The organism is Marivirga atlantica, from assembly GCF_016734805.1.
Classification (GTDB): domain Bacteria; phylum Bacteroidota; class Bacteroidia; order Cytophagales; family Cyclobacteriaceae; genus Marivirga; species Marivirga atlantica.
In genome coordinates this window covers 634,386-749,728 of record NZ_JAERQG010000002.1, presented here as the reverse complement: position 1 = coordinate 749,728, position 115,343 = coordinate 634,386, and the positions used below count along the sequence as shown (strand labels likewise).

The 115,343-nt window shown below is 36.4% G+C and carries 90 protein-coding genes and 2 tRNA genes (1 of these 92 only partly in view); 31 read left to right on the top strand and 61 right to left on the bottom strand.

Going from position 1 to position 115,343, the window contains the following annotated elements; all coding sequences use genetic code 11:
- Both JKP34_RS10490 and JKP34_RS10485 read left to right on the top strand, forming a co-directional pair.
- A protein-coding gene (locus JKP34_RS10490; protein ID WP_201920780.1) for a PKD domain-containing protein crosses the window boundary here: on the top strand, window positions 1–1,460 show its end. Its footprint begins 5,440 nt before the window's first position; the window shows 1,460 of its 6,900 coding nt (coding positions 5,441–6,900); the start codon falls outside the window, past its left edge; it ends in the stop codon at window positions 1,458–1,460.
- A gap of 6 nt (window positions 1,461–1,466) precedes the next feature.
- Window positions 1,467–2,492, top strand: a complete 1,026-nt coding sequence (locus JKP34_RS10485; protein WP_201920778.1) for a PorP/SprF family type IX secretion system membrane protein — start codon at window positions 1,467–1,469, stop codon at window positions 2,490–2,492.
- Here the strand turns inward: JKP34_RS10485 and JKP34_RS10480 are convergent.
- From JKP34_RS10480 to holA, 12 genes are all read right to left on the bottom strand, one after another.
- On the bottom strand, window positions 2,489–3,097 hold the full coding sequence (locus JKP34_RS10480; RefSeq protein ID WP_236664960.1) for a sugar transferase: 609 nt from the start codon (window positions 3,095–3,097) through the stop codon (window positions 2,489–2,491). The genes JKP34_RS10485 and JKP34_RS10480 overlap by 4 nt on opposite strands.
- A complete protein-coding gene (locus tag JKP34_RS10475; protein ID WP_201920773.1) occupies window positions 3,094–4,029 on the bottom strand; it encodes a succinylglutamate desuccinylase/aspartoacylase family protein in 936 nt (311 codons plus the stop codon). The genes JKP34_RS10480 and JKP34_RS10475 overlap by 4 nt, the downstream gene beginning before the upstream one ends.
- Window position 4,030: 1 nt before the next feature.
- The gene (locus JKP34_RS10470) at window positions 4,031–4,690 is read right to left on the bottom strand and encodes a phosphatase PAP2 family protein (protein WP_201920770.1); all 660 of its coding nucleotides are present in this window, start codon (window positions 4,688–4,690) and stop codon (window positions 4,031–4,033) included.
- Complete coding sequence (gene trmB, locus JKP34_RS10465; protein WP_201920768.1) at window positions 4,678–5,343, bottom strand: tRNA (guanosine(46)-N7)-methyltransferase TrmB; 666 nt, start codon at window positions 5,341–5,343, stop codon at window positions 4,678–4,680. Before trmB ends, JKP34_RS10470 begins: the two co-directional genes overlap by 13 nt.
- Window positions 5,344–5,346: 3 nt before the next feature.
- Window positions 5,347–6,648: a bifunctional folylpolyglutamate synthase/dihydrofolate synthase gene (locus tag JKP34_RS10460; RefSeq protein ID WP_201920766.1), complete on the bottom strand. Its 1,302-nt coding sequence runs from the start codon at window positions 6,646–6,648 to the stop codon at window positions 5,347–5,349.
- Window positions 6,648–7,508, bottom strand: a complete 861-nt coding sequence (locus JKP34_RS10455; protein ID WP_201920764.1) for a cell envelope integrity protein TolA — start codon at window positions 7,506–7,508, stop codon at window positions 6,648–6,650. The genes JKP34_RS10460 and JKP34_RS10455 overlap by 1 nt, the downstream gene beginning before the upstream one ends.
- Window positions 7,501–7,896, bottom strand: a complete 396-nt coding sequence (locus JKP34_RS10450) for an ExbD/TolR family protein (RefSeq protein WP_201920762.1) — start codon at window positions 7,894–7,896, stop codon at window positions 7,501–7,503. Before JKP34_RS10450 ends, JKP34_RS10455 begins: the two co-directional genes overlap by 8 nt.
- 3 nt (window positions 7,897–7,899) lie before the next feature.
- Complete coding sequence (locus tag JKP34_RS10445; protein ID WP_201920760.1) at window positions 7,900–8,580, bottom strand: MotA/TolQ/ExbB proton channel family protein; 681 nt, start codon at window positions 8,578–8,580, stop codon at window positions 7,900–7,902.
- Between the two features lie 11 nt (window positions 8,581–8,591).
- A complete protein-coding gene (locus tag JKP34_RS10440; protein WP_201920759.1) occupies window positions 8,592–9,392 on the bottom strand; it encodes an SPOR domain-containing protein in 801 nt (266 codons plus the stop codon).
- Window positions 9,393–9,560: 168 nt separating this feature from the next.
- Complete coding sequence (locus tag JKP34_RS10435) at window positions 9,561–11,273, bottom strand: TonB-dependent receptor (RefSeq protein ID WP_201920756.1); 1,713 nt, start codon at window positions 11,271–11,273, stop codon at window positions 9,561–9,563.
- Between the two features lies 1 nt (window position 11,274).
- Window positions 11,275–14,337 (bottom strand): tetratricopeptide repeat protein, encoded by a 3,063-nt coding sequence (locus tag JKP34_RS10430; RefSeq protein WP_201920753.1) that lies wholly within the window; start codon window positions 14,335–14,337, stop codon window positions 11,275–11,277.
- A gap of 162 nt (window positions 14,338–14,499) precedes the next feature.
- Window positions 14,500–15,522, bottom strand: a complete 1,023-nt coding sequence (gene holA, locus JKP34_RS10425) for a DNA polymerase III subunit delta (RefSeq protein ID WP_201920750.1) — start codon at window positions 15,520–15,522, stop codon at window positions 14,500–14,502.
- A 163-nt stretch (window positions 15,523–15,685) separates the two neighbouring features.
- Between holA and tyrS the strand changes: the two genes are divergently transcribed.
- The 5 genes from tyrS (at window position 15,686) to JKP34_RS10400 (ending at window position 20,099) form a co-directional block, all read left to right on the top strand.
- Window positions 15,686–16,987, top strand: a complete 1,302-nt coding sequence (gene tyrS, locus JKP34_RS10420; protein WP_201920748.1) for a tyrosine--tRNA ligase — start codon at window positions 15,686–15,688, stop codon at window positions 16,985–16,987.
- A gap of 90 nt (window positions 16,988–17,077) precedes the next feature.
- On the top strand, window positions 17,078–18,274 hold the full coding sequence (lhgO, locus tag JKP34_RS10415; RefSeq protein WP_201920744.1) for an L-2-hydroxyglutarate oxidase: 1,197 nt from the start codon (window positions 17,078–17,080) through the stop codon (window positions 18,272–18,274).
- A 26-nt stretch (window positions 18,275–18,300) separates the two neighbouring features.
- On the top strand, window positions 18,301–19,236 hold the full coding sequence (locus JKP34_RS10410) for a mechanosensitive ion channel family protein (RefSeq protein WP_201920741.1): 936 nt from the start codon (window positions 18,301–18,303) through the stop codon (window positions 19,234–19,236).
- Between the two features lie 48 nt (window positions 19,237–19,284).
- Complete coding sequence (locus tag JKP34_RS10405; RefSeq protein WP_201920738.1) at window positions 19,285–19,521, top strand: DUF7218 family protein; 237 nt, start codon at window positions 19,285–19,287, stop codon at window positions 19,519–19,521.
- 14 nt (window positions 19,522–19,535) lie between these two features.
- A complete protein-coding gene (locus JKP34_RS10400; protein WP_201920734.1) occupies window positions 19,536–20,099 on the top strand; it encodes a type 1 glutamine amidotransferase domain-containing protein in 564 nt (187 codons plus the stop codon).
- 35 nt (window positions 20,100–20,134) lie between these two features.
- Here the strand turns inward: JKP34_RS10400 and JKP34_RS10395 are convergent, their stop codons facing one another.
- Both JKP34_RS10395 and JKP34_RS10390 read right to left on the bottom strand, forming a co-directional pair.
- Window positions 20,135–21,049, bottom strand: coding sequence for a PorP/SprF family type IX secretion system membrane protein (locus JKP34_RS10395; RefSeq protein WP_201920730.1), 915 nt, complete (start codon window positions 21,047–21,049; stop codon window positions 20,135–20,137).
- 11 nt (window positions 21,050–21,060) lie between these two features.
- A complete protein-coding gene (locus tag JKP34_RS10390; protein ID WP_201920728.1) occupies window positions 21,061–28,971 on the bottom strand; it encodes an Ig-like domain-containing protein in 7,911 nt (2,636 codons plus the stop codon).
- Between the two features lie 242 nt (window positions 28,972–29,213).
- On the opposite strand from JKP34_RS10390, the gene JKP34_RS10385 reads away from it, so the two are divergent.
- The 5 genes from JKP34_RS10385 (at window position 29,214) to JKP34_RS10365 (ending at window position 33,145) form a co-directional block, all read left to right on the top strand.
- A complete protein-coding gene (locus JKP34_RS10385) occupies window positions 29,214–29,435 on the top strand; it encodes a hypothetical protein (protein ID WP_236664989.1) in 222 nt (73 codons plus the stop codon).
- Between the two features lie 253 nt (window positions 29,436–29,688).
- The gene (locus tag JKP34_RS10380) at window positions 29,689–31,104 is read left to right on the top strand and encodes an NADP-dependent isocitrate dehydrogenase (protein ID WP_236664982.1); all 1,416 of its coding nucleotides are present in this window, start codon (window positions 29,689–29,691) and stop codon (window positions 31,102–31,104) included.
- A gap of 65 nt (window positions 31,105–31,169) precedes the next feature.
- The gene (locus JKP34_RS10375; RefSeq protein WP_201920722.1) at window positions 31,170–32,135 is read left to right on the top strand and encodes a hypothetical protein; all 966 of its coding nucleotides are present in this window, start codon (window positions 31,170–31,172) and stop codon (window positions 32,133–32,135) included.
- 154 nt (window positions 32,136–32,289) lie between these two features.
- The gene (locus JKP34_RS18435) at window positions 32,290–32,526 is read left to right on the top strand and encodes a DUF983 domain-containing protein (RefSeq protein WP_236664959.1); all 237 of its coding nucleotides are present in this window, start codon (window positions 32,290–32,292) and stop codon (window positions 32,524–32,526) included.
- Between the two features lie 97 nt (window positions 32,527–32,623).
- Window positions 32,624–33,145, top strand: coding sequence for a fasciclin domain-containing protein (locus JKP34_RS10365; RefSeq protein WP_201920716.1), 522 nt, complete (start codon window positions 32,624–32,626; stop codon window positions 33,143–33,145).
- Window positions 33,146–33,203: 58 nt separating this feature from the next.
- On the opposite strand, the gene JKP34_RS10360 is transcribed toward JKP34_RS10365, so the two are convergent.
- Window positions 33,204–33,812 carry a hypothetical protein gene (locus JKP34_RS10360; protein WP_201920713.1) on the bottom strand — a complete coding sequence of 203 codons (609 nt, stop codon included), beginning with the start codon at window positions 33,810–33,812 and terminating at the stop codon, window positions 33,204–33,206.
- A gap of 128 nt (window positions 33,813–33,940) precedes the next feature.
- Between JKP34_RS10360 and JKP34_RS10355 the strand changes: the two genes are divergently transcribed.
- Both JKP34_RS10355 and JKP34_RS10350 read left to right on the top strand, forming a co-directional pair.
- Window positions 33,941–34,342, top strand: a complete 402-nt coding sequence (locus tag JKP34_RS10355; protein WP_201920710.1) for an alkyl hydroperoxide reductase — start codon at window positions 33,941–33,943, stop codon at window positions 34,340–34,342.
- Complete coding sequence (locus JKP34_RS10350; protein ID WP_201920708.1) at window positions 34,317–34,715, top strand: DoxX family protein; 399 nt, start codon at window positions 34,317–34,319, stop codon at window positions 34,713–34,715. Before JKP34_RS10355 ends, JKP34_RS10350 begins: the two co-directional genes overlap by 26 nt.
- On the opposite strand, the gene JKP34_RS10345 is transcribed toward JKP34_RS10350, so the two are convergent.
- Window positions 34,691–35,494 carry an alpha/beta fold hydrolase gene (locus tag JKP34_RS10345; protein WP_201920705.1) on the bottom strand — a complete coding sequence of 268 codons (804 nt, stop codon included), beginning with the start codon at window positions 35,492–35,494 and terminating at the stop codon, window positions 34,691–34,693. The two genes, JKP34_RS10350 and JKP34_RS10345, sit on opposite strands and share 25 nt — an antisense overlap.
- A 50-nt stretch (window positions 35,495–35,544) precedes the next feature.
- Between JKP34_RS10345 and JKP34_RS10340 the strand changes: the two genes are divergently transcribed.
- The 4 genes from JKP34_RS10340 to hrpB all read left to right on the top strand — a co-directional run bounded on the left by JKP34_RS10340 (window position 35,545) and on the right by hrpB (window position 42,340).
- Complete coding sequence (locus JKP34_RS10340) at window positions 35,545–35,970, top strand: hypothetical protein (protein ID WP_201920702.1); 426 nt, start codon at window positions 35,545–35,547, stop codon at window positions 35,968–35,970.
- Window positions 35,971–35,998: 28 nt separating this feature from the next.
- Complete coding sequence (locus JKP34_RS10335) at window positions 35,999–37,366, top strand: MATE family efflux transporter (protein WP_201920700.1); 1,368 nt, start codon at window positions 35,999–36,001, stop codon at window positions 37,364–37,366.
- Window positions 37,367–37,510: 144 nt separating this feature from the next.
- The gene (locus JKP34_RS10330; RefSeq protein WP_201920697.1) at window positions 37,511–40,009 is read left to right on the top strand and encodes a TonB-dependent receptor domain-containing protein; all 2,499 of its coding nucleotides are present in this window, start codon (window positions 37,511–37,513) and stop codon (window positions 40,007–40,009) included.
- Window positions 40,010–40,171: 162 nt separating this feature from the next.
- Complete coding sequence (gene hrpB / locus JKP34_RS10325) at window positions 40,172–42,340, top strand: ATP-dependent helicase HrpB (RefSeq protein WP_201920694.1); 2,169 nt, start codon at window positions 40,172–40,174, stop codon at window positions 42,338–42,340.
- A gap of 13 nt (window positions 42,341–42,353) precedes the next feature.
- Here hrpB and JKP34_RS10320 read toward each other — a convergent pair whose 3' ends face one another.
- Together JKP34_RS10320 and JKP34_RS10315 are read right to left on the bottom strand one after the other, a co-directional pair.
- A complete protein-coding gene (locus JKP34_RS10320; RefSeq protein WP_201920691.1) occupies window positions 42,354–42,980 on the bottom strand; it encodes a hypothetical protein in 627 nt (208 codons plus the stop codon).
- Window positions 42,981–42,989: 9 nt separating this feature from the next.
- On the bottom strand, window positions 42,990–43,955 hold the full coding sequence (locus JKP34_RS10315; RefSeq protein ID WP_201920688.1) for a YheT family hydrolase: 966 nt from the start codon (window positions 43,953–43,955) through the stop codon (window positions 42,990–42,992).
- 136 nt (window positions 43,956–44,091) lie between these two features.
- Between JKP34_RS10315 and JKP34_RS10310 the strand changes: the two genes are divergently transcribed.
- Window positions 44,092–46,527: a zinc-dependent metalloprotease gene (locus tag JKP34_RS10310; protein ID WP_201920684.1), complete on the top strand. Its 2,436-nt coding sequence runs from the start codon at window positions 44,092–44,094 to the stop codon at window positions 46,525–46,527.
- Between the two features lie 86 nt (window positions 46,528–46,613).
- On the opposite strand, the gene JKP34_RS10305 is transcribed toward JKP34_RS10310, so the two are convergent.
- Complete coding sequence (locus tag JKP34_RS10305; RefSeq protein WP_201920680.1) at window positions 46,614–47,006, bottom strand: hypothetical protein; 393 nt, start codon at window positions 47,004–47,006, stop codon at window positions 46,614–46,616.
- A gap of 210 nt (window positions 47,007–47,216) precedes the next feature.
- Here JKP34_RS10305 and JKP34_RS10300 point away from each other — a divergent pair, with 210 nt between their 5' ends.
- Together JKP34_RS10300 and JKP34_RS10295 are read left to right on the top strand one after the other, a co-directional pair.
- Window positions 47,217–48,731, top strand: a complete 1,515-nt coding sequence (locus tag JKP34_RS10300) for a caspase family protein (RefSeq protein WP_201920678.1) — start codon at window positions 47,217–47,219, stop codon at window positions 48,729–48,731.
- Window positions 48,732–48,749: 18 nt separating this feature from the next.
- Window positions 48,750–49,466, top strand: coding sequence for a porin family protein (locus JKP34_RS10295; RefSeq protein ID WP_201920675.1), 717 nt, complete (start codon window positions 48,750–48,752; stop codon window positions 49,464–49,466).
- 56 nt (window positions 49,467–49,522) lie between these two features.
- Here JKP34_RS10295 and JKP34_RS10290 read toward each other — a convergent pair whose 3' ends face one another.
- From JKP34_RS10290 to JKP34_RS10275, 4 genes are all read right to left on the bottom strand, one after another.
- Entirely contained in the window at window positions 49,523–52,378 is a 2,856-nt protein-coding gene (locus tag JKP34_RS10290; RefSeq protein ID WP_201920672.1) for a M16 family metallopeptidase, read from the bottom strand.
- Window positions 52,379–52,499: 121 nt separating this feature from the next.
- The gene (locus JKP34_RS10285; protein WP_201920669.1) at window positions 52,500–53,282 is read right to left on the bottom strand and encodes a patatin-like phospholipase family protein; all 783 of its coding nucleotides are present in this window, start codon (window positions 53,280–53,282) and stop codon (window positions 52,500–52,502) included.
- Window positions 53,283–53,361: 79 nt separating this feature from the next.
- Entirely contained in the window at window positions 53,362–54,210 is an 849-nt protein-coding gene (locus tag JKP34_RS10280) for an MBL fold metallo-hydrolase (protein WP_201920666.1), read from the bottom strand.
- Window positions 54,211–54,275: 65 nt separating this feature from the next.
- Entirely contained in the window at window positions 54,276–55,220 is a 945-nt protein-coding gene (locus tag JKP34_RS10275; protein WP_201920664.1) for an acetyl-CoA carboxylase carboxyltransferase subunit alpha, read from the bottom strand.
- A gap of 278 nt (window positions 55,221–55,498) precedes the next feature.
- On the opposite strand from JKP34_RS10275, the gene JKP34_RS10270 reads away from it, so the two are divergent.
- From JKP34_RS10270 to JKP34_RS10260, 3 genes are all read left to right on the top strand, one after another.
- A tRNA-OTHER gene (locus JKP34_RS10270) sits at window positions 55,499–55,572 on the top strand.
- A gap of 29 nt (window positions 55,573–55,601) precedes the next feature.
- A tRNA-Asp gene (locus JKP34_RS10265) sits at window positions 55,602–55,675 on the top strand.
- 57 nt (window positions 55,676–55,732) lie between these two features.
- Window positions 55,733–55,996 (top strand): GIY-YIG nuclease family protein, encoded by a 264-nt coding sequence (locus JKP34_RS10260; RefSeq protein ID WP_201920661.1) that lies wholly within the window; start codon window positions 55,733–55,735, stop codon window positions 55,994–55,996.
- 58 nt (window positions 55,997–56,054) lie between these two features.
- Here the strand turns inward: JKP34_RS10260 and JKP34_RS10255 are convergent, their stop codons facing one another.
- The 9 genes from JKP34_RS10255 to JKP34_RS10215 form a co-directional block, all read right to left on the bottom strand.
- A complete protein-coding gene (locus JKP34_RS10255; protein ID WP_201920658.1) occupies window positions 56,055–56,540 on the bottom strand; it encodes a leucine-rich repeat domain-containing protein in 486 nt (161 codons plus the stop codon).
- Window positions 56,541–57,053: 513 nt separating this feature from the next.
- Window positions 57,054–57,500 carry a hypothetical protein gene (locus JKP34_RS10250; RefSeq protein ID WP_201920655.1) on the bottom strand — a complete coding sequence of 149 codons (447 nt, stop codon included), beginning with the start codon at window positions 57,498–57,500 and terminating at the stop codon, window positions 57,054–57,056.
- 9 nt (window positions 57,501–57,509) lie between these two features.
- Complete coding sequence (locus tag JKP34_RS10245) at window positions 57,510–58,970, bottom strand: RHS repeat-associated core domain-containing protein (RefSeq protein WP_201920651.1); 1,461 nt, start codon at window positions 58,968–58,970, stop codon at window positions 57,510–57,512.
- Between the two features lie 126 nt (window positions 58,971–59,096).
- Entirely contained in the window at window positions 59,097–59,756 is a 660-nt protein-coding gene (locus JKP34_RS10240) for a hypothetical protein (protein WP_201920648.1), read from the bottom strand.
- Between the two features lie 5 nt (window positions 59,757–59,761).
- Window positions 59,762–61,504 carry an RHS repeat-associated core domain-containing protein gene (locus tag JKP34_RS10235; RefSeq protein WP_201920645.1) on the bottom strand — a complete coding sequence of 581 codons (1,743 nt, stop codon included), beginning with the start codon at window positions 61,502–61,504 and terminating at the stop codon, window positions 59,762–59,764.
- A 138-nt stretch (window positions 61,505–61,642) separates the two neighbouring features.
- Window positions 61,643–62,050, bottom strand: coding sequence for a hypothetical protein (locus JKP34_RS10230; protein WP_201920642.1), 408 nt, complete (start codon window positions 62,048–62,050; stop codon window positions 61,643–61,645).
- Complete coding sequence (locus tag JKP34_RS10225; RefSeq protein ID WP_201920639.1) at window positions 62,031–70,499, bottom strand: DUF6443 domain-containing protein; 8,469 nt, start codon at window positions 70,497–70,499, stop codon at window positions 62,031–62,033. The genes JKP34_RS10230 and JKP34_RS10225 overlap by 20 nt, the downstream gene beginning before the upstream one ends.
- Window positions 70,500–70,532: 33 nt before the next feature.
- Window positions 70,533–73,730 (bottom strand): RHS repeat domain-containing protein, encoded by a 3,198-nt coding sequence (locus JKP34_RS10220; protein WP_201920637.1) that lies wholly within the window; start codon window positions 73,728–73,730, stop codon window positions 70,533–70,535.
- A gap of 2 nt (window positions 73,731–73,732) precedes the next feature.
- Window positions 73,733–75,022, bottom strand: a complete 1,290-nt coding sequence (locus JKP34_RS10215; protein WP_201920634.1) for a hypothetical protein — start codon at window positions 75,020–75,022, stop codon at window positions 73,733–73,735.
- 175 nt (window positions 75,023–75,197) lie between these two features.
- On the opposite strand from JKP34_RS10215, the gene JKP34_RS10210 reads away from it, so the two are divergent.
- Complete coding sequence (locus JKP34_RS10210; RefSeq protein WP_201920631.1) at window positions 75,198–76,139, top strand: hypothetical protein; 942 nt, start codon at window positions 75,198–75,200, stop codon at window positions 76,137–76,139.
- Window positions 76,140–76,284: 145 nt separating this feature from the next.
- Here JKP34_RS10210 and JKP34_RS10205 read toward each other — a convergent pair whose 3' ends face one another.
- Complete coding sequence (locus JKP34_RS10205; protein WP_201920628.1) at window positions 76,285–76,422, bottom strand: hypothetical protein; 138 nt, start codon at window positions 76,420–76,422, stop codon at window positions 76,285–76,287.
- 55 nt (window positions 76,423–76,477) lie between these two features.
- Between JKP34_RS10205 and JKP34_RS10200 the strand changes: the two genes are divergently transcribed.
- The gene (locus tag JKP34_RS10200) at window positions 76,478–78,445 is read left to right on the top strand and encodes a DUF3352 domain-containing protein (RefSeq protein WP_201920625.1); all 1,968 of its coding nucleotides are present in this window, start codon (window positions 76,478–76,480) and stop codon (window positions 78,443–78,445) included.
- Window positions 78,446–78,789: 344 nt separating this feature from the next.
- Here the strand turns inward: JKP34_RS10200 and JKP34_RS10195 are convergent, their stop codons facing one another.
- The 13 genes from JKP34_RS10195 to JKP34_RS10135 form a co-directional block, all read right to left on the bottom strand.
- Window positions 78,790–79,032, bottom strand: a complete 243-nt coding sequence (locus JKP34_RS10195) for a hypothetical protein (RefSeq protein ID WP_201920622.1) — start codon at window positions 79,030–79,032, stop codon at window positions 78,790–78,792.
- Window positions 79,033–79,035: 3 nt separating this feature from the next.
- On the bottom strand, window positions 79,036–79,623 hold the full coding sequence (locus tag JKP34_RS10190) for a hypothetical protein (RefSeq protein WP_201920619.1): 588 nt from the start codon (window positions 79,621–79,623) through the stop codon (window positions 79,036–79,038).
- 47 nt (window positions 79,624–79,670) lie between these two features.
- On the bottom strand, window positions 79,671–80,408 hold the full coding sequence (locus tag JKP34_RS10185) for a hypothetical protein (RefSeq protein ID WP_201920616.1): 738 nt from the start codon (window positions 80,406–80,408) through the stop codon (window positions 79,671–79,673).
- A 24-nt stretch (window positions 80,409–80,432) separates the two neighbouring features.
- Window positions 80,433–83,399 carry a type I restriction endonuclease subunit R gene (locus JKP34_RS10180; RefSeq protein WP_201920613.1) on the bottom strand — a complete coding sequence of 989 codons (2,967 nt, stop codon included), beginning with the start codon at window positions 83,397–83,399 and terminating at the stop codon, window positions 80,433–80,435.
- Window positions 83,389–84,081 carry a nucleotidyl transferase AbiEii/AbiGii toxin family protein gene (locus JKP34_RS10175; RefSeq protein ID WP_201920610.1) on the bottom strand — a complete coding sequence of 231 codons (693 nt, stop codon included), beginning with the start codon at window positions 84,079–84,081 and terminating at the stop codon, window positions 83,389–83,391. Before JKP34_RS10175 ends, JKP34_RS10180 begins: the two co-directional genes overlap by 11 nt.
- Window positions 84,074–84,592 carry a hypothetical protein gene (locus JKP34_RS10170; RefSeq protein ID WP_201920605.1) on the bottom strand — a complete coding sequence of 173 codons (519 nt, stop codon included), beginning with the start codon at window positions 84,590–84,592 and terminating at the stop codon, window positions 84,074–84,076. The genes JKP34_RS10175 and JKP34_RS10170 overlap by 8 nt, the downstream gene beginning before the upstream one ends.
- Before the next feature lie 158 nt (window positions 84,593–84,750).
- A complete protein-coding gene (locus JKP34_RS10165; RefSeq protein WP_201920602.1) occupies window positions 84,751–87,537 on the bottom strand; it encodes a DUF3883 domain-containing protein in 2,787 nt (928 codons plus the stop codon).
- Between the two features lie 19 nt (window positions 87,538–87,556).
- Window positions 87,557–88,366: a GIY-YIG nuclease family protein gene (locus tag JKP34_RS10160; RefSeq protein ID WP_201920599.1), complete on the bottom strand. Its 810-nt coding sequence runs from the start codon at window positions 88,364–88,366 to the stop codon at window positions 87,557–87,559.
- A complete protein-coding gene (locus JKP34_RS10155; protein WP_201920596.1) occupies window positions 88,363–88,944 on the bottom strand; it encodes a hypothetical protein in 582 nt (193 codons plus the stop codon). Before JKP34_RS10155 ends, JKP34_RS10160 begins: the two co-directional genes overlap by 4 nt.
- Window positions 88,945–88,947: 3 nt before the next feature.
- Window positions 88,948–90,162 (bottom strand): restriction endonuclease subunit S, encoded by a 1,215-nt coding sequence (locus JKP34_RS10150; protein ID WP_201920593.1) that lies wholly within the window; start codon window positions 90,160–90,162, stop codon window positions 88,948–88,950.
- Window positions 90,155–91,618 carry a type I restriction-modification system subunit M gene (locus JKP34_RS10145; RefSeq protein ID WP_201920591.1) on the bottom strand — a complete coding sequence of 488 codons (1,464 nt, stop codon included), beginning with the start codon at window positions 91,616–91,618 and terminating at the stop codon, window positions 90,155–90,157. The genes JKP34_RS10150 and JKP34_RS10145 overlap by 8 nt, the downstream gene beginning before the upstream one ends.
- Window positions 91,615–92,931, bottom strand: coding sequence for a hypothetical protein (locus tag JKP34_RS10140; protein WP_201920589.1), 1,317 nt, complete (start codon window positions 92,929–92,931; stop codon window positions 91,615–91,617). Before JKP34_RS10140 ends, JKP34_RS10145 begins: the two co-directional genes overlap by 4 nt.
- Window positions 92,924–94,411, bottom strand: coding sequence for a type I restriction-modification system subunit M (locus JKP34_RS10135; RefSeq protein WP_201920586.1), 1,488 nt, complete (start codon window positions 94,409–94,411; stop codon window positions 92,924–92,926). Before JKP34_RS10135 ends, JKP34_RS10140 begins: the two co-directional genes overlap by 8 nt.
- A gap of 195 nt (window positions 94,412–94,606) precedes the next feature.
- On the opposite strand from JKP34_RS10135, the gene JKP34_RS10130 reads away from it, so the two are divergent.
- From JKP34_RS10130 to JKP34_RS10120, 3 genes are all read left to right on the top strand, one after another.
- A complete protein-coding gene (locus JKP34_RS10130; protein WP_201920583.1) occupies window positions 94,607–95,323 on the top strand; it encodes a hypothetical protein in 717 nt (238 codons plus the stop codon).
- A complete protein-coding gene (locus JKP34_RS10125; RefSeq protein WP_201920580.1) occupies window positions 95,320–96,387 on the top strand; it encodes a caspase family protein in 1,068 nt (355 codons plus the stop codon). Before JKP34_RS10130 ends, JKP34_RS10125 begins: the two co-directional genes overlap by 4 nt.
- Before the next feature lie 248 nt (window positions 96,388–96,635).
- Complete coding sequence (locus tag JKP34_RS10120) at window positions 96,636–97,223, top strand: peroxiredoxin-like family protein (RefSeq protein ID WP_201920577.1); 588 nt, start codon at window positions 96,636–96,638, stop codon at window positions 97,221–97,223.
- 107 nt (window positions 97,224–97,330) lie between these two features.
- On the opposite strand, the gene msrA is transcribed toward JKP34_RS10120, so the two are convergent.
- The 6 genes from msrA to JKP34_RS10090 all read right to left on the bottom strand — a co-directional run bounded on the left by msrA (window position 97,331) and on the right by JKP34_RS10090 (window position 104,241).
- Window positions 97,331–97,876 (bottom strand): peptide-methionine (S)-S-oxide reductase MsrA, encoded by a 546-nt coding sequence (gene msrA / locus JKP34_RS10115; protein ID WP_201920574.1) that lies wholly within the window; start codon window positions 97,874–97,876, stop codon window positions 97,331–97,333.
- 55 nt (window positions 97,877–97,931) lie between these two features.
- Entirely contained in the window at window positions 97,932–99,101 is a 1,170-nt protein-coding gene (locus JKP34_RS10110) for a tetratricopeptide repeat protein (RefSeq protein WP_201920571.1), read from the bottom strand.
- A 61-nt stretch (window positions 99,102–99,162) separates the two neighbouring features.
- Window positions 99,163–101,685, bottom strand: a complete 2,523-nt coding sequence (gene gyrA / locus JKP34_RS10105; RefSeq protein ID WP_201920569.1) for a DNA gyrase subunit A — start codon at window positions 101,683–101,685, stop codon at window positions 99,163–99,165.
- Between the two features lie 73 nt (window positions 101,686–101,758).
- Window positions 101,759–102,808: a hypothetical protein gene (locus JKP34_RS10100; RefSeq protein WP_201920566.1), complete on the bottom strand. Its 1,050-nt coding sequence runs from the start codon at window positions 102,806–102,808 to the stop codon at window positions 101,759–101,761.
- Window positions 102,809–102,884: 76 nt separating this feature from the next.
- Window positions 102,885–103,481, bottom strand: a complete 597-nt coding sequence (locus tag JKP34_RS10095; protein ID WP_201920563.1) for a hypothetical protein — start codon at window positions 103,479–103,481, stop codon at window positions 102,885–102,887.
- Window positions 103,482–103,563: 82 nt separating this feature from the next.
- Window positions 103,564–104,241, bottom strand: coding sequence for a hypothetical protein (locus JKP34_RS10090; protein WP_201920560.1), 678 nt, complete (start codon window positions 104,239–104,241; stop codon window positions 103,564–103,566).
- Between the two features lie 112 nt (window positions 104,242–104,353).
- Between JKP34_RS10090 and JKP34_RS10085 the strand changes: the two genes are divergently transcribed.
- Complete coding sequence (locus JKP34_RS10085) at window positions 104,354–105,517, top strand: iron-containing alcohol dehydrogenase (RefSeq protein ID WP_201920556.1); 1,164 nt, start codon at window positions 104,354–104,356, stop codon at window positions 105,515–105,517.
- Between the two features lie 37 nt (window positions 105,518–105,554).
- On the opposite strand, the gene JKP34_RS10080 is transcribed toward JKP34_RS10085, so the two are convergent.
- The 3 genes from JKP34_RS10080 to JKP34_RS10070 all read right to left on the bottom strand — a co-directional run bounded on the left by JKP34_RS10080 (window position 105,555) and on the right by JKP34_RS10070 (window position 109,016).
- Window positions 105,555–106,511 (bottom strand): MASE2 domain-containing protein, encoded by a 957-nt coding sequence (locus JKP34_RS10080; RefSeq protein WP_201920553.1) that lies wholly within the window; start codon window positions 106,509–106,511, stop codon window positions 105,555–105,557.
- A 91-nt stretch (window positions 106,512–106,602) separates the two neighbouring features.
- Complete coding sequence (locus JKP34_RS10075; RefSeq protein ID WP_201920550.1) at window positions 106,603–108,441, bottom strand: PAS domain S-box protein; 1,839 nt, start codon at window positions 108,439–108,441, stop codon at window positions 106,603–106,605.
- Between the two features lie 95 nt (window positions 108,442–108,536).
- Complete coding sequence (locus JKP34_RS10070; protein ID WP_201920547.1) at window positions 108,537–109,016, bottom strand: hypothetical protein; 480 nt, start codon at window positions 109,014–109,016, stop codon at window positions 108,537–108,539.
- A 109-nt stretch (window positions 109,017–109,125) separates the two neighbouring features.
- On the opposite strand from JKP34_RS10070, the gene JKP34_RS10065 reads away from it, so the two are divergent.
- On the top strand, window positions 109,126–109,491 hold the full coding sequence (locus JKP34_RS10065) for an arsenate reductase family protein (RefSeq protein WP_201920544.1): 366 nt from the start codon (window positions 109,126–109,128) through the stop codon (window positions 109,489–109,491).
- On the opposite strand, the gene JKP34_RS10060 is transcribed toward JKP34_RS10065, so the two are convergent.
- The 6 genes from JKP34_RS10060 to JKP34_RS10035 form a co-directional block, all read right to left on the bottom strand.
- The gene (locus tag JKP34_RS10060) at window positions 109,488–109,985 is read right to left on the bottom strand and encodes a hypothetical protein (RefSeq protein ID WP_201920538.1); all 498 of its coding nucleotides are present in this window, start codon (window positions 109,983–109,985) and stop codon (window positions 109,488–109,490) included. The genes JKP34_RS10065 and JKP34_RS10060 overlap by 4 nt on opposite strands.
- 14 nt (window positions 109,986–109,999) lie before the next feature.
- The gene (locus JKP34_RS10055) at window positions 110,000–112,354 is read right to left on the bottom strand and encodes a TonB-dependent receptor (RefSeq protein WP_201920535.1); all 2,355 of its coding nucleotides are present in this window, start codon (window positions 112,352–112,354) and stop codon (window positions 110,000–110,002) included.
- Window positions 112,355–112,372: 18 nt separating this feature from the next.
- The gene (gene rpe, locus JKP34_RS10050; RefSeq protein WP_201920533.1) at window positions 112,373–113,029 is read right to left on the bottom strand and encodes a ribulose-phosphate 3-epimerase; all 657 of its coding nucleotides are present in this window, start codon (window positions 113,027–113,029) and stop codon (window positions 112,373–112,375) included.
- Between the two features lie 163 nt (window positions 113,030–113,192).
- Entirely contained in the window at window positions 113,193–113,654 is a 462-nt protein-coding gene (locus JKP34_RS10045) for a hypothetical protein (RefSeq protein WP_201920530.1), read from the bottom strand.
- Window positions 113,655–113,722: 68 nt separating this feature from the next.
- A complete protein-coding gene (locus JKP34_RS10040) occupies window positions 113,723–114,271 on the bottom strand; it encodes a DinB family protein (RefSeq protein ID WP_201920527.1) in 549 nt (182 codons plus the stop codon).
- Window positions 114,272–114,275: 4 nt separating this feature from the next.
- Window positions 114,276–115,277 (bottom strand): endonuclease/exonuclease/phosphatase family protein, encoded by a 1,002-nt coding sequence (locus JKP34_RS10035; protein WP_201920524.1) that lies wholly within the window; start codon window positions 115,275–115,277, stop codon window positions 114,276–114,278.
- Window positions 115,278–115,343 lie beyond the last annotated feature (66 nt).

Genomic DNA, 115,343 nt, shown 5'->3' with positions numbered 1-115,343 from the left:
GTGCGAGTAGCAGTCTAACTGTAAGCCCTGATGTGAATACGGTTTATAGAATTATTGAATTAATTGATGTCAGAGGATGTACTGGTAACATATTAGGAAGTCCTGTAAGTGTTCAGGTAAACAGTTTACCAACTGCAGAAATCTCAGGAGCTGATACCATTTGTTATGGAGATGAAACTAACTTAATCTTTGATTTAACAGGTAGAGGTCCATGGACGGTTACTTATACCGATGGGGTTGATCAGAATACTTTTACAACTTCTTTCAACAGACATTTTGAGCCTATCATACCAACTGCTACCAGAACTTATTCAATTATTTCTGTTACCGATAGCAATACACCAGTCTGTACAGGAACGACTACCGGAAATCCTCAAATATTTGTTTACCCGCAGTTAGAAGCATCCTTTACTTTTACTCCAGAACAGCCTTCACAACCTGATGATGCTACCATTACCATAACCAATACAACCACTAATAAAAATAGCTGGGAATACGAGTGGGACTTTGGGGACGGCACTATTTCAAATGAGGTTGATCCTGCCCCTCATACTTATGAAGATTTTGGAGATTTCGTATTAAAAATGACGGCAACAAACGGACTTTGTACTGATACTTATCAAGCTGTTATCTCTATTGATGCCGTATCTCCAATTGTTGATTTTAGAGCTACTCCATTAGAAGGATGTCTTCCATTAGTTGTTGAGTTTGAGAATCTATCAAGATTTGCAGATCCTGGTACTTATCAATGGGAATTTGGTGATAACCAAAGAGTACGAGCCGTAGAAAACCCGACACATGTATATACTTCCCCAGGTACCTATACAGTAACCTTAACCGCAGATAACATAACTAGAAATCAACAGACAGAAACTAAGGAAGCTTATATTACTGTATATGAAACCCCACAATCTTCATTCACCATTCCTGATGAGTTCAGGCAAGTGTTTACTGGTGAAGAGGTGCAATTCGTTAATACAAGCATTGGAGCAGATGAATTTGTATGGAAATTCGGTGATGGCAACCAGTCCTTTGATGAAAATCCTGTTCATGTATATGGCGACAGCGGGGTATATGACATTACGCTAATTGCAATTAACTCAACAACAGGGTGTGAAGACTCCTTCGCCCTCGATGCTCAAGTAAAAGTTATACTAGGTGGAGAATCAAAAATTGCTAATGCTTTTACCCCTAGCAGAGCCGGTCCTGGTAGTGCCAGCAGTAATGTACAGTCAAATGACATTTTCCTCCCTCAGGTTGAAGGTGTTTCCGAATTCAACATGTTAATTTATAACAGGTGGGGTGAGCTGCTTTTCGAATCTAACGATAAAACTATCGGATGGGATGGCTATTATAAAGGACAGCTTATGCCTCAAGGAGTTTATGTTTATAGGCTTGAGTTAGTTTATGAAAATGGTAGACGTGAGACCAAAGTGGGTGATATAACATTAATAAGGTAAACTGATTTGAAGAAAATAGTAATTATATCGTTCATAAGCATTGCGGCACTACTTTTAAGTAAGACTCGGCTCACTGCACAGGACTTTCAGCTATCTCAGTACTATGCTGCACCACTCTATCTGAATCCTGCCTTTACGGGCTCCGGTAAAATGCATAGATTTAATCTTAACTATAGATTGCAATGGCCTGGTTTGCGTTATACCAATGCTTACAGAACCATGGCTTTTTCATATGATTATAATCTTTCAGAGCTAAATAGTGGTTTTGGTTTGTTGGCTACTAGAGATGTTGCCGGGTCTGGCGATCTGGGAAATACCAGTGCGGGTTTTCTGTATGCTTTCAGAGCACAAATCAATAAAAAATTAGTATTCGCAGCTGGGTCACATTTTAGCTACAACTTCACTGGATTAAATGCAAACGGTTTAACGTTAGGAGATCAGCTTGCCAGTGACAGGCCTGTTTCATTTGACAGTGAACTACAACAAGTAAATCGAATTCAATACTTCGATTTTGCAACAGGAATACTCGTATATGGTAAATCACTATGGGGAGGTGTCTCTTTACATCATTTGACTCAGCCCGATGTCTCATTAATTGGAGATTCAAACCCTCTGCAAATGAGGTTTTCTGTACATGGTGGCGTACGCATACCATTATATCGAGGGCCAAAAGAATTTGATCATATTTCGAGCATTGCACCTTCCTTTATATACAAAAGACAGGGGAACAATGATCAACTCGATGTTGGCATTGACTGGCATTATGATCCTATTTCTGCAGGCTTTTGGTACCGAGGCTTTCCATTTGCTAAAAATCAAGAAAACAACTTTGATCGTGACGCTATGATTTTCCACTTTGGACTTGAAATTCCTCAATTAAAAGCACAAATAGGTTACAGTTATGATTTCACCATATCAGAATTTGGCGGTATTTCTGGTGGAGCTCATGAAGTATCAATTTCTATGGATATAGTAGGTACGTTCCGAAAGAAAAGAAAAGAAGAGTTTCTACCCTGCCCTACTTTTAATTAATCATTACCAATAAATTTCTCAATGGTTGCTGATCCTGATGCATTGATCCCTTCAGCTTTAAATACCTTAGCTATAGTCAGAAAGATTATTTTTAAGTCTAACCAAAAGGATTGGTTATTCACATACCAAACATCAAAGCTAAACTTCTCTTGCCAGCTAATGGCATTTCTTCCATTTACCTGAGCCCAGCCAGAAATACCAGGCGTTACGTTATGTCGCTTTTTCTGAGAAGGATTATATAAAGGTAGATACTCAATAAGCAGTGGTCGAGGCCCCACAAAGGACATATCTCCTATTAAAATATTAAGTAATTGTGGCAACTCGTCAAGTGATGTTTTCCTGACAAATTTTCCAACGGGTGTAAGTCTATCTTTATCTGCTAATAAATTACCGTGAGCATCCACATCATCTCTCATGGTTTTAAATTTGATAAGTAGGAAAATCTTTTCATTCCTACCAGGCCTTTTCTGAGTAAAAAACACCTTCCCATTCTGAAATAATGCTAGTAATAAGGCTACGATTAAAAATACCGGGCTTGCAATAATAAGCGCTAATAGTGCAAAGAGTTTATCAAAAAAAGGCTTTACAACTTTAGAATAGATCATTTGATAACTCCAATATGGATTAGGGCATCACCTTCATGAACTATCGGGTTATTATTTAATCCTATTACGTAGCCCGAAGCTGTTGCCTTAATTTTATTACTAAACCCACCAAAGGGGTCATTAATGGTTCCTAAAACCTGATTTTTCTTAACTAATTGACCGCTTTTCACTTCCGTTAAGAAAACCCCTGATTTTTTTGATCTTACCCATGAAGAACTATTGATCAGCAAACTTTTGCTATTGGCTTTAGGTGCTTCATCAACCATTCCTAAATGCTTCATAACCCTTAGCGCACCAGCCATCCCCTCTTCTATAGCATGTTCATCAAAACGAGAAGACTCTCCTCCTTCATACACCAAAATTCTTTTACCGAATCTGCCAGCTGTTTGCCTAAAAGACTTAGGCCGAAATTTACTATCTAAAGTAAAAGGAGCATTAAAAACATTGGCCAACTCATTATTGACATCATCTCTCAAAACACATCTTATTTGAGGATAATTAGTTCTATCTGCACCACCAGTATGAAAATCTATTCCATAATCTATTAGCGGAATAATATTTTTAGTTAAAAAATAGGCGACTCTACTAGCTAACGACCCGTTTTTATTGCCTGGAAATGAGCGGTTAACATCTTTACCATCAGGCACATACCTTGAAAAATGAATAAACCCGTATACGTTGATAATTGGAATACAAATAATGGTACCTTTTAAAGGTATATGCTTATCCGATTCTATTAATCTACGAACTATTTCTGAGCCATTGATTTCGTCACCGTGTAATCCTCCTGAAAGCAATAGAACCGGCCCTGGCTGCTCAGAGCGTGCAATGGTTATGGAAATATCTATATCAGAACGTGAAGGTAATTTAGCGATGTTAATATCTACCTTCTTTTGTGTTCCTGGCGCTATATAATAACCTGCTATTTCCATATTATTTTACCAATAAGCCTCTATGTAATTTAGATTTATCATAGAGTAATGAAGTTCTTTTGTCGCTAAAATACCACCAGACAATCCCTGCTGAAAACATGCCTATTAGAGCTCCTGCTACTGTATCCATTAAGAAATGTTGTAAGAGATACACCCTTGAAACAGCTACTAAAATAGCAGCAAGCATAAAAATTACTTGAAGCAGTTTATTCTTTGTTAAGCAAATGAGCAAGGTCGCTATGGCAAAAGCCGATGCTGTATGTCCACTTGGAAAGCTATGAGCTCCGTATACTTTTACACCATCAACAAAGTTGAATACCTCAGCACTATCTTCAAAGAAAGATTTTGGACGCGGATAATTGAAAATCCATCGCTTACCAATGGTTACTAAAATTGTTTGAAAAAGGCCAATTATCGCTAAGATGATAATATTATAGTAGCTATAGAAAAGAAAAATAATTGCTACAATAAGGTACATTAAACCATCACCCAAGAAAGTAACATACTTAAAAAACACATCTCCATAAATATTATGTCTATCATTTAGCCAAAGTAAGAAGGTACCCTTTTCCCAAAATATAGAAATACTAAGTGTTGTTAAAATATAAAGGACAAACATGATAAATGCTGGTCCTTGAAATTTATGTTTTATACTTTCCATTGAAACTTCATGTATTTAATCTTTTCTCCCTCAGCCTCAAATTTCTTTTCATATTTAGTGGTAATGCCGTAATGCTCTTCCAATAATTCAGAATTCTTTAAATCGAAGGTATAAACTAAATTTTTAATATCGTCTCTTTTACTTAGTACCTCATCAAGCGTCCATTGAAACAAATCAGTATTATCTGTTTTGAAGTAAACAGTCCCATCATTTTCTTGAATTTTTTTGTAAATATCCAGGAAACGATCATGTGTCAATCTTCGCTTTTCATCTCTGTCTCTTGGGCGTGGATCAGGATGGATAATCCAGATGTCTTTTATTTCATTAGATTCAAAACTCTGCTCTAAATCTAAAGCGAAGGTTCGAAGGAATGCGGTATTTTCTAAATTGTGGTTTAACGATTCAGTGCTACCTTTCCATAAGCGCTCCCCTTTAATATCTATTCCGATAAAGTTTTCATCAGGGAAATGCTTGGCCAATCCAACTGTGTATTCGCCTCTTCCACAAGCAAGCTCTAAATTGATAGGATTGTTATTCTTGAAATGATCAATTTTCCAATTACCTCTAAGCTTTTCAAAACGCTCTGTTTGGCGCTCTATCACATTATATCTATCTGCTATCTCTTTAAAGCGTGTTTTCTTCTGTCGACTCATTAATTATAAACTCGGAATTTCTGCAATTACAAATATTGATCCTCCGACAAAAATAAGGTCATTTTCCGAACTATGCATAATTGCCGAAGAAAATGCCTGATCAACAGTCTCAAATGATTCACCATAGAGCTCAAATTTAGCAGCCTTAAGTTTTAATTCATTTGAGTCCAGTGCTCTTGGAATTTGCGCTTGGGTAAAATAATATTTAGCAGTGTTTGGAAGCTGTTCAAGCATACTATCAATGGATTTATCATTCACAGTACCAATGACGATATGTAATCGATCATAAGTCTCCTTCTCTAACATTTGAACAATATGAGCAATAGCAGAACTATTATGACCTCCATCAGCGATAATTCTGGCTCCATTATTAGGATTGGCTATCTCCTGCCATCTGCCCAACATACCTGAATTAATTCTGGACTTCTTTAAACCGGCTTGCAAAGATGCCTCTGAAATAGCATATCCTTTTTCTTCTAGAATTTTAGCTGCACTTAGCACAGAGTTGATGTTCTGTTTCTGGTAAGAACCTTTTAAATCTGATGTTAGCTCAAAGTCATTTCCGGTAGCAGTTGCTACCTTATAATAGATAAAATCCTTATCAGCATTTGTTTGAGTCAACTCAAATTCATCAGCAGAATAATGATAAATAGCATTCTTTGACTGGGCAATTTCTTGAATAATATTCCTTAGGTTATTCTCCTCTACAGAAGTAACCACAGGCACTCCATTTTTAATAATACCTGCTTTCTCTCTAGTGATTTCTTCTTTTGTATCTCCAAGAAATTGTTGATGGTCTAATCCTATTTGGGTAATGATGGCAACCTCCGGAGTAATTACATTAGTGCTATCTAACCTACCTCCCAAACCTACCTCCATAACAGCAACATCAACTTGCTGGTCAGCAAAATACTCAAATGCCATAGCCGTTGTCAACTCAAAAAATGAGGGTTGAACTTCTTCAATTAATGGAAGGTATGATTTTACATATTTCAAAATCACTTCTTCTGAGATAGCCACTCCGTTTATCCTGATTCTCTCTGAAAAATGCTTTAGATGGGGAGAAGTATATAAACCTACTTTATAACCGGATTCCATCATGACAGAGGCCAGCATACTAGCTGTACTCCCTTTACCATTGGTACCTGCTACATGAATATATTTTCCTCTTTGATGCGGGTTCCCTAATCTATCTAATAATTTTAATGTATTCGATAAATCCTTTTTATAAGCTGCTCCTCCTACACGCTGAAACATAGGCAGGCGCTCGAACAAGAATTGTTCTGCTTCCTTATAGGTTTGCATTATCTGGATCGGATAATAAATGTGATTCTACCAGTATAAGAACTCAAAGTAGTACCTCCTGAGGTTTTGTAGAAAGTTAATCGAGATACTTCATCCTGATAAACCTGTGCCACATCAGATGAAACCGTTCTTTCGATTACACGAACTGAAATTACCTCTCCGTTATTATCAACTTTAATTTCAAATACAATTTTACCATTTTGGTCTGAGGTATCTTTTGGTCGTGGTGGGGAGTCCCATGCCCAGCCAGCCATTTCCAGTTTACTTCCATTGCCACCACCTTGTGGCCCCATCATAGCTTCTGCATCAACAGATCCATCTTTAACACCTTGATCACCCTTCTCAGTATTAGTTTCTCCCTGGCTGTTATTCTTACCTGGGAATAGAGCATTAGGATTAGGTTTTGGGGGCTCTTTTACTTCCTCCTTCTTTGTTTCTGTGGTTTCCTTTGAAGTTTCTTTTTGCTCTTCCTCTTGGGTATTTTGTTTTTCAGCCGGCTTATCTTCCTGCTCCACTATACCATCATCCTGTGTAATAGCCTCTTCAGCAGGTTCTATCGCTTCACTTTCTGCCTGGGTTTCTTCTACTGCTTCCGATTCTTGCGACTCCTCTGTAGCTTCAGTCACCTCAGTTTCTTCCACCGCTTCTTCGTTAACAACCTCTGCTCCGGCTTCTTCATTTCCTGAACCAGTTTGTACATTTCCTAGATTTAATTCAATACCATATTCAGGGTGCGGAGGGTATGGTTCTTTCCAAACTGTAACCCATAAAAATAAGAGCAAAATAATAACGTGGATACCAACCGAAATGCTGATACCCTTATAATTATTCTTTTTAGCAAGTTGGTCTGTGCTATTCATTAGGTTTAGTCGCTATTGATACTTTTGCTTTCAATGAAGCAGCAATGCCCGCAACGTTTACAAGGTGCTCTGTAGGTACACTCTTGTCGATATGTAATACAACTACGCCTTCATCCGCATTTTTTAGCTCTCTGCGAATGGCTGTCTCCAAATCCTGCTTAGCCGTTCTTTTAGCATTCACAAAATAGGTTAAATCTTCACTTATAGTTACACTTACCTTCTGAATTACAATATTGGATGCTTTACTTGTAGGTAAATTAATTGGTAAACCTGAAGGAGTTATAAAGGAAGAAGTAAGCATGAAAAATATCAATAACAGAAATATGATATCCGTCATTGATGACATGCTAAAAGCAGGATCAACCTTATGTCTTGATTTTAATGACATAAATTAACCTTTTGGTTCCTGTAGCAAATCAATGAATTCTACAGAAGTATATTCCATTCTGTGAATCACTTTTTGTACCTGTGTTACCAGGTAATTGTAACCTAAATAGGCAATAATACCAACGGCCAAACCTACGGCTGTAGTAACCATGGCTTCATAAATACCCTCTGAAAGTAGTTTAGGACTAACAGAGCCTTCTTCTTGGGCGATAGCTATAAAAGCCTGAATCATACCTGTAACTGTACCTAAGAAACCAATCATAGGTGCTGCACCTGAAATAGTAGCTAAAGTTGATAGATTTTTCTCTAGACGGTAAATCTCAATTTTCCCGACATTCTCAATAGAAACCTCTATGTTTTTTAATGGACTACCAATTCTGGAAACTCCCTTTTCTAGCATGCGTGCAATTGGTGCGTCAGTCTGGGCACAAACAGCCTTTGCTTCATCAATTTTACCCGCAGCCACCAATGACTTCACCTGATTTAACAGGCCTTTTGGTGCCTTATCAGATTTCTTAATGGTTAGCATGCGTTCCACAAAAATAGCAATAGCTGCTATTGATAATAACAAAAGGGGAATCATAACATATCCCCCTTTTAATAATAGGTCAAATAAATTCACGCTGCTTTTGCCAGCGCTAACCGCAGCTGTATCCGCTACGGTACTAATTTGCAATAACATCATAAATGATTAAATCAATATTTCAATGGCCAAGGTTGCTCTTTAAATTGACCTGCTAACTCAGTTGCCCTGCTGCTTGCTTCTGCAAAAGAAGTAGTTTCTGCTATAGCCACTCGAGTAAATTTACTTTTACCGAATGGAGGAATGATGTAAGCTGAATTACCATCTTTCTTTAATTCTTTAGCATAATCCATAGCTAAGTCGTCATCAAAAAAGCTTCCAACAACAACATAAGAACGGCCCGTTCTTGAGTTTAGTGTGTTGATAGTTGCTTCTTCTTTTACAGGTTCCTCAATTACAGGCTCCTCAACTTCCACAGGCTTTTCAACCACATAAGTGGTAGTATCCTTTACTGGTTTTTCTATAACAGGCTCTGGCTTTGAATCTTTAATGAAAAAGAACCATACTGCAACACAAGCCAATATTATAATGATTGAAATAGTAATAATTATTGGTGCTGAAGATTGCTTTGGTGGCACATATGTACCTACAGGAGCTTCTTCATCTTCAGTTTCATAATCATCATCTTCGTATTCTTCTTCAATCACTTCTTCCTCTTCATGAGATTCAAAAGTTACTGGCTCTGATGTTTCACCTGTGTCAAATGTTGATTCCTCGGCTGAATCATCTTCATCCTCCAAGGTTACTAATTCATCTTGCACTGTTTCTTCAACAACGATCTCATCTTTATCGTCATCGGCATCAAAATCTTCATCTAAATCAGGAAGTCCAAAATCCTCATCATCCTGAGCAGAGGAGTTCTCCAGGTTTTCTTCTTTGTATTCGTCTTCCTTTTTTTTGTCCTTTTTCGCCATTATTCGGTTTGTTAAGGTTTTTAGCAACTTAAATCTATTAAAAAATTTATAAGTATTAGCTTAATACTAACAATTTTTTAATACGATGAATACACTCTAAAAAGTTTGTTAGGCGAGTGTAGTGCTTACTAAAACCAAAGATAAGGGCATTTCATGATTTTAAAAACATTAAAAGGAATATGTGAAACCTCCTAATATTTGAAAACCACGGTTAGGGTAGTTCAAGTAATATTCATACTTATTGGATAAGAGGTTGTTAGCGTTGACAAAAATACTGGCTCTACTGGTCAAATTATATCTAACATCAAGGCCAAGGTCAGCGAAGGGATCAATCTCAGTCATAGTAGCTAGATTCGAAGAAAAATCGATTCTCCTATAGTATGCTTCCATTTTACTCTGTAAATAAACTGATAAGCCTATTTCTACTTTCTCCTTAATGCTGACATTACCTTTTAAATCAAGCTTGAATTTTGGCACATAAGGCAATGCATCAATGCTATCATTAGCATAACTCAAATATTGCCCTTTGGCACTTAGATTAAAATTCTTTCCAAAATCAGTTTGGATTAAAATACTTGATTTTAGCTCTGTTAAATTATCACTATATATAGAAACAAAGCTCTGTAACAGTTCATTACCTGACTGGTTATCAGTCCTTACATCAGTAAAATAAGGCAATTTATTAACAGTACCTACTTCAAAAGAACCATCAATTTGAACTTTATCAAGTAAGTTTGATCCTGCCTTTAATGTCAGTTGAAATGGATTGATAGTGTTTTCAAGAATAAAAGAAGGATCAAGATAAGGGTTAGTTTCTAAAACACTTTTATAAGTGACTTGTCTAACATCACCGGAAATACCAATACCTAAGTAAGTCTTTGCTAAAGGGAAATACGTAGCATTTAAATTAGGATAAACATAAACCTCGCTTATGTTAGTTCTTGATTGATTATCGTAGCTTATGTTTAGTCCGCCTTCAAGTATTATTTGATCAAGCTTGTATACGACTGAAGGATCTATTTGGATTAAATTTCTATTGTAGCTCTGAGATTCATTAAAATAATTATAGTTTGAAATAAAACCACTCGCATTTAATTTGGCTCCAAAAGCACCTCTGAAATTGTAGGTGTTGTTTAAACTGAAGTTAAAATTAGTTTCAGCAGTATTCATGCTTGTAAAGAGATGATAGAAATCGGCATCGTAGTCATACGTAAAATAATCTTCAATATTTCTATCAGAAAGACCAATATGAGCTCCTGCAGTTTGAAATTTTTTTTGAAACTCATCTCTACTAAAGCTCTCATTTAAATCTAACTCCTCCTCTATTGAGCCATAGGCGTAGTTATTAGTTCTATCATAAAGCAATGAAGTCTCAAAAGATATTTTATCGTTGAAGAACCTAGCTGATGGCCTAACCATTTGGTAGCCTGAACCGGAATATTTTTCATCAACCGCTCCTTTATTAAAGCTTTTATGATAAAACTGAACACCGTAGCTTTTATTTCTATCCCGCTTGTTACCAACAAAACCTGATAAATAGGAGGCTCCATAATTACCAAAACCTGCTGATACCTGATTGGCAAATAATTTTGGGATAGGCTCATCCTTAATTCTCAACACGCGTAATCCTGGCTTAAGCTTACTTAACTCCGGAGTAATCTCATTCCAACTAAAGTTCACTCTGATTGAATCACTACTTTGATCAATTTTAGGTACTTGCCTGAAGCTTCTGGTTGCTCGTGGCAGATCAAGACTTCTGTTCTTCTCAATAACAATTTGAGAATCCTCTAATTCACCTTCTGTCGGCTCATTCCAGTTATCCTGTGCGTATAATGAAATACCTATTGTCAGAAATAATATGTTTAATATGATCTTCTTCATCTTAATCTTGAATTGAATCTAATGGAGCCTTCACTGTGTCTGTTACCATAACAGAATCACTTGCATTTTGGATTGAATCCAATTTTTGCTCCTCCTGAGTAATAAGTGTCAATTTTAATTTTGCTTCATCAATAAGTATTGCAGATGAAGCATTCTCTATAATAGAATTCAAAGTTGCCTTAGCCTGAAACAATTCTCCTAGTGTATAATAGTTATCTGCAATCAATAAAAATGATTTTCCTAACCATTGATCGAAAGAGGCAAACTGATTGTTAAGCTCAAATAGTGTATTGATTGAGGTTTGATAATCTTCACTAGTATACTGCATTAATGCAATCATGTATTTAGCTTCAGCAGCATTCTCATCTTTAGCGGTTTCAATGGCAGCTGAAAAAGCAGTTTTAGCTTGCTCATATTTACCTTGGTTAAAATAAGCCATCCCTTTGCTAACATAAGCTTCTGTTATAGCTTTTGTATTTACATTTCCTTTATTGATAATTAAGTCAGCATATTTAATGATATCAGCATAATCATTTCTGATTTTAGCTAACTGAAGCAGGCCTGACCAGGCATTATATTGATCTCTGGCATTTTCAGCTAGTTTTAGTAGTTGATTGAAATAATTAGAAGATTTCTCATAATTATCTGCCAGCAATTCAAGCTCAGCCACTTTTTGCACAGCACGCTTTTTAAAAGGTGTATCTTGATCCTCCAGCACTTCATAAAAAACAGGTAAGGCGTTGTTATACTCTTTAGCTCTATAGTAAGAGTCTGCCAAATAATATTTAGCTTCTTCCGCCAGAGCATTATCAGGGTAATTCTCCATATAATTTTTAAATGCTACGCTTGCCTTGCCATAATTTTGATTGAAATACAATGATTTTGCAGCGTCATACTCTATTGAAGAAACCTCCTTATCATTAGGATTAGCCTGCTTGTAGGCAGCCAGGAATTTATCAAAGTCTCCCTCCTCATTTTTAATACCATATATTTCTTGTAGGCCAAGTAATGCGCCATTAGCAGTAGGATGTGTAATATGGTTTCTTAAGATGTTTTTATAATCCACCAGAGCCAGCTCATATTGCTTTAAATTGTAATAAGCAATTGCTCTTTTGGATAAGGCATAAGGCACCAAATTAGATTGTGGCACTTGATTGAGCATTTCTTTAAATCGGCTAACTGCTAATTCATAGTTGCTCGATTCAAATGTTAATAGCGCTTTTTGGAACAACGCATTATCATAGTAAGCAGAGTTTTTGTAACGACTGATTACTTCTTCATAATTACTAAATGCCTCTTTATTCTTATTTTGTAACGCATTTACTACACCTAGTTGGAAGTATACATAATCCATTTGATCAGAAGAATTGCGAAGGTAATTTTGGTAAGTTGTTGATGCTTCGCCATATCTTTTGGTCACATAATAGCAATCAGCCAGTCGAAGCTGTGCATCGCTGAAATAAGTATTTTTCTTTCCGGCATTGGTATATTTCTTAAAATATAAGAGCGCATTCTGAAACTGCTTGGTATTGTAATACGCATAGGCCGTTCCGTATAATAAGTTTTGATACCATTCATTTCCCTCAATTGACCTATCTAAAGAGGATAAATAAGCCTTAAGCGCCTCATTGTATTTCTTACCAGTTGAGTAAGCCTCACCCATCCAGAAATAAGCTTTACCAGCTAATTCCTTAGATTGTGGATAGGCTACTGATTTTTTTAACGACTGCACGGACTGGTAAAAATTTGCCTGATTGAAATAATCGGCTCCCTGATAAAAAGTAACTTTCTGATAAGCAGACTTTAATTTAGGTGTCAGTTCTGGCAAAGATTCAATAAAGCCAATTGCAAGATCATAGGCATTTGTATTTAAATATGCCTGACTCAGCAATTCGTTTGCCTCGGTAGCATAACTGCTATTAGAGTATTTTTCTATAAATGCTGATAGCTCTTTAATAGCATTTGAGTAATCTGCATTATCGATTAATAAGAGACATAACTGCCAATGACTTTCTTCAGCAATAGTCTCACTAAAACTTAATGATTTAGATTGTTGATACGCATTAATGGCATATCTGCTATTGTTTTCCTGTTGATAAAGTCTTCCTAAGTAATAAGTACTGAATTGCGTGAGTGAGTCCTTTTCTATTCCTACTTTCTCCAGCAATTCAATGGCTTCTTTGTTTTGATTCACCTTAAAAGCGGCATAGCCCATTCTGTACAGCACTGCTCTATCATTACTTTTGTTGGATCCTTGCCTGTAATTATCGAAATACTCGGCTGCTTTATCATATTCTTTTAATGCGTAGAATGCATCCCCTGCTATTAGGTAAATGTTTGAAGGAACCCTTCCATCGAGGCTTTCAACATAATTAATCACTTCATAGAATCTTCCCTGTTGATAAAAAATATTAGCCTTCATTTCGGCTACACTAGCTTTATATGCATCATTTTCTTCTGCTTTCTCCAAATCCACCAATGCCTGAGCATAATCAGCCAATTCATAATTGATAAAACCTGCATAATAATAAGCCGCAGACTGGTATTGATTGTCAACACGCTTAAGTTGATTAAAATAAGGAAGTGCTTCTTGAAAAGCTTTTCGGCTAAAGTAAGAGTAGCCTATTTTAAACTGGAAATTCTTCAATTCCTTTTTAGATAAGACTTTCTCGTTAGTTTTCTCATAATACTGAATGGCCTTTGCGTAATTCTTTTCTCTGTAATAGAAATTTCCCAACTGAAAATAAGCCTCTAAAGCTTTGGGGTGATTTGGATAAGCATCTACAAACTGCTTTATTCTGTTTTCACCATCAGACTGAAACAAATAAATAGCGGCTAAAGCACTGTAGTATTCAGCCGAAGACTTATTAGCCGCACGCTCATCTACATTTTGTAGATAAGTATTGAAAATTGTTTGGGCAGCATTGTATTGCTGATCATTGAATAGATTCAGTGCCCTGTTATATTGGTCGCTAGCGCCATAATCGACATAGGTTTTCTGGGCAAAAGCCGTGAGCTGAAAGCTCACAAAGTATATCGTTAATAGAATTATCTCCTTAAACATAGATTACGATTGTAATTGCACTTTAAACTAATAAAGCGACTAATTATTATATTTTACATAGAGGCTATGAGCCTTTTAATGAGAAAAAAATTAAACTCTTATTATCTTGAGCATCAAACAGCGATCTATTTGATAGCAAATTTCAAACTCTGCATTACAAAATCAATGCATCAACTTAAATAACAATTCTTTCATCAATTGTTCATCAGCCATTGAAGCATTAACGCCTTTGCTGGTTAAGTCGGCCTCATATATATATTGTAAATTTTGAAGCACTTTCTGAAGATTATATCTTCTGATTGCTGCCATGTATTCCTTTGCAATATAAGGTGAAACTCCTGCGGCCTGAGCTACCCCTCTATCACTTTTATCAGGATGATGGTGAATCAATAATAGTTTTGTGAAAAAGCTATTTAAGAACCCAATACTTAAAATAACTGGATGGTTTTTAGGATCGGCCGCAAAGAATTGAATAATTCTGTTTGCCTGTAATACATTGCCTTGTACTATGGCTTTTTGCAGTTCGAATATGTTGTAATCTTTATTAATACCCACATACTCTTGAACATGCTTCTCATTTATTTCAACAGGCTCTTTAAAATTGATAAGTATTTTATTGATCTCATTAGAAAGCCTCTCCAGGTTATTACCAATATATTCGGTAAGTAACATAGTGGCCTGCCTATTAATTTTATGATTCTTAGCTTTTACAAACTGCTCAATCCACTCTGGCACTTTGTTTTCATAAATTTTAGAAGACTCCAGAAAAACAGCATGTTGTGTTAAGCTTTTTGTAATCTTTTTGCGCTTATCCAGCTTTTTATGCTTGTGTCCAAATACCAACACGGTCGAGGGCTGAGGATTCTGCAGGTAATTTTCAAAAACGGCAAGGTCTGCATCTTTTTTCTTAAGTTCAGCTAGCTCCTGCGCTTCTTTAACAATAATTACCTGTCGCTGTCCCATCATAGGGAAACTCTTGGCTGCAGAAATTACATCATATAGTCCTACATCTTTTCCATATAAAACTCGCTGGTTGAACCCCTTCTCACTTTCGTCTAAAGCATTCGCCTCAATATAATCACTTATCAAATCAATAAAGTAAGGCTCCTCACCTTGTAAAAAATATACTGGAGCGTAATTATTATTCTTTAAGTCGGATAGAATTTGTTCTGCAGTTTTTGCCATACTTCTATGTTAATAAAAGCGAAGATAATTGAGTAATAGCAAAGGTTGAAATATTATACCTTTAATTAGCCATCTAAAAATATTTAGTATTAAGCAGCATTTAACTATTAATAACCTCTCAGGGCTTTTATATTTGCAAGCTCTACAGAAAACACCAACAATTATGCAAAAAGATTTTATCGCTGAATTACAATGGCGAGGAATGATTCATGATATGATGCCTGGCATCGAAAAGCAACTTTCAAAAGAACTAACATCAGCTTATGTAGGTATTGATCCTACAGCAGACTCCCTTCATATTGGTCATTTAGTAGGCATTATGATGCTTAAACATTTTCAGGATGCAGGCCACAAACCTATTGTTTTATTAGGTGGCGCTACTGGTATGATTGGTGATCCATCAGGTAAATCAAAAGAAAGAAATTTATTGGATGAAGAAACATTGAGAGTCAATGAAGCAGGCATCAAAAAGCAAGTGATGAAGTTTCTAGACTTTGATGCCAGTGCTGACAATAATGCCAAATTGGTAAATAATTACGACTGGATGAAAGACTTCAGCTTCCTTGGCTTTATCAGAGATGTGGGCAAGCACATTACCGTAAATTATATGATGGCTAAGGATTCTGTTAAGAAAAGGCTCTCGGCAGAATCAAGCGAAGGCATGAGCTTTACAGAGTTTACCTATCAACTGGTTCAAGGTTATGATTTTCTTCATTTATACAAAGCAGAGAATTGTAAACTTCAAATGGGCGGATCTGATCAATGGGGAAATATTACCACTGGAACTGAAATGATTCGTAAAATGGAGCAAGGTGAAGCTTTTGCTGTTACTACTCCATTGATTAAAAAATCAGATGGTACAAAGTTTGGTAAAACTGAAAGTGGTAACATTTGGCTTGATCCTAAAAAGACATCTCCTTACAAATTCTATCAGTTTTGGTTAAATGCATCTGATGAAGACATGAGTAACTTTGTCAGGATATTCAGCACAAAATCAAAAGATGAAATTGAAGCTTTAGAGAAAGAGCACAATCAAGCACCTCATTTGAGAGTATTGCAAAAGGCTTTGGCAGAAGAAATGACTGTGCGCGTTCACTCTCAGGAGGCCTTGGATATGGCCTTGAAGGCTTCTAGCATATTGTTTGGTAAATCTACCACTGAAGAACTGGCCTCAATTGATGAAGATACACTTCTGTCTGTTTTTGAAGGTGTACCACAAGTTACTATTACAAAAGATGAACTTGCTGCCGTTGATAATGCCACTACATTTTTAGCCGAAACAACTCAAGGCATTGTATTCAAATCAAAAGGTGAAGCCAGAAAGATGATACAAGGTGGTGGCGTAAGTGTGAATAAAAACAAAGTGGAAGATCCCAATGCTGAGGTGGATTTTCAATTACTGCAGGACAAATACATTCTGGTTCAACGTGGTAAGAAGAATTATTATTTAGTGATTGTGGAGTAAAAAGTTGGTATTGGGTATTAGGTTATAGGATTCTGAATTCAGTAATAAAAGGATAATTCATAATTCATAATTCATTAATTGATCAAAAAAATGTATGATATAATCATAGTTGGTGGTGGCATAGTCGGATTGGCAACAGCTTATGAACTTAAGCGAAAAAGTCCTAAAAAATCGGTATTGCTTCTTGAAAAGGAAAATGCACTTGCTAAGCACCAAACAGGGAATAACAGTGGTGTTATTCATTCGGGCATATATTATAAGCCGGGAAGTTTAAAAGCTAAAAACTGTATTGATGGTTATAATCGTCTATTAGCATTTTGTGATACCGAAGGTGTACCCTATGAGCTTTGTGGTAAAATCATAGTAGCGACTAATAAAAGTGAACTCCCAACCTTACAAATGATTGAAGAGCGGGGTAAGCAAAATGGTTTAAAAAACTTGAAGCGTTTAGTAGGAGATGAAGTAAAAGAATACGAGCCTTATGTGAACGGAATAAGTGGAATTCACGTGCCCCAAACCGGTATTATTGATTATACCGCAGTTTCACTAAAGTATGCTGAGAAATTTCAGGAAGCTGGTGGAGAAATCAGACTGAATGAAAAAGTAGAGGATATAAGGGAAGTTTCAGGTAAATCTGAAGTAGTTACCCAAGATGCTACTTATGAGTCAAGTTTGGTGATTAATTGTGCTGGTTTATATTCTGATAAAATTGCCAAGCTTACCTCTGGTAAAATCGATTTACAAATCATCCCCTTCCGTGGTGAGTATTATATGATAAAGCCTGAAAAGCAGTATTTAGTCAAAAACTTAATTTATCCAGTGCCTGATCCTAACTTCCCATTTTTAGGGGTGCATTTCACCAGAATGATTAATGGTGGCATTGAGGCAGGCCCAAATGCAGTATTGGCTTTTAAGAGAGAAGGTTACCGAAAATCCTTATTCAACTTGGTGGAATTAACTGAGTCGCTTACTTATCCTGGCTTTCTGAAGGTAGCTTCTAAATATTGGAAAACAGGATTTGGAGAAATGTACAGGTCATTCTCGAAGAGTGCATTCACTGAAGCACTACAGAAGTTATTACCAGATATAACTGAAGATGATTTAACACCTGGTGGTGCAGGTGTTCGTGCACAGGCCTGCGATAAGAATGGTGGTTTAATTGATGACTTTCTTATTTTAGAAGAGAAAAATGCCATTAATGTTTGTAATGCACCTTCTCCTGCCGCAACATCTTCACTATCAATAGGTGATCATGTCAGTGAACTTGCATTACAACGCTTTAAATAAGACCTTAGCTATTTAACCTCAATAGGATGCTTGAAAATTTGATGCAATATGTTGAAGAACAATGGCGAATCAGTCCTGATTTGCAGTTTAAGATATTGTATTCATTAATTGCCGTTCTGGCACTTATCATCCTTAGGTTTATAGCCCTTCGTTTAATTTTTAAGGCTTTTGAAGATGCCAAAGACCGCTACCTATGGAAAAATGGGGTCAAAAATGCTTACTATGTTTTAGTCATTTTTATACTACTCAATATTTGGGTTGATAAAATTGATTCTATCGGTACCTTTCTTGGGCTTGTAAGTGCAGGTTTGGCTATTGCCCTGCAAGTGCCTATCGTAAATATTGCCGCGTGGATGTTCATAGCTATTAGAAAACCTTTTGTGGTAGGTGATAGAATTGAAATTGATGGCGTTGCTGGTGATGTTATTGATATTCGATTTTTTCAATTCACCATTAATGAAATTGGCAATTGGGTAGAATCTGATCAAAGTACGGGTAGAATCATCCATATTCCTAATGGAGAGGTGTTCAGAGTACATCAAGCCAATTATAATCAGGGCTTTTCACATGTATGGAACGAAATGTCCGTACTGGTTACTTTTGAAAGTGACTGGAGAAAAGCTAAAAATATACTAGAGGCTATTGTTAATTCCCAGGTAGAAGAATTATCATTTAATGCCAAAAGAAGGTTGCTGGAAGCTTCAAAGAAATTTATGATTTTCTACAGTAACCTGACTCCTATTGTTTACACCTCTGTTAAAGATAGCGGTGTGAATTTGACTATTCGCTACCTCACCTTACCTAAAAAGAGAAGAGCAACAGAACATGCTATTTGGGAAGAAATTCTCGACCAATTCAAGCAGCATGATGATATCGATTTTGCTTATCCTACTCAAAGGATTTACCTAAACCCACAGGAAGGCAAGCCCGGTACACAGGTAGACCCACCAAGAAAATCCTGATTTCTTAAAACATGATCCCACCCTGAGCTTGTTAGTAAAATAAAAGCTATGGGAAAGGAAATGAATTCTATAAAAAACGAAGAGCAGTATGAAGCACTTCGTGATAAAGGAATGAGCAAAGAAAAAGCTGCCAGAATAGCCAACACTTCCAATCCTGATCACAATAGTACTCCTTACGAAGAACGAACCAAGGAAGAACTTTATGATAAGGCCAAAGAAGTAGGCATTGAAGGCAGAAGTGAAATGAGTAAAGAAGAGCTCATTAAAGCATTAAGAAATCATTAATACAAATTTAAATTATGAGTCAATTACAAAATAAAAATATCGCCATATTAACTGAAACAGGTTTTGAAGAAGTTGAACTAACAGTTCCTAGAAAAAAATTAGAAGAAGAGGGTGCTATAATAACTATCATTTCACCTGAAAATAAATCTATAAAAAGCTGGGATCAAGATCACTGGGGTTTTGATTTAGAAGTAGACAAGTTAGTAGAAGAAGTGAAGCAAGAAGACTTTGATGGATTGCTATTACCAGGTGGTGTTATAAACCCTGATAAGCTTAGAAGATCTGAAAAAGCTATAGATTTTATCAAAACATTTTTTGAGAAAGGTAAGCCTGTGGCATCTATATGTCATGGTCCTCAAAGTTTAATAGAGGCTGATGTATTACAAGGAAGAATTATGACATCGTTCCCTAGTATCAAAACTGATCTGAAAAATGCAGGTGCCAGATGGGTGGACAAAGAAGTGGTTGTTGACCAAGGTTTGGTAACAAGTAGAAATCCTGATGATTTAGAAGCTTTCTGCAGCAAGATGGTAGAAGAATTCAGAGAAGGAATCCACCAAGGACAGAAAACAGCATAACATTAAAAAGGCAGATATAATCATCGGCCTTTTTTCTAAAAATAATTTGGTCTTAGCTTGCCTTTACCAAGGTTAAAACGGTAGTTGAGCATTATTTCATGTGATCCTGAATTCACCCTTTTTAAGTCACTCGTAGTAAGAAAATCATAAGAATAGCCGATCAGCAAATTATCAGTAGCTTGAAACTGAAGTAAGCCATCAAAAGAATCAAAAGACCTCCACGAAAGTCCTACCCAAAACATTTCTTGCAATATAACAGTAGCATTCAAATCTATATTTAAAGGAGCTCCCTGCACATATTTCAATAAAGTACTAGGCTTTATTTTCACCATAGGGCTCACATCAAACAAATAACCGCCTGTTAAAAAATAGTGTCTGGCAATACGGCTATCTGAATCAGGATTGTCGTTGTCAAATTGTAGTTCCAATATTTGAGGTGATGAAAGACCTGCATAAAACCTTTCATGTGAAAGGTAAAAGCCTACTCCAACATTAGGCTTTGTTGCCCGAACATCTCCATTTGCAAAAGCTACATCACTGGAATTAATTTGACTTAATTCAGCATTATAATAGGTAAAGCCGGCAGAAAGCCCCATTGACAAAGTTAAGTTGTTATCAAAATCAATTTTGTATGCTGAGCTGGCGTAAACTCCTGTCTGAGAAGTTACTCCTATCCTATCGTACATCATCATTAAGCCTACTCCAATATTTTTATTCTCAATGGGCATATGACCTGAAATAGTTTGTGTGCTAGGTGCACCATCGAGCCCTACCCATTGCTCACGGGCAATAGCCGTTAAACTTAAGGTTTTATGGCTTCCTGCATATGCTGGGTTTATGGCCAATTCATTAAACATATACTGTGTATACATTACCTGTTGTTGCGCTCTTGCACTGTTATAAGCAGTAATGAATAGTAATATGATATATATTTTGAATGATAATTTCATCGAATAGCTTTTTATCTTTTAATGGTAATGTAACCTTTAACAATAGCCTCACCTGCCACAAGTGTATCAGGATTGAGATCGATTATGTAGAAATAAGTACCGTCAGGCACTTTATTACCTCCCACTAACAAATTACCAGCAGGACTACCATCCCATGCGTTAGTTTGGTTATTGTAAGAAGTAGTGCTAAACACTCGATTACCCCATCTATTAAACACCTGTATCTCATTATTTGGAAATAATTCGATGCCTTCAATTTCCCAAGTATCATTTATTCCATCACCGTTGGGAGAAAATCCTTCTGATATCTCAAAAGTTTGAAGCACATAGATGGAAGCAAAATCACTGTTGTTCAATTCATTATCATCATTCTCATTACCCTGGATAAAAACTTCATGATCTAAGGTTCCCTTACCTGCAATTCTTACAACAACAGTAAGTGTATCACTTTGTCCACTCTGCATGTCACCAATAGTCCACCTGTTAGAAATGTCGTTGTAATTTCCATTGGTTGAAGTAGCTTCTTGAAATTCTAAGTCAGTATCAAGCTGACTTGAAACGGAAACCTCAGTAGCTGGATCGGGACCTGAATTTCTTGCAATTATAGTGTAAGTCACATTTTGGCCTTCCACGTATTGAGGAACTTCACCTGCTCCCTCTATTTCTACAACATCAGCTTCAGAAACAGTTATACTTACTTCTAAATCAGCCCTGCCATTATATTCAGCATCTAAATAATCAGGAATACCATCACCATCAGTATCATCGTTTCTTGGATCTCCGTTACCGTCAATATCTTCCTCAAGTGTTGTAAGTCCATCACCATCGTCATCCATATCTAAATAATCAGGTGTTCCATTGCCATCTGTATCATCTGTCATAGGATCATCATCTCCATTGTAATCTTCCTCTGCAGTAGGCACATTATCACCATCATCATCAGTGTCTAAATAATCAGGAATACCATCACCATCGGTATCATCATTATCAAAAATGCCGTCACCATTGATGTCCTCATCAACGTCCAATACGCCATCACCATCAGTGTCAATATTTTCATCTACAATGTCCACCGTCAGTTCATCAGTGGTTTCATCAGTCGCGGTTTGATCAGCATTTGATGTAGTTACTACCACATCATAAGTTCCATTTGCCAATGGAGTTGTAAGACCGCTTAAATCAAGTGTCCAGTTACCATTACCATCAACACTAAGTTCACCGGTACCTAATACATAAGTAACTCCATCAACCTCTACCGATAGGCTTGTCGCATTAACTTCATCCCAGGTTCCTGTTAAAATAGGAAGTCCATCATCACTGGTTAATGTATTAACAGTTGGTACTTCAATAGCTACAGGAATATCTACTATTAGTTCATCAGTAGTTTCATCTGTTACGGTTTGATCGGTATTCGATGTAGTTACTACCACATCATAAGTTCCATTTGCCAATGGAGTTGTTAATCCACTTAAATCAAGGGTCCAATTACCATTTCCGTCTGAAGATAAAGCTGCATCAGTGCCTAATGCATAGGTAACTCCATCAAGCTCTACAGATAGGCTTGTCGCATTAACTTCATCCCAAGTTCCTGTTAAAATAGGAAGTCCATCATCACTGATTAGTGTATTTACAGTCGGTACTTCAATAGCTACAGGAATATCTACTATTAGTTCATCAGTGGTTTCATCAGTCACGGTTTGATCAGCATTTGATGTAGTTACTACCACATCATAAGTTCCATTTGACAATGGAGTTGTTAAACTGCTTAAATCAAGTGTCCAATTAACATCATTAGTAGTTAATTCTGGGTCTACACCTAAGGCATAAATTACGCCATCCACTTGTACTGAAAGCTCAGTAGCATTTGTTTCGTCCCAGGTTCCCGTAATAGTAGGAAAACCATCTTCACTGGTTAAACTATTTACTGTAGGGATCCCTAGATTGACAGTAGAAATTGTAAGTTCATCTATTGTATTGTCGGCACTAGAATTACCAGCAGCATCTGTACTCGTTACTGAAATGTCATAGGTTCCGTCTGCCAGTTCCTGAAAAGGACCTCCAGCAGTAGGTGAGTCAACTCCTGTGCTTACAGACCATGTACCATCTCCTATCGCTTGGGTTTCAAAAACTACTCCTTGAATAGTTACCTGAATTGATGATCCTGCCTCAGCTGTTCCAGTTATAATAGGCAAAGTATTGTCTGTAGTGGTTTCATCAATTGTTGGTATTTCAGGAGCAATTGTATCAATACTTAGCTCATTGGTAGTGGCATCATTGCTTGTATTACCCGCCTTATCGGTAGATGTTAATACAATGTCATATGCTCCATCAGCTAACTGTTGAAAAGGCCCTCCTGAAACTGGTGTTTCAGATTCAGTATCAATACTCCAATTTCCATCGCCAGGAACTATAATTTCGAAAGTAACTCCTGCCAAAACAATATTTAAAGTGCTATTGGCTTCTGCAGTTCCCGAAATTAGAGGTGTATTATCATTAGTAACTAATAGATTTATAGTAGGTACAACAGGTGCTGTAGTATCTATCACTAATTCATCTGTAGTTGTATCATTAGATGAATTACCAACATCATCTGTACTAGTTACAGCAATATCATAAACTCCATCACTAAGATTAGCTAATGGACCACCAGAAGTTGGTGTATCGTTCTCTAAGTCAATTTCCCAAGTACCATCAGCTGCCGTTACAGTGGTGAAAGAAACTCCATTAATTAGCAAGCTTATATCTGAACCCACCTCAGCGGTTCCGTTAATTATCGGTTTAGCTTGATTAGTTATTAAATCATTAATCGTTGGAATAACAGGATCAGTAGTGTCAATTCTAAGTTCATCAGTTGAGGCGTCAGCAACTGAATTTCCTGCATTATCACTAACTGTAACTACAATATCGTAAATGCCATCAGTCAAGGCTGTAAAAGAACCACTTACAGGAGTAGCTATAGAAAGATTTAGCGACCAATTTCCAGAGGCATCTGGTGTTAGGTTAAAAGTAGCTCCTTCTATTTCAAGTTCTATGCTTTCATCTGCTGGTTGAGCAGCACCTAAACCATTTGTGCCTGTTAAAATTGGCGTATTATTATTAGTGGCTAATTGGTCTATGGTTGGAGCTGTTGGCAATGAGGTATCAATTTCTAACTCATTGTTGGTATCATCAGAACTACTATTCCCAGCCAAATCCGTGCTGCTTACTTCAACTTCATAAAAACCATCAGTTAAGGCATTAAAAGGCCCTCCAGCAGTTGGGGTATCAGTTGAGGTATTAACCGTCCAGTTGCCTAGTGATGAAGCCACAACTTCGAAAGTTACCCCATTTAGAGTCACTGAAATAAAAGTATTAGCTTCGGCTGATCCCGTAATTGTAGGACTTGTATTACTTGTTATAAGTGGATCGATAGTTGGTATCGAAGGTGCTGTAATATCAATTGTTAATTCATTAGATGAAGCATCGCTAGCACTATTTCCTGCTACATCACTAATGGTAGCTTCTACCTCATAAACGCCTTCTGAAAAGCCTCCTAACGTTCCTGAATCAGGTGTTTCAGTTTCAGTATCAACTGACCAATCACCACTAGCGTCAGGAACAACCAAGTAAGTGGCTCCATTAACAGTCACCTCAAGTGTTTCACCTGCTGGTTGTGAAATTCCCAATCCATTAGTTCCTGTGATAACAGGCGTCTGATCTTGGGTATACAGCACATCTACTGTCGGATTTGTAGGTACAGCACTGTCAATTGTTAATTCATTTGTGGTAACGTCATCAGTAAAATTACCAGCTGCATCCGTACTTCTTACAGAAACATTATAGGTACCATCGGCTAATCCTATAAAAGGTCCTCCGGATATTGGCGTATCATTTTCTGTATCTATTGACCAGTTTCCGCTTACATCGGTTGTAGTTTCAAACGTAACGGCATCCAATATCATGGTAATGGTTGAATTAGCTTCAGCTGTCCCGTTTATAATAGGGCTATCATCATTGGTGACAAGCGCTGAAATTGTTGGAATTACTGGTGAAGTAGTATCTATTGTCAGCTCATCTGTTGTAGCATCTGAACTGCTATTACCGGCAAAATCAGTTATGGTGACTGCTATATCATATTGATTACCATCAGCAAAAGTTCCTAAAGTACCTGCGTCAGGAGTGGCACTGCCTAAATTTATTGACCATACTCCAGAACCGTCTGGTATTACATTATAAGTTGCACCATTTACCTGTACAACTACGGTTTCATCGGCTGGCTGACTAGCTGATAGTCCATTTGTACCATAAATAGTAGGTGAAGTATTGTTAGTGATGAGCGAATTTACCGTTGGTACCGCTGGTGCCATGTTATCGAACAAAGTTACTACTTCTGTAGCCGCTGTATTATCATTGTTAAGCGCATCTACTGCTACTGCAGCATTTACATTGAATGTGATATCTCCATTCAAATCTGGTGTTATATCTATTTCATATTGTTGCGCATCAACTGCATTAAAGTTAGAAGTTGTTGCATTGGTAACAACCAATTCAGCAATATCAAAGTCAGTTACATTCTCCGAAAAAACTACAGTAATCGTAAAAGTTGCTGCGCTATTTGTAGAAAAAGGTGCTCCTTGGATGCTTACTGTAGGAGCAGTTGCATCTATAAAGACCTCATCTACTGTAGTATCCGTTGAAGAGTTGCCAGCACGATCTGATGACAAAACATTAACGTCATATAAGCCATCAGCCAAGTTAAGAGCTGACAAATCCAATGACCAATTTCCTGATCCATCTGATGTTAATTCAGGATTAGCGCCAAGTTCATAGGTTACACTATTAAAATTAACTCTCAAAAATACGCCATCTATGTCATCCCAGGTGCCTGTTATTACAGGGCTGTTATCATTAGTACTTAAAGTATTAACTGTTGGAACATTCGGATTTGTTGTATCGATAGTTAATTCATTGGTGGTAGCATCAGCAGTGCTGTTACTTGCTAAATCAGTAATAATGGCTAAAACTTCATAGGTATTATCGGAAAAACTACCTAGTGAGCCACTATTAATAGGGTCAGTTCCCACATTTAACTCCCAATCGCCATTGGTATCTGGCACAACAACATAAGTTGCTCCGTTGACAGTAACCCTTAAAGTTTCACCTGATGGTTGAGACGTTCCTAAACCATTAGTACCTGTTAAAGTTGGTGTAGTATCATCAGTATATAATTCATTTACAGTTGGAGCCACAGGTGCACTGGCATCTATCAATAGCTCATCAACTGTAACATCAGTTTGAACATTTAGATTAACATCAGTTACTCTCACTTCCACATCATAAACTGATCCATCAGTAAAAGCTTGTAATGTACCTGAAGTAGGCGTATCATTTTCTGTATCCACACTCCATCTTCCATTTCCATCAGGAATTACAGTATAAGTTGCTCCATTTACAGTTACTTCCACAGTCTCGCCCGGAGGTTGACCAGCACCTAAACCATTGGCACCTGTAATTACGGGTGTAAAATCACTGGTAAAAAGTCTGTTTACATAAGGTGCTAATGCAATATTGACTGAAGCAGTTACTGGGCACAAGCCTCCAAAATCATAGGTTACAACATAAGAACCCACAACAGAATTAGATACATCAATCTGCCCGGTAAATCTATCAATTGTTAAACCGAAAGTTGATGAAAATTCACCCCCGGTAAGTCCATTAACTGTAGGGGTTGGATCTGCATTATTAGTATAGAAGGTGGAAGAACCATAATCTATGTCATAATTGATGAGGCACTCCGAGTTGATATCATTTTCACCATCTTCTGTAGGATCGTTGTTGCCATTTGGATCCGGATTAGTTCCTGCATCAGAAAAATCCTGACTTTCAAAAGGTCCTGTAACACCATCATTAGGTCCTGTTGATTTAGATGTTACTACTGATTGACTATAATAACTTGGTTGGGTGGCAGTGGTAACATCAACTTGAACTGAATAACGAATTATAAAAGAACCAGATGCCACCAACGAAGCATCCTGACTATCATTTGATGTAGTTAGTAATTGCTGATCTGTTACACCATCGTAATTAGGGTTTATACCTCCTGAAGAAAGTGAACCACTAATAATTGAAGGTGCACTTGTTAAACTAACGGTTGCTCCAGCAGGAACACCGTACTCAATATCTTCAATTATTTGAAGGTTATTGGCAGGATTTGTAGGATTATAATTGGTTACAATTAAATCATAAGTAATATCAAAAATAGCTCCTGAGCTATTAACATTGGCTACAGTATTTTTTGCTATACCCAAATCATCCTGACATAAGGAAATATTAAGAGGGAAAGATTGCTCTGATGATATGCAACCTGCGATTGAACCTCTGGCAGTATAATTACCAGGAGCAGTTACATCCAAATTAGAAGTAGTTTCTCCGGGTATCAAAACTCCATCTCTATACCATTGGTATGAATCAAAACCAGCAGCAGTAATAGTTACAGGCAAGTTATCGGGTATGCATGTTACTGAACTATAACCATTGGGTGTTTCTATTACAGGTGTTAATGTAAAACCAGAGAAAAAGCCTGCACCACCAATATTTCCACTTTCTACGGTTAAAGAAACTCTTATTGGTCTGGGACTTTCAACAGTTACATCACCTGAGTATCCACCCACTTTATAAGTAACATAATTACTATTTCCTGACACAGGCTGAGCTAATGAGGTAACGTCAGTTGTATTTCCTAATTCATCAGTTACCGTAACCAATTCACCCGCTTCAGCTATAATTTGTATAATAGGATTTCCCAGTTGATCGATATCTGGCATATCAACATTTGTACCACCTAAGCACACTATAGGAGGCATATAATTCAAACCTTCCTGCCTTTCATTGGTGCTAACACTACCATTCAAGCCCTGATATACATACACAGGCTGATTAGAGCTTAGATACATATTATCATTAGCTGTGTAGTCTGAAGCGGTGAATCTCAGATAATCTCCGGCATCAAGTGGCGAAGTGTTTGATGGAACTGTTGATCCATTTAAGTAAATATTGGTACCATCTATACCCGAAACTACTATAACATTTTCGTTGGCAGTACCTTCTCCCTTTACAAGGATGTATTCAAAACCTGTTTGATCTACAGGAGCTATTTGATCTATTCCTATGTCTCTACCAGCTTGTCCACCATCGCTGGGAGAGCCTGCCAGCCAGGAACCTGAGTTTACCACGATAAACTTATCAGAAGTAATCAAGGTACCGTTTACATCATTAAGGTTGGCTGCTGCGCCATCTGCAAAAGCTGTTAATACATAGGATTCCCCAGCGTCTAAACTTACTGTTATTGAACCACTACTTTCATCAACATTTTCAAAGTCCACTGCCCCAAAATCACTCACTTCAACAGTAGTATTGTCTTCAACAGCCATAAAGCCGATAGAATGAGATTTTCTAAAAGCATCCTGACTAACATTCCATATATGACCCGATCTAAAAATTTTACCAAAACCAGCAGTTCCTTTGGAAGTTAAAAAACCGGCCTGAGCACTTTCATCAACTCTGATACTTGTAAAAAAGGCTTTATTTGCGGTTAAAATTAAACCCTCATCAGTTTGTACTGTAGCCAGCTGCGAATCATCAATCAGAAACTTAGTGCCTGGGCCTTTGGTAGATGACGCCTCAGAACTTAAAGAAATATTTGCCGGGTTTGACCTACTTACCGTTACCGGTGAGAAAGATAATTCATTACCTGCACCATCTGTAACCTTAACATCAAATGGGGTTGTCTGTGGTGTACTTATTAATAAATATATGTCTTCACCACTACCTTCTGCCCTATCTTCTCTGCCATAAAAAGGTGGAATATAATGACGTGTATCTAACTGAGCGAGAAGTTGATTGCTAGCAAAAACGAAAAATAAAAATATATAAAGTTTTCTCATGCAGTACGTGCTATATAAAATCAAATGTGTTAATCTACAATAGTACTAAAAAGTTCCTTCTTTAAAAAAGTCTAAATTGCCTCCTGATTTGTTTATGCTATGTTTTGAAGAAGAACCGAGTATTCATAAAGTTAAAGATTAACTCAGGTAAAGTTCGATTTTTAAAATCAATAAAGTATAGATATTCAAAGATTTTCGATCAAAGACTTTATTCATCCTTTGGAATATACTAACTTATAGGTGTGGACTTCAATAAACCCAACATAGATCTCATCATTTTAATAGCAAGTTGTCTGGTACTTCTCGTATATTTCATTAAATTTTTCAATAAGAGGAGCAATAACTCAGATGATGATGACAATAATGGTGATGGTGGTCAATTTAATCCCTCAAACGATCCTGTCTTAGATTTACCACCTGGCGTAACTTTACCAACCGATACATTAGAGCCAGAACTTGTCTAAAACTTACGTCTCAATCTTACTTCTGTAGCAACATATAGATGCCTCAACTTTGATTACAAGTGCTTTCGCTTTACTTTTGCAGCTTAATGCAACTATCACTCAGCTTTTTAGTTAAGCTATTCGATAATGTAATTAAAAGCTTCAATATATTTTCACAATGGAAAACACATCAAGTTTGGAAAAATCACTTAACACCCCAACAAAAACTTTACCTATAGTAGTAGCAAAAGGTGACGGCATTGGTCCTGAAATCATGGATGCTACACTCAAAATATTAGATGCCGCTAATGTTAAATTAGATGCCACTCATATTGAAATTGGTGAAAAAGCATTTCTGAACGGTTATACATCAGGCATCACCGAAGAAGCTTGGGAAGCCATACATAATAAAAAAGTAATTCTGAAAGCGCCTATTACCACTCCACAAGGCAAGGGTTATAAAAGTTTAAATGTTACTATTAGAAAATCACTTGGGCTTTTTGCCAATGTTCGTCCTGCTGTTTCGTACCATCCGTATGTAAAAACCGATCATGAAAAGATGGACATAGTGATGATTCGTGAAAATGAAGAGGATTTATATGCCGGTATAGAGCACCAACAAACTGACGAAGTAACGCAGTGTTTAAAGCTAATTTCAAGGCCTGGTACTGAGAAAATCGTTCGTTATGCCTTTGAATACGCTAAAAAGTTTAACCGTAAAAAGGTTACTTGTCTGGTAAAGGATAACATCATGAAAATTACTGATGGTCTTTTCCACAGCATATTTAAAGAAATAGCAAAAGATTACCCGGATATTGAAGCGGAAAGCCAGATTATTGATATAGCCTCTGCCAGAATTGCTAATAGACCCGAAGATTATGATGTACTAGTTACCTCTAACCTTTATGGCGATATTGTATCAGACATTACAGCAGAAATTTCAGGATCTGTTGGTTTAGCAGGTTCATCTAATATCGGTCAGGAATATGCCATGTTTGAAGCCATTCATGGTTCAGCTCCGGATATTGCAGGTAAAGGTATCGCTAACCCATCTGGTTTGTTGCATGGTGCTATTCAAATGCTACAATATTTTGGTGAAGCTGAAAAAGCAGCCTTTATTCAGAATGCATGGTTAAAAACTATTGAAGATGGCATGCACACTGGTGACATTTATAATGAGTCAATCAGTAAAAAGAAACTTAACACAAACGAATTCGCTGATGCCGTAATTGAGCGACTAGGTGAAAATCCAGAGCACTTCAAGAAAATTAAATTTGGTACTGAAGATACCAGAATCATCATTGCTGACACTGAGCATGAGCCGCGTGAAAAGACTTTAGTGGGTGTAGATGTGTTTATTGATCATAAAGATAGAAATGCAGAAAAATTTGGCGATGCACTTACTGAAGCTTCAAAAGATGCTTTAATGCTGAAAATGATTACAAACCGTGGGGTAAAGGTATATCCCGGAGGAATGAAATCTACATTCTGTACTGATCACTGGCGTTGCAGATACATCGCCAAAAATGCCGAAAAGGTTGATGGCAAATATGATTACAGTGATGTAGCAGCTACAGAAGTAGTTGAATTACAAGCTCAACTTATTAAAGCAGGTTTTGATGTAATCAAGACTGAAAACCTATATAAATTTGATGGTCAAATTGCCTTTTCATTAGGACAAGGTGAATAAACAATAACAAACAGCAAGCCTTTGAGCTTGCTGTTTTCTTACAACCTACAGCCAATTTTTTACCCATGAGACTTGCTCAAGCCGCCAGAAAGCTGACAATTACTACTGATGAGATAGTTTCCTTTTTTAAAAAGCGTGAAATTGAAATCATCAAGGACTCTAATACCAAATTAGAGGAAGATCATATTGAATTGCTATTCAATTATTATGGTGTTCCAATTAAAGAGGAGAAAACTATTACCTCCGAACCCGAAATTGATACGGTAAAGGAAGATCAAATAGTAGCTGCTGAGGCAAAGCTTGAAGATGAAGTAGCTGATAAAGTAGAAGATGAGCCTAACGAAGTGGCTGATCAAACAGAAGCAAAACCAGAGACTTCTGATGAAATGCCCAGTTCCGATATTGTAGAAGAAACAAACTCTCATAAAGCTGAGGAAGAAGAACAAGAAAATATTAAGGAATTAACAACTCCTCAACATATTGAAGAGGTTAAACCTTCTTCCAAGTACAAAACTGTAACAGACCTTCTGGAAGAACAGGAAGCTAAAGAATCATCAGATGAATTAGATGAAGATAATGAGGAGGAAGAAGTTGTCATCAAAGCTCCTAAAGTCACCTTACAAGGCCTAAATGTGGTGGGCAAAATTGACTTACCTGAGCCAAAACCTAAGGAAGCAAAAGAAGAAAAGGCAGAAGAAACTTCAGAGAAAAAACAATCAAGAAGTAACTCTAGAAAACCTTATAAAAAGCACCAAAAGAAAGGTAGAAGGAAAGAATTGAGTCCTCAGCAAATTAGAGAGAAGGAAAAGAAAAAAGCTGAGCAAAAGCGCATAGCTGAAGAAAAAGCCAGGAAAAAGCAACGAGAAGCTTATTACAAAGAAAATGTTTTAAAGCCTCAGCAACAGTTACAGAAAAAGAAAAAGCCTAAAAAGAAACAACAAACCACCACCCTTGCTTATGAGGGTAAAACTGAAACAAAACCTACTCCTAAAACCGCATTAGGGAAATTTTGGAGATGGTTGAATACCTAATTTTTTGACTATGAAGAAAGGTACCAAGCTCTATAGTATTTTAAATTATAAGTGTCCTAGATGTCATGAAGGTGATCTTTTTGTATCAGGTCCTTATAAAATAAAGAGCTTTCAAAAAATGCACACAAATTGTCCCAATTGCAATTTGCGTTATATGTCGGAACCCTCATTTTTTGATGGTGCCATGTATGTGAGTTATGCAATGCAGGTAGCACTGATCATAACTGTATTTACAGCATTAAATATCTTAGGATTTGCTCAATTATGGTTAATCATTAGTATTTCTGTAGGCCTTTCTTTAGTGCTCATACCAATCACTTTTAGACTCTCAAGAAGCATCTACATTAATTTGTTCGTAAAATACGATCCTGAGAATAGATCAGAATACTAGTTTTGTTTAATTATTTTTAATTTTATTTAAACAAAAATAAACAAGCGCTGTTAGTAAGTAAATTATTTTTTAGAGAATATTTAAACTTGCTAACACTATGAAACGCAATTTACTTTTAATAATAGGACTTTTAGTCGCTACAGTAATTAGTACAACCGTAATAGCCTCCAAAAAGAACGACCCAACCGATAAAAAGAAACTTAAAGCCACCGAAAAATTAATAAAAGAAATGGGTGAAATCCCGGAGTATTCTATGTTCGTAAAGGCATTAAATAATACGAACCTGAAGGTGAAGTTAAGTGAACTTGATGATTATACACTACTTGTGCCCACCAACAGAGCTTTTCAAACTTTACCTAAAGATGTTTATGAGAACTTCTTACAAGAAGAAAATCAAAATCAATTAGAAAAAGTCCTATCGTACCATATCATCCCTAAAAAGATGGATATAAATGATTTGCAAAATTACAAGACCCTTAACACTGCTGAAGGTAGCGAACTAACAGTAGTGCACGTAAATGAATCAGTAATCATTGAAAACTCCACTCTACTTGAGGAGAAGTTGGAAAAAGATAATTTAATTACCTATTCAGTTGATAGGTTAATTATGCCCCTTTAATTTCGACTGAAATTAAAAATGGTAGGAAATGAAAAGGAGACCTTTTGGTCTCCTTTTCTTATTTATTGAGCTCATCAAGTTTATTGAGAGCCGTCTGCAACTCTCGCTTAATTTTTACTTGTTTATCATGAGCTGTTTTTCTTAAATCTTCAAGCTCCTCATCTACCCTCACTTTGTCATTCTTTGCTTGCTTGGCTACCCTATTGGCATTTAAAAAAGCCAAATATAAAAATATCAATAGCACTACTAAGCCTATTACAATACCCCATAAAATGACATTATAAACAGATTTCGTAATAAGAATACCAAAGAAGTTCATGCTATCAACTTCCTTCTGAGTTTCTGTAAGTTCAATTTTTACATCGGCCAATTGCTGTTGCAAGCTGTCATTGTTTTCTTCTACAGCATCTCTTTCATTCTTAATACTTACGATATTATTTCTATACCTGCTTAAGGTGTCTTTCATAGCCTCACCAAAACCATTCATTTTGGTAATAGGAATTACCTTATACTGCTGAAACGTTTCGCTGCTCTCAATCATGTCTTTATATTGATCGCTTAACTTTTGAGGAATATTCTCCTCTTCTGCCTGAGCAAAAGCTTGACCAACAACTAGAACAAATAATACAACACTCAAAAAGAATGACTTCATACTTAAATACTTCATTACACAAAAATTATAACAACTGATTCTAAATATAGGTTGATGATTGTAAAATTAATAACATCCTTTTAGAAAAGGCCTATTAATCTTATCAGATATCGTATTTAACCTACTTTTATTACACTTAATCGATGCAAAAAGAAAATTTTTACAAAATAACACTTAAAGTAGCCGCTATATATAACATTATTTGGGGTGCTTGGGTAGTACTCTTTCCCCAGCATTTCTTTAACTTAGTAGGCATGGAGCCTATTAATCACCCCATGGTTTGGCAAGGCATGGGTATGGTGATAGGTGTTTACGGATTAGGCTATTGGTGGGCATCATATAATCCGTTGGTACATTGGCCGATTGTAGCAGTGGGTTTTTTAGGGAAGATTTTGGGACCTTTGGGTTTTATATTCAACTATTTGACTGGAAAAGTGCCTTTCGAATTCTTTTATACACTTATTACAAATGACCTAATTTGGTGGATTCCTTTTTTCATGATTCTTAAAACTGTTAACGATGAAAAAGCTTGGAAGCTTACTTAGCTCAAAGGTTTCTGTTTACCTAATGGCAGTATTTTATGTGCTGGCCGGCATCAATCATTTTGTGAATCCCCAGTTTTATTACCCGCTTATACCTGATTATTTGCCTTACCACCATTCAATTAATATAAGCAGTGGCTTGATTGAAATAATATTAGGTGTAGGAGTATTCTCTACAAAAATGAGAAGCCTTTGTGCTGGAGTGCTCATTTTAATGCTCATTGCCTTTATTCCATCACATATCTATTTCATCCAATTAGGTTCATGCGTAGTTGACGGACTTTGTGTTCATCCTTTTATTGGCTGGGCGAGATTAATAGTTATACACCCACTTTTCATTTATTGGGCATATCAAGTTGGTAAATCTGAAGTTTGAGAATTGCTAATAAATGATAGTGCCAATTCATTAAACTTCTGGTATTGATCAATATTACAAATATGACCTGCATGTTTAATTACCCTAAGCTTAGCTCTAGAATGAAGTTCTACAAACTTATTGGCTGAGGCTAGAAAAACGTAATCCTCTGATCCCATCACCACTAAGGCCGGAAAGTTTATCTCTTGATAAAAGTACCTATTCAGTAATTCAAAGAACTCTTTATACAAACCTACCCAACGCATATAAGCTTTAGGCTGAATTTTAGTAGCCTGTCTTTGATATATTTTTCTCGATAATTGGTGGTGTTTCCTGGGCATCAACAGATAAGAGAAAACACTATACATCCACTTATAAGGCAGAATGATATTTAAAATTTTAGCCAGATAAACAAAGCTCTTGATAGCCCAATTGGGTTTGAAAATTCCACCGGCAAAAATAGCTGACAGAACTAAATGAGGATATCTTAAACTCAAATCTTGCAGAATAACACTTCCAAAGGATAGCGTAACAAAATGTGCTTTTTCAATACCTAAATAATCAATCACCTCTACTATATCCTTTGTTATTAGACCAAAATTGTATTGCTCTATTTCATCAAGTTTGCCAGTTTCACCATGATCTCTTAAATCCATGAGCAAAAGGTTATAATAATCTTTGAAAGCCGGAAGTTGATGCTTCCACGTTGCAGTACTCCCTCCTGCTCCATGGATGAGAATTATCCATTCAGCATCTTGATTCAATTGGCGCACTTCATAGTGCAGCATTTTTTTAGGCATGGCTGTTAAACACCTTGCAGCAAATAGTGTTAATCCCGTAATCCAATTTTATGCTGCTACTCACGAAACTCTTAATTGATTGCTGCCTTTTTATGTTGGCATGGCTGGTTCAGGTAATCATTTATCCTTCATTTCAATATACTGATGTACAAAAACTTAGTTTTTGGCATAACCGCTACCAGAGGTTAATCAGTTATTTTGTTTTACCACTGATGCTCAGCGAACTTATAATTTCTTTTTATTACACTTTGTACGATTTTAGCATAGTTCATTTAACCCATTCTGGGTTAGTAATCATTATATGGTTATCCACTTTCTTACACGCAGTACCAGTCCATCAAAACATTGAAAATCAATCAAATACAGAAGAAAACATTCGTAAATTAGTAAAAGTAAATACGCTCAGAACACTATTATGGACAGTTCTACTGATACTATCAGCTACAGAACTCTACACAACCTTCATTAAGGTATAGCGTAACAAGGCAAAGCTAAAAACACTTCATGAGCAATTCCGAGGCATTTGGCAAAGAGCCAATCAACACATTACTGAGAAAACAGTCAATTCCTTCAGGTATAGGCATTTTAATGCTTTCAATTTACGGTATAGTTGATACCATATTTGTAGGAAATTATGTTGGCCAATTAGGAATTGCCGCCATAACAGTAGTAATACCCATCACCTTCTTAATATCATCTATTGGTATGGGGATTGGTATTGGTGGCGCCTCTATTATTTCAAGAGCGCTGGGGGCTGGAAAGCCTTCAAAGGCTAATCATACTTTAGGTAATCAGCTGACAGCAACATTTGCGCTAGGAATACTATTCTGTGTGCTTGGTTTCGTTTTTATTGAGCCTATGCTCAAACTATTTGGCGCAAAAGGAGATATCCTCGGACCAACAGTAGAGTATTTTAGCATTATATTAATAGGAATTCCCGTTTTGGCATTTTCCATGATGTCAAATAACGTAATCCGCGCAGTCGGATATCCTAAAGTAGCCATGGTTGTGATGGTAGTTCCAGCTATCGTCAATATGATTCTTGACCCCATTCTTATAGTATATTTTAATATGGGGATAGAAGGAGCAGCCTGGGCGACAACCGGTTCTTATTTTATGAGTGCAACATATGCCGCTTACTTCTTTATAAGTGGTAAAGCAGGTATCAAATTAAGCTTAAAAGATTTAGTACCCAGCTCATCAATCAATAAGGAAATGTTTTCTATTGGCTCCGTTACATTTGTTCGCCAAGGGGTTGTTAGTTTATTATTTCTAGTATTAAACAACTCACTTTTTAAATATGGTGGAGAAAGCAGCATTGCGGTTTATGGTATCATTAACCGGATGATGATGTTGGTAAATGTTCCGGCATTGGGGATAACGCAAGGTTCTATGCCAATAGTTGGCTATAACTTTGGTGCAAAGCTTTGGAAGCGCGTACGTCTAACTTTAAGAAATGCTATTATTGCCGGCACCATTATTTCAGCAAGTATTTATGCGCTCATCATGATTTTTACGCCACAAATCATCAGAATATTTACTGATGATATCAGCTTAATTAATGAAACGGTACCTGCCTTGAGAACAGTATTTCTAGCTACACCACTTATTGCATTACAGTTGATAAGCTCTGCCTATTATCAGGCCATCGGAAAATCAAGATCCGCCCTATTACTAACATTAACTAAACAAGGATTCTTCCTTATTCCATTGCTACTTATCCTTCCTAGTATTTATGAGTTAAATGGTATTTGGGTGTCTTTTCCTATAGCTGATATTTCGTCTGCCATCGTATGTATTAGCTATTTACTCTACGATCAGAAAAGGATACTTATCCAACAAAAAGCTCCAAATTCAATACAGACGGCCTAAAACTAGGCTCCCACTCATATAACATAAAGGCATGTTAAAAAAAGGCTGCTTACCATTTATGGATAATATGTAACTTCTGAATTTTAAGGGAGTCTAATTTGTATAGCCTAAATTAAAAGAACAGATTTATTTTTACCTATTAACATGAAGAAACAACTACTCTTAGTCCTTTTTACTTTTTGCCTTTTTACTGCCGCTGCTCAAAGACCAGGCGGTTATGGCGGACAATCTCAAATAACCGGAAAAGTAACAGGGATTATAACTGATGGGGCATCAGGTGATCCTATTCCTTATGCCACAGTTGTATTGAAGTCCCCTAAAGATGGCTCAACAGTAAATGGTGTAATTACTGAAGATGATGGTTCATTCAAAATGGTAAATCTAAAATTAGGCACTTACCAATTGGAGGTTTCATTTGTCGGTTACGCAAAATTTTCAAAGCAAATTGAGCTAACTCCAAAAGTACCGGATGTGGAACTTAATCAGGTAAAGCTTGAAACAGATACAGATCAGTTGGATGAAGTAGTAGTATCTGGACAAAGAGAAACCATTGAAAATAAAATTGACAGAATAGTTTACAATGCTGAGCAAGACGTTGCCAATGTGGGCGGTGATGCCTCTGATGTGTTAAGAAGAGCGCCATTATTATCTGTAGATCAGGATGGTAATGTTTCTCTAAGAGGAAGTCAGAATATACAGATTCTTATCAACGGGAAGCCAAGCAGCATGTTTGGTAGCAGCCCGGGAGACGCGCTTAAAATGATACCGGCTGATCAAATAAAAAGTGTCGAAGTAATCACCTCTCCTTCAGCTAAATACGATGGTGAAGGTACAGCAGGTATCATTAACATTATTACAAAAAAGAAAACCCCACAAGGCTTTGCAGGAAATGTAGATGTAACGGCTGGTACTCGTATCAATAGAGAAGTATTAGGAATCAATGCAGGCGTAGGTCGTTTTGGTTTCAACTTAAATGCAAGCTCATTTCAAAGCTGGCCACAAACTGCCATTACCGACTTTACACAGACATCAACCGATTCTCTGGGCAATACTTCAACACTTAATCAGTTTGGCGGCTCTGAAAGCTGGAGAGTAGGCTATTTCGGTAACGCAGGTGCATTTTATGACTTCAATGCTTACCATAGTTTATCTACCTCCATTAGGCTTAGAGGTTTTAACTCATCAAATGAAGGAGTTAATACAGTAGAAAATCTAAGAAATGGCAACCTACAAAATACGTACGACAGATTCACTGATACCGAATCCCAAAATGGTGGCTATGAGTGGTCTTTGGATTATGTGATGAAATTTCCTGAGCAGGAAGGTCGTGAATTTTCAGCGAGTTACAAAATAGATGGAAACATCAACAATACGCAGTTTCTTATCCGTCAGGATGAGAACGACCTGGCTGGTCAGTATGAAGTTGCCAAAAATGATAATGATGGCAATAATCGAGAAAACACTATACAGCTAGATTATACTCATCCAATGGGTGAAAAGTTTAAACTGGAGACTGGTGTTAAATCAATCCTGAGAGATATTAAAAGCGATTTTGCTTATAGCAATCAAGCTGAAGGCGGTAATAGCTACACAATTGTTCCAGACAGATCAGATGTGTTTAGTTATAATCAGGATGTATTTGCAGGTTACGTTTCTACTCAATATAACATCACCAAGAAGTTAGGGATGATTGCCGGTGTTAGGTATGAGTTTACCGACATTAGCGGTTCTTTCCGAGATGATGAAGCCAGTAATTTCGATGGCGATACATTAGAATATGACAACTGGTTACCGAGCATTATTTTGAATCAGCGCTTCGGTAAAACCTCATCTGTCAAATTAGCTTACAATAGAAGAATAAGCAGACCAAGTTTACGAAATGTCAATCCTTACATACAGATAGGTAATGTTAATAACCGTACAATCGGTAACCCTGCTTTAGGACCTGAGGTATCAGATAATTTCGAGTTAGGATTCAATACTTTTGTAAAAGGGACTTCAATTAACATCTCTACCTTCTACAATAAAACAGATAAGGTAATTCAATCATTTCTGGTAAATGAGGTAAACCAAGAACAGGATACTGTAGCTACAACGAGATTCGATAACATTGGTACACAAGATAACTTTGGTGCAAACCTCTTTATTTCAACTACCTTCTTTAAAATCTGGACAATAAGAGGTGGAATAAACGCTAATTACCAAATGGCTGAAGGATTTATACAAGGCAGGCTTAGAGAGAATGATGCGCTTTTGTTGAGTGGCAACATAAACTCTAACATCAAACTACCGTATGATATTACTATAGACGCTTTCGGATTTGCCAGACCTAGAAGACAAACGCTTCAGGGTTTCAATCCAGGCTTCTCAATATTCGGAATAGGTGCTAAAAAGGAAATTTTTGATGAAAGAGGCTCAATTGGTATATCAATTATTGAACCTTTTCAGAAGAGAAAACCGTTTATATCTGAAACAAAAAATGAAAATTTCTATCAAAGAAATGTATTTGAAATACCATTTCGTTCGTTTGGTATAAACTTCAGCTACAAATTCGGTAAGCTTGACTATAAAGCCAGACAAAGAAGAAGTAGAATTAATAATGATGACCAGCAAAGTGATGGGAATCAAGGACAAAGTTTTTAAAGATGCTAAATAGCTTATTAGGTTACATGATTTAGGTTTTTGGTTATAATTTACATGTTACACTGCTTAATACAGTTATATTTAGTGATGGTGGGGCCGCTAGGCTCCACCTTTTTTATTTATTATAGTTAGGTTTGTATCATCAAACTTATGACCTAGTATATGCCAGATATTTTATCGCTCGATTTCCCTATAGTAAAAGTACTTCCCGATTTTCTTAAAGCATTTGAGCAGGAAAACACCATCATTCTTAAAGCTGAAACCGGAGCAGGAAAAAGCACCATACTGCCATTGGCATTAATAGAAAGGGCAAAAGCCACAGGTGAAAAAATCATTATGCTAGAGCCCAGAAGGCTGGCCACCAAATCAATTGCCAAGAGAATGGCTGACTTGCTAGGTGAAGAATTAGGTGAGACCGTAGGATACAGTATCAGATTTGAGTCAGCTCGTAGCGAAAGCACTTTAATTGAAGTAGTAACTGAAGGCGTACTCACTAGGATATTGGTTGATAATCCTGATTTGAAAGGATATAGCACTGTCATTTTTGATGAGTTTCATGAGCGTTCTATTCATGCCGACTTAGGCTTGGCTTTAACACGTGCCATCCAGCAAAAATCCAGACCAGATTTGAAGGTGATTATTATGTCGGCCACTTTAAATGAAGATTATCTGGCAAAAAGCTTAAAAGCTAAAGTTATTAATAGCAAGGGGCGCTCCTATCCCGTAGCTATTCATTATGTAGGAGAATCAGCTGACAGAAGTGTTATTGAAGATAGTGTAGCACATCAAATAATTAAAGCAGCAAAATCACTTGAAGGTAATATTTTGGTTTTTCTACCTGGACAAGGTGAAATAATGAAAGTGCAAGAGCTCATCAAGGGAAAGCTTAAAAATATTAAGATTTTGCCCCTATATGGTCAGCTAGCCTGGCACAAACAACAACAGGCCATTTTACCGGATAGTGAAGGCAAACGAAAGGTAGTATTAGCTACTTCAATAGCTGAAACAAGTTTGACTATTGAAGGCGTAAAAATAGTTATTGATAGCGGCTTGGGAAGACACTCTATTTACGATGCAAAAAAAGGTTTGAGTCGTTTAGTGACTGAGCCCATATCAAAAGATGAGGCCGACCAACGAAGTGGAAGAGCTGGTCGGATCTCCGAAGGTATATGTTTCAGAATGTGGTCAGAAAGTGAGCAAAAGAATAAAAGGCCTCACAGGCTACCTGAAATATTAGTGAATGATTTAAGCCCTCTCCTGCTCGATTTATATGCTAAACATATCAATATTGACAACAATAAGGACCAACTCTTTTGGGTAACACCTCCACCTTCTGACAAACTTATTGAAGCCAAGAAACTTCTCAATTCATTGGAGGCAATAGAGAATGACAAAATAACGGATTTAGGCAGCGCCATGAATCAGCTGCCTTGTCATCCAAGGCTGGCACATATGCTTAAACATCCGCTGGCAAAAGAAAATTTAGCACTAGCTACAGATCTAGCTGCTATATTGGAAGAAAAAGACACTTTCTATCAGCAATATGGGGCCGACATTAGCGCTAGAATTGCTATACTCCATCAACTGAGAGAAGAAAAAAGGTTAAGTAAGTCGCTCAAGAAAATTGAGAAAATTGCCAAGAGCTACCGCAATTTATTATCAATTGAAGTAGACAATTCTGAAGTAGATAGTTTTGCTGTCGGCTTTTTACTCTCTTTAGCTTATCCTGACAGAATAGCTACAGCCAAGCGTGGCAATAATGCGCAGTTCCAATTAGCCAATGGAGCAATTGCTGCTATTGGGCACAAAGATGATTTAGCTTCTGAAAGTTGGCTTGCTGTTGCCAGCATGGATGCCAGGCAAGGACTAGGTAAGATTTTTCTAGCTGCTCCCCTTAATCCAAAAGACCTGATGCCTTTGGTGAAGTCGTCCGAAAACTGTTACTGGGATATACATGAAGATAACTTTGAATTAAGAGAAGAGATGAGCATAGGGAGCATCATTTTAAAGAGCGAATTCATAGATGATGAACCTAATCTTTCTGAAAAAAGAGAGGCTGTAATCCGTGCCATACAACAAGAAGAAGACCTACTTCATAGTTCTGATGAGTTTGAAATTTTTTGCAAAGAAATAGAAACGTTAAGAAATGACTCTCCGGACGAAGGTTGGCCTGAGATGAATCTCAATTTTATTAAAAGACTAGCGAATAAGTGGGTAAGTGAAGAACTAGTTAATCAATCCAATCTGCCAGAACGCCTTGATAATTTAAATCTGAAAGAAATTGGAATAGCATTATTGACTGAGAAGCAACGAAAAGCTTATAGCAGCTGATTAGACATCAACCTTATGTCTTAAATAGAAAATAACTTCTAAGGTCAAGAAATGCTCTCAATTGACTTTCAGGAAAGTTCTTTTCTTGAAGAAATTCATAATAGGTAAAAAACAAACTCTCCGTTATAGGTTCTTCTAAAAACTTTTTCAGCAATAAGCTTCGTTGACACATCAACCAAATATTGTTATCGTAATATCTGTCTTTGATAATTGAAAGCGCCATTAAATTACTCAGCTTGCTCGGCTTGCTGTATTCATCTAACCAATAAAAGCCTGCATTTACAAAAAAGGACTCCATCTGGCTGCAATAGTATTTGGTAGACTCTCCTATTTTTAGAAATGTGCGTTTAGGCAGGCTATTGTCTATAATATCTATGTAGATATGATAACTTAACTGAACAGCATTGGCAGTATAGTTTTCATTTAGCTCATTCAATTTCATTTCAGTTGGAGTGTGAGAAACACCTAGCATAAACTCCACCATTACACCTTCTTTATATTCTGTAAGGTTAAGAAATATCGCCTTCTTACTATGGTAAATCTCTTGCAAATAGAAGTTCTCTCCTTCAACTGAACGATAGCCGAAGTCTCCAAAAAAATCGTTAAAGTTAGTAAGTAGATTTCTCTTCAGTGTTTCCACATGGCTAATTTAATGAATTTGTTCATTAAAAAATTGAAGTGCTCTTTCCTCTGCATAAGTAGCCTTTTTTCCTTTTTGAAGAAAGCCTACATGCCCTCCATGATCGCTTATTTCCAAGATAATATTATCCATTTCTTCTGCTATATCTTCCGGATAACAGAGTCCTGACAACATAGGATCGTTAGCTGCATTGAGTATTAAACAAGGTATTTTAATCTGTTTTAAGAATGGCAAACATTGTACCTTGTCATAGAAATCCTGTCCATCTTTAAAGCCATACAGCTTAGCAGAATAATGAGTGTCAAATTCATGGAAGTTATTGAAACGCTTCCATGGTACAATATCAACTAGACCTGGGAACTGCTCATTCTTCTTTGTCAGCTTGAAGGTAAGTTTCTTCATAAATCTATTCTGATAGAATTTATTTCCCCTTTCGGCCAATTGTTCAGCACTTTTACTCAATTCACATGGAACACTTACAGCCATACAGGCTTTTACCGCTTCTGGTAAATCTGAGCCATTTTCGCCTGAATATTTTAGAGTAAGGCTTCCTCCCATACTAAAGCCAACCAACCCTATCGAATCATACCCTTTAACAATGGCATGGTTTACAACAGTTTTCACATCTACCGTATAGCCATGATGATAAAGCTTTGGTGTTCTGTTCATTTCTTCACTACAACTTCTACAATTCCAGGCTAATACATCCCACCCATTTTCACCAAATATTTTAGCCATACCCTTCACATAAGGTCTATCTGAACTTCCCTCCAATCCATGTGATACAATGATCAAGCGCTTATTGCCATTTTGCACCCAATCAATATCAAGGAAATCATCATCATGGGTGCCAATCCTTTCCCTCTCATAATTTACACCTTTCACCTTTCTCAAGGCACTGGGGATAATAGTTTCCATATGCTTGTTGAAAGCAAAGAATGGTGGTTTATAGGATGTGTTTTTTATTATGGGCATAAAATTATTGTACGCTTACTTTATTTAACAGCTAAGATTATAGATAAAGCCGATTTCTTCAATACAATTGGATTATAAATTTCTTTATAAATAGAGTTTTCTCTAATTTAAAACTCAAGCTAATCCTTAAATACTAATGAAAAAAATCATACCTATTCTACTAGTCATACTACTATTTGGATGTAAATCTTTCAATAAAAACAGTTCCGAAAATTCCGGCACTTCCAAATGGGATCAACTCACTCAAGGTACTGAGAAATTCAGTGGCTTTATGGATTTCTATTTCGATGCAGATAAAGGTAAACTTTACCTGGCTATTGACAGGTTGAATGAAGAAATGATCTATGTTAATTATCTCTCAGCAGGAATAGGATCGAATGACATAGGCCTTGACAGAGGTAAAATTGGAGACTCCAAAATCATAAAATTCAAAAAAATAGGTAATAAGGTGTTGATGTTTCAGCCCAACTATAGCTACAGAGCAAGCACAGAAAACGAAATGGAAAGGCAGGCTGTTGAAGAAGCATTTGCACAATCAATTATTTATGGTTTTGAAGTAGTTGCAGAAGAAGATTGGTCTGTTTTGGTAGATGCTACGGATTTTTTCATGAATGATGCCTATGGAGTTGGTGAAATACTAAAAAGACAAAAAGAGGGAAGCTATAGCTTTGATAAAAGCCGATCAGCATTTAACAGTGAAGGCTCGCGCAACTTTCCCGAAAATACTGAGATTGATTGTTGGATCACCTTAAAAGGCCAGGCTAGTGGAAGAGAGATAAGAAGCGTAACGCCTGATGCGGGCTATGTAACAGTGCGTCAGCATCATTCTTTTGTTCAACTACCAGATGAAGATTATAAGCCGCGTAGATTTGATGTGCGAGCTGGTTATTTTCAAACAAGCTTTCAGGATTATGGTGTACCTATAGAGGATGATATTACTCAGCGCTTTATAACAAGACACAGACTAAAGAAGCAAAATCCAGAAGCAGAAAGTAGTGAAGCTGTTGAACCCATCATTTATTACTTAGACCCTGGCACGCCTGAGCCTATCAAGTCGGCTTTAATGGAGGGCGCCCAATGGTGGAATCAAGCCTTTGAAGCAGCTGGTTATAAAAATGCTTTTCAAATGAAGATATTACCAGAAGATGCTGATCCGCTAGATATACGATACAATGTGATTCAATGGGTGCATCGATCTACCAGAGGCTGGAGTTACGGTATGAGTGTGGTAGACCCTAGAACCGGAGAAATTATAAAAGGGCATGTCAGCCTGGGCTCATTACGAGTAAGACAAGATTATCTAATTGCTACAGGCCTCCTCTCTCCTTTCACCGATGGAAAAAATAGTGACCCTAGAATGAAAGAATTAGCCTTGGCAAGACTAAGACAGTTAGCAGCTCATGAAGTTGGTCATACTTTAGGTTTAGCCCATAATTATATTGCCAGCACCGAAGGTGACGCATCCGTAATGGATTATCCTCATCCGAATGTGAAACTGAATGAAAATGGATCAATCGATATTAGCAAGGCCTATGATACAGGTATCGGTGAATGGGATAAGGTTGCCATACGATATGGTTACAGTGAACATGCTGAAGGCGAGACTGAATCCTTAAATGATATTTTGGAAGAAGCTTATGACCAGGGACTAAGGTTTATTTCAGATAGAGATGCACGCGATCCTGGTGGTGCACATGCCCAGGCGCACCTTTGGGACAATGGACAGAATGCTGCTACTCAACTAAATGATTTACTAGAAGTCAGAAAAGTAGCATTGAATAAAATGGATGCCTCAGTGATTAAAACCGGAGAACCATTGGCAAAAATACAGGAGGCTTTAATTCCAATTTACTTTATGCATCGTTATCAAACTGAGGCAGCCGTTAAAATGATTGGCGGCATGGACTACAATTATAAAGTTAAAGGAGACAACCAGGCGAGCATGAGTATCTTATCACCAGAGTTACAAATGCAGGCGGTTAACAGCCTTATTGAAAGTGTTAAGCCTGCTTCACTTGCATTACCTGAAGATTTATTAGCAGCAGTACACCCGAGACCTATTGGCTACTATAATGGTAGAGAATTACTCAATGGCAGAACGAGCATCACCTTTGATGCCCTAGGTGCATCGGAGCAACTGGCAGCTTTTACTTTTGACTTATTTCTGCATTCAGCCCGATTGGCACGTCTGGTAGAATTTAATAGCAGAGATGCTCAATATCCTGGTGTATCGGCAGTCCTAAATAGCTTTAAGCAGGAAATATTTAATAGCGAAAATCTTTCAGATTATCATTTAGCTATACAGCAATCTGTTCAATTTGTGTATGTACAATCCTTGATGAAGTCGGCACTTAACAAAAGTAATTCTCCCTTGGTACTGTCTGCCATTCATGAGCACATAAAAGACATTAAGAAGGATATGAGTGGTACAAATAACTGGCGATCAAATCAGGAAAAAGCATTTGCCGATTTCTTGGTGAATCAAATAGAGGAATTCTTTGACAATCCTAAAGAGTATACTGTTAAAACTCCTTATGAGCTGCCTCCTGGTAGTCCAATTGGTTGTTATTAAGGAAGGAAATAGATAGCTGGAAATGAGTTATAATTAACGTGGATTCACAAATACTCATTTCCAGTTATTTCTTATATAAAAAGTAATTAAGCCGACATCGACTTTTGCGCGCTCTTAGCTTCATATTCTACTAACCACTCCATGCCTTCTTCCACTGTGTCAAACAGTCTCATTTGACGACCAGTAGCACTAATGATGGATTTAAGGATAACCGTAGAAAGTTTATTTAATCCGCAAACAGTAGTAGCTTTTGACTTAGGGTTATTCTTTTTTACGGTATCTTTAATTGTAGAAAGCAGATTCTTGTTAAATCTTGCATCAGTGGCATTTACACAGGATAAAACAGACTTGTCCGGAAATTTCTGAACCAATCCTTGTACTTTCTCAAAGGTGGGTATTGCTTCATCACCTGAAGTTCCTTTAATATCAGTATAAACAATCTTAACCCCTTTATAATCACGAATTTCACAAAACGACATAAATATTATTATTTAGTGGTTGAATATAACTTAATTAATAAGTGAAAATAAGCGAAAAATGTTCAGAATTAAAAGTGGTTTATCGAAAATGTAAACGGCTGTTACCCTTTAGCTAACTAGACTTACCAGTTAGATTTCCCATCATTTTAAATCTATAAAATGTCACAAATGAAATAATTAACTTATTTTAGCCTTGATAAACTAAACCTGATGAAGCTTTCGGTATTCAAATTATTTAGCTCATTAGCTATACTCATTATATTGACAGCATTAAATTATGCATCCAATACTAATGTTATAGAAGAAGCTTATGCTGAACTTCATATATTCAGACCCAAGCAATACCAGGGCGGTGCAATAGTTTTTACAGTTTTAGCCGATAACAAGCCCATTGCCACCTTAAAAAATGGCAGCAAGTTAATCTATAGAGTTTATAATGAAGGTTCTATTGACTTACAGTTAAAAGCCTCTGTCTTCACCTCTAAGAATGTTAATTTTGGTGTAGTAAAAGGAAAAAAATATTTCATAAAAGCAGCTTACGGAGATGGTTTTGGATCTAACCTTTCTTTTGTTTTAATGGATGAAACAGAGGGAAAAGCTCTGCTCGATAATAAATTCAACTTTGTCAGCAAAAAGTCTAAATTAGTAAAAGATGATTCTACCAATTCAGTAGTAAAAGACCTTGATTATTTTTTAAGTCGTACATTAAACTTTGAAGAACAAAAAGCTGATAAACCTGATTTGGCATGGTTAAACCCAGAAAAACCCTACGAAAAAACTGACATCAGTAAATACTCATTACAGGTTTGTTTAAGCTCAGAGGCGGAAGTTGCCAACCTATCACTTTACTTGAATGAAAAGGAAATAGATCACTTAAATGACATCAAACTAATTGATAAGAAATGTGCCTATAACTACATTCGGAACGTAGATCTTGGAGAGGGCGAAAATACCATTAAAATAATATTATCAGATGCGAATGGTAGCTCAACCTTTTTGCGAAAGATCATATACAAGCCTAAGAAGAAATCATATCGCGGTTTAGCACTGCTTATTGGCAATTCAAAATACCTTCACACCACTAACCTTGAGAACACCATAAATGATGCAACTGCAATGTCAGAAGCCCTTGACGCATTAGGGTTTGAGGTGATTTTAGCAAAAGATTTGAGCAAAGAGGAAATGAAAAAAACTCTGGGTTTCTATTTAGAAAAACTTAGGGATTATAATACAGGTATCTTCTTCTATGCTGGTCATGGCATCCAATATGATGGAAAAAACTACATGATACCAATAGATGCCAAGCTTGAAGCTAATAAGGAGATTGAAACCAATTGTTTCGATACGGGGAGACTACTTGCCAATATGAGTTTAATGGAGTTAAACACAAGCGTAATGATCTTAGATGCTTGCAGGAACAATCCTTTTAAAAACATAGGTCATGAGGTTTCTGATATTAATTCTGGCCTTACAGGAACAGATGCTCCCGCTGGTTCATTGGTAGCTTTTGCAACTGCCCCAGGCAAAACAGCCTCGGACGGAAATGATAAAAATGGCTTATATACTCAGGAAATACTTAATACTATTTACAAACAAGATTTGAAAGTTGAAGAACTTTTTAAAAGAGTAAGAGTGAGTGTAATGAGTAAATCTAAAAACAGGCAAATACCTTGGGAAACCTCCTCACTTATCAATGACTTTTATTTTAATCCAGCAACTATGTAACAACTCAATATCTTAAAAATGAAAAAACTATTAACCACAACTTTATCAGTTATACTATTTGCCTTCGCTACAAAAGCCCAAATTCAAATAGGCATTAAGCAAGGCGTAAATTTTAGCAATTTTGCCTACGTCATTTCTGATGAAACCGCTCAATTCTATGACAACTTCGATGTTAAAGGTTCTGCCGGATTCCACCTTGGGGGATCAATGAATTACCGATTTACGGATCAAATTGGCTTACAGGTAGAAATGATGTATTCTCAACAGGGCGCAAGGTTCGACTTGGTAGAAATCGTTTATTTTAATCAAGATGTTTATTTAGTGGAGTATGAGCTTAAAAGAAGAATGAATTACTTGAATTTTCCTTTTATGTTAAACTATCAGACATTGTCTGGTCTTAACTTTGAAGGAGGCTTCGGATTAGGCTTTTTGCTATCATCAAAGGATGCATACAAAACTGAGACAAATATTGCCGAATTATTCTTTAACAACCCTCAATTAAATGAATTCATAGGTATCAGAGATCAAGATTCTAAGGAAGTTCATTACAGTGCTGAATTATACTTCGCTTTAGGTGTTGGCTATCAATTGCCTTCTGGGCTTAATTTTGGCATGAGATGGATGACCGGAATTGGTAATAGTTTAGATGAATCGAGTGATCTGTATATCGAAGGCGAAATGTTGATCAATAAACTCTTACAGTTTAGTATAGGCTTTCCTATTTACGGTAATTAACAAGAAAAGGAGCATCAATTGATGCTCCTTTCAAATAATTAAGATTTCAATATTTTTTACTTTTTCTCTATCACGTTATCCACAGGGTTTCCATTCTCATCTACACGAATAACCTCTCCTATTTCTAAATTTCTAACTCCTTCCAACTGAGTAGCCGCATCACCCACTACAAAATATGATAACTCTTCAGGGTTCATGTATTTATTCATTACTTCCTTCATATCATCAATGGTGTAGCCTTTCAGCTCTTCCTGATTCTTTCTGATATAATCGTTTGGTAAGTTATAAGTAGAAATAGACTGTAAAATACCTAGCTTATCATATAACGTTTCATAAGCTCTGGCCTCCTGTCTGATGAGCGCAGTTCTCGCCTTCTCTAATTCCGCTGAATCGTAATTCTGCATATAGTCCATAAGTACCTCTTTGAATGCAGCTACAGCATCAGGTGTTACGTTAGTTTTTACACTTGAATACATGCTGAATGGTGCCTTCTCCATGCTTGATCCTACATTTGAGTAAGCGCCATAGGTGTACTGTCTCTTTTCACGTAATTCCTGGAATAAAAGAGCTCCTGAATTGCCACCCAAACCATAATTAGCTACGGTAAGTGGGAAATAATCAGGATCATTTCTTTTTACAGCCATACGCTGAATTCTGATAACAGATTGCTTCGCATTTGAGAAGTTGGCAAAGTAAACTTTTACATCTTCCGGCACATCATTAATAGTATATTCAGGCATAGCTACTTCCTTCTTCGCCCACTTCTCATTCATTGAAGATAATGATGCCTTCACATCACTTTCACTTACATTACCTGCAATATGGAATGCGCTAATGTTTGGAGCGAAATTATTTTCATAATAAGCCTTTAAGTCATCAATCGTGATTTTCTCAACTGATTCTACTGAACCACCAATTGGCTGCGAGAAAATATGTCCATCACCATATAAAATCTTATCAGATACCTGTGATGCTATAGCATTCGGGTTAGAGCTTCTTTGCTTAATGTTGTTGATCTGACGAGTCTTGATTCTTGCAAACTCTTCTTCATCCCATCTTGGCTCTAAAAGCATTTCTTCTACCAAAGCAACAGTTTCATCAAAATATCTGGCTAAGCAATTAGCAGAAACAGTAATATACTCCTGGCTGGTGTACATATTAATACTTGCACCTAACTGACCAATGGCATCCTCTAACTCTTCAGGAGTTTTATTCTTAGTACCTTCCTGCATAATGTCTGTCATCAGATTGGCTACTCCAGGAAGCTCCATTTTATCCATTAACTGACCGCCTTTTATACGGATGCTAAAGTTTACTAATGGTAATTCATTAGACTGAATACCATAAATTTTCATGCCATTAGCAAGGCTTGATTCGTAGATAGTTGGTGCATTTACTAAAGGTGCTTCACCTAAGGCAGGTTCAATAGCTCTGTTAATCTTACTTGCAGTTTTAACGATTTCAATATCCTCTTCTACAATTTCTTCTTTCTTTTCGTTAGGAACAATTTCCTCAATCTTAACATCTGCTTCCTCAGAACCATCAACTATTAATTCAAGCTGGCCTTTAGGCACGAAGCTGGTCATCACATAAGGCTTGCCTTTGATGTATTTGTCATACACACGCATTACATCTTCTTTAGTAACTGCTAATATTTTCTCAATATCTTGAGTAATAAAGCCAGGATCACCGGCAAATTCATTGTAGTTACTAAGTTGGAAAGCTTTGCCTAATACGCTGGAAATACCATTGTAGAAATTAGTTTCCTGACGAGCCTTTATACGTTGCAAATCTTTTTCCGAGAAACCATTTTGCTCAAATTCGTCCAATGCCTCCATTATAGCGCTATGCACCGAGTCAAGATCAATACCATCTTTAGCGCGAACGCCAATGATAAATTCACCAGCTAATTCACTAGCACTATTGTAAGCAAATACGTTTGGTGCATATTCCGTTTCCTCTACTAACTTTTTGTAAAGTTCAGCTCTTTTTCCCTGGCTAAGGATTTCTCCTAAAGCGCTTAAGGCGTAAGAATCGGGATGATACTGCTCCACGGAAGGATAAACCATTCTTAAATCAGGAACTTTGGCATACTCATCTTCATAATAGAGCTTCTTAGTTTCTTCTAAAGAAACTGGCATAGGCTCTAGTGGCTTATCATCTCCTCTTGATTCAATTTCACCGAAATATTTCTCAATCCATTCCTTAACAACTTCTTTATCAAAGTCACCAGCAATTACTAAAGTACCATTATTTGGGCCATACCACTTTTCATAGAACTCCTTCACATCATCCATAGTGGCTGCTTCAAGGTCCTCTAACTCACCAATTACTTCCCAGTTATATGGGTGACCTTCCGGATATAAAGCCTTTTTAATCACATAGCTTCTGTGTCCATAAGGATTATTATCTACACGCTGTCTTTTCTCGTTTTTCACTACAGGCTTCTCACCTTCTAAATCAGCTTCTGTAATGGCATTAATGAAGAAACCCATTCTGTCGGATTCCATCCACAATATTCTTTCAAGTGCATCTTTCGGAACAACTTCATAGTAAACTGTTCCATCGGACCAGGTACCACCATTAAATGTACCACCCAAGTCGTTGATGTTCTTGAAGAATGCTCCTTCTTCTACATTTTCTGATTTTTGGAAAAGCATGTGTTCAAAGAAATGAGCAAAACCCGTTCTTCCTGGTTTCTCTCTGTTTGAACCCACATGCATTTGGATGGCAACGGCCACAATAGGATCTGATTTATCCTGATGTAAAATCACTTCCAATCCATTCGGCAAGGTGTACTTTTCGAAATCAATAGATAATTTGGCCTTCTCTTCACCACCGTCTTTGTTTTGCTGGCAAGCTATTGCCACAAACATTAACAGGGTGAGCGCCCATGCTGAGATTTTTTTCATTGTTTGAATTATTAGTTTAACAGACTTATAAATAGCCTTAATTAAACGATAAATTCAATCTTATAATCGATAAATGGATGAGTAACTTTATGAATGGCAAATACAACTATCTAAATAAATATTACTTGTTGTTTTTTGATAACAAAGGTTGAATAGCTTCGGGTGCATCCTCTAATAATTTCGTAGCATACTCATAACCAATATCATATATTTCCTGTGCTTTAGATAAAGCGAAAACTTTATAAACATCAAGTTTCTTGGGCTCTATAAACAAATCACAATACTGTTTATGGTCATAAGTATTATAATTAATGGCCATTAGAAGTACCCTTTCAAGCATGCCTTTCATACCATTGTCATTCGACTCCTTCGCTACAGGATTACAGTTAATGCCAATAAGATAATCCGCTTGATCCCTGATAGTTTGTGCCGGCATATTATTCATAACACCTCCATCTATCATTTTATCACCATTGATTTCTATGGGATCGAAAACGACAGGAATACTGGCAGATGCTAACATGGGCTTAATAAGCTCGCCCGAATTAAAGTAAGCTACTTCTCCCTTAGTATAATTGACTGCCGCAATGGTTAGTGGAAGCTCCAGCGCTTCGAAACTATTTTCGGGGAAATAGTCCAGCAATAAATCAGATATTTTTTCAAGCTTTATTAACCCGCTGATAGAAATAGCCGGTCTAAAATACTTGAGAAAGTTTATTTCAGAAATGATTTCATAAGTACGCTTCGGAAGATAGCCGGCTGCTAAAAAAGCTCCTACTATACCTCCGGCACTTGTGCCAGAAATTACATCAGGCTTTATATCTTTTTCATACAAAGCCTGAGCTACTCCTAAATGTGCAAAACCTCTTGCGCCACCACCCGAAAGTGCAAAACCTATTTTCATAAAATGATCAGTTACTGTTAAAGAAACAGGTAATTAGTAAAAGAGTTGCGCCAGTAGGAATTAATTTATCAAACAAGAATTATAAAACTTCACTCAAGGAAAAAGTTCTGTCCAATCTTACGCCTTTCTCCGTATGTTTTACCGTACAGCATTCATTCTGTGCATCATGCTCTAGAAAGATAATCCACTCATTATCTGCTGCATCTTTTAAAAATTGAGCTTTTTCATCGAGCGTTAGCAATGGTCGCGTATCATAGCCCATCACATAAGGTAAAGGGATATGCCCCACTGATGGTAATAAATCAGCCGCAAAGACTATGGTTTTGTCTTTGTATTTGATTTTAGGAATCATCTGCTTATCGGTGTGGCCGTTGGCATACAAAATGTCAAATTGCTTAAAGGGTGATGCTTCTTCCTCATTGGCAAAATGCAAATGACCACTTTGCTGCATAGGTAAAATATTCTCTTTTAGGAAACTTGCCTTTTCACGTGCATTTGGCTCAGTAGCCCACTTCCAATGGTCTTTATTACTCCAGTATTTGGCATTCTTGAAATGAACATCCAGCTTACTTTCTGACTTATCCTGCCAATCTACTCCACCACCACAATGGTCGAAATGTAGATGTGTGAGAAACATGTCTGTGATATCATCGGTACTGAAACCAGCCTTTTTTAAAGAACCATCTAGCGAGCCATCACCATGAAGGTAGTAGTGCTTAAAGAATTTGGCATCCTGCTTATTACCTATACCATTATCAATTAATATCAGTTGATCACCATCTTCAATGAGCATGCACCGCATAGCCCAGGTACACATATTGTTATCATCAGCAGGATTTGTTCTAGACCATAAGGATTTGGGCACTACACCAAACATAGCGCCACCATCTAATTTAAACCTGCCTGTATCAATGATATGTAATTTCATACTATTTCGATTTTTAAGAAACAAAAAAGCCGCATTGCTGCGGCTTCCAATTTAATAAATTCTATTTACTGGGTTACACCCATTTTGCTAAACTTGTCTATGCGTTCATCTATACGCTTCTCAACTGACTTTTTAGCAAGCTCTTTTGTTGATTTAAGTATTTGCTTCTTCACTTCAGCAGCGATTTTTTTCAAGTCAGTATGCGCTCCTCCTAATGGTTCAGGAATGATACCATCAATTAGTTTATTTTCCAGCATATCGGTAGCTGTAAGCTTTAAGGCTTCGGCCGCCTGCTCTTTATAATCCCAGCTTCTCCATAAAATTGAAGAACAAGATTCCGGTGAAATAACAGAATACCAGGTATTTTCAAGCATAAGCACTTTATCTCCTATGGCAATTCCTAATGCTCCACCTGAAGCACCTTCACCTATAATAATACAGATAACTGGTACCTTCAACATAAACATCTCTTTCAGGTTTCTGGCAATTGCCTCACCTTGACCTCTCTCTTCAGCCTCAAGACCCGGAAATGCTCCTGGTGTATCGATAAACGTAACAATAGGTTTATTGAATTTCTCGGCCATTTTCATCAAGCGAAGTGCTTTACGATAACCTTCAGGATTAGCCATTCCAAAATTTCTTTCCTGACGTTGCTTGGTATTTCTGCCCTTCTGCTGACCTATAAACATATAAGTTTGACCATCAACACTACCGAAACCACCTACCATGGCTTTATCATCTTTCACAGTTCTATCACCGTGAAGCTCCACAAAGTCGTCAGTAATTTCGTAAATATAATCTAAGGTATATGGTCTATCAGGATGGCGAGAAAGTTGTACTCGTTGCCAACGTGTTAAATTTTGAAATGTCTCTTTTTTTAAGGACACAATTTTTTCTTCTAATGTTTTGATGGCATCAGTGATATCCACTTCGCTATCTTGAGCGAGGGCTTTCATATTTGCCAGTTTATTTTCTAATTCAACAATCGGTTGTTCAAATTCCAAAAGCATGACACTAGTTTGTTTGAAAAGGTAAAATTAGCATTTATTTACGAACGAGCATGCAAATTATCCGAAATCAACAAATACAGTTTTAGAATGCAAAAAACTTGATGAAGGTATAGAAAATAATTTGAATTATAAACAACTGGAATTCAGCTTAATATTTAGCTTGACACATTATAAGCCCTATTTTTTTGAAATTATTTTCATAGAAGGTTTTGCAATTAAAAATTATGCCCCTACATTTGCATCACCTTATCGGAAAGACGGTAAGAAAAACAAATTTTGGTCTGGTAGTTCAGTTGGTTAATAAGTCCCGATGTATCGGGAAGATCGCTGAGTTCAAGTCTCGTCCAGACTTAAAATAAAGACGAGATAATTTGAAATAATGGTCTGGTAGTTCAGTTGGTTAGAATGCCTGCCTGTCACGCAGGAGGTCGCGAGTTCGAGTCTCGTCCAGACCGCAAAAAGCTTCACTTTTAGTGAGGCTTTTTTTGTTTATACGCTCCTTTTAATAAACCATGTTTTCAACCTTTTACACCTACATCCTCTATTCTGAAAAGATTGACAAGTATTATATTGGTTACAGTGCTGACCTTGAAAAAAGAATTGAAAAGCATAATGAAGGCGGTACTCAATCTACCAAGAATGGAATCCCTTGGAAGATTGTATACTTTGAATCTTTTGACAATAAATCTGATGCTATCAAAAGAGAGAAGTATCTTAAAAAGATGAAAAGTAGAAAACATATAGTAGAACTAATTAGCAAGAGGTCGTCCCGATGAATCGGGAAGTCTCGTCCAGACCGCAAAAAGCTTCACTTTTAGTGAGGCTTTTTTTGTTTTAATCGAGATATGCAATAATCTTGGTGTTGGGCAAACTCTCCCTTAATTCTTCCAATCGCTTTTCATCAAACCTATTGCCTAGAATAGTCAGTATCTTAAGATTAGTTAATTTATTTAACCCTTGTGGTAACTCCTTCATGTTACAACTACTTAAAGACAATATCTTTAAATTATTCATATCATAAAGACATTCAGGTAATTGAATACCATCATTTGAGTCGAGAAAAAGGTATTTCAAATTGCTCAATTCACATACTCTAGAATTTAACATATCTAAATTTTTATTTGCTAAATTGAGATATTCTAATTGTTTGAAATTATAGACATTATCAGGAACCATATCATCACTACCTGATAAATCAAGAGCATCACAGTTATTACATTTTTTTAAATCCTCTTTCACGCGGTATTCGTCTCGATCATAGTTGTACATATATCCAGTGCAGGAGGTTAAAAGAATGATTATAATTAATAAGTATCTCATTTGAATAATTTAAATCTTAACTAATTTCTTAAGCAAAGCTGGTATGACTTTGCTAGTCCGAGAGTTTCTGTAATGTCCATCTTGTACACTTCTCCCCTCCTGCTGGCGCGAGCTTGTAGCTCGTGCCCTACAAACTTAAACTCATAAATTAAATCTATCCTTTCATTCAATAATATAATTACCACTTAGTTGAAAGTACTATATTTAAATTAAATCAACCTAAACCATATGAGTAGAAAGTACAAATTTCATAATCCTGAGGGTATTTCTGAAGACATTTAAAACCTTTACCTCAAAACGAATACAAGGACTAATCATAAACAATATGTTGAGGCTAGCTTTGTCAGCGAACCTGAACATTAGAAATACAGTTCAGCTATAGACTATGCAGGTGGAAATGGACTAGTAAATATTGAACCTCTTTAGCTTTAACAAATCGAAAGAATTTCTTGATAATAGGCACGAGCTTCAAGCTCGCGCCAGCGGGGGCAAACTGAAATTCAATCCCATTATTTATTCAGCTCCAGAATTACCACCAGCATCAAATAATAGTTCTTTCCTGTGAAAGTCATAAACGATACAGTTATTTTTAACATAATCCTTTTGTGTGGGAATACCTCTTTGATCTTTTGGCAACTCTGTATCAAAAAAGAATTTTCCTGTATCTAGTCTGTTTTCAAGAATAACTGCATTATTATTTATTAACTTCCAGAAATAACCATCCTCATCCCAACAAACTTGGAGTGCATCACCCAAAGGATTGATATTTTCAATATTTAATTTTACAAAATTAACCTTGGGGACTTTTGCTTTTTTCCCATTTATAATATAACGCATGTTCCCTTTGATTAAAATAGTAATGGTACTTGATTTATCTTTAGATGTTAAATATACAACATCCCTTGATTGACAACCGACAAAACTTAAAAGCATTAATATAATTTGTATTCTAAAAAGCATCTTAATATTTTATTCTCCAAATCGATTAAAACTAATTTTACCAATTTCATTTTTACGCAAACCAACACCAATTTTAAAACCTACTTTTTGTGCTTTTTGCGTTGGCATCCCTTCAGTTTTCAGTTCTCCACTTTTATATGATTGATAAGCATCAAACGCTAATCTAGTACCTCTCCAATTTAGCTTATTTCTTGATGCTACGATGCCTGCCCCAATATTACCAAAATCTCTAGCAGACCCAAATTTACCGTCCGAAGTTACACTTCCTCTGTACCTATGTTGATCGGGGGTTTTTCCTTCGGCAACAGCTTCCTTAATCTTTCGGTCTTTTAGATCAAAATCATCGCCATTCCCAGCATTCAAAGCATATTCTACTAAATTTGGATCGCCAGCAATAATTTCTTGATCAATAAAATCTTGGCCCTCAGTAGAGTTAGGATCAATAACTGCTCCTTTGACTGCTTGTCCATTTTCCCCAAAAAAAGAATGCGTGGTAACAGATTCTCCGATGACGTCACCCGTCCTCTCATAATTACCACTTTCATCCTGTGAAACTACATAAATACTTTTATCACCATCCTCAGCATCTCCACCAACAACAGTATAAGTGCCGTCCTCATTTTCGACAACATCTGTTGACAACATTCCAGTAGGATCAGTTTTACTTATTGGGTTATTCAATGTATAATGATACCCTGTCCAACTCTCCTGATTCTCGAAGTCAGATAGAGGATCAATTGTAGAGAACCTACCAACAGCTACATCGTAGAAACGTGCTCCATAGTCATATAAATCGGTTTCTTCTTCAAGCTCTTTGCCATTATACTTATACTTCTGTGCTTGTGAGTAGTTTTTAGTATAAGAGTTAAAAGTCAACCCAAATGGGTAGTAATCATCCGCCTGAATCAACTCAGTTTTATGGTGGTTGATCATTAAGTCATCGAAGTAGACTTCTGTGAGCTCTTCGCTTTCGTTGGAAACGAATATCATGATGTAACCATCCTGCGGAATAGTGATGCTTTCAAATTCAAGCAGTTCATGTGTGCCACTGCCTGTGCCGTCATCAGCTGCGGCTGTGGTTAACTGCTTAAAGCCTGCATCTACATAGTTGTAGCTTTTGTCTAGCAAGATGTAATTAAAATAAGCCTGCGGCTCATTGCTATCTGAAGTACCACTAGCGGCTAAACCTGTTAAACCATCCTCTACTGATGTGCTGCTTATCGGATTCTCCCCACCTAAGATACCACCGCTTAACATGCCTAATAAGGCGTTTGCTAATGGTGTTGCATTAACCGTTTCATTATGGTCAGTAATATCTACATACTTAGCATAAACGCTGGCACTCAGCACATCACCTTCGCTTACCAATAGCGTTTTGGTAATTCCTACTCGTTGAGCAGCTTCACCAAATGAAGCAAGTCTGTTACTGCTTCCGCCTGTTTTAGCTACTATTTTTATTTGAATATTCAATAGTTACTTGCTCAGTGGTGAATAAACCCCAAGCATTTCTCAATACTTGGGGTCTGTTTTTGATTCTTACTCTGCCATCATGCAAAGCATGGCGGCAACGGGGAGTAGTCATAATCAAAATATAAATTATTGTTCCAGAGTTGAACTAGTATACCTTACACTATCTTTTCTAATTAAGTTTAAAACTCCCTTCTCATCCAGTTTATATTCATTTGTTAATGAATCCACAACTTTAACATTATCATCTAATATCTCCTTACTATTAATTTCTACGGTTCTTAAAACATTCGCATTAATCAAATTAGATTTTTTTATTTCACACCATACCTCTTCGCTTCCAGTTTCTGTATTTATCAAATCACATTGATCATTAGTTAGTCGAAGACAAGATATTACATTGTATTCCGAATCTAGCGATGTAAAAATAAAATAACTGGAAGTCATATCACTTACTATCATAACAACACCATAAAGTTTCGAATTAATATCTAATTTGGTGTAATAGTATCCTTCGAGTATTTGTCGAGAGAAACACTTTTTAAGACTGTTTAAAAGATCTGAATTAACTTTGTTTATCTTCTTTCCACCTGAGTTTACCAAAGCAGTTGCATCTCTATTTATAAATTCCTCAATATTATTTTCAATAAATAAACTGTCAGGAAAAGACAATGTACTTTCTAAACTAGTCTCCTCGCTTAGATTGAAATCTTCATCATGTTTTTCCGAAGGTGTTTTTGTGCACGAAATTAATAGTGCTGCGATAAATAGAAGAAATATGTTTTTCATAGTTATTATTTAAATTCAGGTATTGGTAGTTTAACTGATAAGCCACTAGCTTTTCTTACGGCATGTCCTTTTACAACAACTTCATTCATTGTTCCTCCATTATAAATTTCTTTAATGGAATCCCACTTCCTATATCCTGTTATTCTTTTTCCGTAATATTCTTTTTTTCCGTTGGTAATTAATGCTGTTTTTCTCGGTCCAGACTTTCCAGAAGATGGTTTACCTCCTGAATCGATCATATTCATATTAGTTATATTACCTTTATCATCAAATTCAACATCTGTAATAATTCCAATATGACCGTAAGGCTTATCTTCACCTGTTGAGGAATTATCTAAAATTACAAATGACCCTGCCTCAACTTCTGATTCACTTATCTCATCAGTATTATCCGCAATTCTTTTTACACCATTCCCCGTAGCCCCTTCAGCGTATCGAGCGTCATCTTCTCCTGCTGCTTTCATGCATGTACCAGCCAGACCCGAACAATCGACTGTTTCTCCAGGCTTCGGATTTTCAGAGAAACCCCAAGTATTACCAGGATTTTTCTTGACAAATTCTTTTGCTTTGGCGATTGCATCCGCTCGTTGTGTTGAATCAGAACCTAATGGATCAGGATATAAGATAGGATTATTAGTGTTCCAAGCATAAGGTGATTCATGTGACTTAATTACTGGGTCAATTTGCATAAATCTGCCTAAAGCTGGATCATAAGTTCTGAACTCTTCTGGAAAATACCATTTAGTTTCTTCATCTTCTTCCATGCCATTATACTTATATTTCTGAGGAGTAGTATAATCCTTTCTATACTCATTCGCCACCATACCGAATGGATAATAGTCCGAAGCCTGAATCAACTCAGTTTTATGGTGGTTGATCATTAAGTCATCGAAGTAGACTTCTGTGAGTGCTTCGCTTTCGTTGGAAACGAAAATCATTAAATAACCGTCTTGTGAGATATTGATATTCTCGAACTCTAATAGCTCATGCGCGCCAGTATTATTAATATCATCTGCCGCATTGGTGCTAAGTTGTTTAAAACCAGTTTCTATATAAGTAAAGCTTTTATCAAATAATATATAATTGAAGTAAGCTTTCGGTTGTGTATCATCAGAAGCTCTTGTTGAACTGGCTGGTGAAAAACCATTTAAAGGATCATTTGAGCTAAATGGTGTTTCACCTCCGATAGAGGTTCCACTCATCATGGCTACAAAAGCATTTACAAGTGCCCCACTGTTTAAGGCACCATCTTCTGTGCCTTGAATGTATTTAGCATATACGCTGGCATTTACTCTATCACCTTCACTAACCAAGAAAGTCTTGCTAATACCCATGCGCTCTGCATGTGCTGAAGATACCCTATTACTATGAGTTCCACTCTTAGCCATTAGATCAAGTACTGTGATCTCATCATAATTATCAAAGTATGGGTTATACTGCTCAAAACTCGTATTGAAGTCGTTGTCACGAACCGCAAAAGTTGTCCTTACATTACCAAGGTGGTCCTTTAAATGGTACTGGTATTCAAAGCTATTACTATGCTCCACCGCACGAGGCACCAATCTGCCCTCGGAAGTTTGTATAAACTGTAAGCTATCGTTCTGGAAGATCATAGCGCCTAAATAATCGGTAGACTTTTCTAAACTGTTTTCTTTGAAAACCTCCTGCCTTAGTTTAATGCCGGAAGCATCATAAATATAGTTGATGTAGTCGCCATTTTCAAAAGTTACTTTTGCCGGCAGATTCAAATGGTTGTAGGTAATTTCGGTGAAAAAACAACCTCAATTTTCAACATATCTTAACCTAAAAACCCCAAGCCTAAAACTAGACTTGGGGTTTGTTTTCTATTCTAAATTAACCACCATGCAGAGCATGACGGAAGATTTTTAATTAGTTTTAAAATAATTAACAGGAACTCCATTTTTAAATATTATATAAGTCCCAAAGCCGAAAAATAACATTCCTAATACCAATCCAAAAATTCTTCTACCTGATTTTAAATCAGTCAGTATATATTCCGAGTCGGATAAATATCTAAGCCCGAAACTATCTTTAGGCTTAATAGCATTGAACTCTTTTTTACTTAAAAACTCTCTTTGTACTTCGTATTTATCTGAAATCTGAAAATCAATAAAGTACTTGTCATTTTTAATCTTTCCTACATTTACGATTTCAGTAGATATTTGAGTGCCAAAAATCCAAATCTTTGACTCTTGATAAGTGTTATAAGTGAAAACTAAAAACACTGCTAAAAATGCAAATTTTGCGACTATATTAATTACACTCTTCTTCATCACAATTATTATCTGTATTGTTGTTGCTCTCTTCTTTTCTTTTAAGAGCATTATTACTTTCGTTTTGAAGCATACCCCATACGAACTCTCCTGTTTTCTTTGCTACTACCTGCTTTGTTGAATTAGGATTACTAAGGCCAGTTGCATTTAGAATCAAACCGCCAGTGGCATTAAAAGCACCACTTGTACTAGCTGCTTTAACAATCTCGTCAGTTGCTATATTATCTCTTTGACCTGTAGAAACTTCAACTAATTGTTTTGTGGTTTCTTCAGCCGCTCCAGCAACAATACCACCAGCAAAATCCTTCCAGAAATTACCTGAAGGAGTAGCTCCAATAACCATACCGCCTACAAATCCACTAGCAGTACTTGTAGCAATACTTTCAGTAGTCGCATTAGGGTTTGATGTAGCCTCAATTGCACCTGACATTATAGCCCCTGTCGTACCAGCCTGCCCGACTAACGAACTAAATAAGGCTTTAGCAGTAGATGCAACATATGGCGCCCCAAAAACAATAGCAGCACCTGCTAATGCTCCATATCCTCCCGCATTTCTTCTAGATACGTAGGTATCCTTATCAATTTTACCAGATAGAAATTGTGTATCATTTATTGTTGTTTTTATATCTGCTGATTCCAGCCCTTCCAACTCAATATGAGCAACAACCTTATTCTCACTAAACGCATAAGGTGAGTTATAATAATAATCCTCAGCCAACGGATCAACATTAAAGAACCTACCTATTTCTGGCTGGTGGTTTCTCCATTTAAATTTCACCCAGCCTGTCTCCTGCTCATACTCCTGATCTTGGAAAGTATTCATAAAGTTCTTCTTTCCATACGCTTTCTTGTACGTGTTAAAAGTCAAACCAAATGGGTAGTAATCATCCGCCTGAATCAACTCTGTTTTATGGTGGTTGATCATTAAATCATCGAAGTACACTTCTGTGAGCTCTTCGCTTTCGTTAGAAACGAAAATCATGATATAGCCATCCTGCGGAATAGTGATACTTTCAAATTCAAGCAGTTCATGTTCTGCTGAACCTGTTCCGTCATCAGATACCTTCACCTGTTTAAAACCTGCATCTACGAAGTTCAAACTCTTATCAAACAAAATGTAGTTGAAGTAGGCTTCTGGGTAAGCATCATCAGTTGTACCACTAGCCGCTAAACCAGCTAAACCATTCTCAACACCAGCTGTACTAATAGCATTCTCACCGCCTAAAACACCGCCTGATAGCATAGCTGCCAGAGCATTTACTATTGGTGCCGAGTTAAATTCTTCTCCTGATGAAGACTTATCTACATACTTTGCATAAACGCTGGCATTTACTCTGTCTCCCTCACTCACAAGGAACGTTTTAGTTATGCCTATTCTGTCTGCTGCTTCACCAAAGGAAACAAGCTTATTAGCCTTTGCTCCTGTTCTTGATTGAACAGTAGTTTCAATTGCAATCTGATCGTAATTATCAAAGTATGGATTGTACTGCTCAAAACTGGTGTTGAAGTCGTTGTCACGCACCGCAAAAGTTGTACGCACATTACCGAGGTGATCCTTTAAATGGTATTGGTATTCAAAGCCTTCGCTATGCTCCACAGCGCGAGGCACCAACCTTCCCTCGGAAGTTTGTATAAACTGTAAGCTGTCGTTCTGGAAGATCATAGCACCTAAATAATCGGTAGACTTTTCTAAACTGTTTTCTTTGAAAACCTCCTGCCTTAGTTTAATGCCGGAAGCATCATAAATATAGTTGATGTAGTCGCCATTTTCAAAAGTTACTTTTGCCGGCAGGTTCAAATGGTTGTAGGTAATTTCAGTAATGCCTTTGTTCAGGTCTTGCGTCATGTTACCATTGCCATCGTAGGTGTAATCATCAGAACCCGTATGACCATCTTTGAAGCCTGCTTCATTTTCTGAGGCATCATATACGGCTGTTAGTTGATTTCCTGCATATGAATATTCCAGTTGGTCCATGGCCGAGGCGCTTTCATCATTTCTTTTAAGGAACATGATGTTACCATTCATGTCGTAGCCATTGCTTGGTATTTCTAACTGATATTTCTGGTTTTGATTATGGTTGGCACCTTCAAAGAAATTAGCGTTGGTTATTCTGTTTAGCGCGTCATAATTATAACCATAAGCACTTTGCTTGGTTGGGTTGGTCACATCACCTGTGATGTTACGCTTGCTGGCCCACTTAATGGCAGCAATATTACCATTGTATTGTGCATCGGCTCCCGTCAAGCTCAGGTTATCAGTATAGCCCATTTCCATACCAAAAAGGTCGGGCTGCTCCGCGCCATCAGGACTTAAGTCAGCCTTATTGATTCTGGTCAACCAACCCCTGATGTTGTAGCGGTAGTCTACGGATTGGGTGAAGTCCCCTGCCCCACTGGCTCCCCCAGGGGGAGAATCAAGATGTAAGTTCTTTTTAATCAACTGGCCAAGTTCGTTGTATTCGTTGGATACCATGAGTTGTTCTTTAGCATATTGAAGCTTACTAACTCTGCTTTCAGGTCCATTTAGTTCAACAAAAACATTAACATCGTTGCTCGCCAAATCTCTTAATATTGTTTTAACATCCCCATTTTGAATAAAAATAAAGTCTTCTCCTCTTTTAAGTATTTTAAGTCGATCACCTTCTTTATAACTAAAACTAGCTCTGGCTAATCCATTCTTTCTAACCACAACTAACCTATGTTTACCTGAGAATTGCATATAGTACTTATTACTTGTACCCGGAATGTTAAAACCTATATGTTTGGCATTATTGATATCTTCTACTTCGTAGAAAATATAGCCATCTTCATCATCGTGTAAAACAACATCTGAGATAACTTCACCACTTACATTAGTATCACGTAAGGAGATTTCTCCATGATTATCAATTACAATATTTCTACCCTCTGACCATAAAGGGTTTTGTTCTATTGCATGGGTTACTTCCATCAGTCTATCGGCATGGTCGTAAGTAAAGTTTTCGGTGATGGTATATTGTTCCTTTTTAGGCGGATATATAAAAAAAGAGGTTTTTAGCGCACTTAAACTACTAGCTGCTGAAAGAACTGCCAGATCTACCAATAACTTACTATCAGCCGTTTCCGCAGAAGTATATAGCCAATTATCATTTTTCTCATAATAAACTGTTTTTCCGTTTCTGCTAATCCTAAATTTATCTCCTGCCTGATAAGTCCCAATGCTCTGAACCTCTGTACCATTCTCTATAATGGCTAACTGACCGTCTGGTTTAAGTCTAAAGGCAAAATCGATCAAATCTTGTCCTAATCCCATATCTTTATCGGATAAACCAACAGTTCCATTTATATCTCCTTCATTAGCAACAAATTCGAAATAACCACTTTTTCCAGGAGCCAAGATATTGTAAGATGATGCATTTGTGTCCCATCCGTTACCTACTTTACTTAGAATACCATCTTTATAATTCATATCCTTAAATGAGTTCCAGTAGATATTATAAGGAGCCTCTCTCGATTCTGGTATCTGTAAATTGGTGCTAATATTATTTAAACTATTTCCTCCATATATAAAGCCTATCATATGAAGTGGTATGCTAGAGGCATTAGTCCAGCTATATACTATTTCACTATTTAGTTCAAGATTTACTATTCCATCTGTTCTTGTTAAGCTTATAGTATCACCAATATTCAAATTGGTTACATAATTATTTTTACCCCCATAATATGCATAAAGGTTACCATTATTCACGTAACTTTTATAAGTAATATCCTGATGTTGCGAAATCATAGGATCGGCTGTAAATCCAAAAAAGAACCTGGCAGTAACATTTTCATAAATAGTTGTAATAAAGCCATTAGAAGAGGCGCTTAGTTGATTAAGTGTAGCTACGTGAGAATCCCAGCCAGCACCTGTTGACACAAATCCATTTAATAAAGATTTAGCATTTACTTGATTGATATATACAATTGGTGCAGGCCTCACCTGCTGAGTCTTACTACTAAGAATATTACCAACAAAGTCATACTTGTTCGATATTCGATCTATACCTCCTGTATGATTATCTGTCAATGATTGTATCAGTCTATATTTATCATCATAATAATTGATACTTCTTAGCCATTGCTCTTCATCGCGAAGTACTCTAGTGATACTGCCCGTTACCTGACCTCTAACATTAGAATTATATGATTTATTTAATTCATTATGCTCAAACTGATAGTCAGTTTGTTCTCCATGAAAAAAGTCATAATTATCATAGTAGGTAGCAGTGAGTAAATCAATACTTTTTATATTCTGAGGAAAGCTATTATTGGTATAATCTAAATAGGCTCCTCCTAATTGTTCATAAGGGATATGATCAAAAAATTGCAGTTGGTCTCCTGTTTGAACAATTGCTCCTTCTAATGTTAATGGCCCAGATGTGGCAGAAGTACTATGCAAAAGTATGTCATTTTTATAATAATTAAGCGTAGTTCCTATTCTCTCGATGCTAAGCACATCTTCAGGAAGATAATCTCCAAATGTCCCCCTACTTATACCATTCTCATAAATTTCTAATTCTGAGTTTGAACGCAATAGAATATTATAAGCTATACCATTAAAATTATAGCTGGTATGACTATGTGATAGCCCAAATGCCCTATGGTGTACCCCTTTACCTGCCAGGATACTTACTTTAGCATTTTCACCTGCTTTGAAGAAATCAACCTGATGTGCCCCTGCATTTCCCCAGCTATTTGAGCCGCTTGTTTTAATTACTTTACCTTCACTAAAATCAATATTTGAACTTCCAGTCCAATTAAGTTGTGACTCATAAAAGTTACTAACCAATTCCTCTATTTCTTCACGTGGCAAAGCACTTTTAAACTTACCAGTAGCCACTGGCCTATTCAATGCATCATATTTGGTAAAGAGCCATTCATCATTCAGTCTTTGATTGGCATCTTGGGTTAGTACCAACCTGTCTCTATCGTCATACACCATATGCACCCAGTCCGCGCCTGGCACTTTCTTTTCCACCATGCGGTTGCGGTCATCGTATTTGTATTGAAAAGCAAAATCGGTAATGAGTTGTGTAGGAATAGCACCACTGGTTACAATCATTCTATCCATTAGTTCAGGTGGCAATACGGCCACCAAATTATCCAGCTCATCATATACATAGTAGGTATCGGCTGTCTCACCAGCTATGTAATTTCGCTTTAAAATGGTTTTACCAAATGCATCCGTATAAGTGGCTGATTGGTTGCCGTTTTCATCGGTAACCAAGGTTTTATTTAAAGTGGCTTTGGTATTGTAACCATATAATGCGGGGCTTCCCTCAAAGAGTTGAATATCCAGGGCATCTTCCTCTCCATTGAAAAGATATTGTGTAGTTAATGGTTTATTTCCGACATCTTTTGCCCACGCTTCTCCTGGTGCATATTGCGCTATCGGTCTGTTTAAAGGTGAAGCTTCGTAATCAACCTTACTGAAAGGCTTGGTAGTTTCTGATACCGCTTCTGTCCCTGCATAAAATTGATATTGAGATGAACTCTCATAAAGATTATTTTCGTCATTTAAAGCTCTGGCATCAAAAACGCCATCTTTTTTAGAAGCCGTATAAGGCAAATACTCTTTTTCAACTCTCCCAAAATCATCATATTCAATAGGCTTGATCAAGTCATTTTTACTGGGAGAAGCCTGTGTACTCAGTTCTTGTACAGGTCTTCCTAGCCCATCATAATAGGTAAAGCTTTCATTTACTTCTTCTATGCTTCTTACGGCTTCACCTACTTTTCTTGGAGCTTTATAAATAATGGTTTGAACAAAATTCTCATTTTGTTGAGAGGCAGCATTAATAATCTCAGCTGGTGCCAAAGTAAAGCTTTTCTCTGAGTCTGCCGTAACTACCAAATGATATGCTCCTGGTTCTTCAACCAAAAATTCATTACTGGTAGCGGCAGCTATCGCTTCATTGTCTTTATACCACTGATAGCTAGCGAAGCCTGAAGGAGCACTCAATGTCCTGCCCTCACCCCAAACAATATCGTTTGTACCGTTTATTACAATCTCTGGGTTATTTAGTACAGTAATTTGTTTGGTGTCATTAGCGTCACATACTCCATTACTGTAACTGTAGGTCACCGTAAAAGTACCAGGACCGCTTTGAGTAGCATCAAAATTGTTATTACCTATATAGGTATGTGAAAATGTACCATTAGCAGGACTTTCGCCAGAACCCATTAATGAAGTATTCCCTTCAAACTCATAAATGACTAATGTTTCACCTGCATCCACAACAGGTACTTCATTTAAGGTTATGGCATAGGGTACTAAATTACTTTCACATTCAGTTGTGGTATTATAGGTGCTCACGAAAAGCGTACGCGATGATGTAATGGGATCAGGAAATTTATTGTTTGTATATAGCAGATCACTTTTTGAATTTGAACTATACCACTTAACAATATCTCCACCAACTCCTGGACTAAGTACTGGAATATCATATGCACTCGCACATAGAGCAACATCTTCAACAACAGGTGCAGCAACTGAAGGATGTACTATAGCACGCACTTTCTTTCGAGGATAACTTTCACATCCTGTAAGCTTATTTCTCACCGTTACAAAGTAATCCTTTGAATAAGAAAGGCTATGTTCATAAGTACTTGAATTCGTATTATCAACAATACTACCTCCTTCTAGAGCATTGTACCAAATAATCTCGTAATCTGAGGAATTTGCAGAAGTTGGAAGTACTAACCCTGCATTTAAATAAGCACTTTCATTGGCACAGGCTTCTCCATCAGTTACATTAGGCTGGGCAGGTAAGGGATTAATGATGGTAGAGAATGAAGTTTTTTCACTTTCGCAGCCTGTTGATGAATTAAAATTTGTTACGAAGAAATTTTCGTTCTGTGTGATAGGCTTTGATAAACTAGTGCGTTGATAATTGTAGGTATTATCAGTCATACTAGAATAAAACCTTAACATATCCGCTCCTGAAGACGGAGCCAGTTCAACAGTTTGATCTCCTGCTCCACAACTAAAAACGTCAGACATGACTGGTTTTGCAGGTACTGCGTTAATAGTTGCCTGTATTCTTTTTCTTGAACTCTCGCAGCCCGTAGTACTATTATAAGTGCTTACATAATATGACCTACTTTGAGTTAAGTTTGGTGAAAAACTTGTTCCTTCAAAAAGTGGTGAACTGGAATCATCATAATTGTACCATTTTACTATATCACCGTTAGCACCTGGTGAGGCCGAAAAATTCACTAAACCACTACCGCATCTGCTGCTAGACGAAACTGATGGTTCAGCAGGTATATCATTCATCAAAACATTATAAGCAATCTTACCACTTTCACAGTTCGTTGAAGAATTGTAACTACTCACATAATAAGTAACGCTCTTCTTAGAATTGCTTAGATTAACATCCAGATATTGTGCAATACTGAAATGTTGAGCATCATCATCATTATAATACCATCTTAGTCCTGTACTGTTGCTACTTGCAGTTGGGCTCATTCGAAGGGTTCCTGCACCGCATCTGCTCTTTTTAAGATCTTTGCTTATAGAAGGAGCCGATGGTTTTTCATTAACAGTTATAGTAACAGGATTAGATGTGAGCTCACCACAAACTGCATTGGATACGGTTCTTATAAATTGCTTGCTGCCAATAAATTGAGAAGGTGAATAATTTGACTGATTATTTACACCGGGTGCAACTGTCCATGTACTGCTACCGTAATCTCTCCATTTCCATAAATAATTAATAGGCTCATAATCGTCAGATGCATTTACTTTACTAACTATTGACTCTAGTACATCGCCTTTACAGATGGTTTGGCTTCCGCTAATGGAGCCTGGTGTTATATGTGATACCTGTACATTAATACTACTATATCCTGTACTCCACCTGTTTGTAGCAGATTCATAGGCGAAAAGATAGTAGGTACCTGTTTCATCAACCGTTAAATTGCTTGTGGCAGGATAATCAAATAATTCGAATACTGGAACAATCAATTCCTTTCTCCAATACCAACTTATGCCAGCAGGAGGCGTTGATGACTTGCTTATAATTTGATCTCCGCAACTATTTGATGATACTATGATGGGTTTGGGAGGTGTGGGCACTGTTTTTAAAACATTTACATATAGTCTTTCTATTTCAAGCCAACCATAGACACCCAACAATTCATGATATCCATATTGGTAAATTCCGATATCAGCTGTTCCGCTTGTTCCCCATTGCACCTGCACTTCGGTTCTATTAATCTCTTGTATAATTTGGGAACCACTCCCATTGACAATCCATTTGGTACGAGCTTGCGGTAAGGTGCCTGTATAAGTGTAGTTTTCAACTTGACCTTCAAGTGCTTCTTGCTCTCCATTGATTTGTTGTGCACTGCCAATTGCCGGGCTTAAAAATACAACGGTAAAAAACACCCTTACTACATAATTAAGTGATATATCTTTTTTCATAAAATCCTGTATAAATATGAATGCTACTGAGTGTTATTTTTTAATGGAATAAGTCATTGACTTAAGCACGTTATTATGATGGTCCTTAACTCTAATCAAACGACCAAAACCATCGTATTCATAAAACGTGGTAAGTCCATTTTCATCAGTAAATGAAGTGATTCCAACTAAGGATTTATAAGTATAGGTCTTTATAAATCCGTTATAGTTCGATCTTAGATTATCATTAAATACTTTCCAATCGTTCTGGGCATTAGTATCATTTGCTATATTCTCCATAGAAGTCAATAATTCATCTACAGTTTCATAGCCTTCCGGTAAAATAGTGGAGGAATTGTTAATAGTGTTAACAGAAATTATAGCACCAGTTTTTTCAATGATGGGCAATGTTTCGTTATATCCCCATGTGTAGCTTTTCGGGATGCTTGTTTTATCTGAAAGCTGTGAAATATTTAAGCCATTCTGATAACGGATTTCAACATCCTGAATCGTTTCACCATTCGCATTAGTTAATAATTTTCGAGTAGGCTTATAATCGGTAAGTGTTTGATTTAGCTCTTGCTGAAAGGAACCATTATAATATGATTTTTGATTAAGAATGGGAGCAATAACATGCTCAGCTCTATCATTTAAATATTGCGTTTCTAAACGTTTCTTATTACCCTTTGTATCAATAGTCTCTTGTGCAATAGGCAATAACAATTCATTATCATTTTCATAGAAATAATTCTGTTGGCTTACCAATGAATCTTGACCCACATAAGACACTGTTCTGGTGCTATTGAGTCTCTCAAAACCAGATAAATGATAATTGAATGCCCAATTTATTATATGAGTATCTGGATCACTACTTTCAAACCACTTTTGATATACAAAACTTCTATTACTGTCCAGTTTTATATAAGAATATTCATTTTTTACTTTTTTTAGTAAGTCCCCACTTTGTTTAAAAATTATTTGCTTATCAAGTTGACCAACTTTCCAATAATCAGAAGACTGTGAAGCTCTATCTGGAGATGTATTGGAGAATTCTTCTAAAACCTGTGGAACAAAAGAAAAATAATCCCTAACACTACCATTGCCTATCTGGCTCTCTTCAACTTGTTTATAGTGAACCAATGGGGCTGCAAATTGGCCATTAGTATTTCTAGGCCAGTTTTCGGATACGTTGAAGTAACCTATTTCAGGTTGATGATCATACTCATAATGATATTTTGGCTTTCTATGGTTAAAAATACCACTTGATATACCGTTCTCTCCATAAATATCATAACTATATGTTTTAGTCTGAATAGGAAAAGAATTAACAGCCATATCATAATTCTTTATCTCTTTAATTCTTATCCCTGGAGCTAAATAATTCTTTCTAAAATGTTGATTATAGCTGAATTTTGCAATTAACGTTGACCCTTCAATGTTAGTTATTGTATTAAGTATATAAGTTCTTCCTGGTAGAATATCAAAATCATTTTTCGTACTTCTATATTTGTAAAGATTCCCATTATGTATATCAAATCTTTTTAGTATTTCCTCAGAGCCATTCTCCTGATTCTTTTCTATCAGCAACACGTACATATCACCATGCGAGATTTGAGTCCCTAATATTGTTCTTCCGGAAATCTCAATTGTGAAGCCATTGTTTACAGTGATTGGATCTGGAATGGTAAATTCAATTTCATTATCGGACTGACAAATTAAACCTTGGACTGTATTACCTGATTCGTCAACATATACACCTCCGTTTTCATCACAATTTTCAGAAATAACCATATTTTCCTTTTTCTCGTAGATTGCCCCAAAACTGGTATTATTTTCATATTCAAACTCTGTCTTCCCCTTTGTAGGATAAATAATACTAGTTAGCATACCTACCATAGGATAGTCAGGTTTAATTTCCCGATCAGCATATACCGTTTTTATACGCCAAAAATTATATACATAAGGAATAGTGGTAGTGTTATTATTTACACCATTGTAATAGCCATAATGATCTATCGCTTTAGTGTTATTATCAGGCGTATCAGCATTATAAGTAAAAATATAAGGCTCATTTAATTTACCTGAGGGATCAACTTCCTCTACCTTATCTAATCGGAGATTACCTGATCCTGTGTAATAACCATAGGTGAACCGATAACTTTTTATTAATTGATCTTGATTGTTATAAATTAATATTTCATCTAGTTTTTCGCCTCCTGCGATGTCATTCCTTCCCGAATGTACAAACTCTACATATCCTTTACCCCAAGTTATTCTTTGTAAAAGTCTTTCTTGAAGATGAACTCTAGTGGCTGTTGTAGACCATGATGAATTTGTTTCATAATTAGCTATAGAATAATAATGACTGTATGATTCTGATTCCAGTGGATATTTATTTAATCCATTTATAGAGCTATAAGCAAAGTCTACATAATTGTTACTAATTTTTGAATAGATGCGATTTAGATACCACGCTGAAACATAGGGCTCTGTAATTACTTCGTCAGAAGTCAAGTTATAAACGCTCGTCTCTTCTGGGGTAAAGAAATGATAATTTAATCCATACTCATTTTTTATGTCAAAATATTTTATAATTCCACCATTTAAAGCATCGGAAACAGTCATATCTGCTTCTATTTTAATATCTGTATATGGAAATTTCAAAATTTCCTTGTTTTCATTAAACTGAAATTTTCCAATTCCACCAGGAAAATTATACAAGAATAAATCTGCTTGAGTATCCGGATTTCTTAGTAGAAAATTATACCGGGCGTCACTTACTGCTTCAGGAACACATATCTGAGCGTGTGAGTCTTCATTTTCTGGGCAATTAACTTGTCCTATCGTCCATAGATATCCTTGTTCTTCCCATTCTCTTAGTTGCGCCATATTCTTGAAATATTCGTTTTCGTCTGGTTCCCCATTAACTGATCGTGTAATAGCTCCACCAGCGTTTAAAGCCCATCCATAACCAACTAAACTTGCGTCCTCTCCTGGTTTATATCCACCAGCATGATAAGATATTGAAATGGGCACTTCTATATCACCATCTTTGATAGTATAAAGTGGAATGCTAATATTTGGTATACCAGTAAACTTACTAACCGGATATTGTCCATATTCCCCTAATGAAGCTGCATTAGGTGAGGCTTGAATAATGTTTGTAGGCAGTAGATCTTCTTGATTAATACCTTGACCATTGACTTTTATGATCAAAGGCATAATAATCAGCGTAAATAATAATTTCCTCATATTTAATAAATCAAATTAATTCTAATGGCCCAGCGGCTGGCGGCTTCTTCCAAGCGCTTGGGTGGTGATAAATTGTATAGTATTTGGGTCTGAGCCCTTAACTTCTTGTAGACCTTATACTCAAAGCCTCCGCCTAGCCACACCTTGGCTGACTGTCTCTTTAAATAAAGTAATGTTTCCTCATGAGCGGCCGCAGTATTAAGGTAAGGTTGCTCATACTCTGCCTGTACAAACAGCTGCTTATAAAATTTATATTGACTGAAAAGTCTTACCGATAGCTGTTTGCTAAACTGTTGGTAGCTACTGTCTTTATAGTGATACTGGTAATCAAATGAGGTGGCTATGCCAGTGTTGTGCTTGCTGGTAGTGTTGAATGATAAACCCGGAGCGGCCTTTATTACCAAATGAGGTCTAATAGAGCTTTCTAAATTCATGTGTAGTTGCCAGCGCCTTTTGGGTACATTTCGCTTCTTTAACTCTCTTGAGTCATCTCCCAGACTATAATGACTATACTTATTTTTAAGTTTGCCTACTTTATCAGTAGCTTTAGATATTTTGGATTGTTGTTCTGTAAGTAAACTACCAACTTTTGCGGCACTGGCTATCTTACCCTTATCCCACTGAAATTCTTCCTGGCTCTGGAAAGGGAAATCATTCTTAAAGGCATTAAATTGTTCTACTTGTTCCAGAGCTTCAGCTTCTTCCAGATTGTTTTTAGCAAAATCTTCTATCTTACTTTCCAGCATTTCAGTATTCCCACTATCCAACTGGGCCTTAACATCTTTAAACTCCTCTAGCTCTTTATTCTTGATTTGCTGAATCTCTTTTGGGGCATTACTTTCTAAGACTTGCTGCGCCTTATTGCTTATATAACTACTGTCTAGCTCTTCAAGCTTGCTTAAATTCTTGAGATGAGAAGGAATGACTTCATGTTCTTCAATCTTTCTTCTAATTGGCTTACGAAGGTCTTTTAATGAATTTGAATCTGGTCTTGAAACCAGTAAAGAGCTTGAATCTAAAGTATACCTTACTGATGCTAACCTTTTAAACCTTACATCCTCTTGCAGGTCTCGAGTAATCTGATTCATAATTCGTGATGAATCAGGATCCGTAAACTTCAGGCTATCTATTATTGAAAGATTTTGAGCGCTATCGACTACCTCTATTGCGCTACGAGTCAATAATTCTTCGTTAACCCCCTGTGCATTAACAACTTTGAAACCAGAAATAATCAGGAGAAGGGAGATAAATATTTTGTAAGCTTTTGGTATCAATAAAGTATAGTCAGACACAAAAGTAGCAGAGGTTTTATGTATACTCCAAAAGATAGCTATAAAACATTTAAATTATTCGATGAAAATTACATTTAAATAGTATAACCTTAACCTTTTTTCTATTTATTATCTATATGCTCCTGTCAATTGGCAATGATTCACTAATTTGTTTACGAAAAATAAAATTTTCCTCATGCCAGATAAAAAGAAAACAGGTGCTATTGGCTGTTTGGTTTTTCTACTGATCGTAGTGCCTCCCTACTTCTTTTTCCCAGTCGGGGTGGCCATAGGTTTTACTGTTGTTTGTGCTGTTCTTGGGTTTATAATCCCTGAAATGAACAGGGAGATTAAGAAAATCAGGCAAAGAAAACTCACAAATAAATCAACCATAGCAGCCGCGCAGGAAGGCTTCGTAGAACTCGTTGCCAAAATAAAAGGCATTGAAAATACCTCCACCTGGTTAGAGGGCATTGCTGCAGATTTTGTTGAAATACGTTTGCTTAAATGGGTTAAAAATTCGCGTAATAAGAATAGCATAGTCAGTTTCTACGAGCATCGAACAAGCATTAAAAAGTTGCAAATAACTGATGGCTCTGCAGATGCCTGGCTAAGTCTACATGAAACCACCATGCACCTTAAGAAGAAAAAGAAGCGGCTTAAAAAAGATGATTTATTAAAACTCCTGAAAAAACATCCGCTGCCTAACTTCGACTTGGATGAGCTAAATGATAAAAACACTTTTTGGGTAGAAGAGCAATACATCCCGAAAGGACAATATGTATACTGTTATGGCATCATGAATAAACTCAGCACGTCAGACACTCCTCATCACATTTTAAATCATAAAGAAAACAGGCATGCAAGACACTCAAAGGAATTTGCATTAGACGAAACAGACTGGCAGGAAATGGTTGACTCAACCCATACTCACCAAATCAAATTATTGACTGCCGACTATAGCCAGTCCAACTATATTGAAAAACTGCTCATAAGTTTAAAGGGAGACCATAGCCTAAGGCTCAAAAGTTATTTCTATCTATTGATGATGGTTATCATCATCATGGTACTTTTTGCTTTTTATGGTTTATATGTCTGGAAAGGGCATCCTGAAGTGTGGGAGACAATTGGGAATTAGGGATTGGGAATTAGGAAAATTTAAAAAACCCAAAGGGAAAAAATAATTAAATTTTGAGTAGATATTTGAAAATTAAGGTATTTAAGTTCAGAGTTGCAAGTTTCGAGTTACGAGAGTTCTGAAATAAAAAAAATCACCTTATACCTTATTCAATGCTGAAAGCCCATTTGAGAGATTTTGATTGCTCATATTGGCAAACTCCTCCATGGTGAAGTGCCTGTCCAGAATTTACTTCGGGAAGGCTGGAAGGATTGTATAATATGATTTTCTGTTTCTTTATCATTCCTTGCTATCCATCATACTTTATTTATTTTTGATATCGTTAGCTTCACTACATTATGAGAAAATCACTGATCATTATTTTAACAAGCACTTTCGTGCTACTGGCTTGTGTAATTATTTACTTTCTATACCTGCAACCCGTAAAGAAAAATAATCCGTTAATTGCCGTACCAGCAGATGCCAGCATCATTTTTCAGCTAGAAAACCCTTTTGAACAGTGGCAAGAGCTCAGCGATAATGATATCTGGAACTACCTCAAAAAAGACCCTTATTTTGCAGAATTAGGACAGGAAATGGATGAACTCACAGAAGATATGCGTGCCAATGAAGCACTTTATGAGTTGATCATCAACCGTCCGATGGTCATGTCCATTCATAAAACGAGACCTGATGATTATGACTTCCTCTATGTGATAGACCTGCAGCGTGCCACGCAGTTCAATTTTATTAAAAACTATATCAAAAACTTTAGTGAGGATATTGAAAAGGTGTATACACGAAACTACAAAGAGCAGGAAATCATCGAAATCAGCTTTAAGGATGATCCTACCCGTTATTACCTCTACATCTATGAAAATCTCTTAAGCCTCTCCTCTACCCACACCATACTGGAGCAGTCAATCGACCAGATCAAAGAACCCATAATTGCGCGTGACTTAGACTTTATTGACCTAAGCAGCGAGTTGGGAACAAACGATATCAATATGTACATCAATTATCGGCAGCTAGCCAACTACCTAAAAATATGGATGGCTGATGATCCTGAAGCAAGCACAGACTTCTTCCCAATGTTGAAATATAGCGGCATGGCACTGGAAGCCACTGATCAAAGATTCTCCGTATCGGGTTACTCCATCGTTAATAAAGAACAACCTAATCTGTTAACTGCTTTGATGAATGCGGGAACTGGCGAAATTAACGTGGGTACCATAGTGCCTGATAACGCTTCCTACTTTATGAGCCTGGGCTTTGACAACTCAAAAGATTTTTATGAGAACATGATAGCAGTACTGCAAGCTGAAGAAGATGGCGAGGAGTATATGAAGAGTAAGGAAAAGATTGAAGGCTATCTGAAAATTTCTATCGAAGATGACTTTCTCAGTTGGATGGATGATGAAATAGCCCTCATTCAGCTCAACTCTAACAGCAATCGAAATAAGGTGGAGTTGGCCGTAGCTATCAAACACAATGACCTGGATGACACCAAAGAAAGACTGGCCTATATTGAGCAGCAAATTCGTAAGAAGACACCTGTAAAGTTCAAAGGCATTGATTACAAAGGACAGCAAATCCATTTCTTGTCTATCAAAGGTTTTTTCAAGATGATGTTCGGCAAGGCTTTCGAAGGAATCGACAAGCCCTATTACACCATTATGGAAGATTATGTGGTGTTTAGTAACTCGCCTCGCACCTTGGGTAAAATCATTATGGCTGTGCAGGAAAATCGTACGCTGGACAATACCAAAGAGTATGCAGTGTTCATGGAAAACTTTGCCTATGAATCGAACCTCTTCGTCTACTTAAGTGCCAATGAATTACTCAGTGATGCACAAAGACTGCTCGACAGGGAATCACGGCAGGAGCTTAAAGTGCATAGTCCCTATTTCAAGAGCTTCCCGATGATGGGTATGCAGCTCTCTGCTGAGGGTGACCTACTCAAACACCAACTGCAAGCCAACTACCTCAACCATGCCGAAATCAGCAGCTGGAATGCGCTGATCAAGGAGATACAACAAGATGAAGTAGCATTTGTCGGTGCCGAAGCTATGGAAGAGGAAGACCTGATTGCTGCAGAGCAAATTTTACCGGAAGACCTGAACAGCAAGACTTTCATTGAGTATTACGGCAATGAGCAGATCAAATTCGAAGTGGACTTAAAAGATGGCCTCAAGCATGGTCGCTATTTCGAATATGACAGTCTGGGCAATGTAATTGTAAAAGGCCGCTACCGTGATGATGAAAAATCCGGCACCTGGAAGTTTTATGATGGCGAAGGTGAGTTGGTGAAGAAGGAAAGGTATTAGGGGATGTTCCTTTGTCTAGTCACAAAGGAACCAAAAGACATGAAAAAATGATCCTTCCACCCTGCATTTCAGCACCTCCCGATAGCTCGGGACGCTGTTTTGGCGACCAGCCACTGATATTTAAACACGTTTTTCCTTAGCATAACATTTCTGTTTTTAAGATAGAAAAACGCAGGTGATTGAATCTCCTCCTTGGAGAAGGAGGCTGGGAGGATTGAAATTGTGCGACTAAAAAAGCAATTTTCGACTTGATTAAGAGATTGCTTCACTACAAAGGTCCGCAAGGAAATTGCATGCTTTGACTTCTTAACCTCAAGACTTTGTTAAATTGATAATCATATTTATTACTTTCTCTTTGTACCCTCAATAAACTCTCTGATCTTACTAAATGGCGATAAAGCAAAACACCCTACAACAAAACAAACCATACTAACAAAAATCACAAAGCCACCTCCTACTTCAGTCTGCTGGGTAGTCAAATAATGCTGCCCTACTTTTTGGATGTCGAAAACCAGCATGATAATGCCAATGATTAAAAATAAGGTGCCGAATAGGAAGTAAATAAAACCTGGAAATTTATTAGGCATTTTCTATCTATTTATCCTAGCCATTAAGGCTGCTCCTATTGCCTCTCCAATAGGCTTAAACTCTTCAGCAGTAAATTCATCAGTTTTGGCGTTGTTGCACCAGTAGCAGGCCATTACTAAATTATCATAATGGTATTCTTCGTTCGGATTTTTACGATCAATTTCAAAATTAAATCCTCGATTTGCCTTTTTTCGAATTAGATGATTCTCATATAATTCTCCAAAATCTTTCTTCTCTAATTCACAATAAAAGCATTTCTCATTCTTGATTAACTTATTGTATTGTTCTTCCGATAGAATTTTCCCGAACGATTCCCTATACAGATTGAGATATTTAACTTCGTCTAATTCTGATCGAAGCTTTTCAATTGTATGATAAATTTGGTCAACTTCCCTTTCGTCAGTTTTTAAAATGCGATCGTCTAGGTAATCTTGTTTATACTTAGTTGTATGGATATCAATTAGCTCATTACTAATTTCAAAATTCTCAAATGCATTTGGATTAGCATCCTTTTCATTCAAAACACAGTCGAATAAAAATAGCTCCCATTTAGTATTGAAACTATTTTTCATTTTATCTAAGTACGCCATAAATAACTTGAAATAATTTTATTCTGATAACACCTAGTCCTAAATGACTATTCGTTAATGTTTTCCTTCAAAAATTTTGATTTAATCGATTCTAGCATCAGAATGATTCTATTCACCTTGCTAAATTGATTATTCGATATTTCCAAAATCACCTGCCTAAACACATAGAAAAAACCGACAAATATTAAATAATGAAATAATATAGCCACCAATAATTTGACCTCTTCAGGATTTTTTAAACTTGCAGTAATTTCTTCTAAACTTAAATCTATTTTGATTGAGGTAATTAAAGAAAAACCAACAACACCTCCCAATGAAAGAATCTGAATTAGGTACGACCAATTTTTAAATTTTGGCTTAGATATATTTGTTTCATGAATGGCTCTATCAACAATCATTAACTTTTTATCAATAATTGTTTGGCATTTATCATTTGAAAAATCTTGATTTTTAAAGAAGGTATTTTCAAATATCTCCATTCTGGCCTCTAGAATACTCTCCTTATGATTCTTGCTATCCTCGCTGATTTTATCGTTCCATTTTTGAAGCCAATATTCTTTAAGCCAAAAAACATACAATAGTCTAAATACAAGAACTCCTATCAATATCCAAAGTGGAATAATGATTTGCTTATTAACTGAAGCTATTGAAAAAATTAAAAGAATTGACCATAAAATAATTAAAATAGTAACCCATTTATGTGGACCATTCCAAGTAATATTTTTGAACTCTTTTCTTAATTCTTTATCAGCATTTTTAGCATCTTCATAAAAATATAACTTCATAGATTTTGTTGAAATTTAAATTGATTAATAATACTCCTTTATATACCCATATGCCCTATCAAAAAGTAATTGGTCTTTGATCTTATATTTGGCCCAAAGTATTTTCCTTAAAGAACTCTGTACTTCTCTTTCACCCTGATTGGATTGCTGCCAGCCTGGAAAGCGAACCATGCGGACGATAGAATCAATGTCAGTGACAATTCGCTCAACCACAGCAGGGGTTTGGTCTGTTTTGAGCTCGAGAAATAATTCTGTCAAAGCTGCTTGCGGTGTCTTCTCTTCTACCATGGCTTCCATTTCTTTTTCAGCCTGAACAGTTTCTTTTGCTATTTTGCATAGCTCCTTAACGAATTCTATGGAAGTAATCAGTCCTTGTTCGGCCTTATCTCTTAAGGCTTCTAATCGTTCACTTAAGGATTTAAATTTTGGATTTCCAGCATGCTTTTTAAAGCGTTTAATTAAAACTTTTTCAAGTTTTTTGGCTTTCTTAGGATCAGGATTGTTGAAGATCTCTTCAATCACATCTGCATCTAGAACAAACTCCTCCAATTGATGAACATCCCCTACATGGATATTTTCATGTATCAATTTGGTCGTTTGAGCACCTAAGGAAAACCACAATAATTTACCCAAATTATTTACTGCAGGTTTTACCGATTCATATACATTACTCAGCCATTTATAATCTTGGTTGTACACATCTAAAATGTTGTCTGGCGACAAAGACTCCCATAATTTAGACAGGTACTTATAATCTTTCGCAAAAGCATCTTTCTGCTCATCCGTCTTTATAGCATTTTGCGCTGCTTCTAGTCCTTCAAAACCCTCAATTCTTCTATCTACTCCTTCGAAATGACTCAAGGCTGCTTTCATCGCTTCAGGAAGCTTAGCTCTTAGCTCTGATAAATTTGAAATGACTGCTTTAACACTTTCCTCATCAAACTGTAAAGCATTAGCTGCATCATCGAAAACACCAAAGTAATCTACAATTCTACCGAATGATTTATTAGAGAATAATCGGTTGGTTCTACAGATAGCTTGCAATAAAGTGTGATCTTTTAAGGATTTATCCAAGTACATGGTTTGCAAGATAGGCGCATCAAAACCTGTGAGTAGCTTTGCAGTAACTATGATAAATTGAAGCGGATCATTGGCATCATTGAATTGATCTACAATCTTTTCTTGTTGGCCTTTGTCAACGGCCCATTTCTGTTTAAAGGCATGTTTGTCATTTGCAGAGGTAGAAATCACTACCTTACTAGCCTCTTCCGGGAAATATTTATCAAGTTCTTCCTTATACTGAACACAAGCAAAACGATCTGGTGTAACGATCATAGCTTTAAAACCGTGGGGTTGCACCTTCTCCTTAAAGTGAGTAGCAATATCTTCCACAATTTTAGATACGCGTTCAGGCGACTTTAAGAAAGCCGCCATTTTAGCTGACTTCTGATTGAGTGCGTCAGCTTCTTCGTCCGTTAAGGCTACTTGATCTTGAAATTCTTTGAATGCTTTATCAATGGTTTCTTTATCGACATGCACATCCACTAAGCGAGGCTCAAAATGTAAAGGCAAGGTAGCATCATCACGGATAGAATCATGGAAGGTGTAGCGGGATAAATATCCACCTTCATCTTCCTCCGAACCGAAAGCCCAGAAGGTATTCTTATCAGCCTTATTCACTGGAGTACCAGTCAAACCAAATAAGAAGGCATTGGGCAAGGCAGCTCGCATCTGACGACCTAAATCGCCTTCTTGTGTTCTATGCGCCTCATCTACTAATACAATGACATTATCCCTTGTATTCATATTAGGCTTGGCATCACGGAACTTATGGATCATGGATACTATGATCTTCCTGGTATCCTTTTCCAGCATGGACTGCAGTTCTTTGATGCTATCTGTAGTTTCTACATTGGCTACATCAGCGGCATTAAAAGTACCACTGATTTGTGTATCTAAATCGGTACGATCTACTAATATGATCACTGTTGGACTTTTCAGTTCCGGCATTCTCCTTAGCTTCTGAGCAGCAAAGACCATCAAGAAAGATTTTCCTGATCCCTGAAAATGCCAAATTAGTCCCTTTTTCAATCGGCCTTCTTTTACGCGGTCTACGATTTTATTGGCACCTTCATACTGCTGAAATCGTGGAATGATCTTAATTCTTCTTTTCTTCTTATCTGTAGAGAACAAAGAGAAATTACGCATAATATCTAGTAAGCGGGCTGGATGTAATAAGTCATTTAATTCCTTACCCACTTCACCTAGACCTAATCTTTTAGCAATGGCTTCTTCATCATTTTCTAAGCGCCAAGGAGCCCAGAATTCTAATGGACAGCGAATAGCTCCATAATACAACTCCTTGCCTTCAGTGGCAAAGGAGAGAATATTAGGCACGAATAATTGCGGCACACTGTTTTCATAGATTTCATGCACTTCATGCGCACCATCTAACCAACTTACAGAAGGCCGTATGGGTGTTTTGGCCTCACCTACAACAACAGGAATTCCATTGATCATCATCACAATGTCCGGAATTTTTGTTTCCCTATGATGTATTCTAAATTGGTTGGTAATGATGTATTGGTTATTAGTCAGTTTTTCGAAATCTATCAAGCGAACCGGGACATGACGATTATTTTCTCCGAAAGGCATCGTTTTCTCTCCGGTCAGCCATTTAAAGAATTCTTCATTGGCTTTTACCAGGCCGACTTGATTGACTGCCAATAAAACTGCTCTTAATTTATAGATGACCTCATCCGCTAAATTCGGATTTGCAGAAATCTCAGGATTCAAACGAACTAATGCTTCTTTAACTTCAGCTTCAAGCATCACCTCATTCACGCTCCTATTCAGCTGTTCTGCGGATTTAAATTGCCAATGCGCTCCATAACCATCTTTGGGTTCAGCGGCATCTGGATTATTTAAATTGACTCCACTGAGCTGATGAACTATATAATTCTCTACACTATTTAGTTCGTTAAACCCCATCTGTAAGCACTTTAATTTGGTCCATAATAATTGCTAATCGCTCTTCTTGTTCCTCATAGTACATATGAGACATCACGCCCTCTTGAAGGGCTGGCTTTTCTTGAATTTCCTGAAGGCAGGCTATTAAGAATTCTCTCACTTCCTTATCGGAAGACTGAATTTGTGCAGCAAAATTGGAAGTATAATTCAATAAATAAACAATGTCTTCAAAGTCATGACTCATTCTGCTGTCGGTACCACCCCTTAATTTAAAAGCCTCAAATTTAGAAGCGAGAAAATAAGGAAATGGCATTAAGCGAATTTGCATATCTTCTAAAGGTATAGAAAATGATTTTTCAAAGCCATCTTTAAACCATCTATTTGCTGGTGCCCAGCCTACTTCCTGAGTGGACATCACATCTACTTTTTTATCATCTAACCTAAAGCGGCAGATCACCTCATCTTCATAATGTTGTGTAAAACCTTTTTGTCTGAGCTCACCTCTCAATTCTTCTAATTCTGTAAGGCTTAAGATCTCGAAGGTAATATCCACATCTTTAGTAGGACGTACATCATCAGCTGCCAGGTCGTCTATATAAAGACTGACTACCGCACCCCCTACATAAACCACCTCTTCATTTAGCTCACCTAAAGCCTTGGCTACTTGAAGCGTTGCTATCCTATTGATTTGTGTATTATTCATCCAGCAGTCCTTTTCTTAGGATTTGAATGGCCAATTTCCGTTCTCTGGCACGACCCACTCTTAGTGCATCACATAAGGCCATATACTCATAGAATAAAGGATCTTTTAAGCAGGCCTCTGGCAAATTGGAGTATAGTGGCTCTATTGATTCTCCTCTCACTGTGCCTTTAGCATAAGGCCATACATAAGGCTCACTGCTTTCAATTTCATGCACTAGAGGCGGAGCGGCATGAGCTGTAGGAATACCACGCGCTTTGGCCCCTGGCTTTTGAGGATATACATAGCGCAGACCAGATTCTAAAAAATCGAGTATAGCCGATTTCATCAAGCGTTTTTTATCCTTGGATAGTAAACCCGCGATTGCAGAGCGGTTCAGACTTTCACTCACCTCACTGGCACTAATACCGAGTTCAATTGCTAATTCTTTCATTAGCCAGGGAGCATCACCTTTTGCAGCAATCTTTAGCAAAACTGCAATATCATGAGGCCTCATTCCACTATGTTTTTTCATACCTAACTATCTTTTACTCAGTAAATATAAAAAATAATTCGCGATTCGCGAATTGTGGATTATATAATCCCATTTCCAGAAGGATAGATCAAAATCTCATCGATCCAATTGCCGATTCATTATATAATTCTCAACACTATTTAGTTCGTTGAATGACATTATTTTAGAAGTTCGTTAATTTTATTTTGAAGTTCGGAAAATCCATCTTTTAACTGAAAAAAGTGATTCTTTCTTATATGGACTTTCATGCTAGGATCTTTAATGCTTAGTCTGAATTCATTATGAGATGCTTTTATCTCATCAATTGCCAGTGATTTCTCTACTTCAGGTTGAACATTGATACCAATCTTCAGATCACATATTATATTCGCCTTAAGATATTCTTCTGTAATCTCTATACCTCTCTGTTTAGAAATATATATTAAGGCATATCTTTCAGGGCATTTACTAGCAAATTTAGCTTGGTGAATCCCCATTTTCACTGGTTCAGGATTATCTACATTTAAAGATTTTAATTCTATGTAAAATTTTTTCTCTGGGGAGCGCTCATTAAAAATTACTATATCGTACTCATTTACAGGTTTGACCTCTGCCTTGAATTCTTTGAATTCTCTTTCAAATAAGTTGTTTAGTATTATTTCTATCTTTTCACCTAATTCTTTTTTAAAGAGTTTTTCTTCTTTTTCATTAACGATTTCTTTAAGGGTTTTTTTTGCCTCTTCAATTCCAGCCTTGCCAGATAATTGACTCAATTCAGATAAGTCCTCGAAATTGACACCGGTATCCTTAAGTTCAACAAAGCAAGCCACCTCTGTTTCATTAAAACCTGCATTTGACAGAGCAGTTAAAGAATTATGGTCATAGGTTTGCATTAATGATAATGATAGGTCTCTATCTACATCTGTAAATGATTTGAAGTAAAGATCAGATTGGTGTTCATTTAAATATTTAAATTCCTTATATAATTCCTCGTCTTCGTTTTGATCAAGCCAATTGAATAGGTACTGTAAAGTTTTTCTAAAATCTTTGTCTTCAGTATTTTCAATTTCAGAGATTCCATCATCAATTTCCTTTATCAAGGATTTGGTATCTCTATTTCTCTCTTCCTTTAAAATATTAGGGATGTCATGGAAATCCCTGTGAAGAAGAATTGCTTCGAAATCACTCTTAAAAATCTGATAATATATTTCTAATAGAATATTCCTATTATTGGACTTATCTTCTAACTCAATATCATTATTTATAAATATCGATTCGGTTCTTGATTTAAATTCGCCAATCTGATTTGGAATTACTTTATGATGATCAAATAGTTTATTATCGAAATCACTAATTAAACGTAGAAATTTCTTTTGCCAATTTATAGGATCATTTACATAGGATTTCAAGTTGCTCAATGATTGAATGTCGTTTTCTATGAATTCAATAAGCTTTTTCAGATCAAATTTTATTGACGAAAAGCTCTGAAGGTCTAATTGATTATACCAATAATTATATTCGTGACTTGCAGGAACATCAGCAGGAAATAGTTGCTTACAAAGGTTGTAAAAATTCATTCTGACATCTTTATCGAAATCATTCTTAGGTAAGAAAGGAATTTTAGATTCTCGTAAATTAATGCTTTCATGATCTGAAATGGCTAATTGAATATTATTTAGAAGTAATTCCTTTAGTTTAACTACGATGTTTTTATACCATTCTTTATCTATCCATGCCGGTAATGAATTAGTACCTCCAATTATAAAAATGTCTGCTATATTATATTGAGCTTTAAATTCTTTTATATTTATTAAAAACTGCTCAAAAAGCTTTAAAGCTTCTTCTATCAAACTCTTGTTTGTATTATCTTCCTCGATCAGGTTTATACCATTTCTTTTCTCCTCCGGACGAAATTTTACCGAATTAACTATTACTGGGAACTTAAAGCTTGCACTGCCAATTAAAGGATATCTACAAAACAGAGAAGAATAATCATCTTTAAAATCCTCTTTATATTCAGTTGCAAAATTGCTAAAAAACCATCTAGAATTATCCAGTTCTACTCTCCAAGCAATTTCCGTTTTTTCTCCTTTTAAAACTGCAACATAAAACATAGTTTCATTCTCCTCATTTTTATAAGATGATTGAAAAATTTTCAATCCATTATTTACTAATGGAGATTGATTATTAGTATATATATGTTGGTCTCCTTCATTCGAAATCGTAATAGAATTTAATTGTGGATTAAATGCAAAAACATATGGGATTGAATAATATATCTCTTTGATCCCTTCACTTAATTTCTCAAGATTCAATGGATCTAAATACGTAAATGAGGCCGAAACATTATTAATCTCCTTTTTAGAATCCTCCTTATTGTTTTGATATTCTATTAATTGTTTTGTGATTTTTAACTTCGCAACTCTTCTCGATAATTCATCAGTTTTGATTATTTCTGTCCTATCTAATAATACTGAATTGTAGTGAAATGTCCCTTCATTATTTTTGACCTTACCTTCAACTCTAATTTTTGGTGAAAGGCAATGAGTAGAAAGAAAACCTGTTCCAAATTTCCCCCCCTTATTAGTATCATTAAATGATTTTCCAGATCCAGGATTTAAAAAATTCTCAAAATCATCTACATCATCTATCTTTTCAGATAACCTGAATGGACCTCCATTGTGACTAAATTTAATATAAGGATCAGGGTCATTTCTTACGATTTCTAAAATGACATCCACTTTCTGATTTACATCATCTAGTGTATCAACAGCATTCTGAACTAGCTCCCAAAACCATCTTCGTCCTGTATTTGGACTTTCAATAGCCTCCTTATATTTGGTGTATGTTTTATCAAGAATATTTCTTGCTTCACCCTTATAGTGCTTTACTTGTTCATCACTTAAATTCAATGAGTTTTTAACTCTTATAAATTCAGAATCTTCTTTTAAATTCAATTCACTCATAATATGAAATGATTTTTTATTAGCTCGCTATTTTCCTACAGGTCTCTCTTAATAGTACTAATTCCGTCAAAGGCATGGTATTATCAGCAATATTGAGTAAAGGTGAATGTTTTCTAATCAAATGCTTCTCAGCAGTTTGTATACCCTCATCCATTGCCACCCAATTCACCAAGAGATTTTGATTGATCCACTCAATAATTTGATCGTTGTCATCCTTTGAGAAAACGTAATTATTCTTGTTCACTTTGTCCTTAAGGGACCCTGTTTGAGGTCTAAATCCTAAAACGGCTCCCAAGCTTCTAAAAAAGGTACCATGGCCTCTTGCCCTTAATTCTTGGCCAAGCATTCTCTTTTGAAGACTTTTTGAGGCTATTCCGATATAAATTATATTATGCTTTCGTTCTTTTAACGTCTGTAGGAAAATTCCATTTAAATTTTTGATGTCTTTAATTCGTAGGCAATATAGACCAGGTTGGTCTGGCACTAAACTATCAATCTCAGATGCAGCTTTGAAATTCTTTTCATTCATTAAAACCTTTAAAGCTAACTTCGCATTACTAGCGATTTCTTTTACACTGGTTTGAGGTTTTTCCTTCTTTGTTGTCATCTTTACCATCCCAGTATGACTCTTCAGTGATACTTGAGCGCCATCACGTTTAAAAAGGTGATCATAATTTCTGGTCCTTCCGTGAATTTGAAAGGCTGTTATATCTGAACCATCTTTTTTTGAATACCATCTATTTTTGTTTAGAGCATATGCTATCTCAGTGGTTGACATAGATGTGCCCCTTTGTTTCAATATTTGCACTATGGCTTCGTGTAGTTTCATGTCTTCAAGCTATACAAAAGATCAATTCCGAAATAAATACACATTCCTACCTGTTTGGAATCTTCGATAACCATCAATTCATGGCTCTCCTTATTTCTAATTTCCTTTAGCAGCTGCGAATTATGATATTGCCCTTCTGATATCCAGTTTGATTTTTTAGCATACTCTAACATTTGACCTAACATTTTAGGTCCTTTGTAATCAGTTACTTTAGATATTCTTTTCTTGAGTTTCTGTTCAACGATTTTTGATAAACGTCTGATTGCCTCCGTACCTCTACCAACTTTAAGATCTTTTACAATTGTTTCTAACTCAATATGAGTTTCGAAATCCAAACGATCTAGCTTGGTTTTAAGCTTTTCAAACTCTTGAATAATACCAATATCTATATTTTGCTGAGACTCAAGATGCTTTTTCAGCAAATTAAGATACGTAATATGAATCTCATGCTTCTCCTTCCTGAGGAGCTTGATAATACGATCCATCTTTTTTGCTCTATCAGCCCGATCTATGAAAAGCCAAGCCACTAATAAACTTAGTGCAATAACCATTAACCATAGGACATCTTTTGCTTTCATACCCTAAAAAATCTGATTGATTAAACTCTTTTGAAGGGATTGGGACAGTAATAATGACTTTCTAATCATCATAAATGAATCATCTATGGAATTGAAAATTCTGATAATCTCCTCGATAATTTCTACTGGGGGAATCAATATTGGGAGATCTCTCAAAGTAGCAATTGAAATTTCATATCGAGTAGAGCCTACCTTTATCCTATCAAATAATAATTGGTATTTTGAACTCCTAAAAAGATACAAAACATACTCCCGCATAAGTCGATTAGTAATATTAATCTTTGCAGTATCTCTACCAATATTACCCTTAAACCCTCTAGGCACTGTGTTACAGATTCCTAATGTACCCTTAATTGCTAGCAATATGTCCTTATCAGATATTCTACTTCTAGAGTAAGGTTTTTCTATATCTGGATCTACAAAGTGCATTGCATCTTGCTTGAACTCAATTAAATTCTTTATTTGAACAACCGGTATCCCTCCAGGTGTATTTTCTCCAGGTTGAACAATTCCATAGCAGATTGATTCATCAACAAGTTCATTTAGTGGTTTTACATCCCAATTAGAGGGTACCTCTCCAAGTTTAGAATCTTTTCTTTTTTCAAGATTATAGTAGGTTCCACTAAATATTTCATTTCTAAATGAGCTTTGCGCTTCAGTCAAAGTGTTAATTGTTCCTTTCTTCCTCTCAATCACCTCATCCATTGCCCAAAGCAGTTCGGCTAATTCGGCTTGCTGTTCTTTTGGAGGAAGGAGGAATTCGTAGTTGGCAAGGTCACGCCATTTAACTCGCTTAGACATTGTCCCCGCAGCATTATCATTTGCGTAATCCCATAAAGCATCAGAATTCATTAAGAAACATAAAAACCCTGGTATAATTTCATCTTTCTTTTCTCTCAAAACGAATGCATCTCCTGAACAACAACCTTCAAAATCAACTTGTGATGCTCTTCTTAAATAGGCATTTCTCCTGGCAAAAAGTATGTCCCCTTTTTTAAAAGCTTTTGCAGATGAGGCAAGTCCCTCTGTTGATTTCCAATCTTTAATTTTTATGTCTCCAGAAACAAAATGCTCTAGGCCCACAAATCGATCATATTCGGACTCCTCAGGGCTTTTTACTCTGTCATTTATATCCTCAAGTAAATCTCCGAGTTTAACCGTAATCCAATTAGATTTATCAATATTCAGCTTATTTGCTATATCCTTGATTTCATTCATTTTCCAGAGTTTTAAAAAGCTGTTCCATGGATTCTTTTAGATTCCTAGAAGATTTCTTCCAATCCTTATAAATCTCACTAAATTCATATTCGTTTTCTGTCTTTGTTTTTACATAAAATTGTATGCTTAATCTAGCATACTTATCCTCTAAAACTTTTTCATTCGAAACAATCGCACTAAACCCATTGATATCCGAAAAATCCTTAAACGATTCATGGATTCTATGAATATGTTTATCATCCAGATAACTCATCGTTTTTTCTTTTCGAACCTCGTCAACAGCTTGTATAAATTGAATCTTACCCTTTTTGCTAGCCGGTTTGTTGTTATTTGTAATTAATAGACAGGAAACCATAGAAGAATTATAGAATAAATTGGGTCCTAAGCCTATCACACATTCCACCAAATCATCTTCTATCATTTTTCTGCGCATGGCTGCTTCGCTATCTCTAAACAGTACCCCATGTGGCCAAAGGGAAATAGAACGGCCATTTTCATCGTCCAAACTCTTTTGGATATGTTGCTGAAAGGCATAATCAGCGCAGCCTTGCGGAGGAACACCCCATAAATTTCTACCATAAGGATCGTTGGCAAAATTCTTTTGATCCCATGATTTAATGGAATAAGGAGGATTGGCTAAAATCACATTGAATTTCTTCAGTTCATCTTGATGCAGGAAAGCTGGTCGGGCTAAGGTGTCACCTCTCACAATGCTAAATTCCTCTATACCGTGCATAAACATATTCATACGGGCTATCGCAGAGGTTATCAGATTAATTTCTTGTCCGTAAAGCTTTAAGGTACGGTATTCCTTGCCTTCTTCTTTCAAATGCAAGGCACAGTTCAATAAGAGTCCACCGGAACCGCAGGTAGGGTCATATACACTTTCTCCCGGTTGAGGGTCCATGATCATGGTCATAAGTTTTACTACGGTTCTATTGGTATAAAACTCCGCAGCTGTATGGCCACTGTCATCGGCAAACTCTTTGATTAAATATTCGTAAGCATTACCCAATTGGTCATCGGGTATATTGCTCATACTCAATTTATGTTGGGAGTAATGCTCAATCAAATTAATCAGCGTTTCATCACTTAGTCGGTTTTTATTGGTCCAGCTAGCATCTCCAAAAATACCGTAAAGGGTATCCGGATTGGCCTTTTCAATAGCCCGCATACTATCTTGAATGGCTAAACCTACATTGGTAGTGGTTTCACGCACATCATTCCAGTGAGCGCCTTCAGGTACTATGAAATGATGATGCTCTGCAAAGGCAGCATATTCCATATCGCCATCACTTTCTTCCAGGGCTTTTTCATATTCCTCATCATACACATCACAGATGCGCTTAAAGAAAAGTAAAGGGAAGATGTATTGCTTATAATCCCCAGCATCAATGGTGCCCCTCAATTGGGTAGCCGCACCCCATAAATATTTTTCTAATTCGCGTTGGGTCATTTTTTATAAAGCGTCTTATACTGTGTATAAATAGATTCAATAAGGTTTGTTAGTCCTGATAAATCTGTCCTGGTTTGATCTAAATCTCTTAATTCTGCAAAGGGTATTGTAACACATATTTCATATCCAAAAGACATATTAAATTGTGTTCTGCCAGTATTAATTATTTTCGAATTCCACTTGCAATTCTTTTTCCAATCAAAATTAGTCTTAAAGCAATCATCAAATAAATCTTCAATCTTTTTCCAATCTCCTTTTTCTCTTTTATTCCTTCCACAGTACTTTTTGAAATTATTCTGCGTGTACAGTTTCTTTTCAAGATCCTTTTCATTAAACCACATTCCGGTGATAAAACCTTGATTAGCAAATTTAATATGATAAGCTATTTCTAGCTCATAGTTCTTATCTCCTATCCTAATACTCTGTTTGAGTTCTGGATCATTATCAAATATGAATACCCCCTGAGCCTTTGTATTGCCAGGATAAATAGCACCAATTAAATCTCCATTTTCTTTTACTTTAAATAATAATTCATTGGCCCAAGGTTCTGAAAAGGACACTCCCAGCCTCCCTGAATAATCTAATTTACTAATATGTCCAACTTTATTTAATTCACTGACTGCAGAATCGATTCTTCTTTCAATAGCTCTTTGATTTTCCTGAGATACCGAGCCAATAGGTGGTTCAGGCAGCCACTTGAAATTATGGCCTCTAATTAATTCGATAAAATCATTTAGAAATCTATTAGGTGATCCAGTTGCCAATTCGAAACTGCCAACATTAACTGCAATGCTCATTAGTTTTGTCCATTCTAAATCTACAGGAATTATATAATCAGCCAATTCATCCTTTGAAATCTTTGAATTCGAACAAATATTAAAAGCCTGATTATACAGTTGGGCTGTACAGTCTACATTATCTCGTTTCGCCTCTATAATTATCAAAACATTATTGATTTTAATAACTATATCGCAAATAGGGTCATAAATTTTATCGTGATTTTGTTGCCAAAAATGATCGGCAGTCATTACATTGTCGCTTAATGAAACCGCATATATTTTTTCGAAATCATCATTTTCATTACTAATTTCGCTCGTTTTCTTTTGAATACTGATTTGAATGGTGTTTTTTGATTCTAAATCACCGAAAAATACGCCATCATAATTGTTATGGATAATTGATTTTAATACATCATTAAAAAAGAGACTATCCTCTTGTAGACAAATTGCTAATGCCCTGGTCAAATCATTTTCTAGCTGATATTCACTATACTCTTTTGAGTATGCCTTGAAAATATTTAGATGACTATTCATTAATAAATTTTTTTAAAATATTTTTAAATTTTTTCTCAGCTCGTAAACTTTGATCCCAGGCCTGCTTTAACTCTTCTAAAGCTTCTTCCACTGAAGGCAAGTTGTCTTCAATGATCTTTTCTACATATAAGGGAATATTCAAGTTGAAATCATTCTCCGCCAACTCATCTAAATTGGCCAGTTTTACATGATTTTCAACATCCTGATATTCTTTGTACCACAGGAAGATTTGATCGACATGCTCGCGCTCTAGGAAGTTCTGGGCGCGTCCTACTCTTACCTGTTCTGAAGCATCTATAAATAGCACCTTCTCTTTTTGATTAGCTGCTTTCTGCTTTTTAAAGATCATCACACAGGCCGCTAATTGCGTTCCATAGAAGATGTTGGGACCTAAACCTACTACTGCTTCTAGTAAATCATCCTTAATCAAAGCTTCTCGTATTCTGCCTTCTGCCCCTTTCCTAAACAGTGCACCATGTGGTAAGACCACCGCCATCCTTCCAGAAGTATTCATAGATTTGATCATATGCTGCACCCAGGCCATATCCGCATTGCCATCGGGTGGAACACCTGCTATATTTCTGCCGAAAGGATCATTCGCCCAATTATCAGCTCCCCACTGCTTTAAAGAAAAAGGTGGATTAGCGATTACACAATCAAATGTCTTTAAACCATCGGCTTCGAAGAAAGCGGGTTCTCTTAAGGTATCTCCTCTCACAATTTGGAAATCCTCAATCCCATGCAAAAACATATTCATTCGAGCGATAGAGCTGGAAGTAAGGTTCTTTTCCTGTCCGTATAGCCGTAAAGTTCGATAATCTTTATTATCGTCCTTTAAATGATCTACACATTCCAACAACATTCCTCCGGTACCACAAGCAGGATCGTAGATACTTTCACCCTCTTCAGGATCTAAAATCAAGCCCATCAAATGCACTACTGAACGAGGGGTGTAAAATTCACCAGCTTTTTTATTGGTCAAATCAGCAAAGTGCTTGATCAAATACTCATAAGCATTCCCTAGAAGATCAGAATCAACATTGGAGTTGGATAAATTGTATTGAGAAAAATGCTCCACTAAATCAATTAATAAACGATCAGGAAGCTTGTTTTTATTACTCCATTGCGCATCACCGAAAATGCCATATAGGTACTCTTGATTGGCTTGTTCTATTCCTCTTAAGGCTTGCTCAATAGCTAAGCCAACATTCGTTGTGGTTTCTCTAATATCTTGCCAATGACAGCCTTTGGGTATAATGAAGCGATGAAACTCCGGTAAGGCCGCATACTCTTCATCTCCTCCTGACTCTTCAAGAGCGTTTTTATATTCCTCATCAAAAACATCGGATAATCTCTTAAAAAATAGCATTGGAAATATATAGACTTTAAAATCAGAAGCATCTACAGGTCCTTTCAAAATCCAGGCTGCTTTGGATAGGTATTGTTCGAGTTGTGAGAGAGTAAGTTTTTCTTTGGTCATATAGTGGTCGGTGTACTATTACTTGGGTATTTAAATGAGGTAACTAATGTAATGGAAAAAGAGCAAATAAGATCATCCTTTCAGCCATTTAAGGCTTCCTATATTCAAAAATAAAGGTTACATCAAGCTTAGTTATGAATTACTTTCAGAATTAAAAGTAATAAAATATACTTGCAACTCTTAACATATATACTAATGAGACTAATTTTTATTACTTTATACATCATGCTTAGCCTTTCGGTTCAAGCCCAGAGTGTAGAAAATATTGTGGCTAATACTGTTCAAGATAAAGTGATTATCAATTACGATTTAAATGGAACAACAGGAGCCAATTATTATGTAAATATCTACTATTCGATTGATGGAGGAATGAATTATATAGGTCCTTTGAGGCATGTGAGTGGCGAGGTGGCAAGTGGTGTGCAATCTGGTGCTGGTAAAAAAGCTCAATGGGATATTTTTAAGGAGTTGAATTATCAAAATGAACCTATCCAATTTAAAGTAGAGGCTATTCCTAATTTGAGAAAGGCAAAGGCTATATCTGGTGCGTTTGGTGATTTATCAATAATTAAAGCAAGCTATGTCAACAATATATTGGTAATTGAATTTTCACTACTACCTAGCTTAGAAAATGAAACAATGACTATTTCAATGGCACCATCGCCTTATTTGACCACACAAAGTGGAGAACAACTATTACCTGAATTCATCAGCTTTGGTTTAGGAGAGTTTTACGAGAGCAGCAAGTATGTAGCGAAAGTTCCTTTAATGAATGGGATAGATGTTAAAGGCCTTATTAAATTTAAAATGACAGATCAGGAATCAGTTATTCCAGCCTTATTAATTTCATTTAAAAAGAACTGGGACAATCCTGTCGATTATAAGGTTGTGAACATTCCAATAGAGAGATGAGTCGCCTAATTATTATATTTCTACTTATATCAATTTCAATCAGAGCCCAAGTTATTAATGAAAGTGGAGCTAATCAACTTTCATTCAATCCTACTTATTTTACGCCACAACTTCAACCTTTTCATGGGACAAGTGGGAAATTCAAATTACTCTCAACTGATATAGTACTTGAAAGACAATCTTCCCCAAAATCATTGATTTTTTCTGGCAACCAAATAGTAGGGTTCAGTGATACACGAATACTATTATTTGATACTCAATTTCAGAACAAAGGTTCAAATTTGCAGAGTGATCAGCCTGAAATTAAACCTTCCTTGATTACTGAAAAGGATAATACATCAATTGAATCTTCGCTTGGAGTAAATTATGCCCTTTTTATTGCAAACGCAGATTATCAATTCAATACTGCAGGTTTAGGCGATCTAGATAAACCGATAATAGATGCTCAATCTTTGAAAGAAGTATTAACTAACAAATACCAGTTTCAAGAAGAAAACATCACCTTTTTGCAAAATGCAGATAAGTCACAAACACTACAGTCCGTTGAAGCTATTGCCAGAAAAATTAGCAATAAGGATAATTTACTGATTTTCTATGCAGGGCATGGTCATTGGGATGAGTTTTTAAAGCTAGGTTATTGGCTTCCCTCCGATGCCAACTTCAATAATAAATCTACCTGGATATCTAATAGTACTATTAAAGATTACATTAATGCCATTCCTAGCAAGCACACTTTATTGATTACAGATGCCTGTTTTAGTGGTTCTATTATGAAGACACGTTCTGCTAATTCGGTTAATGCCTATGCAGTATCTAAGCTCTACAAATTACCTAGTAGAAAGGCTATGACGAGTGGTACTTTAACAATTGTTCCCGATGAATCTGTTTTCATGAAATACTTGATCAAACGACTTCAAGAAAATGAGTTGGCATATTTACCAGTGAGTCAATTATTTTACGATATGCGTAACGCAATCTTAAATAATTCTGTAACAGTTCCTCAATACGGCACCATACAATCTACCGGTGATGAAGGCGGTGAGTTTATTTTTATTAAGAAATAGTTTTGATTACTATCACCAAATTTAAGCAATCGTAAATTAGCAAGGGAATAAATAAGAAGATGTAACTGCTTCGTTACTCTGTGTTCAATTCTTAATAACGGTTTTACAGTCGAGTTCGCAATATTTATTACTCATAGTTTCAAACCTCCATCTACTCCTTTGCTCCTTTCATCGAAAAGTATCCCTGCTCGCAAACCAAAACAGGTTTTAGTTAGTATATGAACTGAATTTAAACCCACATTTTTTTAATGATACTTACTCAAGCAGTTAAAGCTCCATTATTTGATAGAACCGATATTTTTGGCAGACCCATAAAACTGGAAGATTATGCCGATAAGAAACTTCTGATAGCCTTCTTCAGACATGCAGGTTGTCCTTTCTGTAATTTAAGGGTTCATGCCCTTACCAAAGTACATGAAGAACTCAAAGCGCAGGGACTAGAAATGATTTTCTTCTTTGAATCAAAAGAGCAAGTACTGTTAAGAAGTACTTTCCATAAAGAGGTATCTCCTATTCCGCTCATCTCTGATCCTCAGAAAGAAATATATGATCAATATGGAATAGAAAGCTCAGCAGGTAAATCTGCTAAGAGCCACATAACTACTTTTGTACAAACAGCTTTTAAAGCTAAAAAAGCCGGTGTGCCCATGCACCCTATGAAGGATGGTGAGTCCATCAACACCATTCCTGCTGAATTCTTGGTAGATAAAGGACTGGAAATTAAGAAGGTGCATTATTCAAAAAGCCTTACCGACAGACTTGATATGGAATTGATTAAAAAGTTCGCCCAAGACAGTAGCATTTTTGATAAAGAAAATGAAGCGCAAATGGCGTAAAAACTATTTTAAACGGGATAGTTACTGCGAATGTAATGAAGCAATCTTATTGTTTGGATTGAGATTAAGATTGCTTCACCCTAAAGGGATTCGCAATAACCATTTATTTACTTCAATTTATCAGCAAAAAGCCGCTTCAGCTTATCTACCTTGGGTTTAATCACAAAAGTGCAATAAGGCATATTTTCGTTATTGGCATAGAAGTCCTGATGATATGATTCAGCAGGATAAAAAGCTTCAAAAGGTTTAATCTCCGTCACTATTGGATCTTTAAATATATCCGACTGATCCAACTTGGCCAACATATTGTTAGCGATCTCTTCCTGCTCTTTGTCATGCGTGAGAATGATTGATCTGTAATGTGTTCCCACATCGGCTCCCTGCCTGTTTAAGGTGGTTGGGTCATGCACCTGCCAGAATACTTCCAACAATTCTTGATAAGTAATCACTTCGGGGTCAAACTCAATGTGGGCTACTTCTGCATGTCCTGTTCGGCCTTGCACCACTTCCCTGTAAGGAGGATTTTTAATATGCCCACCTGAAAAGCCTGATTCTACTTTATGCACGCCATTTAATTTGCGTAAAACGGTATCAATACACCAGAAACACCCTGCTCCAAAAGTGGCTTGTTGTAAATTGTTATTTTTAGTCATAAACAAAAAAAGGTTACTATTGCTAGTAACCTTTCTTATATGCTAATGTTGTAAATTATTCGCCATCAGCTGCGCCTTCTGCAGCAGCAGCTTCTTGCTTAGCTTTTACCTCATCAATTTTATCCATCACATCCATCGCTTTATCATTCATTTTCATTCTTGAATAAATGATTTCTAGTGTTTCTAAGATGGCTAATTCTTCAGGAGCAATTGATCTTGCTTTCTCAAAGTAAGGAAGTGCCTTCTTCAAGTAAACTTCTGCTTCTTTCTCTAACTTCTTACCTTCTTTTTGGTAAGTTTTTAAATCCATATTAGCAGCTTTTGTAAACATATCAGCAGCAATGTTGTAATAGAAAACTGCCAGATTGTAATTAGCGTCTAAGTAATCAGGATCAATCTCAACTGCTTTAGTATAAGCCTCTTCTGCTTTTTCAGGCTGCTCTAATTCTTCATATAAATAACCAAGATTGAAATATAAGTTGGCATTGTCTGGCTCCTTTTCGATCGCCTCATTCAGCTTATCCTTTGCTTCATCAGTTCTTTCTGCTGCGATTAATAGGTTGATTTCTTGCTTAGCGAAAGCATCACTTTCCGGAAACTGCTCTTTAGCCATTCTTGTAACCTCGATAGCTTTATCAAGGTCTTCATTCTGATACCTCTCAATAGAAATTATACTTCCATATATATCTTCTGCCTGATAATCTAAATCTATCAATCTGTAGTAATATTTTAAAGCGGACTCATTGTCCTGAGCTTGTTGTGAAGCAATACCCGCATATAATGTAGCAGTTGTATCTTCAGGAAGTACAATAAGTGCTTTAGCAAAAGCATCTACTGCCTCTTCATAATTGGCTGCACCGTAAGCTTCAGAACCTTTGTTGATATAATTACCCCAGATTTCCTGAATTTTAAGATCAGTCAAAGTGTAGTAGTTAGAACCTTCTTTCTCCAACTCCATCACTTTTTCAAAACTCTTCACAGCTTCCTGTAAAGCTTCCTTTGAATAGTTTTCATTCACTATTGCCTGATAAACAGTACCTCTAACATACCAAGTTTTACCATCGTCAAAGGTTTTTTCATGTTTAGCTGCTGCATCTATAAGCTCCTTAGCTTCCTGAAGATCACCATCTTCTAAGGCGTTTTCAGCTTTTCTGACATTTGAATTCTGCGCATATAAAAAACCAGCGGTTAATAATAGCGCAAAAAATAAAGTTAGTTTTCTCATTTTCAGTTTATTTTAATCTATCTATTTTTCTGTTTTTAAAAAGTATAAACAATTACCTTGCCTATTGTTCCTGAGTTTTCTCACCTGCATCATTGTCAGTTGACTCTTCTCCATCAATTATTTCTTCATCTTCGCCTTCCAACTTCTCAATTTTCTCTACTGAAGAAATACTGTCATTGTCTCCCACTTTAATCAACTTAACACCTTGAGTAGCTCTTCCCATTACCCTTAATGAGTCTACCTCAAGCCTGATGGTAATACCTGACTTGTTAATAATCATTAAGTCATCAGTATCAATTACCTCTTTAATGGAAACAAGCTCACCTGTTTTTTCAGTAACATTTAGGGTTTTAACACCTTTACCACCTCTTTTGGTAATTCTGTAGTCTTCAATATCAGAACGCTTACCATAGCCTTTCTCAGAAACTACTAATAGGTTTGCATTCTCACGAGTAATAGCCACCATTTCTACTACGTAGTCCTTGTCACTCGCCAGACTAATACCTCTTACACCAGCAGCCGTTCTACCCATAGGGCGCACATTGCTCTCGTGGAATCGGATAGCTCTACCTGAGCGTGCAGCTATAATAATATCATTATCGCCATTAGTTAATTTCACGTTCAAGAGTCTATCTCCTTCATTAATGGTAATGGCATTGATACCATTAGCTCGAGGGCGAGAATATGCTTCCAAGGTGGTTTTCTTAATGGTACCATTTTGTGTACACATTACCAGGAAGTTATTGTTGATGTAATCCTCATCAGTCAAATTATCAACATTGATAACTGCTCTTACAGAATCATCCGGTTCAATGTTGATGAGGTTCTGGATAGCTCGACCTTTAGAAGTTTTTGATCCTTCAGGAAGTCTGTAAACCTTAATCCAGTATACCTTACCATTTTCAGTGAAAATAAGCAGGTAATTATGAGTTTTGGCAACAAAAAGAAGTTCGGTAAAATCATCATCTTTAGAGCCAGCACCTCTTGATCCAACACCACCTCTACCCTGAGTTTTGTACTCAGTGAGTAGTGTTCGTTTAATATAACCTTGATGCGAAATGGTAATTACTACCTCTTCATTAGGAATCATGTCCTCATCGGTGAACTCTTCAGCGCTGTGAACTATTTCAGTTCTTCTTTCATCACCATAACGATCTTTCATTTCCTGCAGCTCATCTTTTATGATTTGCATTCTCAGACCTTCGTTCGCCAGAATAGCCTCTAATTTTTCTATCAACTGCTTGATTTCTTCATACTCAGCAATGATCTTTTCTCTTTCTAGACCTGTAAGCCTTTGAAGACGCATATCTAGAATAGCTTTCGCCTGAATCTCAGATAGCTCAAAGTTTTCCATCAAGCCAGTCTTAGCAGTTTCAGGATCTCTCGATTCTCTAATAAGTTTAATTACTGCATCAAGATTATCCAGCGCAATTAAGTATCCTTCTAGGATATGTGCTCTTTTCTGTGCCTCATCTAACTCATACTGCGTTCTACGCACTACTACATTATGCCTATGATCAACATAGTGTTTGATCATATCTTTGAGGTTTAGTGTTTCAGGTCTGCCCTTAACAAGAGCCACATTGTTAACACTAAATGAAGTTTGCAGCTGAGTATATTTATAAAGATTATTTAAGACAACATTAGGAATAGCATCCTTTTTGATATCATAAACAATTCTTAGTCCGTCTCTATCTGATTCATCTCTAATGTCCGAGATGCCTTCAATTCTCTTTTCATTAACAAGGCCGGCAGTTTTCTCAATCATCGAAGCCTTATTCACCAAATAAGGGATTTCAGTAACAATGATTTGTTCCCTACCAGACTTGAGCACTTCAATTTCTGCTTTGGCACGCATGACAATTCTACCGCGGCCTGTTTCAAAAGCTGACCTTACTCCCTGATAGCCATAAATAATACCTCCGGTTGGGAAATCAGGAGCTGATATATGCTCCATCAGCTCAGCAATTTCAATCTCATTATTATCGATATAGGCAGTAATACCATCAACAACTTCTGTTAAGTTGTGCGGAGCCATATTCGTTGCCATACCTACGGCAATACCTGATGCACCGTTTAAAAGGAGATTCGGTACTTTAGCAGGCAATACTGAAGGTTCATTTAATGAGTCATCAAAGTTCGGTTGAAAATCAACAGTGTTTTTGTTGATATCAGACAACATCTCTTCGGCAATTCGCTTCAGACGTGCTTCTGTATAACGCATCGCTGCAGGAGAATCTCCATCAATTGAACCGAAGTTACCCTGTCCATCAACCATTTGATAACGTAAAGACCAAGGTTGAGCCATACGTACCATGGTATCGTAAACAGCTGAATCACCGTGCGGGTGATACTTACCTAGCACTTCTCCTACAATTCTGGCAGACTTCTTATACGGTCTGTTGTAAGCAAGCCCAAGTTCCTGCATTCCATAGAGGATACGTCTGTGTACTGGTTTAAGACCATCCCTTACATCGGGTAGGGCTCTGGAAACAATTACCGACATTGAATAATCAATGTAGGCTACTCTCATTTCCTCCTCGATAAAAATCGGGGTTATATTCTCATTTTCTCCTTCAGCCATTCTATTTATTTGAACTATATCTTACTTAACTACAATTTATGTTTGCTTTAAAGCGGTGACAAAAATAAGCATTTCATTGAGGTTTCAAAAAGCTAAAAAAGCCTCTTTTGCCTCTATCCATTTTTCTATGATTTTCACCTACTTTAGGATTCTGAATCTTATATAGCGGTTGTCCTCTAAACTGCTTATCTACATGAAGATGCTCCTTTTGTGCTTCACAATTACTAATTGGACATTTTTTATAAAGCGGAAAGCTCACTCTTATACCTGCCTGAAGCTGAACATTCCACATTTTTGTTTTAATTGACTCTCCTGTTGGGATAGCTGTTTGAATTGATTTCAAATCCAACGAAGGTCGTAATACCAGGCTAAAATACTTTGACAAGTGCTTTTCAATAGGTAAACTGATATTCCAGTATTTGCTTAAAGCCACATTACTGGCAGGAAAAGCATTTTGTGATAGTTTGAAGCTTCCATATTCCAGATCGACATAATAGGATGTACTCCAAAAGTCGAAATACCTGTAACCAGCAGTGAAATAGTATTTCTGAGTAAAGAAGGTTCCGAAATCAGATTCATAGGAGTTGATATAATCCGGATATCCCTTTAAACTTAGTTTGGCTTTTGTGTTTAACACAAAAGTAGCTCCACCACCTATTCTAAATCTTCTCCAGTTAATTGTTCCTTTGACTGATATAGGAATAGCACTACCTCCTCCTCTCAGCCTTCGCTTGCCATCTTCAATGATATACTCACCATTTGGATCAAATTCATTGCTACTGTTTAGCTCAAACGTAGTAGCATTATAGGCGCTGAATGTATCCGTTACAAATGGTTTATTAAGCCAGTTACCAATACCAACAGACTGACCTGTAGAATCCTGACCTAAAAGTAAAAGTTGATTATTACCACTGTATAACGAATAATTGTCCAGATTTTGGAGGTAACGGGTGCTTCCATAGCCAAGGGCTACTTCTCCGGAAACATGAGAAAGCAATTGCCGGATTAGATTGGGCTTTAAATCCTTATGATTAGGAGGCGGTCCCCAGGGATTAAATACCTGCGCATAGCTGAAGCTATGTAAGCACAAAATTATGACTAGAAAAGGTAATAGTTTCTTCATAAAAAACGGTACGGTCCACCTCGAAAGATTCCGAATCCGTAAAGATACAATAATTATGCTAAAGGCCGAAACAAGGCTATTTAAGTTCGTATTTATCTAAAAATTCTGTAAAAATAAGTAGTTCAGCAAAACCTATCTTTTTGCCTATTTCAGAAATTTTATCAAACTCCACTTTTCTGATTTTTCCTGGGTTCAAAATATCCTCATCGCGCTCAAGAAAAAGTGATGAAAGAAAGCGAATCAGCAGATATGGAGCATTCATAATTCTGTCCTCATAATGATAGTCAGGATTGTTGGCTCGTTTGATAGTTTCATCAGAAAACAAAATATGAAAGATATCGAAAATAGCTTTGTAAAATTTCTCCTCCCAATCCTTAAAGCTTTTGATGAGGTATTTCATTCCATCGGCCACAGGGTCTTTCGAAATAAAGAAACCACCCTTAGAAAGCTTTCGTGCTTTTTTTTGTAAAGACATTTCTTCGGCAAAGCTGATGTGATCATTGGCCATTGCCTTCCCTACCGCGGTGCTCAGGAAAATTAAAGAAAGGAAATCATGAGCGCTTATCTCAAAATATTTAGCTTCCTTTTCAAGAAAGTCAGTTTTCAAGCTTTCAACTATTTTCTGAACTTCCTCATTTTCATTTATTACGGCAATTTCTGCTTCGCTAAACATAATATTTCAATTTTTAGTATTGAAAAATACATTTTTCAAATTCATATTCCAACACTTTAAACTCAATAAAGCTTTAAAACTACTACAGCATCATTGATCTTTGAGTTTTCAATATTTCTTCATGCTGAGCAGCCAATAATTCAAACTGATTTTTTGACAGATAATTGAAATGCCACTTATGCTCTATTAGCGGTTGACCATCTTCAAGTTCATTAATTCTTAGAGAACTAAGCACTTTTCTATCCTTTAACCAAAGCAGCTGAATTTCCTGTTTATCAGTACGCAAATGCAAAGCTACCTCAGCCTTATCTTGATCATGCGTTATTGATAAATCATTAGCATCATTAATTAATTTTGATAACCACTGAGGATTAATCAATACAGGGCTATTGATTGAATCGCGCAGGTTGTATAAAGCATTTTCATCAAGCAATTGACTAACTAGTCTATTAACACCCACCTCACCATCTTCAAGCAACTGAAGATAGTTGATTTGTTCTGACTCATTTAAGTTAAAATAAGCATTGTTTATGTAAGTGTCTTTATTCCTTTTCAAGAAAGATAAGCCAGATAGTCTTTCAATTTGCCCGTTATGTTTATCCTTTCTTTCATAGGTAAAATCAAAATACCGTGCATCAGCTCGCTCCAAAGAAGTTAAGAGTTCATCTATTAGAAGCTCATCAGTAGCAGGTGGCTCACAAGAGGATAAGAATATAATTGACCCTACAAATAGAGTTAAGATTAAGTTCTTGAAAGACATATACATTGCAATAAAAAGTTAAAAAACTCCTTCCAAGATAGTTATATTATCAATAACCATAAAAAGTCTCATTCGTTAGTCTGTCAAACAATGAGAAAAGAAACATATCAATATGAATAATTTTGAATTTAAAAACCCCACAAAAATCATTTTTGGCGAAGGGCAAATAGCTAAACTTGCAGAAAATATCCCCCATGGATCAAAAGTATTGATGGCTTATGGAGGTGGCAGCATTAAGAAAAATGGTATCTACGACCAAGTTATTGAAGCAACCAAAAGCTTCGAGATAACAGAATTTGGTGGAATAGAGCCTAATCCCCACTTTGAAACTTTAATGAAAGCCGTTGAAATTATCCGCGAAAAAGACATTGATTTTATTTTAGCTGTAGGTGGTGGTTCTGTAATTGATGGCTGTAAGTTTTTATCTGCGGCTGTTCACTATGAAGGTGATGAGTGGGAATTGGTGGAACAGATGAAAGCGCGCAAACAGGAGAAAGTTGTTCCTTTTGGTACCGTACTTACCTTACCTGCTACAGGTTCAGAAATGAATTCTGGTGCCGTGGTTACTAAAGCGGCTACTCAGCAAAAAAGAACCTTTGGAGGTCCTCAATATTTCCCTCAATTTTCTATACTAGATCCTGCAGTTGTTGCCTCACTACCTAAGCGACAAATTGCCAATGGTATTGTAGATGCATTTACCCATACAATGGAGCAATACCTTACTTATGATCATGGTGCCTATCTGCAAGATAGAATAGCTGAAAGTATACTTCATACACTTATAGAAATAGCTCCCAAAGTAATGGAAAACCCTGCAGACAAGCATCTTGCCGGTGAATTTATGTGGAGTGCTACTATGGCTTTAAACGGCATATTAAGACTAGGTGTACCAACAGATTGGGCAACTCATATGATCGCCCATGAATTAACTGCTTTACATGGAATTGATCACGCCAGAACGCTGGCTATTATAGCACCAAACCTTTACAGGAAGTTAAAAGAAGATAAAATTGAAAAGCTTGTTCAGTACGGAAGAAGAATTTGGGGTATTACAGAAGGTAGTAAAGAAGAAATTGCAGACAAAGCAATTGAGAAGACTGTAAGCTTCTTTCACTCTTTGGAGATAGACACAAAACTTTCAGAGTACGCTCAAAACTATGAGCATACTGCAGATGAAGTATTTAACAGATTTAAAGAGCGTAATTGGATGGGGCTTGGCGAAAGACAGAAGGTTGGACCTCAGTTAGCAAAAGAAATTGTTGAAATGAGCTATTAACCAAATACTTATTTTTGGATGGTACACTTAATAATTATTAAAGGGTATCATCCAAATTTAGGTTTTTTCGATAACGTGAAAGACTTTCTTCAAGGGCTTCCATCTCATCGTGAATTAATTCATCGGTTTCCAGCCTTAACCGTATGTCTTTAATAGTTAAATTTAAAAGGTCTACTTCGTATTTTAGTTTTTCAGTAATTTCCTTTCGCTCCTCTTCATTTTCAGCATGAGCAATTAAATTGATTAGTCCCAACATAGTGGCAACCGGTGCCCGAAGTTGGTGGCCATTGATAAAAGCATATTCCGCCAATTTTGCTTTTTTTGCTTCAAGTTCTTTAGTTCTGGAACCCACAATTTTTTCCAAATTAGTATTTGATTGAACCAAGGAATCATTCACCGCTTTCAATTCATCAGATTGTGCGAGAATTTCATCTTGCTGCTTTAAAACAACACTTTTTGTACGATGCAAATTTCTTGAATATCTGTAGCTAATGAAGGCCAGTATATTCAGGTGAATAAATACATATACAATAGCGAATAAATCAAGATAAGTTGGTAAATCAGTATTTAGGGTAAAATCAAAAAATACTAAATAAAACAGGTACCCTAATGGAAATAGTAAGAATCTTACAGCTCCTTTATAACCTTTAGAAGCCACATAGCTGGTTATAGTACAAACAATAAATAACACAGAAGGTATATAGCTCAAGTGTATAAAACCAACATAAAAACCCATCAAGAAAAAATCAACCGTCAGGTGTTTAATTAAAGTTCTATTACTGTTATTGTGCCTTGCATAATCATATAAATACAGCCAAGGTATAAAAAAGCCAACCATGTAAATTAAAACATGACCGATATTAAGTGGGATTTGATACTCTCTAACAAATAAATACAGATAAAGGCCATAAAACAGATAGCCAAGCAATCTAAAAAAGAAGGATGCCTTGCCGAAATAATCGATTCGTTTCCATATAGAGGCTACAGATTGCAAACTATTTTATCTTGTTTAGAAGTTCCTGTTTAATCTAAGAGAATCTTAACAGATAATCAGAATAACTGTTAATATTTTTTAAAGTGTAAGCTTATTTTTCAGCTTCTTCGGCTTTTTTTACTATCTCCCTTATCTTTTTATCCAATTCGTGAGAGGCCGACTCAACATGTGCCAGAATCTCTTCCGTAGTTAATGTGGCATGAGAATAACTGTGCTTGAAATAATCAATTAGTGAAAGTATCTTAGACAAGGGCGCCCTTACTTCATGTGATTGAATCCAGGCAATTTCTTTTAACTTATCATTTTGTTGTTCAATAGAATCAATATACTTCTTACGCTCAGTAATATCTCTGGCAATTCCTAAAATGGTACCATCAGGAGCCACTGAAGCACTGACTTCGGCAGCTATCTCTTCTCCATTAGCTGTATAAATGATGGCGCTATGAGAGGTTAAACTCGTTTTTTTCAAATAAGAACTCAGGTTCTCTTCAGCATTATCAAGCTTAATGCAAACGTCAATATTTTTGTTTTCTAAATCCTTTCGGGAATAGCCTGTCATGGCCAAGCCAGCTTTATTCACACTAAGAATAAGACCATCGGTATCAGTATGAAAAATACAATCAGGTGCCTGTTGTACCAAATGCCTGTACTTGTTTTCACTTTCATACAACCTTGTATTGGCCTGCACAATTTTAGAGATGTTTCTTACCAGAACTAACGCCTCATTTTCATTTATTCTCACAATTCTGGCTTCAAAATACTCTTTTTTACCGTCTAATATTAAATGATAATTATGGCTGGTATCCTCATTGTTAATTAAAGTATATCTTACTTTTCGTCTTAGTTTTTGAGAAGTTTCTTTGCCAAGGTAGTCATCAACTGACTTACCTATAAAGTTTAACGTCTTATCAACTAAGCCCTCCAGAGAAGATGAATGAAAATTTAAGAGTACACAATCTTTATCCACAATGAAGACAAAATCTGGAATGGCATTAATTAAAGAAGAAAAATAATCGTTCTGTCTTAGTAGTTCTTTGGACTTTTCATCTAGTTGATTTTCAAGTATGATAGGCTTTTTGAATCGTTCATAAATAAAATAGCCTGCGCCAATTGAAATCATAAATGAGGTAAGGATGAAAAAGACCAGCACGAAGTATACACTATCATTAATGGCAGAATAAACGCTCACCACCCAATTAGAATCTTCAAATTCGTAAGTCTTTTTTTGCGAATAGTTTCCATCAAAATCCAGAAACACCTCTTCATTACCTGTGGATGGATCCATCCTTGAGAATTTAACGTGAACATTATCATCATTGGTTTTCCTCATCCCTGCTTCTTCAATAAAAGCATCAAAGTCGATTATAATGGCAGAAAACCCCCAAAATTTCCCTCTTCTAAAAATGGGTAATCTGGCAATAAGAGCTTCCCCTCCTTGCTTTAACTCTAAAGGACCGGCATAAAAAATCTTTTTTGTTTCAACTGCTTTCATGGCTGAGGCACGCGCACTAGGTAGCTGCAGGATATTTAAATTGAGTGCTTCTTTATGTCGCTCATAAGGATACACTTCTGTAATAATGCCATCAGGTACTATTTCAATGCCTGATATAAAAGGATTTCTTTGAATGATGGCTTCCCCTACGGAATCAATTTTCATAATGGTGCCTGCATCAGATATCTGAAGTGCCACATTAAAAGCTTCTAAATTTGTAATACGCATAACCCTGCTTATGCGTGATTTCACGATATCTAATTGAGCATCCATATTTTCATGCTCTTGCTGTTTGTAAACCTTAAAGCTTATAGATATGGCAAAGTAGCATAGGATAGCCACTAAAAAGAATGAGCCTGTCCCAAACAAAAAGGCCTTTTTGAAGAATCTGCCCCACAATAAAGATTGATCATCAATTTTATTTTTTCCTATCTGCATCGTCCGTCAAGATACAATATTTATACAAAAGTATAGAATAAAAAAGCCCCTTATTCTATGAATAAGGGGCTTTACCAGAATAATATTTTTATCAATTAAGCATCATCAGATGGAGCAGCAATTCTGCTTTCAATTTCCTGATATCTCGCCTTTACATCAGCATCACTTGATAAAGCAGACTTCACCGCTTTATAATTAGCTACGCCTACCATTTTCTGAGCAAGTGTATTTAGCACTTCCTTGATTGCTGCTTTTCTTTCCTCTTGCTCCTCAACTAGGATACCCATAAACTTAATTTCAAATTCATTAGCACCTAATTCTTTCAATTTAGCTTCATTATCACCAGCACTAGCTAATTCTGAATATCTTTTCCCATCAAAACCATCTTGGGCATCAATTCTTGCCTGAACAGCAGTACTTATTTCAGCTTTCATTTGTTCTACAACTTGCATTAACAAGGCATAATTGTAAAGCGTATTGTCTGATATTTCCGCATCTTGTGCAAACGCAGACTGAACATTTAAACCTAGGATTGCTATAAAGGCAATCAACCCATTTCTCAACATTTTCTTCATGATATTGTACTTATTTATATTTTATTTTTAAAAACTAAACCCCGAATTAATGGTTTTTGTTGGCTTAAGGCAAATATTTTACCTACTTTATCATTAAAAAACAGAATAAATGAGGAAAGCAGTTTATTATTTAAGCACTTGCGACACTTGTAAAAAAATAATGAGCCAAATGAACCTTGAAGGTTTTGAAACTATTGATATTAAAAATGCTCCCCTAACAGAAGCTCAATTACTTGAACTTTATGTAATTACAGAATCATACGAAGAGCTTTTCAATAAACGAGCCAGAAAGTATAAAGAACTGGATTTAAAAAACAAAAACCTAACCGAGAACGATTATAAAACGCTCATCCTACAAGAATATACTTTTCTAAAAAGACCTGTATTCCTAATTAATGGAGAAATATTTGTTGGCAACTCAAAAGCTACCGTTGAGCGACTCAAAAAGAGGATTGGTGTAGAAAAAGCTAATTAATTATTAAGGTACTTTTTGATAAAGTCTGTTTTTTCCCAAACGGTTTCATTGGCTGGGTTAGTCAGAACTATATTCAATTGGTAGGTTACACTATTCTGGTCTTCGTTCCTTTCAGAAACTGATAATTTCCCACGGAAAACATAGCTGGCCATTGATTTATTCTGAGCTTTCAACTGCTCCATTTGGTCATCATCATTAAGTTGCTGATTTAAAGCAGACTTTAATAGTTTATTGATGTAACTCTTATTGTCCAGATTTACTTCAAAGTTTTGAACATAAGCTTTAGAAGCTATAGCTGCATCGGCTATTTCAGATAAATACCATTCTGATTCTTGAAAAGCTAAATAGATGTCATTTATAGCGATTTCTGCATCGGTGGCATTAAAATTCCCGCTAATATCAATCGTTTGATTATTATCTGTAGGTAGTTTGGTGGTAGTTTTACATGATGAAAGTAAAAGAAATAGTGCTAAAAAATAAAGTTGAAGTTTCATTAGTAAAATGACTTTTAAAATTTGACAATACCCTTTACATTCAAAAATCTTGCCGATAACGAATTGGGGATGGCAAAGTTCTGACCGTTAAAATCTTCAATCCAGGAATATGATATAGTGTTGGAAACACCTAAAACATTGAGCACGTCTACTCCTAGCCAAAATGACTCAATAAATTTAAAGCTATTCATGTTTTCCAAATCAAACTCTTTAGAGAAACCTACATCCATTCGCCTGTACCATTCACCACTAAAAGAATTTCTACCTTTCAAACTATTGGGAGCACTAAAGGGTAAGCCTGATCCTACTTGTAATTTAAGGTTTACTCGTAAACTCGGGTTGTTGATAAAATAATCCTGAAAGAAAATAGTGGCAGTAACTCTTTGATCTGATGGCCTTCTTATAAAACCCTGACCATCACCTTCTACATCCTCTTTCGCTGACAACACACTTAAACTTAACCAAGATTGGGTATCAGGAATAAACTCACCACTCAGTCTAATATCAGCACCTGTAGCATAACCCACGGCATCTAATTCAGGTCTATACCTAATTCTAATATTGTCAACATCATAAGGAATTAGACTAAAGTAATACTTGTAATATGCTGCTGTGGTGAGTTGAAAGGGCCTGTACCACAATTCCAGATTCTTGGTGTAATTTGTTACCAGATGTAAAGAGCTTTGCGCCTTTACCTCATTATTTACTTGTCCATCCTGATCTCTTAACTCTCTGTAAAACGGATATTGTCTATACATGCCTGCAGCGAATGTTAGCTGCCCAGACTTATCAGGATGTAATTTTTTCTGTAAACTAACTCTAGGACTAAATAATAATTCTTCTGTATTACTTCCATAGTTAACTCTAAACCCATAATTCAGAAACGTTCTGTTATTGATTTCCCACTCATGTTGTACGTATGCATTGGCAAAATTCACATATAATTGATTTTCCTGATTAACCACTCTGTTAATTTGAACGAAATCAGCAGAATCAATGAATTCGTATTCATCTAACAGATCATCAACAGTCTGGTACTTATATTCTATCCCAAAAGAAAGCAAATGCCTTTTACTTAGCTGCCAGTCATTTCTGTTGATTATTTGAAATACTCCTGCGTCTAAGATATTTCGTGCATAAAGGAAGTTACTACCTGCTCCCCTTTGACTTATGCATTGATCAAAAGTATCCGAATTGATATCACGATCAACATCACATAAGCGGTAGAAGCCTTCGGTGTTATTATATTCAAATTCAGAGGTTTGAAAAGCTGAAACTATTACCGAAGACCTAAAACGTTCAGAAAATAGATGTTTCAACCTAATACCTCCCTGGGCAGTTCTATATTTCAAAGATTCAGCTCCATCATAAACCACTAAGAACCTGAACTTCTGTTGGAAATTGCCAAAATCAGTTTCTTGAGTTGAAGGAACCACTTGATAGTCATTCTGAGCTAGTGAGATAAGAACGTCAATGGACGTTTTGCTATTAAAGCTTTTACTGTAGAAAGCCTGGGCATCAACAAACAAGGGTAAGTACTCTCCATTGGTGTCAAATGTATTGAATAAGTAACGTGCATTCTTATAACGAGCACCTAAAAGCAAACTACTACCATCAGACAAAGAAGCACCTACATAGGCTGAAGCACCCAGCAAACCCACATTTATATTTCCCTGAGTTTCTTCTGGTTCTTTATAGTCAACTATCAAGTTACTTGAAAGCTTGTCGCCATACTTATTTTCCCATCCACCAGCTGAAAATTTAATATTGTTTACCATATCAGGGTTGATAAAGCTAAGACCTTCCTGCTGTCCTGCCCTTATCAGAAAAGGTCGGTAAATTTCCATTCCGTTTACATAGATGAGGTTTTCATCAAAATTCCCTCCCCTTACGGCATAAGAGCTGCTCAACTCGTTATTTGATACAACTCCGGGTAAAGTATTAATCAGCTGGCTAAATTCGTTAAAAGGAGTAGCTACCTCATTTACACTTAATGGAGTGAGCGGTTGCAAATTACCTTGTGGCAAAGCATCATCGGTATTTCCTTTTACATCCACCTGATTAAGTACCAGCTGCTCTCTCTCCATCCTAATGAGTATATCTTGCTCAAAAGGTGGCTTTAATACAACTTCTTTATTGACATATGCCACATGACTTACAAGTAGCGTGATTGACTTATCAGCATTGAGCATTAAGCTAAACTCCCCTTGCTCATTAGAAACAGCACTTTTCTTAGTTCCTTTAATTTGAATGACTGCTTCTGAAATTGGTATTTCGCTATCGTCAGCTAGTACTTTCCCACTCAACTGTTGTGCAACAGATGTAGCTGCGGTAAGAAGAAAAAGAATGTAAATTGAAAAGTACTTCAAAATTTGCATGAAGGAAATTTATGAACCAACGTTCTTCAATTCCTTAATAGTATCAATGGGGCTGTCTGATTTAAAAACAAAACTTCCAGCAACCAAAACATCTGCGCCTGCCTCCAAAAGCTTTGGTGCATTGTCAATATTTACACCACCATCTATTTCGATCAAAGTAGAAGCTTCAGCATCTACAATAATTTCCTTAAGTCGTCTTACTTTGGTATAAGTTTGTTCAATAAACTTCTGACCACCGAAACCAGGGTTTACAGACATCATGCACACCAAATCTATATCAGTAATTACATCTTCAAGCAGCTGAACATTGGTATGTGGGTTAATAGCTACACCAGCTCGTAGGCCGAAATCTCTTATTTGTTGCAAAACTCTATGCAAATGATTGGTAGCTTCATAGTGCACTGAAATGGTTGCTGCACCAGCATCATGAAAAGCCTGAATGTAATTCTCCGGCTTCTCAATCATTAAATGAACATCCAATGGTTTTTTAGCATGCTTATAGATGGCTTCGCACACAGGTAAGCCAAATGAGATGTTTGGAACGAATATTCCGTCCATAATATCTACATGGATGTAGTCAGCCTCGCTGGCGTTGAGCATTTCAACATCACGTTGAAGGTTAGCAAAGTCAGCGGCTAATATTGAGGGAGCAATTAAATGATTCATGTGTGCAAATTTATTTTGTATGGTCACCCCGAAAAAACTTGGGGTATGCCATGAAACTAGTACCGAAGATTCGGGGCCTATTTCATGCGGCAAATATATCAAAAAGATAAGATTTAGATAAAGTCGATTAAATCTCTTTAAGTATAAAAAAGGAAAACCGACTTTAAGCCGGCTTCTTTATCATTTTTAGATCAATTAACTTTGACTCTTCGTATCCGATAGCCAGATAGCCAAAAACACCACCTGCAGCTTCAGCAACCTTCTTAGCAATTTCTTTCATTGACTCAACAAATTGCACCGCCCATGCTTTATCGAGCTTTGGTAGAATTTCATTCAGCCTCTCTAAATCTTCAATTACCATTTTACTCCTTGTTTCAGGATCTTCGGGATACGATTTCAAAAGATCATTAAGAATTTCTTCAAAATCAGGTCCAACCTGTTGATAGTATGATAATAATTCTCTTCTGGCTTTACTCTGCTTTGTCTTTGTCAGGCTAACGGCTTTTTGCAATTCACTTTTGCTAATTTCCTCATCGGCCCCAGCAATTAAAATGGTTACCATTGCCGGAACTTTGTTTAGTAATTCAACTTCTTCTGGTTGTAGCTTTTCAAATTCTGGTATCATGTTCGGTTTTTTAATTCTTTGGCAATATAATCAAAGAAGCTTTTTTTTATCCAGACTTAAATGATTTTTTAAACCGGAAAATTTGGATGATGATTTATATTTTCAATTTGATGTTTGTGGTGATTCAGGTGTGCATTGAAGAATTGTAAGGTCTGCCCTATTTTCATTTTACCAGTAACAGGCTGATTAAAAACAAAGTAGTTCAATTTCTCTTCAGGAAAATTATCCAATACATTTTTCATGTCAGCTCTAAGATCATCCCACTGATGTTGAAAAGTATGCGCATCCATTGAAAGATTTAAATCAGCACCTTTTTTTGCCAGAATCTTGGGCGCTTTGAATTTCTTCTTTGAATTGAGTCTGTTAACTAACAGAATAGTTTTAAGTTGTGACTTAAGCCCCAGTTTTACATTCTTTCGATTAAAGTCGAAATTCTTTACAAACTCAATTGATAATTTTTCAGAAGTAAATAGATGATGCATTACTTCAATCATCGACCATGAATTTTCATCAGGCTTGAAGTTTAATTGCACTTCATTAAAAACTTTTAAAAGTGCATCATAATATTCCTTATTTTCTTCAAGTCTCACCCAATGTTTTTCTAAACTCTTATGCATATCATTAATTTAAAGTAAAGGTCATCCAAACAGGTAAATGGTCAGATATATCACCAGCTTCACGTGCCACATCACTGGCTACTTTGGTTATCCTATTTTTGGTATAAAAAATGTAGTCAAGTCTCTCATAAGGATTTCCTGTATCAAAGGTAAAGAAGCTTGATTCATTTTCAAGGTAACGAGATTTATCTATTGCCTCACCCATACCAGGATGTTCTAAAAAAATAGATATCGTTTTTTCAATTTCGGTGATCTCAGTTGCAAATGGTGGACGACTATTAAAGTCACCAATTAAAAATACCGGATACTCTTTTTCATATTTATTAAATAGTTGCAGCACTTGCTCAGCTTGACTCTCCCTAGTCTCCTTATCAAAGGCTTCAAGGTGCACATTCATCACAACAAATTCTCCTGAAGTATGAGTAATTTTTGTAACCTGAACTAATCTATCTAAATAGAATTTTTTATAATAGAAAGGAGCAGATTGAGGCTTATCTAACACTACTACAGAATCGGAAACAATTTGTAATTTACTAAGAATTGCCTGACCACTTAATATCTTACCAAATTGATATTTGATTGGCCAATAGGGAAATGGCACATATGATTTATCCCAGTTAATGGCTTTAGCAGCATTAGGATAATTATGGCGAATCGCCAGGCTATCCAATTGATTGAAATTAAAGCTTCGATCCGAATTAAAATCGATCTCCTGAAAACCTATAATGTCAGGGTTTTGATTACTTAAAAAGCTATAGCTTTTATGAAGATTTTCGTAGGTCAAATCAGGAGTTCTTTCAACTGCCAAATTATTAGTCATCCCCGAAAGATAGCCAATATTGTAAGTCATGATTTTAAGCGTATCTCCATCATTTGTGAAGTCATCATGATAAGTTTCGATTTGATAATAACTATCAACATCGGAGAAACCAGAACCAGCCCAGAAATAAAAAGTGATAAATGAGGTGACAATAATTAAGACCGTATAAAGTAATATTTTCTTCATTTCATAAAACTAAGTATAAATAGATTAATAGCCAGATTCTATATTAAGATTGATAAAAATTAAAAA

What these genes read in the sequence shown, in the direction of transcription:
- JKP34_RS10480 (WP_236664960.1), bottom strand. Translation starts at nt 3,097, where the DNA reads ATGATCTATTCTAAAGTTGTAAAGCCTTTTTTTGATAAACTCTTTGCA.
- JKP34_RS10475 (WP_201920773.1), bottom strand. Translation starts at nt 4,029, where the DNA reads ATGGAAATAGCAGGTTATTATATAGCGCCAGGAACACAAAAGAAGGTA.
- JKP34_RS10470 (WP_201920770.1), bottom strand. Translation starts at nt 4,690, where the DNA reads ATGGAAAGTATAAAACATAAATTTCAAGGACCAGCATTTATCATGTTT.
- trmB (WP_201920768.1), bottom strand. Translation starts at nt 5,343, where the DNA reads ATGAGTCGACAGAAGAAAACACGCTTTAAAGAGATAGCAGATAGATAT.
- JKP34_RS10460 (WP_201920766.1), bottom strand. Translation starts at nt 6,648, where the DNA reads ATGCAAACCTATAAGGAAGCAGAACAATTCTTGTTCGAGCGCCTGCCT.
- JKP34_RS10455 (WP_201920764.1), bottom strand. Translation starts at nt 7,508, where the DNA reads ATGAATAGCACAGACCAACTTGCTAAAAAGAATAATTATAAGGGTATC.
- JKP34_RS10450 (WP_201920762.1), bottom strand. Translation starts at nt 7,896, where the DNA reads ATGTCATTAAAATCAAGACATAAGGTTGATCCTGCTTTTAGCATGTCA.
- JKP34_RS10445 (WP_201920760.1), bottom strand. Translation starts at nt 8,580, where the DNA reads ATGATGTTATTGCAAATTAGTACCGTAGCGGATACAGCTGCGGTTAGC.
- JKP34_RS10440 (WP_201920759.1), bottom strand. Translation starts at nt 9,392, where the DNA reads ATGGCGAAAAAGGACAAAAAAAAGGAAGACGAATACAAAGAAGAAAAC.
- JKP34_RS10435 (WP_201920756.1), bottom strand. Translation starts at nt 11,273, where the DNA reads ATGAAGAAGATCATATTAAACATATTATTTCTGACAATAGGTATTTCA.
- JKP34_RS10430 (WP_201920753.1), bottom strand. Translation starts at nt 14,337, where the DNA reads ATGTTTAAGGAGATAATTCTATTAACGATATACTTTGTGAGCTTTCAG.
- holA (WP_201920750.1), bottom strand. Translation starts at nt 15,522, where the DNA reads ATGGCAAAAACTGCAGAACAAATTCTATCCGACTTAAAGAATAATAAT.
- tyrS (WP_201920748.1), top strand. Translation starts at nt 15,686, where the DNA reads ATGCAAAAAGATTTTATCGCTGAATTACAATGGCGAGGAATGATTCAT.
- lhgO (WP_201920744.1), top strand. Translation starts at nt 17,078, where the DNA reads ATGTATGATATAATCATAGTTGGTGGTGGCATAGTCGGATTGGCAACA.
- JKP34_RS10410 (WP_201920741.1), top strand. Translation starts at nt 18,301, where the DNA reads ATGCTTGAAAATTTGATGCAATATGTTGAAGAACAATGGCGAATCAGT.
- JKP34_RS10405 (WP_201920738.1), top strand. Translation starts at nt 19,285, where the DNA reads ATGGGAAAGGAAATGAATTCTATAAAAAACGAAGAGCAGTATGAAGCA.
- JKP34_RS10400 (WP_201920734.1), top strand. Translation starts at nt 19,536, where the DNA reads ATGAGTCAATTACAAAATAAAAATATCGCCATATTAACTGAAACAGGT.
- JKP34_RS10395 (WP_201920730.1), bottom strand. Translation starts at nt 21,049, where the DNA reads ATGAAATTATCATTCAAAATATATATCATATTACTATTCATTACTGCT.
- JKP34_RS10390 (WP_201920728.1), bottom strand. Translation starts at nt 28,971, where the DNA reads ATGAGAAAACTTTATATATTTTTATTTTTCGTTTTTGCTAGCAATCAA.
- JKP34_RS10380 (WP_236664982.1), top strand. Translation starts at nt 29,689, where the DNA reads ATGGATGCTACACTCAAAATATTAGATGCCGCTAATGTTAAATTAGAT.
- JKP34_RS10375 (WP_201920722.1), top strand. Translation starts at nt 31,170, where the DNA reads ATGAGACTTGCTCAAGCCGCCAGAAAGCTGACAATTACTACTGATGAG.
- JKP34_RS18435 (WP_236664959.1), top strand. Translation starts at nt 32,290, where the DNA reads ATGTCGGAACCCTCATTTTTTGATGGTGCCATGTATGTGAGTTATGCA.
- JKP34_RS10365 (WP_201920716.1), top strand. Translation starts at nt 32,624, where the DNA reads ATGAAACGCAATTTACTTTTAATAATAGGACTTTTAGTCGCTACAGTA.
- JKP34_RS10360 (WP_201920713.1), bottom strand. Translation starts at nt 33,812, where the DNA reads ATGAAGTATTTAAGTATGAAGTCATTCTTTTTGAGTGTTGTATTATTT.
- JKP34_RS10355 (WP_201920710.1), top strand. Translation starts at nt 33,941, where the DNA reads ATGCAAAAAGAAAATTTTTACAAAATAACACTTAAAGTAGCCGCTATA.
- JKP34_RS10350 (WP_201920708.1), top strand. Translation starts at nt 34,317, where the DNA reads ATGAAAAAGCTTGGAAGCTTACTTAGCTCAAAGGTTTCTGTTTACCTA.
- JKP34_RS10345 (WP_201920705.1), bottom strand. Translation starts at nt 35,494, where the DNA reads ATGCCTAAAAAAATGCTGCACTATGAAGTGCGCCAATTGAATCAAGAT.
- JKP34_RS10340 (WP_201920702.1), top strand. Translation starts at nt 35,545, where the DNA reads ATGCTGCTACTCACGAAACTCTTAATTGATTGCTGCCTTTTTATGTTG.
- JKP34_RS10335 (WP_201920700.1), top strand. Translation starts at nt 35,999, where the DNA reads ATGAGCAATTCCGAGGCATTTGGCAAAGAGCCAATCAACACATTACTG.
- JKP34_RS10330 (WP_201920697.1), top strand. Translation starts at nt 37,511, where the DNA reads ATGAAGAAACAACTACTCTTAGTCCTTTTTACTTTTTGCCTTTTTACT.
- hrpB (WP_201920694.1), top strand. Translation starts at nt 40,172, where the DNA reads ATGCCAGATATTTTATCGCTCGATTTCCCTATAGTAAAAGTACTTCCC.
- JKP34_RS10315 (WP_201920688.1), bottom strand. Translation starts at nt 43,955, where the DNA reads ATGCCCATAATAAAAAACACATCCTATAAACCACCATTCTTTGCTTTC.
- JKP34_RS10310 (WP_201920684.1), top strand. Translation starts at nt 44,092, where the DNA reads ATGAAAAAAATCATACCTATTCTACTAGTCATACTACTATTTGGATGT.
- JKP34_RS10305 (WP_201920680.1), bottom strand. Translation starts at nt 47,006, where the DNA reads ATGTCGTTTTGTGAAATTCGTGATTATAAAGGGGTTAAGATTGTTTAT.
- JKP34_RS10300 (WP_201920678.1), top strand. Translation starts at nt 47,217, where the DNA reads ATGAAGCTTTCGGTATTCAAATTATTTAGCTCATTAGCTATACTCATT.
- JKP34_RS10295 (WP_201920675.1), top strand. Translation starts at nt 48,750, where the DNA reads ATGAAAAAACTATTAACCACAACTTTATCAGTTATACTATTTGCCTTC.
- JKP34_RS10290 (WP_201920672.1), bottom strand. Translation starts at nt 52,378, where the DNA reads ATGAAAAAAATCTCAGCATGGGCGCTCACCCTGTTAATGTTTGTGGCA.
- JKP34_RS10285 (WP_201920669.1), bottom strand. Translation starts at nt 53,282, where the DNA reads ATGAAAATAGGTTTTGCACTTTCGGGTGGTGGCGCAAGAGGTTTTGCA.
- JKP34_RS10280 (WP_201920666.1), bottom strand. Translation starts at nt 54,210, where the DNA reads ATGAAATTACATATCATTGATACAGGCAGGTTTAAATTAGATGGTGGC.
- JKP34_RS10275 (WP_201920664.1), bottom strand. Translation starts at nt 55,220, where the DNA reads ATGCTTTTGGAATTTGAACAACCGATTGTTGAATTAGAAAATAAACTG.
- JKP34_RS10260 (WP_201920661.1), top strand. Translation starts at nt 55,733, where the DNA reads ATGTTTTCAACCTTTTACACCTACATCCTCTATTCTGAAAAGATTGAC.
- JKP34_RS10255 (WP_201920658.1), bottom strand. Translation starts at nt 56,540, where the DNA reads ATGAGATACTTATTAATTATAATCATTCTTTTAACCTCCTGCACTGGA.
- JKP34_RS10250 (WP_201920655.1), bottom strand. Translation starts at nt 57,500, where the DNA reads ATGCTTTTTAGAATACAAATTATATTAATGCTTTTAAGTTTTGTCGGT.
- JKP34_RS10240 (WP_201920648.1), bottom strand. Translation starts at nt 59,756, where the DNA reads ATGAAAAACATATTTCTTCTATTTATCGCAGCACTATTAATTTCGTGC.
- JKP34_RS10230 (WP_201920642.1), bottom strand. Translation starts at nt 62,050, where the DNA reads ATGAAGAAGAGTGTAATTAATATAGTCGCAAAATTTGCATTTTTAGCA.
- JKP34_RS10225 (WP_201920639.1), bottom strand. Translation starts at nt 70,499, where the DNA reads ATGAAAAAAGATATATCACTTAATTATGTAGTAAGGGTGTTTTTTACC.
- JKP34_RS10220 (WP_201920637.1), bottom strand. Translation starts at nt 73,730, where the DNA reads ATGAGGAAATTATTATTTACGCTGATTATTATGCCTTTGATCATAAAA.
- JKP34_RS10210 (WP_201920631.1), top strand. Translation starts at nt 75,198, where the DNA reads ATGCCAGATAAAAAGAAAACAGGTGCTATTGGCTGTTTGGTTTTTCTA.
- JKP34_RS10205 (WP_201920628.1), bottom strand. Translation starts at nt 76,422, where the DNA reads ATGATAAAGAAACAGAAAATCATATTATACAATCCTTCCAGCCTTCCC.
- JKP34_RS10200 (WP_201920625.1), top strand. Translation starts at nt 76,478, where the DNA reads ATGAGAAAATCACTGATCATTATTTTAACAAGCACTTTCGTGCTACTG.
- JKP34_RS10195 (WP_201920622.1), bottom strand. Translation starts at nt 79,032, where the DNA reads ATGCCTAATAAATTTCCAGGTTTTATTTACTTCCTATTCGGCACCTTA.
- JKP34_RS10190 (WP_201920619.1), bottom strand. Translation starts at nt 79,623, where the DNA reads ATGGCGTACTTAGATAAAATGAAAAATAGTTTCAATACTAAATGGGAG.
- JKP34_RS10185 (WP_201920616.1), bottom strand. Translation starts at nt 80,408, where the DNA reads ATGAAGTTATATTTTTATGAAGATGCTAAAAATGCTGATAAAGAATTA.
- JKP34_RS10180 (WP_201920613.1), bottom strand. Translation starts at nt 83,399, where the DNA reads ATGGGGTTTAACGAACTAAATAGTGTAGAGAATTATATAGTTCATCAG.
- JKP34_RS10175 (WP_201920610.1), bottom strand. Translation starts at nt 84,081, where the DNA reads ATGAATAATACACAAATCAATAGGATAGCAACGCTTCAAGTAGCCAAG.
- JKP34_RS10170 (WP_201920605.1), bottom strand. Translation starts at nt 84,592, where the DNA reads ATGAAAAAACATAGTGGAATGAGGCCTCATGATATTGCAGTTTTGCTA.
- JKP34_RS10165 (WP_201920602.1), bottom strand. Translation starts at nt 87,537, where the DNA reads ATGAGTGAATTGAATTTAAAAGAAGATTCTGAATTTATAAGAGTTAAA.
- JKP34_RS10160 (WP_201920599.1), bottom strand. Translation starts at nt 88,366, where the DNA reads ATGAAACTACACGAAGCCATAGTGCAAATATTGAAACAAAGGGGCACA.
- JKP34_RS10155 (WP_201920596.1), bottom strand. Translation starts at nt 88,944, where the DNA reads ATGAAAGCAAAAGATGTCCTATGGTTAATGGTTATTGCACTAAGTTTA.
- JKP34_RS10150 (WP_201920593.1), bottom strand. Translation starts at nt 90,162, where the DNA reads ATGAATGAAATCAAGGATATAGCAAATAAGCTGAATATTGATAAATCT.
- JKP34_RS10145 (WP_201920591.1), bottom strand. Translation starts at nt 91,618, where the DNA reads ATGACCCAACGCGAATTAGAAAAATATTTATGGGGTGCGGCTACCCAA.
- JKP34_RS10140 (WP_201920589.1), bottom strand. Translation starts at nt 92,931, where the DNA reads ATGAATAGTCATCTAAATATTTTCAAGGCATACTCAAAAGAGTATAGT.
- JKP34_RS10135 (WP_201920586.1), bottom strand. Translation starts at nt 94,411, where the DNA reads ATGACCAAAGAAAAACTTACTCTCTCACAACTCGAACAATACCTATCC.
- JKP34_RS10130 (WP_201920583.1), top strand. Translation starts at nt 94,607, where the DNA reads ATGAGACTAATTTTTATTACTTTATACATCATGCTTAGCCTTTCGGTT.
- JKP34_RS10125 (WP_201920580.1), top strand. Translation starts at nt 95,320, where the DNA reads ATGAGTCGCCTAATTATTATATTTCTACTTATATCAATTTCAATCAGA.
- JKP34_RS10120 (WP_201920577.1), top strand. Translation starts at nt 96,636, where the DNA reads ATGATACTTACTCAAGCAGTTAAAGCTCCATTATTTGATAGAACCGAT.
- msrA (WP_201920574.1), bottom strand. Translation starts at nt 97,876, where the DNA reads ATGACTAAAAATAACAATTTACAACAAGCCACTTTTGGAGCAGGGTGT.
- JKP34_RS10110 (WP_201920571.1), bottom strand. Translation starts at nt 99,101, where the DNA reads ATGAGAAAACTAACTTTATTTTTTGCGCTATTATTAACCGCTGGTTTT.
- gyrA (WP_201920569.1), bottom strand. Translation starts at nt 101,685, where the DNA reads ATGGCTGAAGGAGAAAATGAGAATATAACCCCGATTTTTATCGAGGAG.
- JKP34_RS10100 (WP_201920566.1), bottom strand. Translation starts at nt 102,808, where the DNA reads ATGAAGAAACTATTACCTTTTCTAGTCATAATTTTGTGCTTACATAGC.
- JKP34_RS10095 (WP_201920563.1), bottom strand. Translation starts at nt 103,481, where the DNA reads ATGTTTAGCGAAGCAGAAATTGCCGTAATAAATGAAAATGAGGAAGTT.
- JKP34_RS10090 (WP_201920560.1), bottom strand. Translation starts at nt 104,241, where the DNA reads ATGTCTTTCAAGAACTTAATCTTAACTCTATTTGTAGGGTCAATTATA.
- JKP34_RS10085 (WP_201920556.1), top strand. Translation starts at nt 104,354, where the DNA reads ATGAATAATTTTGAATTTAAAAACCCCACAAAAATCATTTTTGGCGAA.
- JKP34_RS10075 (WP_201920550.1), bottom strand. Translation starts at nt 108,441, where the DNA reads ATGCAGATAGGAAAAAATAAAATTGATGATCAATCTTTATTGTGGGGC.
- JKP34_RS10070 (WP_201920547.1), bottom strand. Translation starts at nt 109,016, where the DNA reads ATGAAGAAAATGTTGAGAAATGGGTTGATTGCCTTTATAGCAATCCTA.
- JKP34_RS10065 (WP_201920544.1), top strand. Translation starts at nt 109,126, where the DNA reads ATGAGGAAAGCAGTTTATTATTTAAGCACTTGCGACACTTGTAAAAAA.
- JKP34_RS10060 (WP_201920538.1), bottom strand. Translation starts at nt 109,985, where the DNA reads ATGAAACTTCAACTTTATTTTTTAGCACTATTTCTTTTACTTTCATCA.
- rpe (WP_201920533.1), bottom strand. Translation starts at nt 113,029, where the DNA reads ATGAATCATTTAATTGCTCCCTCAATATTAGCCGCTGACTTTGCTAAC.
- JKP34_RS10045 (WP_201920530.1), bottom strand. Translation starts at nt 113,654, where the DNA reads ATGATACCAGAATTTGAAAAGCTACAACCAGAAGAAGTTGAATTACTA.
- JKP34_RS10040 (WP_201920527.1), bottom strand. Translation starts at nt 114,271, where the DNA reads ATGCATAAGAGTTTAGAAAAACATTGGGTGAGACTTGAAGAAAATAAG.
- JKP34_RS10035 (WP_201920524.1), bottom strand. Translation starts at nt 115,277, where the DNA reads ATGAAGAAAATATTACTTTATACGGTCTTAATTATTGTCACCTCATTT.